Below are 115,343 nucleotides of genomic sequence, written 5' to 3'. Positions count from 1 at the left end.
GATTATAAAAGTGCCGGGCAAGTATAAGTTATACTTGCCCGGCACTTTTATGACTGGGTGCTGTGCTTATAGTTTTAAGACTTTTACTGAGCCGGTTTTGCCTTTTTCCTGCCACTGCAGGATGTAAAGACCCGAAGCCAAGCCTGTTAGATCCAGCTTCACGGGTAGGTTTACATCTGTGAAATTAATGTTCTCCTCCCGTACAAGAGTGCCCGTCATGCTGTATAACTGCACTGTTACGGTGGTACTGCCCTGCACAATGTACTCAAGCATTGCAAAATCGTCTTCAGGGTTAACCGGATTCGGGAAAACAGTAAGCCTGCGTAAATCTGCGGGGTTGATGACCCTATACCTTGGCGAGAAGCTTTCGCTGCCATCTTCGTATACCACCCGCAGGCGATAATAGCTGATGCGCGGTAGTGGCTCCGGATCAACAGCGCTGTACTCCAGGAACCCGCTTTCAGGGCCTTTGGCGCTTATCTGGCCCGGCACATCCTCCCAAGTAAGGCCGTCAGGACTGCGTTGTACCACAAAAGAGCTGATATCCTGTTCATTGTTGGTTGTCCAGTTGGTAACTACCTGGCCGTTCTCAAAAAGCGCTTCGAAAGTATAAATCTCTGGGGCAATGTTACAATCACCGTCGAGTTTGGCTTCCATTGGCTGCTCTCCGCAGACATTAGGTGCCAGGCTGCGGACCATTACCAGGTTGCCGCCCGCAATATCCGCAGCACTGAGGTCGCGCACCAGCGACTCAAACTCCACCGCATAGTTCATTACGCGGGGTGTGGTGCTGCCGCGCGGCAAAATAACATGGCCCAGCTGGTGGGCATGGCCCAACTCGTGCAGCATTACTGTCTGGAAATCATACTGGCGGTTTACGGGGCCGCCGGGGCCATACTGCCAGGTAATATTGCTGTTGATATCCATGTCAAACTCCTTTACCCAGAACAGGGTGTCGGTGTCGGTACCGCAGCCTTCGTAGCGGCTTACGGTGCTGGCCAGCACGCCCGCCCCTATTTCAGAGCCAGGTATAAACCGGATGATGTTCAGGTCGTCTTCCGCAGCCTTTTCTATAGTAGTGGTGCCTCCGATTTTCCAGTTGACGGTAGTCGTGCAAACCCAACTGTTCATGGCCCGCCGGAAACCTTCCTGTGCGGCGTTGTTGTTCTGCATACTGGGCGCAAACTGTATGGTGTAGCCGCCGTCATTGTCTTTGTCAATCAGGATAGGCTGAAAGGCGCGCCCCTCGAAGTTGATGTTGGAGTAAGCAAATTCAAGTACAAGTTCATCGTCGCTGATGGAGGAGGAACCGCTGTTGGTAGTAACCCGTATTTCGCCGGAGCCGGCGGTGCCTTCCTCAACACCGGCTGATGGGATAAGTAACCGTATCTGGGTATCTGACCAGGACAAATAAGCCTTGTCCAGTGGTTTTACAAAGGTCTGGCCGCCATCGTCGGCATTCCGGAACTCTACAAAGCCATCGCCGCGGCGGCTGCCGAAGTTGTCCCCTTTTATAGTCAGTATAGCATTGGTACCGGCGGTGCTCACCTTTGGCGTGAAGCTGGTAATAACAGGTGCGAGCGGTGATTGCTGTGCCTCCCGGCGCTCTGTCTGGTTTTGCTGCGCCTGTCGCAGCCGCTCGTTGGTGGCTACGGTGCGGTAGCCGGCGCCGGTGTGGGTGGTAACTGCCGAATAAACATCCTGCACCGAGGCGTAAGCATTAAACACATCCGTGGCCTGGTTGCGTGCCACATCATACTGTACAAACCCCTGCTGATTGCCATAAGCCTTTACTGTCAGGTTTTTGCCCGCGGCAGGTGTGTTGTGTAATTCCTGTTCTTTTTCAAGGAAGAAAATACCCTGTTCTCCTTTGCTCAGTTTCAGGGCAGCAGAAAATACGTGCATTTTCAGGCCTACTGTTCCTCCCTGGGTAATTACCTCCAGTTGCTGCGCCTGTACCTGGCCTTTAAATACTTTGTAAACGTTGATGATGTTGGAAGTATAAATGTTTTCATGGTGGGCATCCCAGAAAGACTGCTGAGATACGACCTCGCCTTCCACAATAACATCAGAATGCCGGACACGCTCCTCCACGGAAAGGGGAATTAGCTGAGACCGTTCCTGGGCCAGCACACAGGGGGCAGACAATAGCAGTAAAAACGCCAGTAGCAGCCGGGTTCTGGAAAGCATGGCGCCGGTAAATGCAGCGTAGAAGATGAACATAGAACTGGTATAGGTTTAAGGATGAATGCTATACAGCACTGGCGCGGGGGCTTATGCCAGATTCTTTTTACTTACGTGAAACTCCCCTGTCAGGGATGTACAGTTTTTTAGCCCGGCTGCTAAGATATTACAAAAAACCGAACCCCGCCAGCCCGGAAAGGGCAGAGAGGGTTCGGTTCAATGACATGATAATTTGAGGTCAGCCTGCAAGCGGTGTATACTTACCGGACTTGCGGATGCTAAAAAATCTTAATATCGGAAAACGATCAACGAAAAAGTGATGCTTGCTTAGTTCTCGTTGTATTGCAAGTTGAAATTGCCTGATTTGCCCTTTTCCGTTTGCATGAGCTTTTTATACTTTTCGTAAACCTCTTCAGGCTGTTTCTTGCCGTTTACATAAAAGCCGCTGTCGTTTAGCTGGATGCTCAGGCTTTTGGCGTCTTCCTGTATCAGGCCATCTTTCACCAGTTCCTCCTTCAGTTGGCGCCTGCGTTCTGCCTGCACTTCGCGCTGCCGGGCCATTTCTTCACGGCGTACTGCCATTTCCTCCTGGCGTTTAGCCATTCCTTCCCGACTCCGGGCCAGTTCTGCCTGTCGCGCAGCCATCTCCTCGCGGCGATGTACCTGAGCTTCCTGTCGAGCAGCCATCATTTCCTGCCGGTGCTGCACCTGTTCTACCCGGTTATTTAAGATGTGCTGCCGGCGCTCGATCTGCTGCTGAATATGTTGTTCGTCTATGCCGCTGTTTTTATAGATTTCACTTACCTCCTTTTCATATTTCTTCATCTCCTTTTCATATTCCTTCATGGCAGCTTCATAAGCTTTTTGTTCCTTCTTGGATGCTGGTGTGTCCCCCTCTAAAGATGGCATAGGCGGCACAGGTGGCAGGGGAGGCATGGGCGCCATAGGAGGCATTGGCGGCATAGGTGGTACCGGCGGTATAACCAGGCTGTCGGCATTAAACCTGTAGTTGTAGTTAAAAGTAAAAGTGCCCTGACCAGCTCTGGCAGCTGCAGCGTGGGCGGCGGCTATACTTCTTTTTACCTCTGCTGCAGAGGCTTTCGGAGCATGGTTAATGACACTGAGCCGTTGCTCCACCAATGCGTTATACTTCGGAATGTCTTTATCCGGAATGCGCTTGCCGTTTACGTACAAATCCGTCACCTTTCCCTTTTTGTTCTTGATGATTACCACGTCCTGCTGCCGTCCGGCAGAATCCTGCACGGTATACACGAAAGCATTGGTAGCCTTGTTCGCGGGAATCATGTTTTCAGCGGCATTTTTTTCTTCGGAAGCTACACGGTTAACATTCCGGATAGAGTCAGGAGCCGGCACAGCGGGCAGCTCCAGTATGTGCCCTTCGTCCGTTTTTACAACAGTAGTATGCATCCCGGCCATTGCCCCGAAAGACAGCCCCAGCAACCCGATAACCAGCACCAAAGCCGCCAGAAAACCCTCTGAAAAAGTAGGCCGCAGCGATTGTTGTCCCAGGAGCCGCTTAATGCGGACCAGCAGCGAGCCGCGCCTTCCCGAAAAAGCCATTGCCATAGCGGGCGCTGCCGGCAGGCGCATGGCTTCCAGTTCAGCCAGCGCGCGGGCATAGATCAGGGTATTACCGCAGATACCCACCGCAATATCGTCGCAGCAGTTTTCGCGTTCGGCACGTACCACACCCGACATCCACCACATTGCCGGATGGTAAAAGAATAGCAAATCCATTACAGACTGCAGCAGGTTCAGCAGGTAATCTTTGCGGAGGATGTGTGCCAGTTCATGGGCAAGTATGGCCTCTACCTGGTGCGGCGACAACCCGGCAACCGCGCCGATAGGCAATAGTATAACGGGCCGGGCAAAGCCAATGGCCATCGGTACGTGCACCAGCGCTGACTCTACCAATCGTACCGGCCGGCTAAGGCCGATGCGCTGGCTTAGCGCCTGCAGCCTGTTTTGCCATGCCAGCGGGAGTGGTGTAGTTTTATAATGACGCAAACGCTGTGTATAAGCCACGCCGCCCGTAAAGCGTAAAACCATCAGCAGCAGACCCAGCAGCCAGAGCGTTACCAGCAACGGCAGGTGCTGATCAAAATATACCTGTGCCGCGCCTGCAGGGTCTTGCCAGAAGTTAAGCCGGAGTGGCGCAGCAGCCGGATTAGCGGCACTTATACTTAGAAAGCTCGTTTTGCCTGCTGAAGCCGGAATTACCGGAGCCACCGCGCGGGCATAACAGTAAGCAAGGGTGCCTGCCGACAGCAGCAGTTGCGCCAGCATAGCGCCTCCGGCTACCATGTAGCGCAGCCTGGCCGTATGGCGGTGCAGCAAAACCAGCAGCAGCCCCAGCAAAAGAGCCACAAAAGCAGTCTGCCACAGCGAGTGCAGCAATGTCCAGCCCAGGGCGCGTACCAGCGCCTCAGGCAGCATGTTCGGGATTAAGTTCATGCGTTACCTCCTTCCAGTTTATCTAATAAGTTACGGATTTCGTTCAGTTCTTCCTGCGAGGTTTTATTGTTGCCGAGTGCCTGCATTACCAGCTTGGAGGCAGAGCCTCTGAAAGCAGCATCTACAAAGCGGTCTAACAGCTGGCGTTGTGTGTTTTCTTCCTCCAGCAGCGGACGGTACACATGCGATCGGCTCGATTTATCGGCGGCCAGCATGCCTTTTTCGGCCATAATCTGCATCAGCTTCAGGGTAGTGGTGTAGCCTGCGTCTTTTGTTTTTCGCAGGGCCTCGTGCACAAAGCGCACGGTGCTGGGGCCGTTTTGCCAGAGTACCTGCAGTATCTCCAGCTCCGATTCGGTGGGTTTGCTATAATTGTCAAAGGTCATGGTAACAGATGGTTAAGGTGAGCGGGTATCAAAGTACAAGTATATACGAATGATTTCGTAAAAGGAAATTTTATTTACGATTTTTTTCGTAGATAAAATGAGGCACAAGAAAATACCACTTAGAAAGGGCCCGTTCATAATAGTTTATAAGTATGGGGCGCGAGTCAGTTTAAAGTATAAATGAAGTCTGAAGGAGGTGTAAGCTGCTCCATTTCAATAATCTGAACCTGAAGCTATTTTGTTCTTTGTCAAGGCCTCTCTTGTTCTGCTGCTTCTCTTACAGGTGGGCAGAGCAGAAAGCCAGGTAGAAGTATGGTTATCAGTAACAGGATAGCGCAATGTTTTGCGTTACAGGCTTACTTTATGCCATAGGTTGCACGAAACTTCCGGCAGTAGCGCAGCAGCCTTCTGGCAATTTTGTAACTCTTGTAGTAGTTATCGGCCCATGGCGTCATATCTGTGTTTTGCATCGTTGTTCCGGGGTTAAGCAGCCCCAGTTCTTTCAGGCTCCGAATGGCGGCTGTGTGCCTCGAATTTTCTATTCCGAGCAAAAGAGCGCTTAAATCCGCGTCGATAAAAGGCGCCAGCCGCCACAGCTTCGAAATATAATCTAGGCAGAATAAATCGTGTTTTGCCATTGCCGCAAGCCATGTTAAATCAGCGCCCAGCATGCCATTGCTCATCGGAGCAATTCCGTTCGGCGCAATATTTTTAAACTCCCTGATAACGGTGGCCCGGTTTACAGCCTCTATGTCTAAAATTTTGTCAGCATCGGGGTGGTGCGGCATGTTGGTATCATATACCATTTGCAGAAAGCCGGTGATGCTATAGGCCGCATGCTCGGCCCAACTGATTAACACGCTGCCATTGTGGGCTCTTTCTATTGCCCTTGGTACTTCTGCGGATAAAATGTAAAAAAAGTACCCGGCAATATTTGCGACCAGTACGTCGGTTACCAGGCTGCCGAGTTCGGGTGCTTTGGGGAAAAACGCAGGAATATTGTCAAGCCAGAACAGTTTCAGTAGTAGAAGCCCGAAAGAACTCACTAAAAGCCAGTGTAAGAATTTTGGACAAGCGCCAATGGCTGCAACCAGGACTTTCATGTATGCTGATGATTAAAGTAACTATACGATTTGCAGCTGTTTGGGCGTGCTGTAAAAAGAAATAATTTCTGAAGCATCCTAAGCCCGGCATTTACCGGATCTCTGCTACTGGGGCTGATAGTCCTTTTCTTGTTGCCGTATGCAGAAATGTTGCCCATCACTTATACCTGGTGGCCGGTTACCTGCTTTATAGCTTTTGGCCTGGTTTTGCTTATAGGTATTTTGAAATGCAACTTTGTTGTAAGGAGTAGTTTATACTTCGCGGTTTATACTTGTACTTTTGATTTATACTTAGATGCAGCTATCTGAAAGAGATTTTACGAAAGAGCTTATTTTTCAGGCCTCGCGGAGTGGCGGTGCAGGCGGGCAAAACGTGAACAAAGTGGCAACAAAAGTGGAGTTGAAGTTCCACGTGGATAGCTCCGAACGGCTGACAGAGGAGGAAAAGGCGCTGGTACATAAAAAGCTGAGCAGCCGTATTAACAGCGAGGGATATCTGCAGGTGGTTTGCCAGGAAGAGCGGAGCCAACTGCGGAACAAGGAATTGTGCGTGCAACGTTTTTATGGCTTGCTGTGGCAGGCATTTACCAAACAAAAGAAGCGCAGTGCCACCAAACCCACCAAAGCCAGCGTGCGCCGGCGGCTGGAAGGTAAAAAGCGGCAATCAGAGAAAAAAGAGAACAGGGGCTTTAAAGGAGAAGTATAAGCTACCAGCACTCAGAGCACGTTTTTCTAAAGCGGTATGAATACAGAATATCCTCTTTCTGCAGAAAATAAGATATCGTAAACACCAGCTTGTGCGTTGAGTTGATAAGCTATTGCGGCAAAAGTATAAAGGTACTACTAATCAGAATTAAGAATAGAGTATGGCGGGAAGAGCCGGGTGCAGCATATGGTTTGCCGGGTTCTTGCAGCTTTCTCCTCCCTGTTTTTACCTGGCTGCATAACCAGGCTGGCATGGTATCGCTTGTACATTTCTTCTGAAGGATGCCGTTTTAAGTACCAATCAGTATAGTTTTGTGCCTGAGATCTGAATACCAGTGCTTTTTACTTAAATCACCCTTAAAAATGTTTAAAAGATTATTGCTGATAATTTTCCTGCTGGGCGGGGTATGTGTGGCAAGCCATGCACAGAAGTATAGAACAGCGGCGGGCGTACGCCTGGAGAGCGATCGTTTTGGCCTGACGCTGCAACAAAAATTACACGAGCAGGGAACCCTGGAAGGCATTGTGGCCATCGGTGCCAACGAATACAGCGGTACAGTACTATATGAGTGGCACCGGCCCATACTTGGTGAGCGCTTTAACTACTACCTGGGTGCGGGCGCCCACATTGGTAACCTGAAAGACAATGGCGTTTTTACGGGTGCAGACGGCATACTAGGCATAGAATATAAAATTAACGGCTTGCCTTTTCTGCTGTCAGCCGATGTGAAGCCTGCCCTGCACTTTCATCATGAAGATTGGTTGGGCCTATCATCCGGCGTTTCGGTACGCTATGTGCTTTGGAAAGACAAAAAGCCGGAATCAAAATGGTGGCAGTTTAGCAAACGGCGGCAGGAGAAACAGCGTGAAAAAGAGCGGGAGCAGCAGAAAGGTAAAATTTTCAACATCTTTAAAAAGCAGCAGGATTAAGAAGCTGCCGCTGGCGGACGGCTAAATTAAAGAAAGCCCGGTTGGGGCCGGGCTTTCCTGTAGAAAAGGGAGTGCTGTGTCGTTACTATCCTGCTTTCTGGTAACGAAAGGATATTTATACCTGTGGCAGCGGGGTAGCCGCTATCGGGCATAAAGCGCAACACAAAGCAGCAGAGCCGGCACAATGTTAGTCGGTTAATTTAAGGTGTTTAACTCGCTCTTCTACTACATTAGGCTATGTCAAAACCCGCTGCAGCATAGGTGCATGCCCTGTTACCGAAGTTCTGCAAGTATATGAAAGCAGCACAGGAAAACGAAACCGGTATAGCCAGGAGCAGCGGTCAGAAGCTAAAATTAAACAACCTGCGTGTCTGGCAAAAGGAAATAAATGATGCAGTTGTAACACCTGTATTTTTTCCACTGAAACAAGTTATACTGCAAAACGCGCTGCTACAGCCGCTGCAGGAGCTCTCCTCAGGTATAAAACGATTGCTTTGTAACATGTAGCCTTTCATTAATTTGGCGAATGGCTAAAATGCAGAAGTGGCGGGTGGCTCTTGGGATGTCTCTGCCGGAAATTTATGTGCCGGCAGAGGTGGCGGAACGCGGGAGCGCAGTGATGTTTTAGCAATGCCCCGGCGGCCGGTAAAGGCAGCTAAGGGCGCTCAACAGAGGAGCTTTAATTTTCATGGTTTTATTTTGAACTAATGGCGGCGATAATCAAATCCTGCTCCAATGGCAGGCAAAGGGGTTATTGCTGCGCGGTTACAATCTCTACCTCGGGCAGCAGGTTAGGGTAGTTTTTGTAGTGGTTCATTTCGATTCGGGAGCTGAGAACTTTTATGTCGTCAGCAGATTTCTTTACAGAGGCTCCGAAGCCGAATAACATTGCGAAAAGAAGAATGATGAGTTTCATGGTTTTAGGCTTTTAAAGATAAAATATAGTTTTATTTCAGGGCAAAAGATTAGAAACGAGGGGCTATAATACTTACCTCGGGCAGCAGGTTGGGATAGTACTTGAACTCGCTGAGTTCTTTCTTAAGATTGATAGCTTTCAGGTCACTGGCAGATTTTTTTACGGTGGCTCCGAAGCCCAGTACAATGGCGAAAAGAAGGATTATGAGTTTCATGGTTTTATTTTTAGGGGTTTTTAGAAGTTTATTTTTAATTCCTGTTGTAGTTAATAGATGACTGCATCGGGCTAAAGGTTGCTTGCGCTGCTATAATTTTTTTTATTTCTGATTAGCTTATTACAGTTAGCGTGCCAATATGTATAACGTGCTTATTTCCTGATAGTTGCATTGGTTACAGGGCTAAAAGCAAGTATGGATGCTGTCCGCTGGCGAACACTTTACTGTTCGCTTGCGAACATATTTTCAGAACAAATCTCCCCTTTGCAAAATCCTGTTTAAACATCAATTAATCTTGAAGTATAATTTTAGTCTTTAGAACCTTTGTCCGCTTTGTTTGTAGCTGATCCTAATGAAGATATTATTCCCGAAATTTGATAAGTTAGGTATGCCTCTGCTGGGAGTAGCTGCTGCCGTTTTGTTCGTACTGGAGGCAAAGCACAGGCTCCGGCAACCTACCCGCCCCAGGGCTGTGCGCCTGCTCGTGAACGCTGCGGTAGCTGCACCTGCTCTGCCTGCTTTGCGCCTGTTGTTGTTGCCGGGTATGTATGCGGCCGCCAGCTGGGCTGGGCGACATCGTTTCGGGTTACTGCCCAGGTTACAGGCGCCCGTTTGGGTTAAAAATATAGCAGGCTTTCTGGCCCTCGATTATAGCAATTACCTGTGGCATGTGCTGCTGCACCGGTCGGACCTGCTGTGGCGCTTTCATAATGTGCATCACCTGGATTTAGATCTGGATCTTTCTTCGGCCTGGCGCTTTCATGTAGGAGAAAACTTTGCTTCTCTGCCTTACCGGGGAGGTGTGGTGGCCTTGCTGGGTATACCCGCGCCGCTGGTGCTTTTTTATGAAGTGTTTTTTGAAGGATGTACAGCATTTCATCATTCCAATTTACGGCTGCCTTACGCTGCGGAACGCAGGCTTTGCCAGCTAATGGTAACGCCCCGCATGCACGGCATTCATCATTCTATTGTGGCGCGCGAAGCTAACAGCAATTTCTCCGTTATTTTTTCATGGTGGGATCGGCTGCACCGCACGTTGCGGCTCAATGTGCCCCAGGCGGCGGTTACCATTGGCGTGCCGGCCTACCGCAACCCGGCAGCGCAAACACCGGCACACCTGTTCCTGCTGCCTTTCCGGAAGCAGCGCCCCTGGCAACTGCCTGATGGCACGGTGCCGGACCGGGAAGAACTGCCGCACCCCACACAACTGCTGCCTTAGCTGCTTTCCGGTATAAAAATCTGGCCGATGTACAGGCTGAAGCCGGCGCACGCTAACATAAAGCCCGTTGGACGGGTATAAAATACAATTTTAAGCGTAAACGTAAGTATGAAACAAGTGAAAGGTAAGCTGATTGCCCTGGGCGGAGGAGATGATGATGGTCTGATCAAGCTGATTGGCTCGGAAATGTGTCACCCGCATACCCATATCGAAGTGATAACCACGGCCACCAGAGAGCCGGAGGAATCCGGCAACGCTTACAAGGAGGCATTTGAGGAGCTGGGCTGCAGCAACGTACACTTTATGCATGTAGATGAGGAGCATGCCGCCGATACGTCCGAAAACATGGCACGCATCAGCAAAGCTGACGTTATCTTTTTTACGGGAGGCGATCAGTTGCGCCTGGCAGAGTTTTTAGGCAACACAAAGCTGCTGGAAATCATGCAGCAGCGCTTTCAGGATGAGGAAATTATTATTTCGGGCACCAGTGCGGGAGCTGCCGTCATGTCTGATCGCATGATTTATAATGGATATGGTCATTATTCGCTTATTAAAGGAGAAATGAAGACGACCAGCGGGTTTGGCTTTATTGCGCATGTATACATTGATACGCATTTTGCCGAACGCGGCCGTTTCGGGCGCCTGGCGCATGCTGTTGCCCACGATACCGGCTATGTTGGCATCGGCCTGAGTGAGGCAACCGGTATTGTGATTAGCAACGGCGATCAGGTAGAGGTATTTGGGCCTGGCGTGGTAACTATTATAGATGCCGGTAACATTAAGTTTTCCAACACGCGGGAGGTAGCAGAAAATGAACCTATCGCTGTAGAAGGCCTGCTGATGCACCTGCTGGTAAAGGGCTACCGTTATTGCCTGAAAGAGCACTTATTTCAGCCTGTGCCACAAAGCCGGTATAATGGCTCTGCAGCATTGTTGGAGAATAAATAAAGCGCCAGCCTGTATGGTTTTATACCTGCTTCATAAATAATATGAACAGGTTTGTTGCAAACAGCCCTTGTTATGTCTGTAGACCAACAAGGGCTGTTTGCTTTTTTTACTAAGCATCGCTGGTGCCTGGCTGTTTGTTCGGGGTTAAGTTTACTTTCTGTCTTCCAGTTGCAACTCCATGTTAATGGCCACACCGGCTTTAGCACCCTCAGACGCTGCTACAATTACCATCTGCATGTCGCGGGCAGCGTCGCCAGCCACAAACAGGCCGGGTATGTTGGATTGCTGGAGGCGCCTGGTTTTGATAACGCCTTTGCTGGTAAACTCGCAGCCCAGCTGCTCCCCTAAAACAGACTGCTGTTTGGTGCCCATCGAAAAAAATAAAGCCTGCTGCGCACGCTTTTCGCCATTGCTGAGCACAATGTACTGTAGCTTTCCATCCGCTCCCTCCAGCCGCAGAATCCGGTCGGTGCATACCTGCACTTCATTCCGCTTTAACAGTTCCAGGTCGTTGCGCTGCAGTTTTTTAGTGCCGTCGGTAAAAAGTGTTACATCGTCGCTCCATGTTTTCATGGCCAGTGCCTGTCCGATGCCGTCGCGGTTGATGCCATACACGGCAATAGCTTTGTCGCGGCTTTCCCAGCCGTCGCAGTAGGGGCAGTGGTGTATGCTCTTGCCATAGAGCGGCTCCAGCCCTTCCAGAGGGGGCAGGTTGTCTTTCAGGCCTGTAGCCAGCAGGAGCTTGCGCCCATAGTATACATTGCCGTCGGCATCATTTACCACAAACTGCCCTTTGCTGTACGTGGCCGACGCTACTTCCACATCCTTTATTTCAACAGGATACCTGTTAAGTTCGGTGCGCGCTTTCCGGATAAATTCGTTTGGGTTAACCCCATCGTTGCCCAGGAAGCCATTCATACTATCAGACCAGCGGTTGCGCGGTTTGCCGCCGTCAAACACGATGACTTTCCGGCGCGAGCGGCCCAGCAGCATGGCCGCACTTAATCCGGCGGGTCCGCCGCCCGTTATAATTACATCATACATATATTGCTTGTTTTCGTTAGTGCTTTTGCGACTTATCATAACGTAAGGCTGCTATTTTGGATAGCTTACAGGCAAATTAAATCCTCATTCTTTTATCGTATAAGCCATTGCTGCCACAATTTGCCTGCTGAAGGAAGGATAAGTATAAAAGTAATCTAAACGCGACGTCCCTTTATACTTGTTCCGCGTTCAGCATTACAGAAAGGACCACCCGGAACAGTAATTCTGTTGGTCTGCGGCATAAAGGCGCATTAGGGCTATACTTCTTAATCTGCAGGAGCAAAACAGTGCTTTGGGGCAGTTCCTGTACAATAAAGGTTGCTTTGTTTCACCAGGAAGATATACTTTCCTTCACCTTGCGGATTGCTATAAAAAACATTATAAAAAAGCGCCATCGCCGCTGTACCACCTGTTAATTATTGATATATTTGTTTAGACCTAACATCTCCCTCCACTTAACAGAGTAGCGTTTATGAAAAGTAAAATTTTAGCTTTATTAGGTAGTACCCTTATCTCCGGTATGGCTATGGCCGGCGGTTACCAGGTAAACCTGGCAAGTCAGCGCCAGATTGGTATGGGGCACACCGGCACCGGCCTGGAAACAGGCACCTCCAGTATTTTCTTTAACCCCGGCGCCATGAGCTACCTGCGCCAGAACGGCGTAACAATCGGGGCGAGCGGCATTATCTCTAAAATTGCTTACCGTGCGCCGGAGCCGGGTGGCGCTACAGCGCAGACCGATAATCCGCTGGGCACGCCGTTTCAGGTATATGGGGTGTTCAGCATCAGCGATAAGCTGAAAGCAGGCCTGGGGGTGTATACGCCTTATGGCAGCACCGTGAAATGGGGCGATCAATGGAACGGGCGTTTCGGGCTGAATGAATTATCGCTGGAGGCTATTTATATCCAGCCAACGGTAAGTTACCGGCTTACAGATAAACTGGGCATCGGGGTTGGCTTTGTGTATGCGGTGGGCGGCGTAAACCTGCAGCGCAGCATTCCGGTGCAGGACCAGAGCGGCGCTTACGGCAAGGCCGAACTGGACGGCAGCGCCAGTGGTGTCGGGTTTAATGCCGGTATCTTCTTTAAGCCCTCCGAAAAGCTTTCGCTGGGTATAAACTACCGCTCTAAAGTAGAGATGGAAGTAAGCGAAGGCGATGTAAGTTTCACCAACATTCCCGGAACATTAAGCACCCGTTTTCCGGCAGGCACTCAGTTTGACGCGAAGTTGCCGCTGCCCGCCACCCTGAGCCTCGGGGTAGGTTTTATGCCAACCGAAGCGCTTACGCTTGCTGTGGACATCAGCCGCGTGGGTTGGGGCGCTTACAAAAGCCTCCGCTTCGACTATTCGCAGGACGTAAACGGAGTCTCATACTCTGAGAATGCCAGGAACTACGAAGATGCTTATATTTACCGTGTGGGTGCTGAGTATAAAGTAGACGATGCGCTGGCGCTGCGTGCCGGTGCGTATTTAGACCAGACGCCGGTTCAGGAAGGTTATCTTACCCCTGAAACGCCGGATGCCGATTCCCGCGGCCTTTCTGTAGGTGTAGGCTACCAGGTATCTGACAACTTCAGCATCGATGCCTCTTTCCTGTATGTAAATAAAAAGGAAAGATCAGATGCCTCCAATCTGTCCGGCGGCATTGCCGGTACTTATAAATCTGTGGCCTACATTCCAGGCATCGGTCTGAATTTTACATTTTAATCTCGCAAAGTATATGAAAAACGTATTCTATAAACCGGGTATGCTGGCTCTTGTTGCCACTGTGCTGCTCGCCAGCTGCGATCCGGAAGTGGATGGCCCGATTGTCAGCTCTGGCTCGGCTGATTTTACAAAGTATGTGGCGGTTGGCAACTCGCTTACGGCAGGCTATGCTGATGGCGGGCTGTACCGCGAATCGCAGCTAAACTCCTATCCCGCTATACTTGCGCAGCAGTTTGCGCTGGCCGGTGGCGGCGAGTTTAAGCAGCCGTTGTTTACCGAAGAACAGAGCAATGGCTCCGGCTACCTGAAACTAACCGGATTCGACGCTTCAGGCTTGCCGGTATTAGAGCCTGTAAAAGATAAACTGGCCGTGGTGGGTATGGGCGTAGACAATAAGACGCCGCTGTATGCCGAGTACCTGGAAGAAGTGAACAACTTAGGTGTGCCGGGCATAAAAATGGTGAACGTGACTACAGTAGGCTATGGCTTTAACAACCCGCTCGGCTTTAACCCATACTACGAGCGCCTGCTGCCCAACGACCCGACATCCGGAGGCCTTATGCCTTATGTGAATAAAGTAGCGGCGACCGACCCGACTTTCTTTACTATGTGGCTGGGCAACAACGACGTACTTAGCTTTGCTACTTCCGGCGGTATTGAGCCTATTTCGGATGCAGACAAGTTCCAGGAAGGCCTGAATGCCATGGTAAGTACGCTGACAGCAAACGATGCCGAAGGAGCCATTATCAACATCCCGGATGTAACAGGTATCCCCTTTTTCACCACCAAGGCTACAACCGACCTGATAGCCAAAGCCAATGCTGCTAATACTAAACTGTACATCGTTGCGGGCACCGGCGAGGTGCGGGAAGCTACACCGGCTGATTATGTGTTATTGACTTCTACAGTAGGTACGCCTGAAGCAGTAGGTCCGGCCACTGTGCCGCATGGCTTCAGTCAGTTTAATCCGCTGGGTAACGGCGAAGTATTGGACGAGGCTGAAGTAGCCGATGTAAAAGCAGCTACAACCAACTTTAATGGGATGCTGCAGGCGGCAGCACAGGCAGAAGATCTGGCCTATGTGGATATGAATGCTTTCTTTACTTCGGTGCAGCCGCACGACGGCCTGCCGGGTCTGGTGCTCAACGGAGTCGTTTATTCGCCTGCATTTATTTCCGGCAACCTGTTTTCGCTGGATGGCGTGCACCTGACACCACGTGGCTATGCTATCGTAGCGAACGAAATTATCCGCAACATCAATATAAAGTATAATGCACAGGTACCTACGGTAGACGAGACCAGGTACCGCGCAGTGCTTTTCCCGTAAGTATAGGTAAGTTTTAAAGAATAGAAAAGGCACCCCAGATCGGGGTGCCTTTTTTGTGCAAGACCTTGCGGAATGCTTAGTGTGCTTCGAGCCAGTTTTCGCCTACACCTAGGCCAACTTCCATGGGTACACTCAGCGGCAAAGCATTCGTCATCAGTTCTACAATAGTGGGCGTCACAATTTCAACTTCCTCTTTGGGCGCATCAAACAGGAGTTCGTCATGCACCTGCAGGATCATGCGCGTCTGCAGCTTTTCCTGCTTCAGGTAATCCTGTATGTTGATCATGGCAATCTTGATGATGTCGGCAGCGGTGCCCTGTATAGGCGCGTTGATGGCATTACGCTCGGCAAAGCCACGCACGGTCTGGTTGCGGGAGTTAATGTCGCGGAGAAAGCGGCGGCGGCCCAGCAGCGTTTCCACATATTCCTGCTCCCGCGCCTTGTCAATAGCTGCATCCATGTACTGCTTTACTGCCGGAAACTCTGCAAAGTAGGCTTCAATAATGTCGGCAGCCTCGCGGCGCGGGATGCGCAGGCGCTCTGCCAGGCCAAAAGCCGAAATGCCGTAGATGATGCCGAAGTTAATCGTTTTGGCTTTGCGGCGCATCTCCGCATCTACTTCATCGAGTGGCACGTGGAACACCTTGCTGGCGGTAGAACTATGGATATCCAAACCATTCCGGAAGGCTTCCTTCATCGTAGGATCGCCACTGAAATCAGCCATAATGCGTAACTCTATCTGCGAGTAATCGGCAGAAATGATAAGATGCCCGCTGTTTCGTGGCACAAAGGCTTTGCGAATCTCACGGCCCCGCTCAGTGCGTACAGGTATGTTTTGCAGATTGGGGTTAGTAGAGCTCAGGCGGCCGGTGGCAGTTACGGCCTGGTTAAAGGAAGTATGCACACGGTTATCCAGTTCACAGACCAGCTGCGGCAGGGCATCCACGTAGGTTGATTTGAGTTTGGTGAGCTCGCGATGCTCCAGTATCAGGCGCACCACTTCATGTTCACCGGCCAGCTTCGACAGGATTTCCTCGCCGGTGGCATACTGCCCGGTTTTAGTCTTTTTGATTTTGGCGCTGCCGTGCAGTTCCAGTTTGTCAAACAAAATTTCGCCGAGCTGCTTCGGAGAACCAATGTTGAACTGCTCGCCTGCAATTTCAAAAATACGCCTTTCTATACCGGCTATCTCGCCTTCCAGTTGTATTGAAATATCGGCCATGGCGTTAGAATCTATGCTGATGCCTTCCTTCTCGATATCTGCCAATACCTGTACCAGGGGCGTTTCCACATCCCGGAACAGCTTCATCTGGCCCTGCTCCTGCAGCAGCGGTTCAAAGTATAGTTTCAGTTGCAGTGTGACATCAGCATCCTCGCAGGCGTAGTCTTTTATTTCTTCCGGACTCAGATCGGCCATCGTTTTCTGGTTCTTTCCCTTCGGCCCGATAAGGTCGGTAATAGGAACCGGGCGATAGTTAAGGTATGTTTCGGCCAGCAGATCCATGTTGTGGCGCATTTCGGGCTCGAGCAGGTAATGGGCCAGCATGGTATCAAACACGGGCCCCTGCAGCTCCACATCATAGTTCTTCATCACCAGCATATCATACTTGATGTTCTGGCCAATCAGGGCAATGCGCGGGTTCTCCAGCACCGGCTTAAACTCCGCTACAATACGGTGGGCTTCTTCCTGATTATCGGGCGGCATGGGCACGTAGTAGGCTTCGCCGGGCCGATAACAGAACGACATGCCTACCAGCCGTGCCGTGATGGCGTCTATACTTGTCGTTTCAGTATCGAAGGAAATTTCATCCTGCTTTAGCAGGTATTTTATCAGGCTCTGGCGTGCCTCCGGCGTTTGGATAAGGTGGTAGCTGTGGATGGTAGTATCTAAAGTTTGCATCGCAGCCGGCGCCTCTTCCACATTGGTAACTTCTGCTGCAGCAGCGGCAGCCGTAGCGAAGAGCGACGTTTGATTCTGGCTGGAGGTTTTGCCTTTGCCGGCTAGCCTGGCTGCCGGGGCAGCCGCAGAAGTATGACCCAGTACGCGCTGCGCCAATTGCCGGAACTCCAGCTCGGCAAACAGCCCGGCCAGTTGTTCTTCGTTTGGTCCGTCGTAATGCAGGCCTTCTTCGCTGAAAGCAACGGGCACGGTGCAGTGTATGGTAGCCAGTTCTTTCGAAAGCATGCCCTGTTCGGCAAAGTTGATGACGTTTTCCCGCTGCTTGCCTTTCAGTTGATCGGCGTTGGCAATCAGGTTTTCCACGGAGCCATACTTCTGTATCAGCGATTTCGCCGTTTTCTCGCCAATACCGGGTATACCCGGGATGTTATCCACCGCGTCGCCCTGCAGCCCGAGTATGTCAATCACCTGCTCTACGCGTTCAATCTCCCATTTGTCCAGCACTTTCTGCACGTCCAGAATATCCACGGCATTGCCCATAAAGGCTGGTTTGTATACGAATACGTGCTGCGTTACCAGCTGGCAATAGTCCTTGTCGGGCGTCATCATGTATACATCAAAGCCTGCTTTCTCGGCCTGGCAGGCCAGCGTTCCGATAATGTCATCGGCCTCGTATCCGTCCAGTATCAGTACCGGAATGTTAAAGGCTTCTGCAATCTTTTTGCAGTAAGGTATGGCAATGGAGATATCTTCGGGCTGCGCCTGGCGGTTGGCCTTGTATTCGGCAAAGTTGTCGTGGCGGAAAGTTTTGGCAGCAGAGTCGAAGGCAATGCCAATGTGAGTGGGCTGCTCTTTCTGGAGCACCTCTACCAGTGTGTTGGTAAAGCCGAGGACAGCACCTGTGTTCATGCCTTTGGAGTTGATGCGCGGATTTTTGCTGAAAGCAAAATGGGCGCGGTATATCAGTGCCAGTGCATCTAACAGAAACAGTTTTTTACGTGGTTCGCTCATGTGCTAAAGGTAATCAATTTTGAGCATCTATTGGCAGGCGGGCGGCTGCCAAATGTAGTGCTGTCCTGTAAAAAACATGAAAAGTGCTTTTGGTTTTGCAGCCGCCCACCTGCGCTGCCGCACCCCATACTGTAGACTCTTTCCGCAGCATGATGTCGCCTGCACACACAACTGCAACAAACAGGCAAATTGTAAATAGAAGCGTATTAGGTAGTTATGCTTTTCTGCCGGTTTTGGCATCATTATCTCATTGGGGCTTGCTCAGAATCAATAACACATACTTTACATTCTTAAAAATTGATCATGAAAAAGACATTTGTATTTGCGCTTGCTTTAGCGAGCTTTTCACTTTTGAATTTAGACGCCAAAGCGCAATCAGATTCCACCCAGCAGGCTACACAGCAGCCGCAAACAACGCAAGCACCCGCACAGGAAGAGCAGAAGCAGCAGATTAAGCCTGAAGAACTGCCCGATGCTGTAAAAGAGTCTCTGAAAAGCGACGCCCTGAAAGACTGGACTGTAAGTGAAGTATACAAGATAGCACCGGACGCAGCTGATGCTACAGCAAAGCCGACCTACGAGGTCTTCTTCACCAATGCAGAGCAAAAGCAGGCGAAGGCCCGTTTCGGTGAAGACGGCAAAGTGGTTAAGGAATAATGGCTTAAAAATTGGTTTTAGTCTGATACCTATAGCCTGGCATTGCCAGGCTATAGGTATGTTGTAAAAATGAGCCGGCAATTCCTGAAACAGAAGCCAGGCACTACCGCTTTCTTTTAGCCACTAACAACCGTGTAGTATTTTTTTGACGGCTGCATCGGTTGTTAGGCTTTAAGTAAGGCAAAATAATAACAGCATCTGTAGCAGACTCAAATCAGTTCTTTGCTATCTTTGCAAAAGCTCCCGCGCCGCGGGAGCTTTTGTTGTTATGTCATACTTGAAATGGTAATCCTGCGTTAGGTGCATAACAGAAGCGGTTATCTGTGCCCTGTTAAACATTAAAGAGGCATTAACCGTTACAAGGTTGCTTCGTGGGAATACCACAAAAGCGACAATAATGTGAACTATGCCAAGAATCCTACTGATCGATGATGATCCATCTTTCTGCCTGATGCTAAAATCCTTCCTGAGGAGGCAGCAATACGAGGTAGAAACCGCCTACTCCGCCAACGACGGATTGCGCCAGCTGAAAGCGGGTGCCTTTGATCTTATACTTACGGACTTTCGCCTGCCCGATAAAGATGGTTTGGAACTCCTTTCACAGGTACGTGTCTTATCCGACATCCCCGTTATCCTGATGACGCACTATGGGGATATCCGCACAGCCGTGAAAGCCATTAAAATGGGTGCCTTCGAGTACATCACCAAACCCATCAATCCGGACGAAACATTGCTGGTAATACAGAATGCGCTGCGCCGCAAACCGCCTGTTGCGACAGAAGCGGGTGCGGTTGAACCTGTTGCAGCCGGTTTCCAGTTTGTACAGGGGCAAAGCCTGCAGGCGCACGAGATAGAGGAGGTAATTACGCTGATTGCCCCAACCAGTATGTCCGTAATCATCGAGGGCGAAAGCGGAACGGGCAAGGAGTATGTGGCCCGCATGATACACGAGCGCAGCAAACGCCAGAACAAGCCGTTTTTAGCGATAGATTGTGGCGCTCTTTCGAAGGAGCTGGCCGGAAGCGAGTTGTTTGGCTACGTAAAAGGTGCCTTTACCGGCGCCATGCAGGATAAAAGAGGCCAGTTTGAGGCAGCTGACGGCGGTACTTTGTTCCTGGACGAAATAGGTAACCTGCCTTACGAAGTGCAGGTGAAGCTGCTGCGCGCACTGCAGGAGCGCACCGTAAAAAAGCTGGGCAGCACCACAGATATTGAGGTGGATGTGCGGGTGCTGGCTGCTACCAACGAAGACCTGGTGCAGGCTGTAGCGCGTGGCGATTTCCGTGAAGATCTGTACCACCGCCTGAATGAGTTTAAAATTCTGGTGCCACCACTGCGCGAGCGGGGCGATGACGTACTGCTGTTTGCCACCCATTTTATGCAGCAGGCCAATCACGAACTGGAGCGGAATGTAAAGGGTTTTGATGCCGCTGCCGATCTGGCATTGCGGGAGTATAGCTGGCCCGGTAACCTGCGCGAATTAAAGAACGTGGTGCGCCGGGCAGTGCTGCTGTCTAAATCAGAGGAGGTAACACTGCAGGAACTGCCGGCTGAAATCGCATCGTACCATGCGGTGCCCGCTGTTGCAGCCCCTGCCGTACCGTCAGCAGCAGTGCCTGCCCCGCTGATGGACCTGCGAAGCGTAACAGAGCAGAACGAGAAGGAAATGATCCTGCAGATGCTGGAAAAGGTAAGATATAACAAGTCGAAGGCTGCCCGCCTGCTCAACATCGACAGAAAAACGCTTTACAATAAGCTGAAACAGTATAAGATTGAAGTATAAGCGCTAAAGGCCTTTAAGCTGTTGTAACCACCTGGGGCTGGGTAATGCGGAGGCTTTCTAACGCTTCTTCTATATCCTGCAGTATCTGCGTTGCTTCTTTGTCTACCAGTGCTGTCAGCGCTTCCAATTGCTGCACATTTGTATGTTCCTGCCGTAGCCCCTGCTCCAGCGCTTCCAGCGCAGGCGTAACAGTATGCGCATGCAGGTGTTTAAAAGCAGTCAGCATTTTGTGCGCCATACCGGCTACGGTTTCCCAGTCATTCTCCTGCTGTGCGTCCTGCAACTGCTGTAGGTTCTGGTACTGATCTTCCAGCATTACATCGAGCACCGACACCAGCGTGGAGGTATCCGGCCCCGTAAACTGTTGTATCTCGGCCAGGCTGTAGCGTGCCGGCGCGGTGCTTACGGCCTGCGCCGGTGCAGGTAACTGAAGAGCAGCCGGCGTTACAGATGCTATGGTATTGGTGGGCAGCAGTTTTGTCAGTTTTCCATACAAATCCTCTTCGGTAAAGGGCTTCAGCAGGAAAGTCTCGATTGGCGTATTGCTGAAGAAGTTTTTATCGTTGCCCATAATGTTGGCGGTAAGTGCCATAATGGGTACCTGTTTGTCTGTCTTGCGGATTGCCCTGGCCACTCCTTTACCGCTCATGCCGGGTAACTGCATGTCTGTCAGCACCACGTTAAATTTCATACGTTTGGCCAGTTGTACGGCCTCATGTCCATCATTCGCCAGGTATACTTCCATTCCCCAGCGGTTCAGGATTAATTCACACAAGGTACGGCTATAAGCATCATCGTCTATCACCAGTGCCCGCAGTCCACTGAAAGCCTGTTCGCGTGGCAATGGCACAGAAACAATCTCCACCGGTGCCAACTCGCTTTTCTGCAGGGGCACCACCATGCTGAACGTAGTTCCTTCGCCCTTCGTGCTGCGCACCGATAAAGTGCCGCCCTGCATCTCAACCAGCTTTTTGCTAATCGACAGGCCCAGTCCGGTACCGCCATACTTGCGCAGGATCGAATTGTCGGCCTGGTTAAACTCACCGAATATATGCTCTAACCGCTCCGACGGAATACCAATGCCTGTATCGGTTACGCTGATGCTGGCTACAATGCGGGTGCGGCGCTGTGCTTTTAAATGGAAGTATACTTCGATGCGGCCTGTGGGTGTGAACTTGATGGCATTGTCGATCAGGTTAAAAAGTACCTGCTTCAGGCGCATCTGATCGCCAATCAAATCATCCGGAAACTCATCATCTTTGATACAGACTAACCGGATGCCTTTCTCGGAAGCCTTTAAGGCAAATGCCTGTTCTATCTCTGTTATGAGTTGCGGCAGCCGGAACGGACCGTGGTTGATGTTAAGCTTGCCCGCCTCAATTTTCGACAGATCGAGCACGTCGTTTACAATGTGGAGCAGGTGCTGCCCTGCGCCATGTATGGCCTGCAGGTGGGCCGATTGCTGTGGCTGCAGCGAAGTATGGCGCAATTGCTGCGTAAAGCCCAGAATAACATTAAGTGGCGTACGCATTTCGTGGCTCATGTTTGCCAGGAAAGCTTCTTTGGCACGAGCGAGCTGCACCGCATCTTTCCTGGCCAGTATCAGGCGCGACTTGTAATGGTTGCTGCGGGTAATATCGCGCAGAATAAGCAGGATAAAGGCCACGCCGCTGATAAGGCCTGCAACGCCTATCAGCAAAAGTATGAGAGAAGTATGTTTTGCCTCGCTGCGTGCCAGCTTTGAGCGTTGGCGCGCGCGCTGCATTTCATAATTCTCCAGGTTATACATCATGCTGCGGATCTGGTCCATCATCATCTTATCCTCTTTCAGCAACGCGATGGCTTTGGCTGTAAGCTCCTTTTCATCCCTGTTGGCTTCCATCTGCACCCTGTTCAGAATGCGCCGTATCCTGGAAAGATCTGCTACTTTGCCGCCACCAACGGCATTGGTATCAATCTCTATCTCACGGGTTACATTCATCTGGGGTATCAATACTTTGGGCGGCGACTGCGGAGCCGGTTCCACGGCCTGTTTCTCAGCCTTCTTAGAAAACAAACCGCCAAATATTCCTTTTTTAGCGTCTTCTTTCGGTGCTTCGGTTTGTTTTTCTGCTTCCGGAACAGGCGGTATATCTGTGATAACCGTAGTGGTGGTGGTATGCTGCCGTATGGTGGTAGAGGCCGGTTTTGGCATAGCCGCAGAAATAATCTGCTGCAGGGCTTTGTCGGAGTAGTCGTTGCGCTTCTGCTCTTTCTTGAGTGCCACGTACTGCTTCAGGCTTAGCTTTTTGGTCTGGAGCAGACTGGCCATCGAGTCTACCTGCGCCAGTTCCAGGGGGCTGGTGGCCATCATCAGCCGGAGCGAGTCTATCTGGCTGTGGATGGTGTCGAGGTTGCTGAGGTAGGTTTTGAAGTACTTCTCTTCGGTGGTAAGCGTATAGGCACGGATTGAACTCTCGGCAGAGGCCATGCTAGCCAGCGTATGCTGCAGTTTTACAAGTTTAATGTTTGGCTGCGCCAGCACTTCTACCGAATACAACAGCCTTGTAAAGCTGATATATGTCAGGTAGATAGCAATCACCACAATGCCGAAGCCTGTGCCGAAGCCGATGATAACTTTTGCCTTGGTGTTGTCCTTTAAGAAGCTCATGCAAAGTTGCCCTGTAACAGGCAAAATCTGATTTTAGGTGTTATAACGCCGGAAACTGGTAAATAATTCTATTTTATCCGGGCAGGTACCAAATTAAGGAAAATCCTGATACACGCTTGTTTATATAGGGCTTTTTTCAGAGACTGGTTGTAGCAAAAGCGTATATGTAACAACATCATACCTGCTCAACAGCAAAAGCGGCAGAAAAGCAGCGTTTATACTTCCTCTGCTCTTCTGCCGCTTTATACTTTGGTTCCGGGGAGGTTACCAGCTGCTGCTGGCCCCGCCGCCGCCAAAGGAGCCGCCGCCAAAACCGCCGAATCCACCACCACCACCGCCTCCGAAAATACCACCGCCTGAACGGAAGGTGCCAAAGCCGCCGGGCACGATAAGCGGGCCCCCGAAGGTACGGGCATAGCGCCCTCTGCCGCCACGGCCGCCACCCCCACCTCTTCTGGAGATGAAAAACACAATCATCATTACAATGATTATAATGAAGAATACAGAAGAGCCGCCTCCGCCCTCACCTTCGGCCGCTGCCGGGTCTGCCTGGTACTGGCCGCTGGCCAGGCTGATAATGAGGTTGGTGGCTTCATTGAGGCCTTTGTAATAGTTGCCCTGCTGAAAATTTGGTTTCAGGGTACGCTCCGTGATACGTTTGGCAATAGCATCTGGTACGATGTGCTCCATGCCGTAGCCCGTCTGTATAGATACCTGCCGCTCGTTTTTAGCGACAAGTATGATAATGCCGTTGTCGTTTTCTTTACCGCCTACACCCCACTGCTCACCCAGTTGAGTTGTATACTGGTTAATGTCGTAGCCGCCTATAGAAGTGATGGTAACGATGGCGATCTGGGTGGAAGTGGTATCGTTGTAATTCACCAGTTTCTGCTCCAGCGCTTGCTCCTCGTCCGGCGTAAGCATGCCGGCCAGGTCGTTTACGAGGCGCGGCGGAGTCGGGCGTGGCGGAAAATCGCTGTCCTGCCCGAAAGCAAGTATACTTAGCAGGCAGCAGTATAAAAAAAGAATTGAATGCTTCATATTTGTCTTAGTCTCCGAACGAAATATCATCGCTCAGTTCGTTGATGTCGCCGTGGGCATTGTAAGGGAAGTGCTTCCGGAGCTGCTCGCCGGCCATGCGTATACCTGCAGCCAGCCCTTCAGCATACTTTTTTTCTTTAAAATAATGGGTAGCCGCAGCGGTGATATCCTCCCAGAAGTTGTCTGGCACAATAGCGTTGATACCTGCATCACCGATTACGGCAAACTGGTGATCATCAAGCGCCATATAAAACAAAACACCATTGCGCTGCTTTGTCTGGTGCATGTTGAGCTGGGCAAACATTTCGGTAGCCCGGTCCAGCACGTCCATCTCGCAGGTGCTCTCTATATGCACGCGTATCTCGCCCGACGTGTTGGTTTCGGCCTCCTGTATGGCGGCAATAATCTGCTGCTCGTCAGCTGGGGTCAGCATATCTTTGGGCATAGAAATGAGTGATTATAGGGTTACATGGCTAAATGGCTGTTCAGTATATGTAATATAACAATGCAACCATTTAGCCATTAAGCAATTGAATCCAGCAATTAAAACTGTACAGTAGGGGCTTTCTGGGCATTGACATCCGCCTCAAAATAACCTTTCTTGTCGAAATCGAACCAGCCGGCGATAATGTTCCGCGGAAAGGAGCGGATGTAGGAGTTGTAATCCTGTACGGACTCGTTAAACTTTCGCCGCTCCACGGCAATGCGGTTCTCGGTACCTTCCAGCTGTGCCTGCAGCTCCAGGAAGTTCTGGTTGGCCTTCAGTTCGGGGTAGCGCTCCACCGACACCAGCAAACGGCTCAGTGCGCCGCTCAGCTCGCCCTGCGCCGCCTGAAACTTCTGTATGTTTTCCGGTGTCAGGTCGCCGGGGTTGATGTTGACGCTGGTGGCTTTGGCGCGCGCTTCTATTACTTGTGTCAGGGTTTCTTTCTCGAAGTTGGCTGCCCCTTTTACAGTATTTACCAGGTTAGGCACCAGGTCGGCGCGGCGCTGGTAAGCGTTTTGTACGTTGGCCCACTGGCTTTCTACGTTCTCATCTTTCTGCACCATGGTGTTGTAGCCACACGACGACTGCGAGGCAAGTATGACAAATCCTATCAGGTAAAAAAACAATCTTTTCATAAGTTTCTGTGTATGTTGTTGTGTGTGTTGCAAGCCCCTGCGGGCCCTTTCATTACGAATTTAAGAAAGCATCGTTATATATGGGCAATAAATACAAAGAATTAGCAGATGTCTATGCTCGGTGGCATTGGCGACGGTAAAAAGTTGTCTTGCCTGCTAGCAGGAGGTCAATACCTATAGTATAAAGAGAGGCCGTAACATTTAAAACATAATGCTGTTGTTATACCTGCGCCAGAAGAATTTACCATGATGTACCTGGTTTAAGTGTTTCTGCAATTAATTTGCGGTCCTGCAGGTGTATTAAGCTGATTTCCGGACTTGTTTCCGGGGGGTGATACCGGAGGAGATAGTTTATACTCACTCATAAGAGACAAGTATGCGCATGCCTGACACAAATTTTTTAAGGTATAACAGCTTGCCCGCCGGGTTATTGTGCCGACATAACGGCGACTAAAGTATAAAGCCTCAACAGACGCTTATGAATAAAATTTAATATATTGCCTGAAAAGTGTAGTTTATGAAAGCAGTTATACCTGTAGCCGGTGTTGGTTCCAAACTTCGTCCGCACACGCACACGCAGCCAAAGTCGCTGGTGCCTGTGGCCGACAATACCATCCTGGGCCACATCATCGATAAGCTGCTGGAGGCAGGCATCCGGGATTTTGTTTTCATTATCGGGTACCTGGGTGAAAAGATTGAGCAGTATGTGCGGCAGAAATATCCGCAGTTAAATACCGAGTTTGTGGTGCAGGAGCCGCGCGAGGGCTTAGGCCACGCCCTCTGGGTTGCCCGCCATACCTACGAAAACGAGGAAAGCGTGCTGATTATGCTTGGCGACGCCATTGTGGACGTAGATTTGAAAGCTATCATCGAAGCGCCCCACTCGGTGCTGGGGGTAAAGAAAGTGGCCAAACCCTCGCTGTTTGGCGTAACGGAAGTCGGCAACGATGAGTTTATTGTGAAGGTGGTGGAGAAGCCTAAAATCCCGAAGTCGAACTTTGCGCTGGTGGGCCTGTACAAGATCGCCCATCCAAAAAAGCTGGTGGAGTCGCTGGAATATATTATCTCGGAAGACATACGTACCCAGAACGAGTATCATTTAACGGATGCGCTGATGCACATGATCCGCAACGGCGAGAAAATGGCCACCTGGAGCGTAGATCACTGGTTTGACTGCGGCCGCAAAGAAACGCTGCTGGAAGCCAATGCCACGCTGCTGGCCCGTCCCAAGTTCCGTGATCGCGATTACAGCAAGCTATGCCCCGGCTGCATTGTTATTCCGCCCGTAAGTATAGGCGAGGGCTGCACCATTAGCCATTCCATCATCGGGCCCAACGTAGCCATCGGCGACAATACCACCATCACCAAATCCATTCTGAGCAACTCCATCATAGGCTCTTACTCGGAGCTGCGCTTTGCCGTTATGCAGGACTCCATCATCGGTAGCGACGCTTCTTTTAAAGGCTTCAGCCACAGCCTCAACATCGGCGACAGCACGGAAATTAACTTCGGGCAATAAATTATAGCTCGTAATCAGATTGTTTATTAAACCATTCAGCCGCCCAAGTATAGCAAAGGCGTACAGCTAAAAGAAATTACGTAGATTAGTCGGCTCAAAATTATACATCAAACCAAACAGGCGCAGCCATGACCATGATAAATAAAACCACCTTACTGTTGCTGGCCGGCGGCTTAACGGCTGTGTCGGCTTGCCAGCCAACTAAAACAGACACAACTGCTAACAGCATGACAAACGAAACAACGACAGCCGCTGCCGCAAGTGCGCCGGTTGCCCGGGCTTTAGATTACCCTAAAATAAAAAAAGTAGATCAGGTTGATGATTACTTCGGTACCAAAGTAGCGGACCCCTACCGCTGGCAGGAAACCCACGACGAAGCACTGGACGAGTGGATTGAAGCCGAGAATGCCGTAACACAAAGCTACCTGAGCCATATTCCGTTCCGCGACAACATCAAAGAGCGCCTGACTGAAATCTGGAATTACCCCAAGTATGGCGCACCGTTTAAAGAAGGCGGCAAGTATTATTTCTTCAAGAATGATGGCCTGCAAAACCAGAGCGTACTCTATGTGCAGGAAAACCTGAAAGCAGAGCCGGAAGTGTTTCTGGACCCGAACAAGTTTTCTGATGATGGCACTGTGGCGCTGTCGTCGCTGGAATTTTCGAAAGATGGCAAATACCTGGCTTACGGCACAGCGAGCGGCGGCTCCGATTGGAACACCTATCATGTGCTGGACGCTACGACCGGCGAAAAGCTGGACGATGCGGTGGAGTGGGTGAAGTTTTCGGGCCCGAGCTGGTATAAAAACGGCTTTTTCTACAGCCGCTACGACGCACCGACCGAAGGTAACAAACTGGCCAATAAAAACGAGTACCACAAAGTATACTATCACCAGGTAGGCACGCCCCAGAGCCAGGACAAACTGGTGTACGAGGACAAGCAGCACGCCTTGCGCAACTTTTACGGCCAGACCACCGACGATGAGCATTTCCTGATTCTGAACGTGTCGGAAGGAGCCAGCGGCGCCAATGCTTTATACTACAAGGACCTGACTGATACGAAAGCAACCATAAAGCCGATTGTGGAGAATTTTGAATCGGAGTATAACGTGGTGGATAACATGGGCGACAAACTGCTGGTGCGCACCAACAAAAATGCGCCCCGCTACCGTCTCGTGCTCATCGACCCGGAAAAACCGCAGGAGCAGAACTGGCAGGTGGTAATTCCGGAGTCCGAGAACGTGATGACGGACGTGTCGCTGGTGGGTGGCCGCATTATTGCCACTTACATGAAAGATGCATCCAGCGAAGTTGCCGTGTTTGATACCAAAGGCAAGCAACTGAACAAGGTAGAACTGCCTGCCATCGGTACGGTAAGTGGCTTTAACGGCAAAAAGGAGGATAAGGAAGTATTCTTCACTTTCACCTCTTTCACCTACCCCACTTCCATTTACCGCTACGATATTCCGAACAACAAAGTCACGCTGTTCCGCAAATCGGAAGTAGACATTGATACCGATAATTACGAAACCAAGCAGGTATTTTATACTTCGAAGGACGGCACCAAAGTACCGATGTTTATTGTGCACAAAAAAGGCCTGGCGCTGAATGGTAACAACCCGACGATGTTGTATGCCTATGGCGGTTTTAATATTTCGATGACACCAAGCTTCAGCATTTCTAACATGCTGTGGCTGGAAAATGGCGGCGTGTATGCGTTGCCCAACCTGCGCGGCGGCGGCGAGTATGGCGAGGAGTGGCACAAGGCCGGTGTAACCCCTAACAAGCAAAACGTTTTCGATGATTTTATTGCTGCTGCCGAATACCTCATCAAGGAAAATTATACTTCGTCGGAGAAGCTGGCAGTGAGCGGGGGATCTAACGGCGGACTGCTGGTAGGCGCTTTTATGACGCAACGCCCCGAACTGGCCAAAGTGGCGCTGCCTGCCGTTGGTGTGATGGACATGCTGCGTTTCCATAAGTTTACCATTGGCTGGGCGTGGGTGCCGGAGTATGGCTCCTCGGATAACGAGGCGCAGTTTAAGAACCTGTACGCGTTCTCGCCGCTGCACAACATCAAAGAAGGTGTGAAATACCCGGCCACGCTGGTGAAAACCGCCGATCACGACGACCGCGTGGTGCCGGCGCATTCGTTTAAATTTATTTCGACGCTGCAGGAAAAAGGCGCACCAGGCAACCCATACCTGATAAGAATAGATGTGCGGGCGGGCCACGGCGCGGGCAAACCAACGTCGCTGCAGATACAGGAGGCCGCTGATACCTGGGCCTTTGTGTACCAGAACATGGGCCTCAATCCGTATGCAAATCAGTAGTTACGTGGCCAGGCAAAAGAAAAATGAGACAAATGTCTTGTTAAACACAAGCAAAGAATGAGAAGAACTATATTGATTTTATTTGCAATTTCTCTGGTAACTTGTAAACCAATTACAAATAATCAAAAACAATCAGCAAATACCGAAATGACTCAAAACACTATCAAAAATGAACAGGTAAAAAGTCATGAGCTCCTGAAAGAGATGTATCAGGATGATTATTTTCCTGATTTTCTCGTTGACAAAGGGAAAGGTATTTTGATTGAGTTGTGCATACAGATTGAGAGCCAGAAGCCTGCAAATCTGGAAGATCTCTATAAGTTAACTCATGCTTCAACAGACAAATTTAATGACCTTGGTGAAGAGTTTTATGAGAACGACAGTGAGTTAGAAACTGCAGCAAGGGAAAACATTGCTGCAGATTTTGAATTTATCGCAAAAGCATATGGATTTGACGCCGATACAGAAGAATTGATTGCCACAAGAGACTGGTAAAAATAAAATGCCTGTGTCTGACAAGGCCTTCAGCCGTTCACATAAGCATAAATGCGCAAAAGACGAGAACTTCAGTTTTTATACTTGATTTTAGCCGCTTACCTATAGCTCTACTTCACATAAAAAGCCGCACTGCCTGTTTAAGGTGGCGCGGCTTTTTGTATGAGTGCAGTAGAAATAAGTATATTTCTTTCTTAAGTATAAATATTTAACTATATTTAGATGAATGTTTAACCTTTAAGTAAAGTATTTTATGGAAGCAGAACTCTACAACGACACACCGCAGGGCCTGGCCATTGATTGGAGATCAGAAGACTTTTTGCGCAATACTGCCAAATGGGGCAAATTTCTGGCCATTATGGGCTTTATCATGATTGCTCTGATGGTGGTGCTTGCGCTTTTTATGGGCTCTATTATGGGCTCGGCTATGTCTGGTATGGGCGGTAATGGTGCAGCCGGCTTTATGGGCAGCGGATTTTTTACAGTATTTTACCTGATTTTTGCCCTTTTATACTTCTTCCCGGTGCTGTACCTCTACAAGTTTTCTACGAAGATGCAGGACGGATTGCGCACCAGGGATCAGGAATCAATAGCAGAATCGTTCAAGAACCTGAAGTCGCTGTTTAAGTTTATGGGTATCCTGACGCTGGTAATACTGGGTTTCTACGCCTTGGGGATGCTTGCTATGCTGATAGGCTTTGGCGCAGGCGCGATGTTCAGCTAAGGTTTTAAAGCCTACTCAAGAAGTATAAGCAGGCTTTCCGACCAGACTTCTTGACAGTTACAGCCCAGTGTCGTTATCTGATGGATTGCGCACTTTGGTGTAGATGCTCACAGGTCTTTGAAGCAAGTGCCGGAGGAGCTTTTTAGTGGCGGACACAACCAAAGTTTGCTACCTTAGCAACTCACTAAGCACTAAGCTATGGCGGAGGCAACAGGAGGCGAAAGCCGGTTTACGGTTCGCTCCAGCGAAATTGACTACCAAGGGCTGGCGACCATGCCGGCACTGGTAAGTTATATGCAGGAAGCTGCCTGGGAGAACACAGTAACCTTGGGTATTTCGATGTATGAGTTGCTGGCGCAGGGCCTGACCTGGGTGCTGCAACGCATGCGCATCGAAATGTTCCGCTACCCGAAGCATACCGAAAGTATAACCGTAAAAACCTGGGCATCGGGCCGCGAGAAAGTGTTTCTGCACCGCGATTTCCGGATTTACAGTGCGGAGCGCGAGCTGCTGGGGCAGGCAACAAGCGTATGGCTGGTGATGGACATCGTAAAGCGGCAGCTGGTGCCGGTGCCCGATTTTATTATGGCCCACGAGATTGTGCCGGACAGTGAGCCCCTGCCCTTTGCCAAAGGCAAGCTGCCGCAGCTGCAGGAGGCTGTGTATGAGCAGCAGATGCCGGTACGCTGGCACGACATCGACCTGAACCGCCATGTAACCAACACCCGCTACCTGCAATGGGCCCTGGATACGCTGCCCGTAAAGGTGCTGGAACAACAGCTAAGCGAAACAGACATTATCTTCAGGGCCGAAAGTATACTGGGCGATACGATTATGTCTGCAGCCGGAGCCGGTGAAGCGCCGGGTACATACCTGCACAAACTCAGCAGCAAAGAAACAGGCAAAGAACTGGTGCAGGCCAGAACGGTGTGGAGAATGGTAGAGAGTTAGAATCGTGTGAGGGAAAAGTATAGACGAAACAAACTTATCTGGTTATACTTTTGTGCCAGTCATTCAGTAGTTTAATTATTTACTAATCAAGCCATTAACAGTTAAATTATTTAGCAATTAACATGGTAGAAATAAGGAAAGGGCGGCTGGACGATTTGCCGCAGGTGCATGCGCTGATCGTGGAACTGGCCGAGTATGAGCGGGCGCCGCAGGAAGTAACCAATACGCTGGCAGATATGGAGCTCGATGGCTTTGGCGAAAATCCTATCTACAAGTTTTTTGTAGCCGAATCGGAAGAGGAAATTGTGGGCATTGCCTTATACTTTACCGCCTATTCTACCTGGAAAGGCAGAACCCTGTACCTGGAAGATTTGGTTGTAACCGAGCGGCTGCGCCGCGCCGGAATCGGAAAAATGCTGTTTAATGCCGTAGCCCGCGAAGCGAAAGAAACCGGGGCCAAGCGCTTTGCCTGGCAGGTGCTGGAATGGAACGAGCCGGCTATTGCCTTCTATAAAAAGATTGGCGCCACGCTGGAGACAGACTGGTACAACTGCCGCATGACGGAAGAGCAGATACAGCAATACAGCGCATAGGTAATTTTTTGTATATAAGAGCTCGTTCTTATGACTATTATAGTGGTCTTTTATATGTAAACACCTATATTGTTGGTTGCCAATACTCCTCTAGCTCCCAGAAAGGCCTGTTATTTGCGACCATTCTGAGTTCTTCAATTAATTCAAAATAAATGTCCTCGGTCAAGGTTGTCCATGCTCTTCTGCTCACATTGCCTAAGTTCTTAAGAAGAATACTGTCTATTGGTGGATGAGCAATCTTGCTAAGGTAGCTCTCAGAGTCTCTTATTACGTATGTAGTTTTAATGTATATAGAGATAATCTTTGCTACTCTTCCATAATATACCTCTACCTCTTTCCCATCTTTCTTAAGGGCTTGTTCTAAGCTTGTTATAAGTTCTCTAGAAACTTCTTTATGAAAAATGTCGAAATCATTAGGTGAGCTAACGACTAGAATTAATGTTTTAAGTCTGTCCTTCAAATTAATGTCTTCAATAGCTTTCTTGATGATTTTGGTAGTTGTAAAATTACGTTGAACTGCGCGAGCCGCAGCCCAAATTGCATATCTATGGACGTGCTCTTCTATGTTATACATGTTGCTACTATATTAGTATTCATTCTTGCGCTCCACGTCTATGCCCACTACCTCCAGTAAAGAGCTGAAGATAACATACTTGCCTTCGTAGCGTTTCATGTGCCTTTCCTGTATTTGCGGCGCATGGTCGCGCTGGTATTCTTCCAGGTCCTCTAAGCTGCGGCACGTATACTGCACAGCATACGTGGTGCCGCCATTGTCCACCTCATCCATCAGGCGGCAAATCTGGTTGCGCAGAAAATAGCCGGTTCTCATCACGTCGGGTATGTGTACGGCTTTTACCCATTGCAGCCATTCTTCCGCTACGGTGTTGTCGATGTTTATAGTTTCGTTGTATAAAATCATAGCCGAAAATACGAAATTAGCCGGTTTGTAGCCGCAGGTTACAAAATAAAATTGCCGGCAGCCTTAAACGTCGTTCCGCTGAAGTATACGTGCCGCCTGAAATCATACCTGTTGGCATGTATGTAAATCAAGTATAAACAAAAGAAAAGTGCTGTGCCGAACGCTTGATACTTATGTCCTTTATCTACCCTCCTTGCAGGCCGACAACATGTGCGTAATGCTGCTTTATTTCGTCCGGCCTCCTGCATAATAATTTGCTGCTGGTTCGGCGCCTGAGAGGTAAAGTATAAGTACAGCAGGTATAAAACAACAAGAACCAGCATTTCTGCCGGCTCTTGTTGCCTGAAGAGAGAAAATTAGGTTACTGGCAGCTCCAGTCGGAGCCGGCGCCAACCGAGGCCGTTTGCTGAAAAGCTACCACAATCGGCGCGTCTCCGGGCATGGTGGATAACTGCAGGGCGCCGTCGCGCAACTGCAGCTTTACATGACCATCGTTGTCGCCAATGGCCAGCAGGGCATTATCCTGATCCCGGAAAGTATAGCTGTGGTTGGTGTTAAGGCCAGTGGCAGTCAGTTCTGTTACCCGGTATACTTTTGCTTTGCGGAGTGCTCCTGTTTTGCTCAGCGCCAGTTTGTCAGCGCTTTCTACTTTGCCGCCAATCCAGACATTTTCGCCCAGGCAGTCGGCAGTTTTAGCAATCAGGTCGAAATAAGCCTCATCGGCCGGCGCCTCTATGGCGGCCAGCGTTACAGGTGTTTTCTGTACGGCAGCTACGGGCATTTCCTGCTCTGGTGCCGTTTCCTGTGCATTGCGATCTACGCGTGCAGTGCAGGAGGCATACAGCAGCACCATCAGGAACAGAGATGCCAGTAAGGTTAAATCGGATAAATCGGAAGTAGAGGTTTTTGTCATAAGCAAAGTATAGTTTATGTCTGTTATTTTATACTTGCCGGATTTTATTAAGTTGTGGTTTAACAGGAATATTTTATTTGCTTGTATTTGATAATCAATTATATAAATGGTTTTCCTGAGGCTGCTGGTAAATAGGCCATGGAGCAGGACAGAAAGGTTTTATTCTGAGATATTGCTGTTCGCGGATAAGCAGCGCCGCAACCGTTTAAGTGAAAATAGCACAGTTCTCTGCCACCTGTCCGGATAAGGGAGTTGAAATTTTATATTAGCTTAGAAGCCTCTTTTACTTATCAACAAACCATGCAGAATTTAGGAAAGAAACTACAGTTAAAGCCCGGCAGCAACCTGCTGCTGTTAAACGCACCGGCAGAAGTTGCCGATATACTGGCTGCCGAAGGCTATACTTCAAGCAATGCAGCATTAGCCGGCAGTTACCAGGCAGTGCTGCTGTTGGTGCACAGCAAGCAGGAACTGGAGCAATTTGCGCCTCAGTCTGTTGCTGCACTAAAACCGGAGGGAATGCTGTGGATCGCTTATCCTAAGAAAACATCCGGCATAAAATCTGACCTGACGCGCGATAAAGGCTGGAAAGTGCTGGCAGATCTGGGGTATGCACCTATCAGGCAAGTAGCTGTAGATGATACCTGGTCGGCGCTGCGCTTTAAACATGCCTCAGAACGAAAGGAGCCATCAAAATTTGGTACAGATATGCCCGGCATCGATCGCACCGCTAAAACCGTGGTGCCACCTGCAGATATGCAGCAGGCCCTGGATGCGGCCGGCGTAACTGCTCTCTTCCAGCAACTGGCCTTTACACACCGCAAGGAGTACGTGGTGGCGGTGTTGGAAGCCAAACGACCCGAAACACGAGCTAAACGCATAGCAGAAACAGTGAAAGCCCTAAAAGCCCGCCTGACTTAAAAAGCACGATGCGGGCACTCCACTCTGGGTACATTAATTCGGAGCCATTGCAGGCCTGTCAAGCGCTAAGGTATAATCCCCGATAGGCCAGATGATTGCACCAGCTTGAAGGACTTTAAGAACAAATAAGGTGTCTTGTGTCAGGTATTTATTCCTTAGCCATCCTGATAAAAATCCTCTGTTAGTGGCAGTTCTGCGTCATGCCCAGCTTTGAGATTGCTAATTGTTTGAAATTCGTAAGTATTGGTTTGAAACCAGGTATAAGAAGTTTAACAAATCAGGTTCTTTTGCGCTTGTAAATCTTTACCAAGCAAGCTTATGCAAAATAATGTCTGGTTTATAACTGAAGCAGGCAAGGAATGGGATAGAAAGCTATCTTTCTTAACCAAGTATGTTCGCGCCCTGTTTCCAATGGTATCCTCTTCTCTGGCATCTTATATTCCTGCCCAAAGCACATTGCTATTGTTTGTCCTTTTATTTCCTGCGCAACTGGCTTTCTCGCAAGAGGCGGATAGTACCAGGTTTATCAATCATTTTGCAGGTGCAGTCAGTGTTACCAACAAAGGAATCTCTACCATACCCAGTTTTACACTGGGCAAACCTGCCGTTATATTTGATATGTCGGTTGGTACAAGGAAACTCAGTTTTGAACCGCAATTCCGCTTTGCGCTGGAAGGCAAGCCCTGGTCTTTCCTTTTCTGGTGGCGGTATAAATTGCTCTCCACCGACAAGTTCCAGGTTAACCTTGGAGCACACCCTGCCCTTAATTTCAGAACCGAGCAGGTTCTTTTAAACGGAACATCAAAAGAAGTAATAGTGGCCCGGCGCTATTTAGCCGGAGAGCTGGCACCCACGTATTTACTTACAAAGGATATAAGTCTTGGCCTGTATTACCTGTATTCCCGTGGCATCGAGAAAGATGTAGTCAGGAACACTCACTTTTTGTCACTAAGAAGCAGTTTTGCAAACATCAGGCTATCAGAGCAATATTTCATGCGGTTTACACCCCAGGTCTACTACCTGAAAGCAGATATGCAGCATGGATTTTATGTTAACCCTACGCTGGTGTTGGCGAAGAGAAATTTCCCGTTTTCGGTTTCATCAACCTTCAACAAAACCATCAAAACCAGTATTCCGGCAAGCCGGAACGCTCTTTGGAATGTAAGCTTAATTTACTCTTTTAATAAGGAATACATTCAGAGGCAACCCGTTGGTTTATAAAACTGCGTAGTTAATAGCAAGGCAGAAGTAAGCTGCCTTGCTATTAAAAAATTAATTCTTTAGAATTTGTAAGGAGCCGCTTTTGATGCCTGAAAAGTCGTTCTGTTTGAAGGTTATAAGTTTAACAGGATGGATAAGATCGAGAAGATAGATGATTTTTATAAACACAAGCTCAACTGGATGCCTGACTCAATTCGTAAGGAAATCGGGCATTTCAATGTATTAAAGCTGGACCCTTTTGTGGGACGGAGCGCGAGGCCAGTACCTTATCGGCGCAGAGACTACTATAAGATTACGCTCGTTATCGGTAACAGCAAAGTGCACTACGCCGATAAAGTGCTGGAAGTGCAGAACCAGGCGCTGGTCTTTTCAAACCCGCAGATACCCTATAAGTGGGAGCAAATTGATAGCATCCGAAGCGGCTTCTTCTGCGTCTTTGATCAGCTATTCTTTCATCAGTATGGTAATTTAAGCCAGTATGCGGTGTTCCAACCCGGCGGCATACCGGTTTTTGAGCTATCGGATGAGCAGACACAAAAGGTAAGCGGTTTGTATGAACGGATGTTTGAAGAAATCACTTCTGATTACATCCACAAGTATGACGTCTTGCGCACGCTTGTTTTTGAACTGCTGCATTTTGCCATGAAAATGCAGCCCTCTGCCAAACTGGATAAGCAGCCCATCAATGCTTCTCAGCGGATATCTGCCTTGTTTCTGGAGCTCTTAGAACGTCAGTTCCCTATTGATGACAACCACCAGACAATCAGCCTGCGTACTGCGGCTGATTTTGCAGGGCAGCTAAACGTGCATGTAAATCATTTGAACAGGTCGGTAAAAGAAACAACGCAGAAAACCACCTCGCAGCTAATTGCCGAGCGCCTTTTGCAGGAAGCAAAAATCCTGCTGAAGCACAGCGCCTGGAATGTATCTGATATTGCCTATGCCCTGGGCTTTACGGAAGTAACCCATTTCAACAATTTCTTCAAAAAACATGTGCAGCTAAGTCCTTCTGGATTCAGGAATGTTTGAATTACGTAACAGGTCGTTTGATTTTTGTTACCCTCCGGCCAGCTGCCATACTACTTTTGTAAACAACATTCTTTCAGACATAGATACATTGGCACAAGCAACAACCGCAGCGGAGATTCTGGAATTGTCACAGGACAAGTTCCGTTGGAAAACAGAGGGGCAGGTAGATAAGGTAGCAGATTTATTCGACGATGAATTAGTATTTGTCCATATCACAGGACAGATTACCACCAAAGCTGATTGGATAAATCAACTGAGAACAGGAAGGTTTGTTTACAATAAAATAGTACAAAAAGAGGCTTCTGTTAAAGTGTATGGAAACACCGCCGTGCTGGTTGGGAAAGCCTCCTTTACGGTAAATGGGGGCAGTGTATACAAACTTGTCTATACGGAGGTTTACACTAATAAAAACGGCAAGTGGAAGTTAGTTAACCTGCATACCACTTCGGGTAGCTTTTAATTCAAATCCAAAAAAGATGAAAACAAGGAAATTAGGAAATAGCGGGCTGGACGTATCTGCCCTCGGACTTGGTTGTATGGGAATGAGCTATGGCTACGGGCCGGCGCATGACAAGCAGGAAATGATTAAACTGATTCATGCAGCAGTTGAAAAAGGCGTTACCTTCTTTGATACAGCAGAAGCGTACGGGCCCTACACAAACGAAGAATTGTTAGGCGAAGCGCTCGCTCCTTTTCGTGAACAGGTCGTAATTGCTACCAAATTCGGTTTCAAATTTAACTCCGAGGGAGGGCAGGCAGGTATGGATAGCAGGCCCGAACATATCAGAGCTGTGGCTGAAGCCGCGCTAAGCAGATTGAAAACGGATGTGATTGACCTGTTCTACCAGCACCGCGTAGACCCGAACGTGCCGATTGAAGATGTGGCTGGAGCCGTGAAAGACCTGATTCGGGAGGGCAAGGTAAAGCACTTTGGCCTTTCCGAAGCTGGCGCACAAACTATTCGGCAGGCACATGCTGTCCAGCCAGTCGCGGCCCTTCAAAGCGAATATTCTTTGTGGTGGAGAGAGCCTGAACAGGAGATCATCCCTACGCTGGAGGAACTTGGCATCGGCTTCGTTCCTTTCAGTCCGCTTGGGAAAGGCTTTCTGACAGGTGCCATCAACGAGAATACAAAATTCGACCGTACCGATTTTCGCAATATTGTTCCGCGCTTTACGGAAGAAAACAGAAAGGCTAACCAGAAGCTGGTTGATTTGCTGGGAGAGATTGCAAAACAGAAAGAGGCGACACCGGCACAAGTTGCCCTAGCCTGGTTGCTGGCCCAAAAACCGTGGATTGTGCCCATACCCGGTACAACAAAACTGCACCGTCTGGAGGAAAACCTCGGAGCAGTAGAAGTCAGCTTGTCCGCAGAGGATGTTAATGAGATAGATAGCGCTTTTGCAGCAATTCCGGTGCAGGGAGCCCGTTACCCCGAACACCTGCAAAAAAGAGTTGGCCGCTAAGAAAGTCTACACATGACTGAAGTATAAAAGCGGCGTGTGAAGCGCAAGTATAAAACAAAAGAGGCTGCGTAATCAGATTACGCAGCCTCTTTTAAATTTCATGATGTTTTACTGAATCACTACCGGGAAGTCTACCTGCACGTCGGTTTCGCCTTTGGTAATGTCGCTGGTGGCGCCTTTTAAGTTTGGCTGGTGCTTCAGCGTTACGCGGAGCGTGCCGGAACTGGTGGCGGCTGTCTCAAATGTAGCTTCCAGGCCTATCGGACGGTTGTTGCTGTCGAGGTCGGTTTTGGTTACTGTGAGATTAGCGCCTGTAACATTGAAAAAAAGCTCGTGCTCATCTCCCTCGGTTTTTACCTCTGCTGTCATATCCTCCACAGGCGTTTTGCTTTCATCTTTCAAGGTGATGGTCCCTTTGTAAACCGTGTTGGGTGCCAGGTTCAGGGCATCTACGACAGGATCTGCGCCACCCACGCCATCCGGATCACTGAAAGTAGCGGTAACGTTCTGTCCTTTTCCTTCCGGCACCAGGCTGATTTGCACCGTCGTAATTTCTTCCTGCTCTTCTACAATCGGTTTGGGATCATCGCCGCCGCCACATGCCGATACAGCAAGAGTTAAACTGCCTGCTAAAAGTATGGCAAGGTATGGTCTGAATAGCTTTTTCATAATAATAGTGTATAAAAGGTGTTCGTGAATCTGACAAAGATAAGTTTATGAATGATAAGTAAGAGGTTGAAATTAGTTTCAATCATCCTCTCTCTTTGTCATTCCGGAAGAAACCTGGTAGAAGGGAGGTCAAGTATTTGCGGCTTTCCCACAAGGTCCTTTCAGGATGACAAAATAGTTTAAAGCTTGTACCTATACTTAATTTCTTGTGAAAGTAAGCGGCACTTTTACCCGGAACAGCAGCATTCGCCCTAAGTCGTCGGTATAGTACCGGAAACGGTTCAGGTAATCACGGTACGCGGTATTAAGCAGGTTGTTGCCCGTGATGCCCACCTCCAGCGGCTGCTTGCCTAAGTGCAGGGTTGTGCCCGCCTCGGCGTGCAGCAGAAAATAAGCATCCGGTGGCAGAGCATAATCCTGGTCGGTTTGGGTTGGATACCGCGTTTGCGCCGCCACATATTGCCCGCCTACCGAAAAGTATGATTTGCCCCAAAGCCCGCTGCTATCGTCATTGCCGAATTCATAACGAAGGCTGTTGTCGTAGCTGTCGGCCGGAATGCCTACCAGCCATTCGCCGGTGCCGGTGTTGCGGGCCCGCACAATCGTTGTTTTAGATTCCAGCGTCAGTTCATCAAGCAGCTTGTATTGCAGGCTCAAATCAAATCCCCGGAAAATAGCATCTACCTGCTTATACTTAAAAGTAGGGAAAGCGCCTTTAGGCGACAGCGTGAATGTTTGCGTGGGCGCGAGGTAAATGTAATTGTTGATATAGTTGTTGTACACACTAAACTGGCCGCTGAAGCGCGGACTGCCGAAATATTGGGCGGAGGCCTCGAAATTATAAGCTTTTTCGATAAGCAGGTGTTCGTCGCCGATCTCGTAAATGCCGGAGGCGTGGTGCACGCCATCGCTGAACAGTTCGTTTACACCGGGCGCGCGCCAGGCTGAAGCCGCATTCAGGCCCAGCGTGAGGTGGTACCCCACATCATACATCGCCCCAACCGTGCCCGACACATGCTGATAATCATACTTGTGCTTTTCAACATAGGTGTTTTCTACCAGATCCTTCACCTGCACGTGCTTGTAGTCGTAGCGGATACCGCCTTCGAGCTGCAGCCTGTCTTTGCGCCACTTTTCCAGCGCAAATATGCCGGGGTTAAAACTGGTGTAGAATGGCAGAAAGTCGCTGTAGAGCCAGGTGTTGTTCTGGTAAATGGTGTTGATGCCTGCAGAACCCGTAAAATTGCCAACAGGTTTGTGCTCCCAGATGGTTTCGGTGGTTTGGGTGCTGATGGCCAGGTGCATGGCCGGATGGCCGGATTCCACGTTGTGTACATCATACTCGTCCCGCACATCATTCTGGAAGCCGTATGTGAATGAGAGTTTTCCAATATCGCCTGTATTCAGGTATACTTTGGCTTTCAGCAAATCGTGGCGGATGTCCTGGTAAGGCCGGTTGATATCATAAGTAAACTGTACCGTGTCGGCACCAAAAGGTTTGCCGCGTGCAATTGCGTTTTCTATATCGGTGATATTGCCGATATGCGAGGCCGACAGAATACCCAGCTTGGTGTTAAACTGGCTGTAAAACAATTCGGCACCATAATTTTGCTTATGGTAGCCAAATGCCGCCGAAAAGTTGCGCTCGTTAAAGCCGGTGTTCTGCATGTAATAGTCCGGCGTTCTGGCGTTGCCCGCTTTTTTAAGCGTGCCCTGCAGGCGCCAGCTCAACAGCGGCAAATTTGGCACTGTGCCTTCCGCCGTGGCCGATATAGCACCCTGACGGTTGTTGGTTGTGCCCAGCAAATTCAGTTCTCCCGAAATCCCTGCGGCAGAATCCGGTAACGCTTTGGGCTCTATTATTACTACCCCGCCAATGGCATCAGCACCATAACGTACGCCGGCAGCACCTTTAATCACTTTCATCTCGGTAGCCACAAACGGGTCAATCTCAGGTGCGTGCTCTGTCCCCCACTGCTGCCCTTCCTGGCGCACACCGTTGTTGAGTAGCAGCACGCGGTTACTGTGCAAACCATGTATAACAGGTTTGGCAATGGTTGGCCCGGTCTGCAAGCTCGATACACCCGCGAGTCCTGCCAGCGATTCTGCCAGCGACAATCCACGTGTTTCTTCCAGTTGCCTTCCCGATAAGGTTTGTGAAGCCTGCGCCTCATCTTTCAGGTGCGCTCCCGTTACCTCTACCGCCTGCAGCAGGTGCGTGTCAGAGTGTAGTTGCAGGTTGCGGGTAACAGAGCTGGTGAGCTTATAGGTAAAGTCCTCCTGCTGGTAGCCCACATAAGTTACTTTCAGTGTATAAGTGCCCTGGCAGAGATCGTGGAAGTGGTAATTGCCGGCCTCATCTGCCACTGTGGCTTTGCCGAGCTGCGTTATGTAAACAGTGGCGCCGACCAAAGGCGCTCGGGAGTCGTGGTCCAGCACTTTGCCCGAAATAGTCAGGCCGCAGTTTTGTTCAGCGCCGGTTGGTGCATTGGTGTCTGGCGGCGCTTGTGCCAGCAGTGGCTGTGCAGCCAAAAGCAGCAGCGCCGGTAACAGCAATAACCGCTTTTTATATAGTATAAACATTTTCTGTCGGATGGAGGAGACAGGCGCCTGTAAGCAGTTGCACAGCTCCGGTAAGTATAGCATCAGCCGCAGGTGTTGGCCTGGCGTATGGCTACAAAAACTTTTAGAAGGTGCTGCCATTTAAGTATAAACCTGCCTGGCAGCCAAGGGATATGATTAGGCCAGCGGCGGGCCACGCAAGCAAGTATAGGCAACAGTGTGTTTGTGCCGGCTGATTTGATAGTTGCTCGTGTAGGCAGCTGTGTGTGCGGCAGGTGGCGTAGCCTCAAAAGAAATCAGGCTGCCCTGATAGGGTGCACCAAACAAATCTTCGACAGGGCAATGGACGTGTTTGCCGGCTACCTGCGCCTGGTGGTGGTCTGCTTGCTCAGTATCTGTTGTGTGGCTGTGATGGTGCAGTTCCAGCAAAAGCGCATCCGGCACCATTACTCTTATAAAGAGCAATAGCAGGAAGAGGGCAATATAATGGAGGCGGCGCTGCACGTGCTTGTCAGTTAATTACAAAGATAGCAAGTATAAGTTACACCATGTTGCATGGACCGTGTAAATCATGTCGGAACATTGAAATGATGGAGCATTTGTGCCGGCTACAAGTACAAAGTTGCCTGCGGCTGCCACTGTTTGCCGCCCTGCTTCTGACAACCTGTCACAAAGTTCGTGCTAAATCTGCTCTGGAACAGGATTTGACAACTACCTGTTGATTATACAATCGTGTAAAACATATTACTAAAAATATAAAGTATAGCTATGGAAGAAAGAGGCAGTATCTCCATCCACACCGAGAACATTTTCCCGATCATCAAGAAGTTCTTATACTCTGATCATGAGATCTTCCTGCGGGAGCTGGTGAGCAATGCCGTAGACGCCACCCAGAAAATTAAGCGCCTGGCAGCTATCGGCGAGTTTACGGGCGAACTGGGCGACCTGACCGTGAAAGTGGCAGTGGACAAAGAGGCCCGCACCATCACAATCGCCGATCACGGCATTGGTATGACAGCCGAGGAAATTAAGAAGTATATCAACCAGATTGCCTTTTCGGGCGCCTCTGAATTTGTGGAGCGCTACAAAGACTCCGGCGACAAAAGCCAGATCATCGGCCAGTTCGGTTTGGGCTTTTACTCTGCCTTTATGGTGTCTGACCGCGTGGAGATCATTACCAAGTCTTACAAGGAAGGCTCTGAGGCAGCGCACTGGACCTGCGACGGCAGCACTGAATTTGCCATCATCGATGCGGAAAAAGAAACCCGTGGCACCAACGTTATTTTGAACGTAACTGAAGATTCGGAGGAGTTTTTGGAGCCGGCCCGCATCCGTGCCATTCTCGACAAGTACTGCAAGTTTTTGCCGGTGCCGGTAGAGTTTGAGGGAGAAGTGATCAACAACCCCAATCCTATCTGGACAAAGCAGCCTTCGGAGCTGACCGATGAAGACTACAAAGCTTTTTATAAAGAGTTGTACCCGTTCTCGGAGGCGCCGCTGTTCTGGATTCACCTCAACGTAGACTATCCGTTTAACCTGACGGGTATTTTATACTTCCCTAAAATCAAAAACGAGTTTGAGCTGCAGCGTAATAAAATTCAGCTGTACTCACGGCAGGTGTTTATTACGGATGAAGTAAAAGACGTAGTACCCGAGTTCCTGATGCTGCTGCATGGCGTGATTGACTCGCCGGATATTCCGCTGAACGTGAGCCGCTCGTTCCTGCAGGCTGACTCCAGCGTGAAGAAGATCAACACTTACATCACCAAAAAAGTAGCCGACAAGCTCAACGAACTGTTCAAGAAAGACCGCACCGCTTTTGAAAGCAGTTGGAGCGACATCAACGTGTTTGTGAAGTATGGCATGCTGAGCGATGACAAGTTCTATGAAAGAGCCAAGGATTTTGTGCTGCTGCAGAGCACCGACGGCAAGTATTATACTATAGAAGAGTACAAAGCGCTGGTAGCACCAAATCAGACGAACAAGAGCGACCAGCTGGTGCTGCTGTATACAACCGATGAGAACAAGCAGCATGCTTTTGTGGAGGCCGCACAAAGCCGCGGATACAATGTGCTGAAACTGGATACGCTGATAGATAGCCACTTTATTGGTTTGCTGGAGCAGAAACTGGAGAAAACAACCCTTAAGCGTGTAGACTCTGAAACAACCGACAAACTGATTGAGAAAGACGAGACAAAAGAGAGCGTACTCAACGACAAAGAGAAAGAAGACCTGAAAACGGCATATGAGCAGGCCATCAGCAACCAGCACATGCTGGTTGAGGTGGCGCCACTTTCTCCGGACGATGCACCGGTGGTGATTACGCTGCCCGAGTTTATGCGCCGCATGAAGGACATGAGCAAGAGCGGCGGTGGCGGTATGATGTTTATGGGCGACATGCCGGACACTTACAATGTAACTATTAATGCCAACCATCCGCTGAACCAGCGCGTGCTCAGCGCCGCAGACGAGGACAAGACACGCATCGCACGCCAGGCATTCGATTTGGCCCTGCTGTCGCAGAACATGCTGTCTGGTGCCGCCCTGACGGCTTTTGTAAAGCGCAGCTTCGATCTGATGACCAAAGAATAATACCTTACATTTATACTTACAGCGAAAGGCAGCGCCCGCAGGTGCTGCCTTTTTTGCTTTTGAAGCAAAGTATGAAACTTAGCAAAGACAAGTATAGTTATAGGGGCAAAATAAGTGAAGCAGCGTGCGCATGTATGATTTTTGCGCATCTTTACGTTCTGTTTAAAGGCTGCGTTGTTAAATTGCTGATGCATTATACTTTAATCTGAACCAGCAATTTAGCTATCCAACAATTTACTTATTCAGGCATTAAAAATTCAGTTATTCAAAATTAAAGTATGCGGCAGTATCTCCGGTTCAGCGTTTTTGTAGCAGGTATAAGTTTGATGTTTTTGGGCGGCTGTAGCCAACCCCAGTGGAACAGCGACTATAACCTGAACCAGGCCCGCCTGAAGGCAGGGGCAGCAGATCCTCAGGCGCTGGCTTCAGCCGACTCCGCCAAACCCGTTATTGATCTGCCGAAAGAGGAAGAGGAAAAAACCGGCAAGCATAAAAAGAAGCGGAACAAGCGCTATTTTATGGGCTACAAAGTAAAGCACGGTTTCGTAAAGTCGGGCCCGCGTGGTGACCATGAAGTGCTGGAAACATTCAGCTACCTGCCCGAGTTTGAGGCCCCCAACCCCTACGCTCCCGACAAATACATGTATGACAGCAAAAAGCGTAAGCTCTACCGCACCCGCAATACCATAGAAGATAATGGCCGCTACTTTGTGCTGCACGGGCCTTATACTAAAAAGATAGGCGGCGAAGTGGTGGAGGAAGGCTATTTTTATGTAGGCACCAAACACCTGCGCTGGGAGAAATACCGCAAGGGCGACGAGCAGATCCTGGTTGGTAAAGAGCATTATGACAAAGGCTTTCTGCGCGATGCTGTGATAACATACTATGAAGGAGCTGATAAGAAAATAAAAGAAGTGATACCGTATGAGTATGGCGAAGTGCAGGGCACCTACTATCGCTTTTATGAAAACGGGCAGGTAGAATGGTCGGGGCAATACGACAAAGGCCGTAAAGTTGGCCTCTGGATTAAGCACTACGACTTCCGCAACCGCCGTCACTACGAGTACCAGTATCCTAAAACAGCCTACGAAGCGCCGGCGGAACCATACCTGCTGAAAGAGTACGACCGCCACGGCACGCTTATTTACGAGAAAGACAAGCTGGACAAACGCTCGCAGGCACAGCGCTAGTGAAAGGCGTCCTCGATGTGGTGAATAACAGGTGGGGCGCTTAGCGTAACAGAGATAATATCGAAGCGGACATCGTGCTGCCAGTTCTGCTGCTCGATGTAAGCCGCGGCGGCGGTCAGGAGCAGTTCCTCTTTCCTGGGGCTGACCGCTTCTTCCGGGTAGCCGTACACATCGGTAGCCCTGGTTTTGACTTCTACGAACACCAGCAGGCTATCTTTTTGGGCAATGATGTCTACTTCAGCACGTTTATACCTATAGTTCCGGTGCAGGATGGTGTAGCCTGACTGCTGTAGATACCTGGCAGCCATACCTTCGCCGTGCCGGCCTGTACGGATGTGGGTGTTTGTTTGAGAAGCCATGTAAAACTTGTAAATTGCATCAGACCAAGGCAAAGCCTGACGCCTGAATACATCTCTGCTATGAAACAATTTGTTGAAGAATTTATACAGCACCTGCAACAGGCCATCCGGCTTGGAGAGCGCGCTGCAGTTACACTTTCAGGTACTCCCTACAACAACGTTGTTATTGCCGGTATGGGCAGCGCCGGTATTGCCGGCGACCTTGTAAAGGCTTACGTGGCCGACAAGCTTGCGGTGCCCGTTATCATACATAAAGGTTACCATATTCCTGCTTTTGTTGGTTCAGACACACTTTTTATTGCCGCTTCATTTTCCGGCATTACCGAAGAAACCTTGGCAGCCGTGCGTGCTGCTTTAAAGCAGGAAGCCACCGTGGCCTGCATCACTTCCGGTGGCGAGCTGCAGCGCATCGCCCTGGAAAACAACCTGCCGCACCTCCTCATTCCCGGTGGGCCGGGGCAGCGGCGGGCAACGCTGGTGTATGCTGCAATAGAAATGTTGTATCTGTTACACTACGCCGGGCTGCTGGACGATACCTTTAAAACAGAACTGGCGCAGAGTATAACGTTGCTGCAGGAGCAAACCGGAGGTATAAAAGTGCAGGCAAGTGCCCTGGCCAGCGCCTTTCAGGGTAAGTTGCCGGTGCTGTATGCCAGCCGCACGTTTAAGCCGGTAGCTGTGCGCCTGCAACAGCAACTGAACCAAAATGCCAGGCAACTGGCGCACGTTAATGTTTTTCCGGAGATGAACCACAACGAACTGGAGGGCTGGCGCAATCCGGAACAACTGTTCGGCCAGCTGGCGGTGCTCCTGATTTATACTTCCTACGATCATCCGCGGGTGCACCTGCGGATGGAGCTTAGTACGCCTGTTTTTAAGCAGCGCGTAGGTGATGTGATGACCATTGAGGCTGCCGGCGCCACTTTTCTGGAGCAGGCATTCTACCTTGTCCACCTGTTCGACTGGGTATCCGTATACCTGGCCGAACTGAATGGTGTGGATTCTGAAACCAACAATACAATTAACAACCTGAAAGACAAGCTCTCGAAGGCTTAAAACGCTGCACGTGTTACAGAATAAAGAAATACAGTTCGAACATCTGGGGCTCATCGATTACCAGGCCGCATGGGACTATCAGGAGCAATTATTTGCCAGCCTGGTAGACCTGAAAGTGCAGAACCGCCAGGCAGCGCCTGACGCGCAGCAACCCACGCCCAATTACCTGCTGTTTTGCTCGCACCCGCACGTATATACCCTGGGCAAGAGTGGCCACGAAGAACACCTACTGCTAAATGCCGAAGGCCTAAAAGCCAAAGGCGCTACTTTTTATAAGATAAACCGCGGCGGCGACATTACGTATCATGGCCCGGGGCAGATTGTCGGCTATCCGATCCTGGATCTGGATAACTTCTTTACCGATATTCATAAGTACCTGCGTTACCTGGAGGAGGCCGTTATACTTACCCTGGCAGAATACGGCGTGGCAGCAGGCCGCATTCCGGGGCTTACAGGCGTATGGCTGGATTACGAGGAGCAGCGCAACCCGCGCAAAATATGTGCGATGGGGGTAAAGTGCAGCCGCTGGATTACAATGCATGGCTTTGCCTTCAACATCAATGCCGATTTAGATTATTTCAATAACATTATACCCTGCGGTATCTCTGACAAACAGGTAACATCGCTGGCCAGAGAACTTGGCCACGAGGTGCCGCAGGCAGCGGTAGAGGAAAAACTGATACGTCACCTGGCAGCTTTATTTGGCGCCACTATCACCATTGCTTCGCATGAAAAAAGATATTGATTTTGGTACAGTAGAAGGCGTTTCCATAGCAGTAGCAGCCGCCCCCGACACAGGCGGGGAACCAGCCTGGGATGTATACCTGATAAATAACAACCCTTTTCCGCTGGATAACGTGCTGGTTGCCTCCAAAGGCTACGGTATGGTAGAGGGTAACGAGGTAAAAACGTCTGTGCTGCGGCACCTTTTTGAGCAGGTGGCGGCCAAAAGCTTTGTGCAGATAGAGCCCATTGATCCGGCCCTTTTTCACATCAACAACGAATATTGGGTAAGCTATTACGTAGACAGGCAAATTTTTGACAAAAAGTATGTTTTTGTGCCGGATTCTATCACCACCGACAACCTTATAGAAATAAGTATACTGCAGATGCAGGGGGTATTGCATTCGTAATATTGCTGCGCCAGCGCCGGCAGCGGAAGGTAGCGGCTGCACCGGTTTATACTTTTACCGGAATTATACTTTAGAAATATCGGGAATTTTGCATTCCTTTGCTTCCGCATTTCAAATTTATGGAACAGAGCCTCTTATCCCTTATACTTTCTTTTAGCTGGGCATTCCTGATTGCGATTTTCGCTGTTCCATCCATTGTGCGCGTAGCACACCTGAAAAACATTCTGGACCAGCCAAACAACCGCACCATACATGAATCGCTGACACCCAGGTTGGGCGGACTGGCTGTGTTTGCAGGCTTTATGTCGGCGCTCACTATCTTCACAGATCTTAGTAATGGTGTGCAGCAATTACTGGCAGGCTGCATTATCCTTTTCTTTATCGGGCTTAAAGACGATCTTATCAGTATTTCGGCTCTGAAAAAATTTGCCGTGCAGTTGCTGGCTACAGGCATCGTTATGTTTATGGCCGATATCCGCATTACCAGCTTTCAGGGCATCTTTGGCGTGGGAGAACTGCCGATCGGTATCAGCTATGGCTTTACATTCCTGGTGATCATTGGTATTACCAATGCTGTTAACCTGATAGACGGGCTGGATGGACTGGCCGGTACCATTGTGCTGGTCATAGCAGCCACCTTCGGCATCTACTTTTACTTGTATGGCGGAATGACATACGGCAATTATGCTGCTGTAGCTTTCTGCCTGATTGGGGGAATGCTGGGATTTTTACGTTATAACTTTCATAGGGCCACTATCTTTATGGGCGATACCGGATCGCTTCTCTGCGGGTTTATCCTGTCGGTGCTGAGCATAGAGTTTATTGAGATGCATGCAATGCCCGCCGCACCCGCCGTGGCACTCGGTATCCTGTTTGTGCCGCTTTTTGATACAATGCGCGTATCCCTCATCCGGATGATGAAGGGAAGCTCCCCTTTTATACCCGACCGCAATCACATACACCACCGCCTGCTGGCGATGGGTTTTAATCAAATCAGCACAGTGCTTATCCTCGGAATTCTGAATATTATCGTAATTCTGTTTGTGATAAAATTTGCAGCCTGGGGCAACCTGAACCTGTTACTGGCCTTACTGGTGTTTTCTGTGTTGCTGAGTACTGTATTGGGAGTATATAAATCGAGGAGGAGAGGTGCAGAACGTATTGCAAAGGTATAGAGCGGACTGGTGCAGCTTTTTATTGCTGTGGGTTATACTTATACTTGGTCCTGCGTTGCCGCTGAAGGCGCAGGTGCTGCCGCTGGAGCAGAAAAACACCATCACCGCTGACTGGCTGGTGTATGAGCCCGGAACGGCGCGGCTGGTGCCTTATGTGGCCGGGATGCATACGGGTTACAAGGCCATCCACCAGTGGCTGTCGGTGAGCCAGGCCCAGCCCTTTGTAATTGGCTTTACAGCGCAGAAAGGCCTTTGCCTCTTCCTTAATAACCAGCTTATCTTTAAGGCGGATGCCACCGCACGCTATACCCTGGATATAACACAGCACACCAGCGATTTAAAGCCTGTGGCAGGAAAGTACCTGCTGACTGTGTGGCATCCCGAGCACCAGCCTAATGTTAATACGTTCCGTAACCAGGTGCGGGAAGAGAATAGGACTGTACGGCCTGATCAGCGGCCATTTACTATCCGGGCGCGGGATTATATAAATCAGAATGCCTTTATCCTGTTTATGCTTTTGATAGGGCTGATTTATGGCTGGCTGAAGACCAGCTATCCGGCCGAATTCGGCAATATATTCCGTCTGGGCGCCTTTGACCGGAGCAGCTCGGCGAAGGAAGCATTCCTGATGAAACCTGTCCGTTCATGGTCCAGTGTGCTGTTTGTGCTGGCTTTTTCGCTCACCATGGCCCTGCTTATTGCGGCTATACATACCAATGTGCAGCACATCCGGCTTTTCAACAGGCTGTTCCCGGTGTCGCAGGCAGATATTACCACCAAGATTGTATTTTATACATTTCTGGTATTTGTAGTTATCCTGCTAAAGTACCTTTTCCTGAAAGTGATGGGTTTTATATTCGGGCTGGAACAGGTAGTGCAGGTACAATACCGCGAGTTTATCAGGACACTACTATTTCTGGGTATGTTTCTACCAGGGGTGCTGCTGCTCTACCTGGCCCTGAATGCCTCCAGCCCGGAGGCCATTCTGCTGGTTTCCAACCTGGCAGTATCTTTGCTTCTGATATTCACGGTACTTCGTGTTTTTGCTTCCGTAAATAAGAAGGTGCCCGTACTAAATTTGCATTTATTTTCATACCTTTGCGCCACAGAAGTGATTCCGCTGGCGATTATGCTTAAGCTGATAGTTTTCAACTTTTAAAAACACAATTAGGCGGTTTAGCGGGGCATGGCAGGTGATAATTTAACAACCGCATTATTCCAATATGGCTGAAAACAAAGCAAAGGGTAGCGCAAACCCTGACAGAGGCAAACTACCCATTAAAAGTATCCTGGTTACGCAACCACAGCCTACCACTGATAATTCGCCATACTTGTCTATTGCTGAGAAGTATGATATCAAGGTAGATTTCAGGGCTTTTATAGATGTGGAGCCAGTCCCATACAAAGAGTTCCGAAAGGATAAAGTGGATATTCTGGCGCACACGGCTATTATTTTTACGAGCCGCAATGCCGTGGATCATTTCTTTCGCATTTGCCAGGAAAGCAAAATAGAGATGCCCGCTGATATGAAATACTTTTGTATTTCGGACCAGACGGCTTATTACCTGCAGAAGTATATTGTGCTGCGCAAGCGCAAATTGTTTGTAGGCGAGAAAACGGCCAGGGATCTGTTGGAAGTTATCAAAAAACATAAAAATGAGAATTTCTTGTTCCCCTGCTCCAACATTCGCAAAGAGGATATTCCGGCGTTTCTGACGGCAAACAAAATCAAGCACACAGAGGCCATCATCTACAAAACCGTAGCGGCTGACCTGTCGGACCTGGATGATGTAACGTATGATTGTCTGGCTTTTTTCAGCCCGTCGGGTATTACGTCGCTGTTTGCCAACTTCCCGGATTTTAAGCAGAACAACACGCGCATTGCGGCATTCGGGCCTACCACAGCCAAGGCTGTGCTGGACGCAGGCCTGGAGCTTGACATAGAGGCGCCTATGCCGAACGCGCCGTCAATGACCGGGGCCATCGAAGTATACATTCAGAACCAGAAGCATAAGCAGGAAGCAAAAAAATAAAGCGCCGGTTGTAACTTTTATTCCGGATTTGCATACTAACTAAAACGCAAAAGTAAGCAGGCTCAACGGCATACTTACTTTTGCGTTTTAGCGTTTAATGGCTATATTTGGAATGACGGCAACCTTTATCTGTCATTCGGTATTTTGCCTTCCTGCAGCCTATGAAAAAGTTTCTACCTGTTATCATGTTGTTCCTGTTATGCCATCCGCTGGTTTGGGCACAACAGCAGCCACAGTTTACGCATTACAGTTTCAACGGCATGCACATCAGCCCTGCTTATGCCGGTATCACCAACCACCCCGAAATATTTTCTATTTACCGTTACCAGTGGCTTGGCTACGATGCCACATTGGATGACGGCGGCTCGCCGCGCACGATGCTGCTTTCGGCTAGCACCCCCGTAAGGCTGCTGCACGGCGGTGTAGGCGTAAGCCTGATGCGCGACAGGATAGCAAATTTTACGTACCTGCAGGCAGCCCTCTCCTACTCCTATCATATTAACATCGGCGAAACCGGCAAGTTGGGTATTGGTGTGCAGGGCACTGTTAACAACATCAAACAAGGCGCTTACCGTGCCAACGACCCGAACGACACGCACGTGCCTTACAACAGCTCTGATAGCAAGTATGACCTGGGCGCCGGCCTGTGGTACCAGTCCGACCAGTTTTATGCCGGTGGCGGTATTACAAACCTGCTGCATTCCGAATATCTTTTTCAGGACTCCTCTGCTACGGGTAACGGGCGCTATTTAAGTGAGAATCATATTTACATTACCGGCGGTGTTAATTTGCCGGTGAGCGCCGATGTGGTGGTTACACCCACGGCGCTTTTTAAGTATGATACCGAAACTTTTTCGTACGATGCCGGCGTGCGGGCAACTTATGCTGAAAAATATTGGGCCGGATTGAATTATAGGCATAAGGAAGCTGTTAGTGCTCTTGTTGGATTATCTCTGTTCCAGGATAATGCGCTACGGGTAGGATATGCATTTGATTTCACAACGTTCAATACAGCGGCCAAAGCGCCCACCTCGCACGAGGTGATGCTGAGTTACAGATTGCCTGAGCCCGTTGTAAGAATCCGGCCGGCCATCAGAACCCCGCGTTATTTCTTCTCCAGATAGAGCCTGTCCAACAAAAAAAGATTGCACTGAAAAAGTTTATACTTCATAGCACGCGCATAAAATATTTGTGATTAAGTGATATAATAATCAGCTCGTTACCGCGTTAAAAAATAATAAATACGTGTTGTAGCGAATTGTTTTTTATTTATTTCAAAATCATATACATTTGCTACACCCGTAAAAATGTGCTAAAATACATTACTACAAAATTTATACTTTTAGAAGCCATCATGAACAAATTACTTAAGCTGTCTTCCTTCGCACTGGCGGTGGTAGTGCTTGCAGGCTGCGGATTGAGAAAAGGTCCCCAGGGTGACCTGGTAGGTGCTGAAGATCGCCCGGAATACAATCCGCAGGAAGTGCCTTATGGTATGGTGGCCTGCCCGGGCGGTACATTCCACATGGGCCAGGCTGATGAGGACATTGCCGCTACCATGGCCAACCTGAACAAGCAGGTAACCATCAGTGGCTTTTATATGGACGAAACCGAGATTACCAACAACGAATACCGTCAGTTTATCAACGTAATGATGCAAGATTCGCTGGATGTGCTGGGCGAAGATTATATTATTACAAGTCTGTACCCGGATACCACGGTGTGGGTAAAAGATTATACTTACCACATGGGCGACCCCCTGATGGAGTATTATTTTTCGCATCCCGCTTTTGACGATTATCCGGTAGTGGGTGTAGACTGGTTTGCCGCACGCCAGTTCAGTGCTTGGCGCACCAAGCATAAAAATCAGGCCAATGCCGAAGAGGGTATAGCGCCGGTACCGCCATTTCGTTTGCCAACAGAGGCCGAGTGGGAGTATGCTGCCCGCGGCGGCCGCGATATGGCTATGTTCCCTTGGGGCGGCCCTTACCTGCGCAACGCCAAAGGCTGTCTGCTGGCTAACTTTAAGCCGGGCCGTGGCGATTACTACAGCGACGGCTTTACTTACACTGGCCCGGTAGCACAATTCTTTCCCAACGATTTCGGTCTGTACGACATGTCGGGCAACGTGGCCGAGTGGTGCGAGGATGCCTTTGCTGAAGCCAGTGTTCCGATTGTGTGGGACCTGAACCCGGTATACCGCGACGACAATGAGCCCAGAAAAGTAGTAAGGGGCGGCTCATGGAAAGATATTGCTTACTTCCTGGAAACAGGTACACGTAATTTCGAATACCAGGACTCGGCACGTTCATATATCGGTTTCCGCAATACTATGTACTTCTTAGGCCATTTACCCGGCAGATAGTTTTAAGCTGATAACCCATCCAGGCAGAAAAATTAAACTTATATAAATCCCCTAAATCACAACCTTTTACAATTAATTAAAAATTAAAATGAGCAAAGCTAAAGGTCGCAATTTTTTATATGACGTGTTGATGCCCAAAGTTTACGGTATCGGTGCTGCTGTCGTAATTGTAGGTGCATTGTTTAAAATCCAGCACTGGGCTGGCGCCGATTTGATGCTGATTCTTGGTTTGAGTACAGAGGCCGTTATATTTTTCCTGAGCTCTTTCCAGCCGCAGCATGCAGAACCTGATTGGGCAAGAGTATACCCGCAACTGGCAGATGAATATGCCGGCGAAGGCCTTATGCCAGTACAGCATACGTCGCAGGGTCCGTCTGTAACAGGTAAACTGGACGAAATGATGCGCAATGCCGCCATTACACCGGAAACCATCAACTCGCTGGGCACGGGCCTGAACAGGTTGAGCGAAACTGCCGCGCAAATGGCTGATATGAGCCAGGCTGCCACTGCTACCCAGGATTATACAGTTAGGGTAAAAGCTGCCGCAAACCAGCTCGATAACATGAACAAAGCCTATGCAACCACTGCAGAAGCCCTGTCGCACATGGCTGGCTCTACCGTGGATGCAAAAGAATATCACAACCAGATTCAGGGCATGACCAGGAACCTGGGCGCGCTGAATGCAGTTTACGAAATGGAACTGCAGGATGCCAACAGCCACCTGAAGGCAATGAACAAGTTCTATGGCAACCTGAGTATAGCCATGGACAACCTCTCGGATGCCAGCAAAAACACGGAGCAGTTTAAGGATGAAGTATCACGCTTAACGCAAAACCTGCATTCGCTTAACACGGTGTACGGCAACATGCTGTCAGCGATGAAGAGCTAATCCGGCCACGTGTATCAAGTCCTAAATCATCAAAGAAAAAAGTAAAGAAAGTATAAATAATGGCTGGAGGAAAAGAGACACCACGGCAGAAGATGATCGGTATGATGTACCTGGTACTAACCGCACTTCTGGCCTTACAAGTGAGCTCGGCGATCCTGTTAAAGTTTAAGTTCCTCGACGAAAGTATGATGGAAGTAAACAACAAGACAGTAAGTGATAATGCCGGAGTAATATCTAATATAAAGACCGCCGTGAACAAAGGCGGCAACAGAGCGAGTGATCAGCGTGTGCTGACAAACGCGCAGCAAATACGCCAGCAGACCTCAGAGTTGGTAAGCTATATTCACGGATTGCGTGATATGCTGGTACAGAAAACCGGTGGCGTAAACCCCGAAACCGGCCAATATGTAAACCCGTCTTCAGAGGATGTGGTGGCCATTAACATGATTGGCGCTTCTAACAAGAACAACGGCAAAGCCTACGAATTGCGTGATAAGCTGAACAATTACGCCAAGTTTATACGGCAGTATGACCCGAGTGTGCCGGCAAGTATAGCCCTTTCAGGCAGTGAAGACCCGGTGGCAAAAAGAGACAAAGCGCAGAAGAATAAGGACTTCGCAGAGCTGAATTTTGAAAATACGCCCCTGGTAGCGGCTTTGGCCACGCTGTCGCAGAAAGAAAACGAAGTGCTGAAGTATGAGGCGAATGCATTGCAGAAACTGGCGGCTTCAGTAGGCGCTGACCTTATCAAATTCGAGAAGATATTTGCTATGGCGCGTGCCGAGTCTAAAACAGTAGCAGCCGGTACCAAGTATAGAGCTGAAATGTTTATTGCAGCTTCTTCTGATGCGATTACACCGATTATGAAGTTCCAGGGTAAACCCATCAAGGTAGTGGATGGCAAAGGTATAATAGAATTCCCAGCTTCAGCCTCAAATTACGATGCAGATGGTAATTCTAAGCAAACCTGGAAAGGTTCTATCATAATCAATCAGAACGGCGAAGAAAAAGTTTATCCTGTTGAGGAAGAGTATATAGTAGCTAAACCGGTCATCCAGATTCAGTCTGCAGCTGTGCAGGCTTTATACTTCCAGTGTGCCAACGAACTGAACATTCAGGTGCCGGCTCTGGGCGCTATTTATGACCCAAGCTTTAGCGCATCCGGTGGCTCTGCCATTAAAGGTGCTAAAAAAGGTGAGGTAACAATTATTCCGACCGCAACGCAGGTAACCATTAACGTGAGCAGCGGCGGCAATGCTATCGGCAAAGAAACCTTTCAAGTGCGCCCGGTGCCAAAACCTGAACTGGTGCCCCTGGTAAATGGCCGTCCGATAGACGTGAAACGCGGTGTGCCGGCACAATCTATCAGGGCAGTTGAAATACAGGCGGTAGCGGACGAAGGCTTCAAACAATTATTACCGAACGAAGCACGTTATAGAGTTACCAAATGGAAAGCTTACCTGGTGCGCAACAACCAGCCGATTGATCAGGGCGAGTTTAACGGCCCGACAGCTAACCTGACCAGCTTTGCCGCCAAAGCAAGCAAAGGCGACAGGGTAGTGCTGGAGGTGCTGGATGTGAAGCGCCTGAACTATAAAGGCCAGGCGGTTGATGCCAAAGTTGGAGGTGATAACAACTGGATTATCCCGTTAAATTAAAAGCTCAAAGGCGTATGAAACTAATTAAAGCTATAGGTGTAGCAGCAGGGTTGATGTTATCTGTAGGGGCTATGGCACAGCAAGTGGCCACCACTACCTCCAGCAATCCTTCCGCGCGGCCTATTCCGGAATCGGATATCCTGTTTAAGAAAACAGTATGGCGTAAAATTGATTTGCGTGAAAAGCAAAACAAGCCTATGTTCTCCGAAAACAGGGAGATTACAAAGATTATCATCAACGCCGTAAAAAGCGGTGAACTGACAGCCTACAAAAACGACTCGCTGAATACGCCGCTTACACGTGAAGAATTTATTGCCAACATGACTTCGCAGGAAACCGCCGGTGGCCTGAGTGAAGAAGAAATAGCGGCAGGATTCGGAAAAGAGGAAGCAAAGGAGCAGGAAGACGCCTGGGGTGCTGCCCTTGGCGAAACAGAAACGCAGACAAGTACCGCGCCTGTCAGCAACGAGTACTTTCCGAAGCAGCTATACCTGTTGGAACTGAAGGAGAATGTTGTATTTGACAAAAAGCGCTCCCGCATGTACCACGATATCCAGTCTATTAGTGTAAAAGTGCCTTCCACACTTAATGCACTTGGGTTTGAGCAGAACGTAGGCAGCTTTAAGATGAGCGATCTGGTACGCGTTTTCCGCGCAAACCCGGAAATGGCGATCTGGTATAATGCCCAGAACGATGCACAGCATAAGAACCTGGCCGATGCTTTCGACCTGTGGCTTTTTAGCTCTTACATTACCAAAATATCGAACCCAGGCGACAGGGCGCTGGCCGATATTTATGGCGGTGGCAAAAAAGGCTTGCTGGCTGCACAGGAAGCTGCCGAAGCGCTCATCGAGTATGAGTACAGCCTCTGGAGCTACTAAGTATAAAGTAGAATCAAACATAATTAATCAAAAAAGGAGATGCATCGCATCTCCTTTTTTGATCATAAGCCGAAATGAAGGCCATGTATGGTTGCCGCAAGTGCAGGTTATACTTATACTTGCCAGAAACCACTCTAATTACAAAGTGCCTCGCAGTGTGCGCACATATGTATTTTAAATACCGGTCTATACTTGTACTATGCGCCGCCGTTGTGAAAATAAGTATAAAGAATGGCTGCCTTCGAAGCGCCAACTTCGGCTGTGAGTTCCTGCTGCGTTAAGGCTTTCAGTTTTTTAACGGATTTATACTTAGCCAGTAGTGTTTCGGCGGTGGTAGGGCCGATGCCCTTTACGTCGGTAAGCTCTGTTTTCAGCGTTCCGGCATCGCGCTTGCTGCGGTGGAAAGTAATGGCAAAGCGGTGCGCCTCATTGCGCAAGCGCTGAATAAGCTTGAGCGACTCAGATTTCTTGTCAATATAAAGCGGCAGTTTGTCACCAGGGTAAAAAATTTCTTCCAGCCGCTTGGCAATGCCAACCACGGCTACTTTGCCATAGATGTCCAAATCCTTCAACGCCTTCACAGCCATACTTAGCTGGCCCTTGCCGCCATCAATGATAATGAGTTGTGGCAGCGGTTGGTTCTCTTCCAGCAGGCGTTTGTAGCGGCGCGTTACAATCTCATACATTGATTCGAAGTCGTTGGCGCCCACCACCGTTTTGATATTGAAATGGCGATAGTCTTTCTTGCTGGGCTTGCCGTTCTTAAAGCATACCATTGAGGCCACCGGGTTATCGCCCTGGAAGTTAGAGTTATCAAAACATTCGATCTGGCGCGGTAATTCGGTGAGGCGGAGGTCTTTCTTTAATGTTTCCAGCACGCGCATTTCCCGCTGATCACTCAGATCTCTGTTCTGCTCCTGGCGGCTTTCACGTTCTTTACGCAGGTATAAAGCGTTCTTCAGCGACAGGTTCAGCAGTTTGCGTTTGTCGCCAATCTGCGGCTGCGTTACCGTGAGGTTATCGAGCGGAAGCACAAGTACGATGTTGGTGATAATTTCCCGCGAGGTGCTTTCAAAGTCCTGGCGCAGCTGCACCACCACTGAAGCCAGAATATCGGCATCTTCCTCGTCCAGCTTTTTCTGTATCTCCAGTGATTGGGTAAGTATAACGGAGCCGTTCATTACCTTCAGGTAGTTGACAAAGGCGCATTGCTCGTTAGAAGTGATGGTAAAAACATCTATATCCGTAAGCGTATTGCTCACTACGGTGGATTTTGTCTGAAAATCCTCCAGCATGTCCAGCTTTTGCTTGTACTGGTGCGCCAGTTCATACTGGTAATCGGCGGCAGCGGCGGCCATGTGCTCCTTAAAATAGTTTTTGGCCACCGACAGATTGCCCGAAAGTATGTTTTTGATCTGGGCGATGTTGGCGTTATACTCCGTTTCATCTACCAGTCCCTCGCAGGGGCCTTTGCAGTTGCCGATGTGGTACTCCAGGCATACCCTGAACTTGCCTGCCGCCACATTCTCCGGCGACAAATTATAGGTGCAGGTGCGTAGCGGATACAAAGTGCGGATAAGGTCGAGCACCACGTTCATGGTGGTAACGCTGGCGTAAGGGCCAAAGTAACGTGAGCCGTCGTTCAGTTTGTTGCGCGTGCTGATAACGCGCGGAAATCGCTCATTAACGATGCAGATGTAAGGGTATGTCTTTCCGTCTTTCAGCAGGATGTTATACTTGGGCTGATACTGCTTGATAAGGTTGTTTTCCAGCAGAAAAGCATCGGCTTCGGTATCTACAATGGTAAACTCAATATCGTTTATTTGCGAAACAAGCTTGAGCGTTTTCTTATTGTGCTGGGCAGATCGGTTAAAGTAGGAGCTGACGCGCTTGCGGATATCAATCGCTTTGCCTACATAGATGATGCCGCTTTCATCAAAAAACTTATAGATGCCGGGCTTGTGCGGCAGGTGCGAGATCTTTTCCTTTAACTTTTCATTTGCAGGCATAAACGAAGCCGTTTAAGTTCTAAATAAAGCAACTCACACGCATTAAGTATAATTCCCTAAAGTTGCTCCTACAGGCAGAAACCGGGAGAACGGGGCCACCCTCCGCCAGCAAAAGCAAACAAAGTATTACGGTTCCTTTATTTAGATGTTGGGGTCCAGGTCAATCTCAGTGGGCAGGTTCAGGAACTCGTCCTGCTGCAACGAGTCTATCGGCATGGCCCCCTGGTTATACTGGGCGCAATCCAGTTCTACCGAAAACCCATCAGGTTTGGGGAAAGGAGCCTTCGATACATCCAGCGACTTATCGGCATACACCTTCTGCATAAAAGCGCCATAAATCGGCATAGCCAGTTTAGCGCCCTGCCCCAGGGCAATGCTGCGGAAGTGGATAGAGCGATCTTCGCCGCCCACCCAGGTGCCGCATACCAAATCAGGCGTGAGGCCCATAAACCAGGCATCGGATTGGTTTTGGGTAGTACCCGTTTTGGCACCGATGTCGTTAGTGAGGTGATTGCGGAAGCGCAGGCCGTATGCGGTGCCACCGCGCTCTGTGGTAGCCCGGAGCATGTGAATCATGGTATACGCTGTTTCTTCGCTTAAAATCTGATCCTTCTTCGGCGTAAACTCAGCCACCACATTGCCGTGCTTGTCCTCGATGCGGGTAATAAAGTTCGGTTCTACCCACATGCCGCCATTCACGAAAGTGCCATAAGCGCCCACCATATCAAACAGCGTTACGTCGCTGGTGCCGAGCGCCAGCGACGGGGTAGGATCCAAAGGCGTAGTGATGCCCATGCGTTTGGCGGTGTTTGCCAGCGTTTCAGCACCCAGTTTGTTCACCAGGAAAGCCGAGATGGAGTTCACAGACTCTGCCAATCCCTGGCGCAAAGTATACTTTTTGCCGGAGTATTTGTTATCGGCGTTGCTCGGGCACCACATGGTGCCGTCCGGCAGCGGCACACAGGTTTTGGTGTCAATAACCTCGTAGCAGGGAGAAAGTCCGCTTTCTATCGCGGCCGTGTACAGAAAAGGCTTAAACGTGGAGCCGGGCTGCCGCGCCGCCTGCTGTACGTGGTCATACTTAAAATGATCGTAGTCGATGCCGCCCACCCATACTTTGATGTGGCCCGTCTGCGGCTCCATCGCCATAAAACCTGTCTGCAGGAAATGCTTGTAATACTTCAGTGAGTCCATCGGGCTCATCACCACTTCCTTATCACCGTTCCAGGTAAACACCGTCATGGGCACTTTCTTGTTCAGATAATAATTGATGGAATCTGTGTTGTCGCCGAAGCGCTCCACCAACCGGCGGTAGCGCGGGGTACGCTTGATGGCCTGCTCCGGAAAATTCTTAATTTCCTGCATGTGGCTGTCTACCCAGGGGTTACGGCCTTTCCAGTGCTCAAAAAAGACTTTCTGGCGGTCCGCCATGTGGGTGGCCACAGCTTTCTCGGCATACTGCTGCATCCGCGAATCGATAGTCGTGTAAATCTTAAGGCCGTCGGCATACAGGTCATAGCCGTTTTCGCGGCACCACTGCTTCAAAAACTTTCCGGCCTCGGTGCGGAAGTATGGCGCCATGCCAATATTCTGGCTTTCTACCCGGTAGTCCAGCTTGATGTTTTTGTCTTTCAGCTGGTTATACTCTTCTTCAGGCAGGAACCCATACTTCACCATCTGCGATAGTACTACATTACGGCGGCGCTTGGAGTTCTCAGGATGAAATCTTGGGCTATAATATGTCGGATTTCTAAATAGGCCCACAAGAACAGCAGATTCTTCAACAGAAAGATCTGGCACATCACTATTAAAAAAGGTTTTAGCTGCAGATTTTATACCGAAAGCATTACTACCGAACTCGAAAATGTTAAGGTACATCATCATGATTTCCTTCTTGGTATAGGAGCGCTCCAACTTCACAGCCAATATCCACTCTTTCGTTTTGTGTATAAGTGTGCGCATACCAGGTACATCATTCAGCAAGCCATTATTAAGGTCCTCCCCACGGGTCCGGAAAAGCTTTTTAGCAACTTGTTGTGTTATAGTGCTTCCGCCACCCTTAGACTGACCTGTAAGTATAGCCGCAGCAACACGTGCCATTGCCTCTGGATCTATTCCAGAATGTTCCTCAAAGCGTATATCTTCAGTGGCTTTTAACGCATTTACCAGGTTATCCGGTAATTCCTCATAATCCACAGGGGTACGGTTCTCACGAAAGTATTTACCTAAAATTACATCATCAGCAGAATATAATTCAGAAGCTAATGCACTTCTAGGATTTTCCAAAGTGCGTAAATTCGGGAACTCCCCGAACAGGTTCAGGAAGTTGATACTGACCGCATAGATGTAGAGGGCAAACACGATTAAACCGCCCGCAAACAGCAGCCACAGAGTGGAAACTATCTTCGGGTAAATTGTTCTTTTCGCTTTGGAGGTTTCTTGACGCGTAGTCATGTTGAGTTAATGTGCTAATGTGTTAATAAGGTAACTATCAAATTTCATGCACCAATTGCATAAGTCTGATTTTGTGCAAAACACCTGCTGGTTAAGATTGCGCAGGCTCGTCTGTAGCGGCCCTTCAAACGGAAACGTTCCTGTATGCCACTTCCAGCGGACTATGCTTTTTGCGTAAGATCATTTAATAGTTATTTTTAAAGAATGTCAGGTAAGCTTCCACATCCTTCTTCTGTAAAAATTTCTGGTAGTTGGCAGCCGTAATAACAAAGGTAGTGAATTCTACACCTCTGATTCTGCCAACCGGCGCCTGCGGCCCTTTTTGTTTGATGTTGTAGGCTAAGGCTACCTTCGGGTCTGTAAAAGTGCCCAGCACCAGCATTGCTTTGCCGGCACCAGCGGCTATGGAATCTGCCTGCAGGTTGAGGTTGCGGTGATAGGTGCTGTTATACTTGCTGTATTTGGCGGCAATGTCTTTAAAAGCCGGTACTTCCGGTGGGTAAACGAGCACGAAATAATATGCCGTATCCGGGGTAGCCTCGTAGGCCAGCGGATCTTTTGCCGCTACCGGAGGACTGGCCAGCGTAGCTGCTGCTACGGTGTCAGCAGTTACATTGGATGCTACAGGAGGCGTGGGTTGCTGCTGTTGTGCTGTCGCCTCCTGCACTGGCTGTACTGGCAACGATGCGGGTGCTGCCTCTTTGGTAGCGGCCACGGGCTCTTCTTCAGCATGTGCTGCTGCCAACGGTTGCTGTACCGGCGGCGCAACAGGTTTTGGCGGTGCTGCAGGCTCATCCGGCACAGTAAAGGCGGCCATCGCAGTGGCTACTTTCTCTTCCGGCCTCAGGTTGCCTGCCGTAGTTGCTTTTGGTGTAGTATCCCTGGAGGGCGCCTCCTGCCGGAGCTGGTTATTTTGCTCCAGTGTAGTATAGGTGGCCAGCAGTGCATCGGCCTGCGGCTGCAGCGTGCTGCCCGGAAAATTGGTTTTAAATCGTTGCAACTGTTCGCGCAGCGCCTGTGGCGGTTTGGTGCGTGCCGTTATCATCGCTTCCAGAAAAGCCACCTTGTCCTGGATATCGCTCAACGGGTACCGGCTCACCACCTGGTCCAGCACCTGCGCCGCTTTTTTGTAATCCTGCTCCTCATAATAAGTGTAAGCTGCATCGTAGAGCATGTGCGCCTTCAGGTTATCTGCTGCGTTTTTGCTCATAAAATCCGGATCATCTACCAGGCGGGCGTAAGTTGTATTAGGGAATTCCTGCCTGATGCGGTTATAGTAGGCCTGCTTTTGCGGTTCGTCGCCTGCCCGGCTGTAGAGCAGGTACAGGCTATAATAAGTTTCGGCGGCATGCTCTGAGCGCGGGAAGCGCTGCAACAGCTCCTGGTATGTCTGGGTAGCCTTGCCTATATCGTTCAGTTTCAGAGCGTAGATATTGGCCAGGTTAAAGAGCGCCTCTTCAATTTGCTTCTCTGCACGCTGCATATCGGCAGTGGTGACCGGAATGTTCTGTAAGTATGCCTGCACCTGCGCATTAGCCCGCTCTTCAGGAGACAGCTGCGCTTCTTCGGAGGCTGGCGTGGCGTCAGCTACAACAGGCGCTTCGGCGGGTTGGGCCTGCTGGTTGCTTTCGCCGCGGGTGCGGATACGCCAGAAATCCTGCAATGGCCGGTCGCCCCAGCGGCGGATAAATTCGGAACGTGCCGAAGCCATGGCGGCGGGATTATCGAAGTACCAGATACCGGATGCGTCGGTAGTCTCGTCCGGGAAAGCAGTTCCGTTCTGATTATTGCGGCTGTTGCTGCGGCGCGGCTGCTCTGCACGGTTGCGTTGCTGCGCGGCCTCCTGTTGGGCCAGTTCCTGTTGCCGCAGCTCTTCTTCGCGCTGCACCAGTTGCTTCACAAAGCCTGTGCGCTCGGCTTCGCTCATGTGCGCCAGGCGTAACAGGCTGTCCTGCGTCTGAATGGTATTGTATTGCTTTGCAAAGTCAGCCAGCACATCGCGGCGTTCGCGCACCGCCTCGTAGTTCAGGGCCGTTTGCGGGTATACCTGCACGGCACTATCGTAGTAGGCCTCGGCCAGGTTATACTTGTTCAGCTTATCGAAATAAATCTCACCTGCGGCCACGTAGCTATAGGCTTTTTGGTTAGGCAGCGTGCCGGGTGTTTTCAGCGACTGCTGCAGATATTCCAGTGCTTTATCATAATGTTGCTGGCGAAGCTCGAACTGCGCCATCTCATAGTATATCTTGTCGCGGTACTCTTTGTTTTTGTCGTCTTTCAGCATCTTCTGGTAGTAGCTGGCCATGCGCTCCAGGTCCTCTGCGTCGCTCAGTTCCGCTACCTGCCCCAGGTTAAGCCTGCTGAAAAAGCCCAGGTCGTATGGCGGATTTTTGCGCAAAACCTGGCTATACTGCGCATAGGCTTCTTCATTTTGGCCTGTAAGCTGATAGAGTTGTGCCAGCGTAAAACGGGTACGCTTCAGATTGTCTTTGTCCTCAAAGTTAGGCAGCGCCAGCGCCAGGTTTTCTATCACGGCGGCGGTGTCGCCAAGTAGGGTGTTGTACTGCGCGCGGGCCAGGTACAGGGCGCGGGCATTGTCTTTGTTGAGGCGTTCTTTGCGTAAATATTCTGATACAGCCTGTGCATCGTCCATCAGGTTGAGCTTCATAAAAGAGCGCATCAGCCACACCAGCGCCTCATGCCTGGCATCTTTGTCTTTGCCGATAGTGTTGGCGTATTTGAAGGTCTTGGATGCCTCGGCAAAGTTAAGCTGGTAAAACTGCGCCTGCCCGATAAGCACGTAGCTGTCGTCTATCCATTTGCTGTTTTTGTGCCATTGTATCGGAAACGAAGCTTTTTTAATTATATCTTCCAGGTCGGCGGCCATGGCTTTGGCCGTAACAGAATCTATGGCAGGGTAAATCGGGAGTACCTGGTTGTAATCGTAGGTGGTTTGCTGCTGCAGGCTTTCCTGCACGGCACGCATCTTCTCTTTGGCCAGAAAATAGCCATTGTAGCGGGCAGTGGTGTTATGGTAAGTCTTGCTAAGCGGGTTGTTGCGCTCCACGGAGCAGGAACCCAGCAGCAGCAGCGCTGGCAGCAGCAAAAGCAGGTGCAGTGGTTGCTTGTTCAAGATAATAATATGAGCAGGGTAAGTAAATGTGCTAATTTATCCATGTGCTAATGTGCTAAATTTCAGATGATCACACATCAGCCACATCTATTTAATTTGTTCAGATGCTTATGAAGCAAAAGAATATAAAGTATAAACGCCGGTGCAAAAGTAAAAGTATAGCCAGCCGGATACCCGTTAATGCAATGTATTGCTACAAAGAATGTGCTGATTTTTAACCTGCTGCAAAAATACAACATTAAGCCGATTCTACAGCAGTCGTTTTTACCAGCAGCTAATGAACTATATAAATAGCGTTTTGGTTTCAGGCGGGATAATGCAAATTGTTCCGGTGGCAGGCTGCACAAGCTCGCAAAAAAGAAGTAATATTGTAAAAGTGGTACTCTCTTTTCAGGACGGCAGAAGATGAGGCGGGTTTAAACCGGCTTCGGCCGCGTGCCTGATTTCTAGGAGTTTAGCCATGCAACAATAAAAAACGGAGCTTTATACTTAGCTGTTAAACATGGACAACATGCCGGATCATAAACCGAAGCGCGATGACAACATCAAGCCATACCTGCGGTACTCGGGCCTGGCGTTTCAGATGATCGGCGTGATGGTGCTGGCAGCGCTGGCAGGTATGAAACTGGACGATTACTTCCATACCCGGAACCCGTGGTTTACGATTGTGCTGTTGCTGGTGGCCGTAGTGGCGTCGATGGTGCTCGTTATCTTATCACTCAACAAAAAATAAAAGCTGTGCATTTCTTTAGAAACCTGTTGATTTTCTCGGGCGTAGTAGGGCTTGTTATCGGAGCGCTCGCCTATTTTACCGGCCAGGCGCTGGTGCATACGTATGTATGGTACGTGCTGGCTTTCTTTGTTTTTATTACGGCGCTTACCTTCTACATCACGCGCCTGGGCATCAGTTACGACAACGAAAATTTTCAGCTATACTACTTCGGGTCTATGGGCTTCCGGATGCTGCTGAGCATTGGCGTGGTGTTTATCTATGTATACCTTTTCTCTGAAAACGAATTGCAGTTTGTGCTGAATTTCTTTGTCTTATATTTTCTGTTTACCGGGTTTGAAATCTACAGCTTATTGGCTAACTTGCGGCCCAATTTGAAAAAGCAGGATCAAGTATAAGGCGTAGCTTTATGAACTCTGTTTCTAAATCTCTCTTAATGAAGAAGTTATTCGTTTTACTGTTTTCCCTTTTGACGATTTCAGCCTATGCGGCCGAGGCGCCGGCAGAAGAAGGTGGTGGGTTTAAGCCGAGCGATATGATCCTGCATCACGTTGCCGATGAACATAAATGGGAATTTGCTCATGGTGCCAGCCTATACTTACCGGTGATCCTGCTGGATAACGGGCAGGTGCATGTTTTCTCATCAAAGAACTTCTTTAACGAGCATGACGAAGAGGTGGCATACAACGGCTATGTGGTGGAACACGGGCATATATACAAGGCCAATGAAGAAGGTGAGCCCATAGAAGACTACAAAGGGTTGTACGACTTTTCTATCACTAAAAACGTGGCATCCCTGTTTCTAAGCGTGACTTTGCTGCTGATTATATTCTGTGTGATTGCGCGCCGTTACAAAACCAATGCCGGCAAAGCGCCAAAAGGTATTCAGTCGTTCTTTGAACCGATTATCATCTTTGTGCGCGACGATATTGCCAAAGCGAACATTGGCCCTAAGTATGCGCGCTACATGCCATACCTGCTCACTATCTTTTTCTTCATCTGGTTTAACAACCTGCTGGGCCTGATGCCGGGTAGCGCCAATTTAACAGGAAACATTGCAGTAACCATGTCGCTGGCCGTGATGACGCTGGTAATTACGCTGTTTAGCGCCAATAAAAGTTACTGGAGCCATATTTTTGCTACTCCCGGCGTGCCGTGGTGGCTGGCCCCGATTATGATACCGGTAGAGGTGATTGGTATTTTTACCAAGCCATTCTCGCTGATGATTCGATTATTTGCCAACATTACGGCAGGGCACATTATTATTCTTTCCCTGTTTAGCTTGATCTTTATTTTCGAGAGCCTGGCGATTGGGCCGTTAAGCGTTGCGTTTGCCGTGTTTATGAACTTCCTCGAATTATTTGTCGGGCTGTTGCAGGCATACATTTTTACGCTGCTCTCGGCCATGTATTTCGGCGGAGCGGTAGAGGAGCATGACCATGTAGAGGACATGGGTTACGGCGACGGACACTAAAAGCGAATTTTTATTTTTTAACTATATATATACTATTATGTTGTTAGCAATTCTGCTTCAAGCTCTATCAGATGGTGCGGGTTTCGCGATTATGGGTGCCGGTATCGGTGCTGGTCTAGTGGCCCTTGGCGCTGGTTTGGGTATTGGTAGAATCGGTGGCTCTGCCATGGAATCTATCGCGCGTCAGCCTGAGGCTGGTGGCAAAATCCAGACAGCCATGATTATCGCTTCTGCCCTTATCGAAGGTGTTGCACTCTTCGGTGTGGTAGTTTGCTTGCTGATCTCTTTCAAAGGCTAATAAGCTTTTGCTGGTCTCTCGTCCGGACGTATGGTCCGGACGACGAGATCAAAGAGGTAGTATCAGGTATAAGTATAGGTAAAGAAGAACCATATTCAAATTCATAAACAATGGAATTAGTAACCCCTGGTTTAGGCTTAATATTCTGGCAGTTAGTCACTTTTCTGCTCGTGCTGTTCCTGCTGACAAAGTTTGCCTGGAAGCCGATCATGAGGGCGCTGAACGAGCGTGAGGCCTCTATTGAAAATGCGTTGAGCGCTGCCGAAAAAGCGAAGCTGGAGATGCAGGGCCTGAAGGCTGAAAATGAGAAACTGCTGGCACAGGCGCGTTTAGAGCGCGACAGAATCCTGAAGGAAGCGACAGAAGCCGGGAACCACATGATCGAAGCCGCCAGGAACAAAGCCAACGAAGAAGGCGACCGTATGATTGCAAACGCACGCGAAGCCATCAACACCGAGAAGCGTGCCGCCATTGCTGAAGTAAAAAATATGGCCGCTGCACTTTCAGTGGAAATTGCGGAGCGTATTCTGCGCAAAGAACTGAGCAACCCACAGGCACAGCAGGCCCTGGCACAGGACTACATCAAAGAAGTAACGCTTAACTAAGATTTCATGCGGCGCTGCTTTTATACTTTGTAAAAGCAGCGCGCCAACTATAAAAGCATTATGTCAGAAATTAGAGTTGCTTCCCGGTATGCGAAGTCGCTGCTTGAGCTGGCGCAGGAAAAGGATGTGCTGGAGAAGGTAAACGAGGACATGAAGCTGTTCTCGAAAACCGTTGCCCAGAACAGAGACTTACAGCTGCTGCTGCAAAACCCTATTGTAAAGGCCGACAAGAAGCTGGCAGTGATCAATGCCCTTTTCAAGGGCAAAGTAGATAGTATGACGCTGGCCTTCTTCGATATTGTGGCACGCAAAAACAGGGAGTCGCTGCTGGAATTTATCGCAACGGAGTTTGAGCGCCAGTACAACCTGTACAAAGGCATTCAGAAAGCCAAAGTGACGTCAGCTGTGCCGCTTACGCCCGCCCTGCGCGAGGAACTTGGCCGGCGCCTGGTGGCCCAGACCGGCAAAACAATTGAACTGGAAGAAAATGTGGACCCCTCGCTTATCGGTGGTTTTGTGCTGCGCGTGGGCGACAAACAGATTGACAGCTCTGTGAAGTATAACCTCCGCAAGCTGAAAAATAATTTTAAAGACAACTCCTATATTACTAAGATATAACCATGGCAGAAGTAAGACCTGACGAAGTATCAGCTATACTAAGAGAGCAGCTATCGAACTTCCGTTCGGAGGCAGAACTGGAAGAAGTGGGTACGGTACTGCAAGTGGGTGACGGTGTCGCCCGTATTTATGGCCTTTCCAAAGCGCAGTCCGGCGAGCTTCTTGAATTTGAGAACGGCCTGCAGGCGCTTGTGCTGAACCTGGAAGAAGACAACGTAGGAGCCGTAATGCTCGGCGATTACAGCGAAATAAAAGAAGGCGCTACCGTAAAAAGAACCAACCGCATTGCCTCTGTAAGAGTGGGCGATGGCATTATTGGCCGCGTGGTAAACACCCTGGGCCAGCCTATTGACGGGAAAGGACCTATCGCCGGAGAGTTATATGAGATGCCGCTGGAGCGTAAAGCGCCGGGCGTAATCTTCCGTCAGCCGGTAAACGAACCGATGCAGACAGGGATCAAGGCGATTGACTCTATGATTCCGATTGGCCGTGGCCAGCGGGAGCTCATCATCGGTGACCGCCAGACAGGTAAGTCAGCCGTTGCCATAGACACGATTCTGAATCAGCGCGAGTTCTTCGAAAAAGGCCAGCCGGTATTTTGTATATATGTAGCCGTAGGCCAAAAAGCATCAACCGTGGCGCAGGTGGTAAAAGCCCTGACAGAAGGTGGTGCCATGGATTATACTGTAGTAGTGGCGGCTTCTGCTTCTGATCCGGCTCCGCTGCAGTTTTATGCGCCATTCACGGGTGCTGCCATTGGCGAGTTCTTCCGCGATACAGGTCGCCCGGCGCTGGTAGTATATGATGACCTGTCGAAGCAGGCGGTGGCTTACCGCGAGGTGTCGCTGCTGCTGAGAAGACCGCCAGGACGCGAAGCTTATCCCGGAGACGTATTCTACCTGCACTCCCGCTTGCTGGAGCGTGCAGCCAAGATCAATGCCTCGGATGAGATTGCCCGCAACATGAATGATTTGCCGGAATCTATTAAGCACATGGTGAAAGGCGGCGGCTCTCTAACGGCCCTTCCGCTGATCGAAACACAGGCAGGCGACGTTTCGGCTTATATCCCGACAAACGTTATCTCTATTACAGACGGCCAGATATTCCTGGAAACCAACCTGTTTAACGCAGGTATACGCCCGGCGATTAACGTGGGTATTTCGGTATCACGCGTAGGTGGTAACGCCCAAATCAAGTCGATGAAGAAAGTAGCCGGTACGCTGAAGCTGGATCAGGCGCAGTTCCGCGAGCTGGAGGCTTTCTCTAAATTCGGTTCTGACCTGGATGCCGCTACCAAACTGACCATTGAGCGCGGCCGCCGCAACCTCGAAATACTGAAGCAGCCGCAGTTTTCGCCGGTGCCGGTAGAAGAGCAGGTGGCGATTATCTATTGCGCTACAAACGGTTTGCTGGACAACGTGCCGGTAAACGAGGTAAGAACTTTTGAGAAAGAGTATCAGCGTACATTGCGTGCCCAGCACCCCGAAACACTTAAGGCGCTGCTGGCCGGCAAGCTGGATGATGAAACAACAGGTGTTCTGAAGCAGGTAGCCAGAGAGCTTTCAGCTAAATACAGATAACAGTTTTAAAGTATGGGTTAAGATAAGGGGCAAACTGCCTTTAATCTTAACCCATACGCTTATAGCAGAGAATATATGGCAAGTTTAAAAGAGGTTAGAAGCCGCATTACGTCTGTTTCGTCGACGCAGCAGATCACGAAAGCCATGAAAATGGTGTCGGCGGCCAAGCTGCGGCGCGCACAGGACAGCATTCTGCGCATGCGCCCCTATGCACAACGCCTGGGAGGCATACTGGCCAATCTGTCTACGCTTACCGAAGGATCTGTAACCAACAAATATTCGCAGGAACGTGAGGCAAACAGGGTGCTCCTTATTGTTGTTACCTCCGATCGCGGTCTGGCCGGTGCCTTCAACTCCAACATTGTAAAAGCTGTTACTTCGCTGATTACAGACAAGTATAGCCGCCAGTTTGCTGCCGGTAACGTTACTTTCCTGACCATCGGCAAAAAAGGCTTCGATGCACTTCGCAAGCGCGGCGGCTACAACATCATTGGCGACTATACCAACACCTTTGCTAACCTCTCTTTCGATACCGTGCGGGCTGCGGCCGAACGTGCCATGGAAGGTTTTGTAAGCAATGAGTTTGACCGGGTGGATATTGTATACAATGAGTTTAAGAATGTAGCGACGCAGATTATCCGTACAGAGCAGTTCCTGCCTATAGAGGAGAAGCAAATAGAACGCAACGGTTCTGCTGCGCTGGCAGCCGATTATACCTTTGAGCCTTCTAAAGAAGAAATCATCCGGGAACTGATCCCAAAATCGCTGAAAATACAGGTATACAAGGCTGTACTGGAGTCGAAAGCATCAGAAGAAGGCGCCCGTATGACAGCTATGGACAAAGCAACGGACAATGCCGGCGAGTTGCTGAAACAACTGAAGCTGACTTACAACCGCACGCGCCAGGCAGCCATTACCAAGGAAATCCTGGAGATTGTGGGCGGCGCCGAGGCTCTGGCTTCAAAATAAACATAAAAATGCACAGCAGCGGCAGCGTTCACCCGGCAGGTGAGCGCTGCCGCGGTTTTATACCTACCTGTTGCGCATCTGTCTTATTAAAATTGGGAAAAGTGCATATTTAACAGAAAGAATAAGTATAAACGGGGGGTACTTGTTATATTTGCAGGTAAGTGAACCCTAAACGCATGGAAAAGCAATCTATACTAAAGCGCAGCCTGCTGGTTAAAGCCGTAGCTGCGTGTTTGATTGGGCTAAGTGCCTGCATGAGTGTGACCCATACGGCCACTACAACTATAAGCCAGCCACAACAGGCACTGACAACAGCGCCCCTTCCCCGCCCCAAACTGGTGGTAGGTATAGTGGTAGACCAGATGCGCTACGACTACCTGTTTCGCTACTGGAATAAGTATGGCAACGATGGCTTTAAACGGCTGGTAACGCAGGGCTACAATTTCAAAAATAACCATTACAACTACGTACCAACTTATACCGGCCCGGGCCATGCGTCTATCTACACGGGCAGTATCCCCGCCCTGAACGGTATTATAGGCAACGACTGGTACAATCGCCAGACAGGTACAACCATTTACTGCGTAGAAGATAAAACGGTGCAAACGGTTGGCAGTACTTCGGATGCAGGGCAAATGTCGCCGGCTAATTTGCTGACGACAACCATTACGGACGAGCTGCGGCTGGCTACCAACATGGGTGCCAAAGTAATCGGCGTAGCGCTGAAAGACAGAGGTTCCATACTTCCGGCCGGTCATTTGGCTAACGCAGCTTACTGGTTCGATTCTCCCACCGGAAACTGGATTACCAGCACCTATTACGAGAACGAACTGCCTGCCTGGGTGCAGACGTTTAACAACCGGAAACTGGCCGATAAATACCTGAGCCAGCCCTGGACCACCCTGCTGCCCATAGCAGAGTATACCGAAAGCACACCGGATAATGAACCCTGGGAAGGCTTGTTTTCGGGCGAGAAACAGCCTGTGTTTCCGCATAACCTGCCAGCCCTGCGTGGCAATGATTACGAGCTGATCCGTTCTGTGCCCGTCGGCAATACGCTTACCAAAGATTTTGCGCTGGCAGCGCTGGAGGCCGAAAACCTGGGCAAGGGTGCGCAGACCGATTTTCTCACTGTCAGCTTTTCCTCTACAGATTATGTCGGTCACAGGTTTGGGCCTAACTCTGTCGAGGCCGAGGATGTTTTCCTGCGCCTGGATAAAGAGATTGCAGAGCTGATTACGGCGGCAGAGCAGCAGGCAGGCAAAGGAAACGTATTGTTCTTCCTGACGGCAGACCATGGCGCAGCGCATGTGCCCGCTTTTCTGACAGCCAACAAAGTGCCCGCCGGTGTGGCAAACGGAAGCATCATACGCGATTCTGTAGACACCTACCTGGACAAAGTATACGGCAGCGGCGATTGGGTGGAGCGCTACATCAACCAGCAGTTATACCTGAACAGGAACCTGATACACAGTAAAAAAATAAACACAGCCGAAGTGCAGGAGCGTGTGGCCAGGTACGTCATGCGTTTCGAGGCGGTGGCCAGCGCCATAACAGCAACAGCCCTGCAAACCAACAACTGGAGCGAGGGAATGATGGGCCGCGTAGAAAATGGCTATAACCCGCAACGCTCCGGCGACGTAGTAGTGGTGCTGCAGCCGGGATGGTTTGAAGGCGGCGCGCATCCTACCGGAACAACACATGGTTCTTACTCTAACTACGATACCCATGTGCCGCTGATATGGTATGGCTGGAAAGTGCAGCCTGGCGAAAGCTCCGTAAAAACAGAAACCACAGATATTGCGCCCACCATTGCCTCGTGGCTGTATATACAGGAACCAAGTGGCAGCGTAGGGAAACCTTTGCAACCATACATGAAATAACCCGCGCCTGAAGAAGAAGCCATGACGGCGCTGTAAAAAGCAGTAATAAATTAACATGGAGAATACAGAAAATAACAACCCGTGGCACAGCGTGAACTACGGCGAAGAAGCCCCGGCCGTGGTTACAGCCATCATTGAGATTCCGAAAGGATCGAAAGCAAAGTATGAACTAGACAAAGAAAGCGGCATGCTGAAGCTGGATCGCGTGCTTTTTTCGTCTGTAAATTATCCGGCCAACTACGGCTTTATCCCCCAGACCTATTGCGACGACAAAGATCCGCTGGACATACTGGTTATCTGCTCGATAGATGTGCAGCCCATGTGCCTGATTGATGCCAAAGTAATTGGTGTGATGCAGATGATCGACAACAACGAGGAGGACGATAAGATTATCGCTGTGGCATACCACGACATGTCCGTGCGCCATATCAACGACATCTCAGAGTTGCCACCCCATACTTTGCTGGAAATGCGCCGCTTTTTTGAAGATTACAAAAAGCTGGAGAACAAGGAAGTGATTGTGGAGCAATTTCTGGGCCGCGAGCACGCCTACAAAATCATACAGGACAGCATCGAACTGTATAACACAACCTTCGGCGAACCGGTTAAAAAAGCCAGGACCATTTAAAAGATTGATTTTACCTGTAAAGCCCGGCATAGGTATAACCTGTGCCGGGCTTTTTGTTTTGCAGATAATATGGCAACAGTTGAATGACGGTGGATTTGTTACGTACTTGCAGGTATAAGATGAACCGGAACAGAAGCATCGGCATAGGAAAGCAAAAGCAACAGGTAATGCCATACCTGTCGGCGCAGGTAGAGCAGGCATTGGGCTGGCTGCTTTACAGCAGCGTGTTTATTTCATGCTGCGGCTTCAGCCTGACGGTGGAAACATACCTGCTGGCCAAAGTTCCGGTATCGCTGCCAATGGCGGTATTCGTGTTCCTGGCAACGCTTTTTACCTATAACCTGAGCAGCGTGCAAAGTATGGTGCGGCACCCCCTGCAGCAAGCCGATATGCAAAGTCCTTCTTGGGCGCAGCGGCATAAGAAGGGTATGGCCATTCTCGGGCTGGCCGCTATAGGGGCTGCGGCCTGCTTATACTTCAGCTATCATTTAAAGATAAATGTCTGGATAATGCTGCACCTGGCCATTATTTCTATCGGCTACACGGTGCCCATGGTGGTGTATAAATCCCGGAAAATAAGGCCCCTGCGTAGCGTGCCCCTGCTAAAAGTTTTCCTGATTGCCTATGTGTGGGCGGTGGTTACGGCGCTCTTTCCGCTGATGGATGCCGGCCTGCAGGTATGGGATACGCAGGCGCTGCTGCTGTTTGCCCGCCGTTTCCTGTTTATCCTGGCGCTGGCGCTCCTCTTCGATATCCGCGACTATACCTATGATCGCACAACCAGTACCCTCACCTTTCCGGGGCTGCTGGGCGTGCGCAAAACAAAGCTGCTTTCACTGTCGCTGCTATTGGTGTACGGGGTGATTTCGGTGAATGCCGAATCCGGACTGGTGCAGCCGGCACTTATTGCCAGCACGGCAGGAGCTGCGATGGTGGTCTTGTTTTCTTCGGAACATAAGCCGCGCCTGTACTATGCACTGCTGGCCGATGGCGCCATGCTGCTGCACGCCGGCCTCATCTACCTGACGCTGCGCTGAGTATTTCGTTTATCGTGTTTTGTTTTTCGGGTAAAGTAACATTCCTTTTCAGGAAGAAGTAATCAGGCAGCGCTCAATAGAACTTAATTATACATGAAGACCTCGTTATAAAGTATAATTCAGGATGGCCGGATATCAGTATATAAAATTACCCGGATACTATAAACGAATCTAAAGCTGCATAAATGCCTGTGGCAGATGATCTATCACGTCAGAAGCCGTCATCGAAATCTCTCCTACTGTTTTCATTGCCAGATCACCGGCAAGGCCGTGTACATACGCACCCAGGCGGCAGGCATCTTCCAAACTATACTGCTGCGCTACCAGGGCTGTAATTACGCCTGTGAGCACATCGCCGGTGCCGCCGGTAGCCATGCCCGGATTGCCGGTGGTATTGAAGTATATGTTTCCGTGAGGCGTGCCGATAGCGGTGTTGCTGCCTTTCAATACCATGTAGCAGGTATGTATGCGGCAGAACTCCAGCATGTCCTGCAGGCGGTCGTAATCGTTGTTGCTCTTGCCTACCAGCCGCTCAAATTCTTTGGGGTGCGGCGTAAAGATGACCTTGTTTTCCGGGAGCTGCGCCTGCAATTTATCGCTGCTGCCAATGATGTTGATGGCATCAGCATCGATGACGAGTGGTTGTGTGCTGGTAGCCAGCAACTGGCCGATAGCGGTTTTGGTAACACGTTCTGTACCGATGCCGGGCCCCACGCCAATTACGTTATACTTATCTGTTTCTGGCGGCAGGTGCGAGAGGTGCCTGCGGTTTTTATCTACCAGCGTCATAGCTTCCGGTACGGCTGTCTGTAGTATGTCGTAACCTGCCGCAGGGGCCTGGATGGTAAGCAGGCCAACACCTGCCCGCAGGCAGGCGCGGGAAGCCAGCACGGCAGCGCCCATTTTGCCAAAGCCACCAGCCAGTAGCAGTGCATGCCCGTACAAACCTTTATGCGAGAACTTTTTCCGGGGCTTAAGCAACTGCTGCACATCTTGCTGCATGGTATAGTATAAATGCGTATCGGCTTGCGAAATAAATTTCTCACTCAGGCCGATGGGTACTACATGCCACTCGCCCACATAGGCCTCGTGCTGTGGCAGCAGGAAGGCTAATTTCGGCAACTGGAAACTGATAGTATAGCTGGCTTTGACGATGGCACTTTCAGGCGGTGTCTGGCTGTCGGCATAAAGGCCGGAAGGTATGTCGATGGCCGTAATAGTGGCGCCGCTGTCGTTTAACCGTGCTATCACTTTGGCATAAATACCAGTAACCGGGCGGTTAAGGCCCGTGCCGAACAGGGCATCTATGATACAGCCGTTTGCGGAAACATCAGGGATATCCTGCTCCTGCTGTATGTGCTGCTGTTTTACCTGTGGAGGAAGACGATCCAGGTTGGCTTTAAAATCTGCGGAAGCTTTGGCGGTATCACCCACGATAAGTACCTGTACCTGGTAACTGCGCTCTAGCAGCAGCCGTGCCACCGCCAGTCCATCGCCGCCGTTGTTGCCCGGTCCGCAAAAGATGCTTACCTGTTCAGTGGGTTGAAACTTGTTCTCAAACCATCCGGCAAAAGCTTTGGCTGCGCGCTCCATCAACTCCAGAGAAGTTATATTTTTTTCCGCGATGGTATAAGCATCAGCTTCCCGGGTTTGCGCAGCAGTCAGAAGTTTCATAGTATGGCTTGTTTGAGGCTTACCTACCTATACTGCGTTTGCCATGTCAGGTTTTAAGGATGTTGGAGGAAAAGTACACGGGTATTGCGCCTGTCGCCCAGACACTCGGGACAGGTGCGTACGCCGCGAGTTCTGTTCAGCAGGCCTAAAACGCCAGTGTTACCGTAAACTTCAGCACCAGGTTATCTTTCGGGGAAGCGGCGGCATAAGGGCCATAGCGGTAAAAAGCAGCCGCACCTATGCCCGAAAAAGCAGACTGGATGATGTTGTTCAGCAGCAGCCCCGACTCATAAAAACCTTTGCGCATTGTCTGGAAAGATTGTTCCGACAGTGGTTGTTCTAAATCCCCGAAGCCAATGTTGGTGACAGCTACGATATCCGGGTGGAAAAACTTAGTGCGGAAAAGGCGCTTGCCGAAGTCCTGCTGTACAAACAGGGCCGCATAACGATCGGAGAAAAACTCAAACGGGCGCATGGTTTCAAAGCCTTCGCCGGCATACACACTGTAATCGGCACTGTAGCTGCCGTAACCGTTAAAGAGGCTTACAAGCGGCGCAACGCCATCCACATAGCCTCCTGCAAAGGTTAAGCGGCTCTGGCCAAAAGTGCGGTGGCGGTACGAGGCCTCCAGCCGCATTTCATACTTGTTGTAGCTATAGTTACCGTCCAGCAAGCCATCGAAGCCGCGCGTGTATTGCAGCCACAATACCGGGTACTCATTTGGCAGGGCCATTCGCTGATGAAACTGCTCCATAAATTGTTCTCCGTAGGCATAACGCAGGCTTACTACACCTTCTGTCAGGTTATACTTGCCCAGGGCCGCATCAAGGGTTGTCCGCCGCTTTTCGTGGCGCAGGGTGGTTTGCAGCTGCAGGTAGCGTTGCAGTCTGCCGGATAACGAGGCACTGTAATGGGTAGTATAATCCAGATACGGGAGCAGCGCCCAGCGCAAATCCTTCAGCAGCAGCCCCTCGCCTCTAAAAGGCAATCTTCTGCCGCCCGGCTCCACCAGATCCTGAAAGTATGCTGCCTGTAGTTGCAATTCCAGCGGCTTGTAAAGTATAACTGATGCATCGGCGCCATACTTGGTTGCTTCATCTTTAAAACCGTAGCCCCAGTAGCCACCCACCGAAAATCGTTCTGACAAGCGGCTGTTGGTATGCAGGCCGGCGCCCAGCCGTAGCCCCTCGAAATCACTGAGGCGCAGCAGGCGGTTCAGATCAAGACTGACAGGGCCGAGTGGCAGTTGTTTTGTTGTCAGGAATTCGACGAAGCGCAGGGTGCGATCCAGTTTTTCAGCTTTGCCGATGCTGTCGAGGCGCGTGTAGGTGCGCAGCTCCAGTTGGTTCAGGGAATCGGGCCGCTGCCGGTTCCAGAAATCATTGGTCTGGCTGGCAGCATCAGGCAATTGCCGGAGGGCTACCACGCCAAAGTCAGACTTGTGCAGGCCGGGGTTCAGGTTGATGTTGGTGATATAGGTGCGGATGTGCCCGTAAGGCTGATGGCCGCGCAACGCCACCTGCGGTACCGTAATCTCCACATCCAGCTCGGTAGGGAACCACTGCTGCTGCGGCCCTGTCTGTTCAAATTGTTGTTGCAGTTTCAGGCCGCGCTGCTCGCCGTTGGCAGCCGTCTGAGCCAGCACATTTTGTACCGCCCAGCCATTACTGTTGATGTAGAGCAAACCTTTCAAGCCTTCAAAATTCTTCCCTTCCTCCGGTTTAAAAGAAATGATAAAAACGGTATCCTGCCCTAATACCGAAGTTTCCTGCAATACAAAATTATACTTGCGGGTACTGCCGGGACTCAGGGGGCTGAGATAGTGCTTGCCAAAGAATACGGGCATATCATCGTATACCGAAAAATCGCGGGCCTCTGCAGCTACAATGCCAAAGCTGGGCTGCTGCAACCCGGATACGTGTGTGGCAAGTATGGTTTCTTTGCGCAGGTTAGGTTGCAGAAAAGCATAATCAGTAACGCTTTCGGCCAGGAAGAGGTGCTGCCGGGCCAGCAGGTGGCGCATTTGCAGGTAAGCAGAATCTTTTGGAGAGAGTTGCAGCGTATCGCTCAGATCGATATTCTGGGCATCGGTGGCGGTAAGTATAAACTTGTTGTAGGTGCGGTAAGTATAGGCAGGCAGGTTTTTGATGTCGTTGCGTTCCCTGTTCTGTATAGCCAGCCGGATAATACGATGGGCCAGGTTCTCGCCGGAAGCGAGCACCGTTACCTCCTGCAACTGCGCCATGGCGGGCTGCAGCCACACATTTATTGTTTCAGAAGAATCAACCGGAATAACCTGAGGCGCATACCCTACATAACTGAAACGAAGACTTTGGATAGGCCTTAAGTGCCGCAGCTGATATTCGCCCTCCAGGTTGGTGGTGGTGCCGGTTTCGCCTGCGTTGGCGGCTATACTTACAAAAGCCAGTTTCTCATTGGTTTGCGCATCGCGCACCGTGCCGCGAACAGTTCGCAGCTGTGCTGAAGCTGTTACAGCAGCTAGAAAAAGGTATAAAGTAAGCAGCAAACGAAAGTACGGCATCCGGCAAAGATAAAACAAAAGCCTGAACTCCGCCTGTGGCGCGGGTACCTGGTTTATACTTTGCCGTTGAAAACGCTGCCTGCTTAAAACTGCAGCACGAAACCCATGCCCGGCTGGCCGTTTGGCAGCACCACCGGTATCAGGGCAGTATTCAGGCCCTTGTTTTGGGCTATCTTCGATTCCAGCCAGTAGATTGTATTTACAGAAAGTATGCCCACACCTGCGCCCGCCAGCACGTCAGCCATCCAGTGCTCGTTGTTGAGCACCCGCATGACGCCGGTCGCACCGGCCACGGCATAGCTGCCCACACTTATCCAGGGACTCTTGTGCCTGAACTCCTTGTCCATTAAAGTTGCGATGGTGAAAGCATATGCCGTATGCCCCGACGGAAAAGCTGTCGGATTGCCGTTGGGCCTGTCGATATCGGTAAGATTTTTGAACGGAAATACAATGGCGGTTGTCAGTACGCCGGAAGCTAACAGCAAGCCTGTCTGGCGGCGGATGTCGTGGCGGTTCTGGGAGGAGAGAAGGTCAAACGCGTACAGGCCGACAATAGGCGTAAAGAAAAGATAGTCGTCTATTTTGGTGCTGAAATTTGGTGTATTCCGGTTGCGGGCATCACGGGCATCAAAACTGCTGAAAACCCCATGGCCCTGTATGGTATAAAGCCCCGCAGCTACCAGAGCCGCCGCCGGTATAACGGCTCGTTTCAGAAAATGCCCATCGTCGCCTTCCAGGCGCTGTGCATCGGTAAAAGGATGTTTTTGCCCGGGCAGCACCGAGTCGGCGGGAATGACATTGGCTGTATCAGCATCAAGCGTTTTTTGAGGCTGTATTTGCGCTAGCGTTGGGGCCGGGGCAAGCAGTACGCTCAGCCACAGCAACTGTGCGGTTATAAAATTAGCTGGTTTCAAGGTATAAGTGCTCTAAGTGCGTTACATCAGTTATTACAGATATAAAATAACGGAGCACAAAGCGGGAGGTTTTAGAACCTTCCAATAAAATGCGAAACGACAGATTTGTTACAGAATCCAGGCAGGAATACTTCAGAAAGCAATGGGCCTACCCCTGTTACCTATCTACCTCGCCCAGCACAATATCTATAGAACCTACGATGGCAATTAAATCGGCTACCATACAGCCGCGGGTTATCTCAGGCAGCACCGACAGGTTTACGAAGCTGGGCGCACGGCCTTTGACGCGAAATGGAACGTCGCTGCGGTCGGTGGTGCGGAAGTAGTAGCCCAGTTCGCCGCGTGGCGTTTCACCTCTAAAGTATAGTTCCCGGCTACCCATTGTGCGCAGCTTTTTGGGGCACGCCGCCTGCGGATCAAAGTCGGGTGTGCGCTTGTAGTCGCCGGTGAGGCGATTGAGGCATTGCTGTATAATTTTTACGGATTCCCGGCATTCCAGCGCCCGCACATAGTTGCGGTCCCAGCAATCGCCGGTGGTGCCGGCCAGGCCTTTTCCGGTAGGCACGTCAAAGTCCAGCTCCGGGTACACACTGTAGCCGTCTATGCGGCGCAAATCATACTTCAGGCCGGAGCCACGCAGCATCGGGCCGGAGCAGGCATAGTTAATGGCGACATCCAGGGGCAGCACACCCACGTTGGCCGTGCGGTCGATAAAAATTTTGTTCTCTAAAAGAATGGTATCCAGTTCGTCCAGCTTGGGCAGCAGGTAATTCACAAATTCGCGGCAGCGCTCCTCAAAGCCAATGGGCAAATCATAGTATAAACCGCCTACCCAGATATAATTATACAGCATCCGGGCGCCGGACACCCATTCCAGCAGGCGTTGTATGTGTTCGCGGTCGCGCAGCAGCCACAGGAAAGGCGTAAAAGCGCCGATATCGATGGCATAGGTGCCAATGGCAACAAAATGTGAAGCAATGCGGTTGAGTTCCGTGACTAACACACGGATATACTCCACCCGTTTCGGAATATGGTCCGTGATGCCCAGCAGCTTCTCCACACCCATGCACCATACATGCTCCGAATTCATGGCGGCCAGGTAATCCATGCGGTCTACGTAAGGGATGGTCTGGTTGTAGGCCATGTTTTCGGCGTGCTTCTCGAAGCAGCGGTGCAGGTAACCGATGTGCGGTACTACTTCCTGTACAACTTCGCCGTCCGTTACCACCTCCAGGCGCAATACGCCGTGCGTGCTCGGGTGCTGGGGCCCCATGTTCACAATCATCTCGCCCGCCTTCAGGCCATCCAGTCCGAATTTGTTCGGCTCCGACTGCAGCAGGTAGTCTGTATAAATGGTGGACACGGCTTTGAGTTAGAAAGTTAAAAAGTTGTGCAAAGGTCGTAAAAAAGGGGGATTTAAAACAGCAGTTTGTTGGGGCATCCTGATGCGCCCAACTTATAGAGGATTGACGATGCTGATTTTTAATATAAATTATTATATTTCGTATATATAATATATTCGGTAGTTCAGTTACATTTAGCTATCTGTATTTAGTAGTATAAACGGAGTAACTCCGTTTAGCAATTAGTTAGGCAAAAGTTAAAATGAATGAAATTATCATTAATAGTAGTCTTCCTCTCAGTAGTGTCACTTGACTTATTTGCTCAAGATAAATATGCAGGAGAATACTATAACTACTTTGGAAGTAAACTTAAGTTGAACTCTGACTTAACTTTTGAGCAAGTTTGGCATTTTGATTTAGCTTCAAACTGGACTAAAGGCACATGGAAAGTAAGTAAAGACACTATCTACATCAATATTAAGCCTGTTTATGATACGCTTAAGCTTGTGAAGAATGGCGATAGTGTGGCTGATTCGCTGGTCCTGTCCTTGGATGATAAAGCCGAATCAATATCTGCTGAAGAGTATGCCATGAGTTTGATTACTAGTGGTGGGCAAAGTATAAATTCAGTTCCAGAAAGGCTATACTATAGTAGAAAAAGATTGATGGCCATTGATGAAAATGGGAAGCTAAAGAAGAAAAAAGTTAGAGGTGTTTTGGCAAAAAGAAAACATGTGCCTTGGTACATCAAGCGAGAAAATAAATAAACCTCAGCTCAACAAAGCACATGAGCAAAACTTCGGCTGCGCCTTGTTCACCTCATGTACGAGCCGTTGTAATCAATACCATAGGAAGAGATAGATAAATCAATAAGGGATTTCTTGTATAAACCCATAGTTGGCTTGGATGTGGTGCTTACCATCATTGCCTGATAGCGGAAAAGACATTAGAAAATGAGAGGTGAAAAAGGCCTTGGTTGCTGAATTAAGGCACTAGAAGCTAATTAATTAAACAAAAATATAAACTTTCTAAGCAGCAAATCGTTAAGCAAACATATAATATATATTATAAAGATTGCTGCCTGAGTTATAATGTCAGGTGTTAAACAATTCTGAGACCTAAATACTTAAAACATGAAAAAGCTATTTTTTGCAAGTGCCCTTGTTCTTGGTTCGCTTAGCCTTTACTCCTGCGGTAACAACGACGGAGCCGCCACTGAAGGTACAGACGGTACTGTAATAGACAGTGATACCACTGTATCAGAACTTGAAGTAGAAACTACTACACGAGACATTGATACTACCTACGATACGGATACCAAAGATATTGATGTCGACAATCAGTAACAAATACTGAGTAAGGAATACCGGGTTATTAATCCGTTAAAAACAACAGCAGGGCAAGCGAATTTATTTAATTTTGCTTGCCCTGCTGTTGTTTTACTGCTGCTCCCAAAGCTGTAAGCAGATAGGTTAGTACGTTTGCATAATACTCGGTTACCTGCCGCGTTATAACTACAAACCTGTAGTTTCTCTTCGTTCTGTAAAAACCAACATTCCGGTTCGTACGCATTCTGCTTCCTAAACAACATCCGGGCACACCGGCAAACTGCCGGCTGTTCAGGGCTCTCTCTAATTGCTGCGCTGCTGTTGCACCATCCCACACGCAGCAGTTGCGCAGTCTGTTTATACTATGTATATTTGGAAAATAAAATATGTTTTCAGATTTACCGGCTTTAAGATAGCCGCAGCCGCTCCCAATCATGAAATTCCAATACATACTTTTGCTGGGCCTGCTGCTGGCAGCTGATATTTTTGCTTATACCGAGGTAACCACGCTTATCCGTCAGCCTTCGGATGCTGCAGTTATACTTGGCCTGGTGTTGCTGGCTATACTTATACTTGTTAATTTCTTTGTTATTCGTTTTTCCCTCTCTAAACTAAAAGCCTGATGACCCGACAGATTCTCACCTGGAGCATTGCGTTCATTCTGATACTTGCCTTCTCGATTACGGCCATGCAGTCCTGCACCCGCATCGATGCCGGCCACGAAGGCATTCTTGTAAAACTCTACGGCACCGACAAGGGCGTGCAGGACGTGAGCCTGGTAACGGGGCGCGTGTGGTATAATCCGCTTACCGAAGAAGTATTCCAGTTCCCGACTTTTGTGCAGACCGTAGACTATGCGCCCTTCACGGTGAACGCCAAAGACGGTTCCGTTTTTACCGTAGACCCAACTATCTCCTTCCGGGTTATAGCAGGCCAAAGCCCGCAGATATTCAGCAAATACCGCAAAGAGATCGACCAGATAACCGAAACCACGCTCTACAACTATACCCGCGATGCTTTCCGCATCCAGTTTAACCAATACAGCACCGACAGCATCATCTCTAACCGCCAGTCCTTTGAAGACAAAGTGCAGCAGGCCCTCGGCAACGCACTGAAGCGGGAAGGCTTTGACCTGGAGCAGATGACCAGCGGCTTACAATATCCGGAGGTGATTGTGCAGGCCGTAAACCTGAAAAACAAAGCGGTACAGCAGGCTATGCAGGTAGAAAATGAATTGAAAGTAGCCGAAGCGCAGGCCCGCAAGAAAATAGTGGAAGCAGAGGCCGAAGCACGAGCCAATGAGCTGCGCCAGCGCACACTTACGCCCCTGCTCATTCAGCAGCAGTTTATTGAGAAATGGGACGGCCGCACACCGCTTTACGGCAACTCACCGGTATTTTTTAAGAGCTTGGAATAGTGAGTAGGATGTTTAGCAATTGCAGGTATGAAGTATAATTGTACAAAGTGTGAAAAAGAACATGATAGCTGGCCTGCTCTGGCTTATAGCTCGCCTATACATTACCAGGACTTATCAGAAGACAGAAAAGAAGCGATAGCCACTATAAGTTCTGACTTCTGCACCATAGAATATGACGATGGAACTGACAGGTTCATTAGATGTAGTTTAACCTTAAAGGTGAATAATCATTGCGAGGGTTTAGACTATGGAGCCTGGGTTTCATTGAGCGAAAAGAGCTTCAAAGACTATCAGGAAAATTATAATGACCCTGAACATGAAACTTCATATTTTGGCTATTTATGTAACAACCTAGCTGGCTATGATGAAACAATCAATGTGCCGACAACGGTAGTTACAAGAGCTGGAAACTTAAGACCAGAGATTATACCCCATGAAGACTTCGAGCATGACTTAGTAAAAGATTATTATAGTGGTATAAGCAAAACAGAAGCAGAAAGACGAATAAAGGAAGTACTAAAAAATATTTGCTAATAAATTATTCTCACGCATACCGCCAGTTCGAATGAAGCGGGTGAACATGACTATGATTTAGCTCATTCCCACACCTTCACATTTCCAAATCTATACTTCCGGTTTCTCGCGCTTATCGGAAAAAGGCGTTGGGATACCTGTCAGTTGCTGGGGCTCTCCTCTGAAGCCGCTGTTCTCGTTGTGGTTGTCGTAAGGTACTTTAATGCCGTGATAGTAATCCTGTAGCTCGTAATCCTTGCGGAGCGGGTGGCCTTCCCAGTCTTCGGCACACAGGATGCGGCGCAGGTCGTGGTGATTGGTAAAACGGATGCCAAACATGTCAAACACTTCGCGCTCGTGCCAGTCGGCAGTACGCCAGATGTGGCTCACGGATGGTATTTCCGGCATCGGCTGCCCGGCGGTCGTGTTGCGTGGCACCTGTACTTTCAGCGTCAGGTGGTGGTTGTAGGGAATGGAGTATAAAGTATAGGCTACCTCCATGGTGCCGGCTTCGGGGCCGTTGTCTATGCCGGTGAGGCATGAAAGGAAATCGAAATAAGTGCGTTCGTTGTCGTGCAGCGCCAGGCATACCTCCGGCAGTCGCTCTGTTTGCAACAGCAGGTAAGACTGTAAATTATCCGGCTTTTCAGCAAGTATAACTTCGGTACCAAACTCCGCAAGTATAAAATCTCTTAGCTCCTCGAAGGTCATAATTTTGAATGACTGACTTTTGAATAACTGAATGCCGGATTATGCATGCTGGGCTTTTTCGATAGTTTCATCGGCATCTGCCACCGGCTGGCCCTGTTGGGTGCGTCTGGCCATGATTTGCTGCACGGCGCGGGGTGCACGTATGGTTTCCTTGCGGATGATTTCCTGTAGTTGCAGAAAACCACCAATCAGTGCTTCCGGCCTGGGCGGGCAACCAGGCACGTATACATCCACCGGAATAATCCGGTCTACGCCCTTTACCACATGGTAGCCGTGCTCCCAGTACGGGCCACCGCAGTTAGAGCAGCTTCCCATCGAGATAACATAACGCGGCTCCGGCATCTGCTCATACAGGCGGCGTACGCGGTCGGCCATTTTAAAAGTAACGGTGCCGGCCACAATCATCACATCCGACTGCCGCGGCGAAGCCCTCGGGATAATGCCGAAGCGGTCTAAATCATACCCGGACGCGTAAGCGCCCATCATTTCAATGGCGCAGCAAGCCAGCCCGAAGCCCATCGGGAACAGCGAAGTCAGCCGCGCCCAATTGAGCAGGTCGTCGAGTTTGGTTACCACCACGCCGCCTTCTCCTGTCTTATCCAACTTTAATTACGAATTAAGAATTACTAATTATGAATGAGGGTGCATGAATCAACATACATCCTTTTTCTCTTTCTTCTTTTGTCCTTTGTCTTTCTTCCAAACGGCTATGCTTCACGCTTTGCTTCCTGCCGGGCGTTAAACTGCCGGTATACATCCGGCGGAATGCCGGAGCGGCTTTGCGGCAGTATGGGCTTCGGTTTAATCCAGTCGAGGTGCCCCTTGGCCCAGGCGTAAGCGAGGCCTAGTATAAGTATACCGATGAAGATAAACATCTCGATGAGCGAAAACCAGCCCCAGGCACCATTTGTCGCCTCAATTAATTCCCGGCGGCCAAACACCGTAGCCCAAGGAAACAGGAAAGCCAGCTCCACATCAAAAATAATAAAGATGAGGGCTACTACATAAAAGCGCGGGTTAAACTGCACCCAGGCATTGCCAATCGGTTCCTCGCCGCTCTCGTAAGTCGTCAACTTTTCGGGGTTGGGCCGGTGCGGACGAATCAGTTTTGCCGTGAACAGGCCCAGCATCACAAAAATAACGCTCCCAATCAGGAAGAGCAGAATGGTGCCGAAATCAGAAGTATACGTTTCTGCCATAGCTTGCCGCTGTTTACACAAATTTACAACAAAATTGTGGGAATGCGAACGCTGCAAATGTATACCTGTTGTCTGTAAGGTTACTTCAGTACATACTTGCTCAGTACCCGGTACGCTTCGTTGATATTGTCGCCTTTCTTGAAGTCCTGTTTTATGGTGGGTTCAGTCTCGCCGGTGAGCCATATTTTCAGTTCCGCATCCAGATCTGCTATGCCGGCGCTCTCCTTGGAAAACATTTTGATGCTGCCGTACGGAATGCTCTGGTAGTCGGTTTTGGAGCCGGTTACACCCTGCTTGTTTACCAGGATGAGGCGCTTGTTGGTAAATACCAGCATATCCCGGATTAGCCTGAACGCCCTTTCAATACTTTCGTTTTCCAGCAGCATTGGCTGAAATTCCTTTGTTATTTTTTCGATAGACACCTCTGACGCGTGTCCCATCATACCACTTAGTAATCCCATAGTTGTGCTTGTTTAAAGTATAACGTTGTTTACGTTTGGGAGCGGATAAGTTAAGCTACTGTAAGAAATCTGTACCGCATACACGCATTGAGTCTTAAACAGATTTCTCCTTTTAACCTGAACCCTTATCGCTGCAAATCCTATCTATCCCGGAATCATTAAATCCTGGTCCAAAAAAGAAAATAAAGCCGTTACTTTGTGGCAAAATAGCCCGATGCTGCAACACATTTGCCGCTAAACTGTTAAAAGGGCTATACCAAAGCCAAACACGCTGATGGAAGTTTCTACGATGAAAGTAACGAAGATGGATTATGCCGCAACCGGCGCCTTCTCTCAAACAATACATGATTACCTTTCCCGCAGCAAGGAGCTGCAACCATTCTACAACCATTTCCCGGATTTAGAGGCCTTTGAGGCGCAGCTGAAAGAGAAAAGCTTCAGCCAGGAGCAGCGCCGGACATTGCACCAGGCGCTGCAGCAGCAGTATGCTTCCGTAGTAGAAGTAAACCCAAAGGTGCAGCAAAACATTGATTTATTGCTGCAGCCCAATACCTATACTGTTACTACCGGCCACCAGCTCAATATTTTTACCGGCCCCTTATACTTCGTCTATAAAATTATTACGGCTATCAATACCTGCAAGCAGCTGCAGGAGAAGTACCCGGATTATAACTTTGTGCCGGTATACTGGATGGCCACCGAAGATCACGACTTCGCCGAAATCAACCACTTTAGCCTGTTTGGTAAAACCTATACCTGGGAAACGGCCCAAACCGGCGCTGTTGGCCGTTTCACGACAGCGGATATGGCGCAACTGCTGGAAGAACTGCCGGAAGCTTATCCGATTTTTGAGGAAGCCTACCGCAACAGTAAAAATTTAGCTGATGCCACGCGCACGATTACGCATGCTTTGTTTGGCGACTATGGCCTGGTAAGTATAGATGGTGATGATGCGGAATTAAAAAAGGCGCTGACGCCGGTTGTAGAAAAGGAACTGACGGAGCAATTATCAAACAGATTAGTAGAAGAAGCAAGCGCAGAACTGGAACAGCTGGGATATAAGCCGCAGGTATATTCCCGGGAAATCAACCTGTTTTACCTTAAAGATGGGCTGCGCGAGCGCATTGTGCAGGAAGATGGCAAGTATAAAATCCTCAACACCGATATTAGCTTTAGCCGGGCAGAGATATTGCAGGAGGCAAAGGAGCACCCGGAACGCTTCAGCCCGAACGTGATACTACGGCCGCTGTACGAGGAACTGGTGTTGCCGAACCTGGCTTACATTGGCGGCGGAGCAGAAGTAGCCTACTGGTTCCAGCTGAAAAAGCTGTTTGCTGCCTGTAACGTAGCGTTTCCGGTGCTGATGCTGCGCAACTCGGGACTATACATCAGCCGCAGCAATGCCGGCCGCATGCACAAACTCGGCCTGCAGCCGGAAGATCTGTTTAAAGATTACCAGGAGCTGAAAAAGCAGCTATCCGGGCAGCTGCATGAGGAGGAAATAAGCCTGGATACGCAGCAGCAAGCAGTTGCTGCTGCTTTTGAAGAAGTAAAAAGCCTGGCTGAAAGTATAGATCCAACCCTGGTAAAAGCCGTGGCAGCCGAGGAGCAGAAGGCGCACAACGCGCTGCAACTGCTGGAAAAGAAAATATCCAAAGCCCGCGATAACAAGCACGAGCAAACCTTTAAGCAACTGGAGAATCTGAAAGAAAAGCTGTTTCCCGGGGGCGGTTTGCAGGAGCGCTACGATAATTTACTCTCCTACAAAACCAACAACCCGGATTTTATACCTGCCCTGGCAGAAGCTTTTGACCCGTTTGATTTAAAATTCACGATACTGGAAGAAGCATAATGCGGAAGGCGGAGCTACGCAAACAAATGCTGCAATGGCGGCGCGCGCTTCCTGCTGCGGAAGTGCAGCGGCGCAGCCAGCGTATAGCAGATCTGTTTTTTGCGCATTTTCCGCTGCAGGCCGGGCAAACGGTACATGTTTTTCTGCCGATCATCAAAAACAACGAGGTAAATACCTGGCTGATCATAGAACGGCTGTGGCAGGAGTACCCCGAAGTACGCGTGGCAGTGCCCGTAATGGATGTAACGCGAAATATACTTACACACCATCACCTGACCGGCGAAGCTATGTTGGTGGAAAACGCCTGGGGCATACCCGAACCGCAAAACGCGCAGCTTATACTTGCCGGGGAGGTGGATGTGGTGCTCATCCCTTTGCTGGCTTTCGATAAAAGCGGCCACCGCGTCGGCTATGGCAAAGGCTTCTACGATCGCTTTCTGGCCGATTGCCGCCCTGATGTGCTGAAAATAGGGTTATCACTGGAGCCGCCTGTTGAAAGTATAGCTGACCCAAACCCGTTTGATGTGCCGCTAGATGCGATAGTGATGCCGGATGGCGTGTGGCAGAGGTAAGTTAAAACAGCTTTAGCTGCCTGTCGGTAGGTTCGTTAGATGAGATTTCGGTAAACCTGATGCGGGGGCGTTTTTCTATCAGTTCTCCGGTCTTTTTGTCAAGCCTGTCTACAAAGCCTTTCACGATGACATTGGTGAACAGGGCGCCCTTAAAGGTTTTGATATTCCCCTCATTCGGATAACACGTCAGTACGTGGTTCTGGTACAGGAACCCCAGCGTGTTGGAGCTCTCGTTTCCCCTCGAAATATGCCCCTCCAATTCGATGTAGCTGTTGTGCTGCAAATCCGGGAAAAGCACTTCATTTTCATCTTCATCCGGGATAAAAATAAACTTCTTGTCAGCGCCAATCCTTACATAATTGGCGTCTTTGCTGTCGTTGTAGCCTACCACCAGTTCCCGTTCTTCTTCTATAACAATGGCCAGTTTCCGGAACAGGTCGTGCGGACAGGCGGCAAAAAGTTTTAAATACTGCGCCGGCACATGCAGCGTTTTCCCCTCACTGTTAACAATGCTTACTTTGTTATCACCAATAAACTCCAGGTGTTCTATCTTTCTGTTTGCCAGATAACCAAGGTGTTTTGCCATTTTAAGTATCCAGGTCATCGCTTTAAAAGCATCCTTAAAAATAGCTTTAAAGCCGAATTCCTGAAAGCTGCCTTCCGCCATCTCCTCCAGCGCGGTTTCAAAAAACCTGCCGCCCTGGTGCATAACGGCTTTTTCAAGCAGCAAAGCATCAAAGTTTTCTAAAAAGCGCGTTTCCCAGCTCCCCTGGCTTACGCGTACAGGTATGTCGTATGCAACTTTCTGTAAATCAGGATTCTCGAGGTTTATGAAAAATCGCAGTGCTTCGTCGATGCCTAGCAGCGCTTCGCCGGCTTTTCTGGCATCCAGGAACCCGTTTTCTACCAGCGCTCCTTCATACTTAATATAAGCAAAGGCGCTGTGCGTTTCTTTATCAGTTGGCATGCTGCTCTGGTAAATTTAAGTTATGCATACAAGATAACACATTTCTCTCACCACCAAAATGACAACGTCGTAATATAAGCCATTATAACTGTTTCCCGCGGCCATTCAGGGCAATTATACTTTACCGGAAATAAAAATGCCCTTCCTTATCGGGAGGGCATTTTTATACTTGGCTGCGGCTATACTTAACCTTTGTAATATATCTTATACTTTTTGAGGTCATCTACCGGGCCAATCTGTGCTTTGTCGATTATTTTGCCGCGGCGCTTTAAATGCACTTCCACCGGCGCCATCGTTTTGGTCATATCGGAGTTGACGACCTTCACATAAAACGTACGGGCTTCTTTGGCGGCGCCTTTTTCAAACTGGTGCTTAGAGGTGTTGCCATTTACCGGCATGCCTGGTATAAGCTGGTAATTGGTACAAACCACTTCGTAAGTTGGTAGAAAAGGTTTGATGGCGCTCTTTAAAATTTGTTTTGGAAGTATGAATTTTTTTAGAATGTTTTTCATGTGCCCGGGCTAAAGGTTAATGGGTTTATTTGTGCGGAAAGTTACAATTTTATTTTATAAAACAAGCGATAGATTAAATAAAAAGTGCAATTTATACTTGCTCTAAAGGTTTTATAGCAATATTCACCATGAAACCAGACAAAAACAAGATTTCAACAGGATTATACTTGCTAGGCCGGAAGGTGCAATTATAATTGCGTAATATGTTTAGCAGTTATTATGCTGGAGTATAATAATCCGGTGTTGGCCTACAGTCAAGTATAGATGGTGGCACAACTTGTTGGAAAGGCTTCCCCTAAAAATATACATTAAATTTCCCTCCTTTAAAAAGGCTGCAATTAGGACACAAAATGGAAAAATAAATTTTATACCGCATTTTCTATCTTGTGGTGTAAATGCGGCCAGTTTGCAAAGGCGTAAGTTATTTTAAACCGGATTCATACTTACACCTTTGCAAACTGGCTACAAAGCAAGCCCCAGATCACAGACTTGAAGCAGACATGGATTTGTGCCCTAATCGTAGCCTTTTTAAAGGAGAGCCTGTTTGGGAGGTCAGGGGGTGGTTTGATTAATTCCCCGATAAGTTCTGTCGCTGTCTATAACGCGGCTGACGTATACCTGTGCCGGCCTTGTTTATATTATGCTGCCACAAATGGCTTAGTGCCGCGCGTCATTTCGCGCTTTCCGGGAGGTCCCGGCAATGCCTCTGTTTCAAAACCGGCCGCTTTGAGGCTTCGCTTAAAAGAGCCTTTGGCGCAATATGTTACCAGCACGCCGCCCGGCCGCACAGCCCTGAACAGTTTGGCAAACACTTCGTCGGCCCAGAGTTCAGGCTGCTTATCGGGGGCAAAAGCATCAAAGTATACCAGGTCGTAGTAAGCGTTGGGCGGGCAGAATTCTTCAAGCGTTTCATGGATTTTCTGCAACGTGAAATAGGGGATAAGGCTTACCGGCTGGTTCCAGGGCGCCTGGTGCATTTGCAGGAAAACATCGTACAGCTCGGGGTTAAGTATAAGCTGGTCGTAGTTCAGTTGGGCCACCACTTCCTGCGCCAAAGGGTATTTCTCCAGCGTATCGTACTGGATAAAGGCTTTCCGGGCCAGCGCAAACGGAAAAGTAAGTATGGCATTGAGCCCGGTGCCGAATCCGACCTCCAGAATTTTTATGTCTTTCCTGGACTCCAGCACATGCGCCAGCCCGTGTTGGATAAACACATGCTGCGACTCCTGCAGGGCTCCATGCACCGAATGATAATGCTCGTTTAGCTCCGGTACATAAAGGGTGTTGGAGCCGTCTTTGGTCTGTCGTATTTCGAGGTGCATCTTTTTGTATTACTCTACAAATGTAAGCACACTTATGGCCTGTCTGCAACAGGTTAATTGTTGATTGTTAAATTGTTTAATGGTTAAATTGCTGAATAATTCTTAAATACTCTTATTTGACAACCATTCAGCAATTAAATCACTGTTTAGCAACAATTAACAAACAAAAATAAAATGCCCCGCATACACGTAGCCATACCTGCTTATACCCAATTTGAGGCAACCATTCCCGTCCGCATTACCGACCTGAACTATGGCGCGCACCTGGGCAACGATGCCCTGCTTTCCATCCTGCATGAGGCGCGCATACAGTTGCTTCGCCACTTCGGTTACAGCGAACTGGCGTTTGGCGGCGTGGGCCTGATTATGGCTGATGTGGCCATCGCGTACAAAGGCGAAAGCTTTTATGGCGACATCCTTACTGTAAAAATGGCATTTGATGATTTCAGCAGGTATGGCTTCGATATTACGTATCAGGTGCTAAACCAGGATGGCAAAGAAGTGGCGCGGGCGAAAACAGGGATGCTGTGCTTTGATTATAAGGCCCGCAAGCTTGTATCGCTGCCCGGCGAAGTAAAGGCAAAGATTGAAACTAAAACGGGCGGAATTTTGTAATTTTGCAATATGAATTTGATTGCAGATATAGATATCATCGATAAAAAGGACATCCGGAAGCTGACGCCGGATGACCTGAAAGCCTGGCTGGTGGCGCAGGGCGAAAAACCATTCCGGGCCAAACAGATTTACGAATGGCTCTGGAAGCACGCGGCACAGTCGTTTGCAGAAATGAACAACGTAAGCCTGGCCCTGCGCGAAAAACTGGAGCAGCACTTTGCCATTAACGCGGTGCAGGTCGCTACCCAGCAGCTGAGTTCTGACGGAACGATAAAATCTGCTTTCAGGCTGCACGACAACAACATTGTGGAAGGCGTGCTGATACCGCACAACGAACGCAAAACGGCCTGCGTAAGCAGTCAGGTGGGTTGTTCGCTTACCTGTAAGTTTTGTGCCACGGGCTACATGGACCGTATCCGCAACCTGGATGCCTCCGAAATCTACGATCAGGTGGTGCGCATCAATGAGCAAAGTATAAAGCAGTATGGCGAGCCGCTTTCCAACATTGTGTACATGGGTATGGGGGAGCCGATGCTGAACTATGCCAACGTAATGAAGAGCATCGAGCGCATTACGGCCCACGACGGGTTAGGTATGGCGGCGCGGCGCATAACGGTGAGCACGGCGGGCATTGCCAAGATGATTAAGAAGATGGCGGATGATGGCGTAAAAGCCAACCTGGCGTTGTCGCTGCACGCAGCCAACGACGAAAAGCGCAACCAGATTATGCCCATCAACGAAACCAACTCGCTGGAGGCAATCATCGATGCCCTGAAACACTACCACCAGGTAACGGGCCGCAGGGTAACATATGAGTACATTGTGTTCGAGAACTTCAACGATACGCTGCAGGACGCCGAAGAATTGCTCCGCTTCTCCAAAGTTATACCCTGCAAAATCAACCTGATTGAGTATAACCCGATTGAGAATGCCGACTTCCAGAACACGAACGACGAACGCTGGCAGGACTTTATTTACTACCTCGCCGATCGGGGCGTGCAGGTAAATGTACGCCGCAGCCGTGGCAAAGACATCGACGCCGCCTGTGGGCAGTTAGCTGTAAAACAGCAGCAACCAGCGTAAATTTACGTATCACGATTTTCGGTTTTAATACACTGCATAAAGTATAGGTCCGGTTCCCACAGTTACAAGCGGGAGCCGGACCTATACTTTTATACTTGCTGTCGTGCTACGTATTCCAGCACTAAAATCACTCTTTATTAAACCTTCCTTTGGGTTTGGGACGGCCTTTGGCAATATCGTCGTTATCCTCTGTTACTTCGCACTCTTCTACAAATACGGCATGCAGTTTAGGCCGTACATGCTGCCCGAACCTGTCAGCGTATTGCTGCGTGAACTCCGCGCCAAAAAGCACGATCATCGAAGAATAATAAATCCAGATAAGGATAATAATAACGGAGCCTGCTGCGCCATAGGCTGAGCCCGGGTCGCTGGTGCCGATGTACCAACTGATCAGAAATTTACCTACTGTGAACAGCAAGGCTGTTACGCCGGCGCCAATCAGGGTGTCTTTCCAGCGGATAATGGCATCGGGCAGGTACTTGAAAATAAGTCCGAAAAGTATTGTAATGAGCCCAAAAGACACCACAAAATCGACCAGTTTGATAACCCACACCGCCGCATCCGGGATAAACCTGGTCAGGTAGCCGCTCAGGATAGAAATGGCAGCGCTGATAACGAACGAAACCAGCAGGAGCAGCGCAATACTCAGGATAATACCAAAAGAGAAAACGCGCTCCCGGAGCATGTATAGGATGCTGTTGGAAGGCTTCACCTTCAGGTTCCACATAGAATTGAGGGACTGCTGCAGCGTGGCAAAAAAAGTGGTGGCGGCAAATATCAATGTGCCCAGGCCAATCCAGAAAGCAATGCCGCCCGCGCCGCTGAACTTGGCATTTTTGAGGATGTCCTGTATGCCCTCGGCCGCCCCTGCGCCAATAGCCGTAGATAGCTGATCGGCCAGCTTGCCGGACACCACCTCATTGCCAAAGAAAACCCCGGCCGCGCGTATAATAATGATGAGTAGTGGTGGAATGGAGAAAATAGCATTAAAAGCCAGCGCAGCTGCCAGACTCAGGGCGTTGCCGTCTGTGAATCCGCTGACGGATGTTTTAAGCAAAGGAAAGACTTCTTTTATAGTAAATTTGGCCATAGCTGGTTTGTGTGGTGTTTATATTTATCTGCAGTTTTGATACGGCTGTTTTGGCGCTTGGTTAAAATTACCTGTCGTTTGCCTGCGCTCCGGTTGGTGAATTAGTCGTAGATATTTGTATATTGCTGTCCTCCTGAAACTTAGAAGTGATATATGAAAAGGCGTCCTGTTTTGATGATTTTGCTCTGTCTGGCGGTGTTGCCGCTGGTAAAGTGCCAGAGCCCGGCAACCGACAACAAGGCCGAGGCAATTGCTGACAAGGTAATAGATAACATGGGCGGCCGGCAAGGCTGGGATGATACCCGCTACCTTGCCTGGACTTTTCACGACCAGTATCAAATCTGGGATAAGCAGGAGGATAAATTCCGGTGGGAGATGGACAGCCTGGTGGCCATTATCGACACAGACACAAAAGAGGGCAAAGTATACGTAGCCGGGCAGGAACTCCAGGATCCGGCGAAGAAGCAGGAACTGCTGGACCAGACTTATGCCCGCTGGATAAACAACGCTTACTGGCTGGTGATGCCCTTTAAGCTACAAGACGACGGTGTGCACCTGGCATACCTGGGCGAAGACCAAACCATGGACGGCGCACCGGCCGATGTGCTGGAGATGACCTTCGACAGCGTAGGCCTGACGCCGCAGAACAAGTATAAGCTATGGGTAGATAAAGACAAAGGGCTGATAACCCAATGGGCCTACTTTAAGGATACTGCCGATGCCGAGCCTGGTTTTACCCGCCGCTGGAGCGATTACAAAGATTATGGAAGTATAAAACTGGCCGGCGACCGCAGCAACCCTGAAGGCGAATTCAAGATCACCCACATTGCAGCGCCGGCCTCTGTGCCCGATGCCGTTTTCAACAGTCCCACGCCGGTAGAAAAACTGTAAATTGGACAAAGGGTTTTTTGACAAAGGAATAAAGACTTAGGCGACGGCAGGTTTGCGGAAATCCGATAAGTATACAATTATACTGCCCCCGCTCAGAGGTGAGCGAGGGCAAAGCTCTTCTGCCTTTTATCTTTTTCCTGCTTCTTTTGTCCTTTGTCAAAAAATAATCCCTTATCCGATGCCAAGCTATAGCTTATCTACCGTAGCGCTTAGCCTTCCGGTAGCGTTTACTACGGCTTTTATACCTTCGGGCGTCAGGTAAATGTTGTCTGGTGTGATTTCCTGAATTTTACCTTTCAGCAACAGCGACTCGTTTACGCGGCCCTGCTGATCGAGGGTGGCCTGCAGCATCTTTTTGGCATCGTTTAGCTGGCTTTGCACCGGAAAACTTACCTGCTCCTGTATCATGTCCGTAAACTTATTTTTGGCCAGCCAACTGGCCGTGTTCAGCAGCTTGTCTTTTGTGTCGAGGTCATAGTCTATATCGCGCACTTTGATGGAAGCTGTTTCGGGGTCGTAGTAAGGCGTGCCGCGCAGGTATACTTTGCCAACAATCTTCTTGGTAAACAGCCCGGCTTTGGTTTTGCCGTTCACATCCAGCATCAGCACCAGTTGCTCGCCGCCGGGGGCTATAGCCGCATCGTTTATGGTCAGCTGGCTTTTGCCATCGTCGAAGGTATAAGTTTGCCCGGTCACCTGGGCTTGCAGCAGTTTGCTGGCATGCTCGTAGGGTATATTGGCAGTAAGCCCAATCCGGATGTCGTCGCTCAGGCGGTTGTCCACGATTAGCTTCGGCAGGTTTCTATTTATTTGGATGTCGGGTTTGCCGTTGGTTGTGACAGCGATGTAAGATGAGATGCCGATGCGGGTGCTCAGGTTACCGTTACGGGCCTGCAGCGGCGTCATACGCACCTGCTTCGGCACAATGGTCAGCCAAGCGTTCATGTCATTGTCCAATTTTACGGGCTCCTGCATCATCAGCCATGCCTGCGCTACATACTGGCGGATATTCAGACGATTTTGCAGTTCCTGGTCCAGTTGTTTGGTAAGTTTGTCCATCTGGCTGCGCATGGCAGGCTCCACAAAGCGGGCCAGGCCAATCGTGAGCGGGCCTAACTGCAGCGTAGGTTTGGTATCGCCCCATTCAAAGTCGCCGCTGGTTACGGTGTTGATTTTATAATCTTCCGTCAGGCTGGCTTTGCTTTCCGTTTTGATTACCATGTCAAAACTGGTGTTCTCGGTTTTGTCGATGGCCGGGCAGAGCTTGCAAGGGTCCCACTTCCAGCGGCCCTTGGCGTAGATGTGCAGCGGCACGCTGAAGTATATTTTGTCTTTGTCGGCCTGTACGCGCATCAGGCCGTTTTTAGTAACCGTTATGGCTACATTGTCGCCTTCCAGTTTATCGTCTTTGTAAAGCACACCCTGCCGTTCCTGGTTCAGGCGCTGCTCAATGGCGGCAACCGGCACCGACACAGGCACCGTTATAGAAGAAAGGCTGGGCTGATAAGCCGGCGCGGTGGTGGCCGCAACAGGCGCTGCCGCATTCAGTTTTTCTGTGCTGGAACAACCTGGCAGTGCAAATACTCCGGCAGAAAAAAATAGTATAAAAAGGAGGTAGTATATATTTAACTTTCTCACGCTTAGAGGGATGTATAAAGTATAAAAAATGGCGACGCAAGTTACGACGGCTTTTCCATTCCAGCTATCACAGGCAAGGGTTATACCAAAATATTTGCATTTCGGAAAAAGACTGCTTTATCATATGGTAACAAGCAGCGCTGGCTATACTGCTATGCGAAGGCAGGCTGCCCCGGCGGTTGTAAGCAGATTCTATTTCTTTCTGAAAAGCCACTTTTTATACTTTACCGCTGTCTGGTGCAGCGCCTCCGCCAGTTCGGCATCGTCTTTAAACTGCAACTGCTCCAGAATCCGGTATTCTGTTTGCACCTCCAGTTGCGGTTGGGCAAAAGGCCAGGGTTCCACGTGCAAAGATTCATCCGGCCGCTGCTTTACAAAGTATACTTCCCCGTCAGGGCCGGCGCTTATTTCCAGGTGGCGTTCGCCGGCAGGCAGTTCGTTGCGGCAAAGTATAAGCGACAGCCGGTCGCACCACTGCATCACGGCGTAGGCTTTGGCTGCTGCTTCTTTGCTGATGCCGAGGTGCTGGCGCAGATTATGTTGCAGCTCCTGCTGTTCCCGCACAAAAGCATCGATGTCTTTGCTTTGGCCCTGCTGCCCCTCATAAAGGTAGCTCATGTGCATGGAGGTAAGCAGTGCCACCCACCGGCTCTGAAAACGGACCGCATGCATGAGGGCTTTGGCCTGTGCCAGCGTAACGGGGAGCAATGTAAAGTCGGCCGGGGCACCGGCAGGCGTCAGGCCGTCCCGGCCCTGCCAGGTTTTCTGCCGGTTGTCGTGGTTGGCTATGGCAACAATGGTTTCCGGCCAGTGCGGACATTGCAATGCGGGCTGCAGATAGAAAGCCAGCTGCGCCGCCAATATCCCGTGCGCCTGTTGGTAAATAATTTCCCAGCCTTCGGGGGTGGCATTTACAATCATGGCAGTTTATACTTAGCTAAAGTATAAACTTGCTTTGGAGGAGAAGGTTATACCGTTTCTGCCATATAGTAAAGCAGTCTTGTAATGCTGCATTTATCTTAGTGCAAAGCCATGTTAATCTTAAGATTATACATACCTGCCTCTGGGTTCGTCCTTTATTGACTCCATTTATACTTTAAACAGCGTGCGCTTCCTTCAGCTTTTTAAGGTTTACGAGCATATCCTGTGTCATGGTATCCAGCGTGTAGGCGGGTTGCCATCCCCAATCCTGGCGGGCGGCGCTGTCATCTATACTTTGGGGCCAAGAATCGGCAATCTGCTGGCGGGCGTCCGGCCGGTACGCAATTTCAAAACCAGGCAGATGCTTTTGAATGGAAGCGGCTATTTCTTTCGGAGAGAAGCTCATGGCGCTTAGGTTGTAAGAGCTGCGTACCTTCACCTGTTCCGCAGGCGCATGCATCAAGTCCAGGGTTGCTTTCAGGGCATCGGGCATGTACATCATCGGCAGGTAGGTGTTTTCACTCAGAAAGCATTCATACTTTTCTCCCTCCAGTGCTTTGTGGTAAATATCAACGGCATAATCAGTGGTGCCGCCGCCGGGCAGGGCTTTGTAGCCAACCAGGCCGGGGTAACGGAGGCTGCGCACATCCAGGCCATACTTCTCAAAATAATATTCGCACCAGCGCTCACCAGCCTGTTTGCTGATGCCGTACACGGTATTTGGGTCCATAACGGTATGCTGCGGTGTGTTTTGGCGCGGCGTGTTCGGGCCAAAAACGGCAATAGAACTGGGCCAGTATACTTTAGAAACATTATGTTCCAGCGCCAGATCCAGCACGTTGAAAAGGCCTTCCATGTTCAGGCGCCAGGCAAACTTGGGGTTCTTTTCGCCGGTAGCCGAGAGCACTGCAGCCAGATGATAAATCTGCTTGAATTTATACTTCGCAGCCAGGCCTGCCAGCACGTTAGCATCCAGCACATCTACTTTTTCAAAAGGGCCGGAATCGCGTAAATCGGCTTGTTTAGGGACTGCAACATCTGCCGCCACTACATTCGCGCCGCCATACATGTTCCGTAGTGCCAGGGTGAGTTCTGAGCCCAATTGCCCGCACGCGCCAATTACCAATACCGTGTCACTTGTGTTTGCCATTATTACCTGTAAATCGTTGCGCAAAGTACGCTATTTTGAGGCAAACGAAAATGCTTGTTTTTACGCAAACGTTTTCATCAAATTAAATAATGCTTATTTGCGGGAATACAAAGGCAAGCGGTACTTTAGAGGATTGGAAGCATGATAACACCAAGGCTGATTTTCTTATATTTGTAAAACGGGAAGCGGAATTCTGGTATAATAGCCGCTTTATAAACCCGGCTTTATTATATATACAGCATGACGTTTGAAGAATACCTGACGAAGAAACGGATAAACAGGGCAGCTTTTGAGGCGGCAGAGCCTGCGCAATATGCAGTATGGGAGCAGATGTACGCACAAATGCACCCCAACAGCTTTTATATTTCCGTGAAGATGGTGCTCAACAACGTGCGTCTGCGGTATCATCTGGCAGAGGACGAAGTGCCGAAACCTGCGCCAGCCAATGCTGCATCGGCTCCAAAACCGGCCGCCACCCGGCGGGCCGCGCCAAAGCCGGCTGCAAGCGCACCGGCAACTCCCCCGGAAGTTCCGGCACAACCCGTTGTTCCACAGGAAACATCCGAAGCAGCACCGCCAGATGCCAGGCCATGGCCGGCAGTGCGCCGCCCTGTTGTGCCGCCAAAGCCAGGCGCTGCGGATGAGGAGGCTGCGGAGAAAGCAACAGAAAATCAGGAACAGCCGGCGGCTGCACGGCCACGCCCCGTTATCAGGCGGCCGGTTATACCTAAACCCGAAGCGGCGCCGGAAGAAACGACAAATCAACCGGCGCAAGCTGCCGAAGTACCATCTGAGGCAGGAGAAGCCAAACCTGTGCGCCCCCGGCCTGTTATCAAACGGCCCGCAGCATTGCAAAAACCAGTGGAAAAGCAGCCTGACGAAGTAGCAACACCTGCCCCGTCAGGCCAGGCAGAAGCGGCGGAAGCCCCAAAACCTCCCCGGCCACGGCCCGTGATAAAAAGACCTGCAGCCTTGCAAAAGCCTGCAACCGATGCGCCGCAGGCTGAAGCAGAAAAGACGGAGCAAACGGATACTCCGGCCCCAAACCCGGTAGAGGAACAAAAGCCAAAACCACCGCGTCCCCGCCCTGTTATGAAGCGCCCGACGCCTGCAGTGCCTCCTCCTGATGAGGAAAATTCAACAGCGCCGGAGCCGCCAACACAGGAGGCTCCCGAAAGTATAAAACCACCGCGGCCAAGGCCTGTAATGCGCCGCCCGCCGCCGAAACCCGATGAAACCGGCGATGCAACAAGCGTCTGACCTTAATTTATTAAGCAAGTAAGAGGACACAAGTATCAAGACAAAAGACCTCTCAGGTATAAGATTGTGTGATGAGCTAATTATATTGAATTAGTGATACCCAAAGTATAAGAGTAATCTTTTCTCTGTACTTAAAATTAAAGCGAAACACGAACAACGATAAACGAGATACGACAAACGAACCATGTACGGAACCTTAAAACCAGACTTAGAACAACAGCTTGCCGAAATTCAGGAGGCGGGCCTGTATAAAAAAGAGCGCATCATCACCACACCCCAGGGAGCAGATATCGGCACCACGCTGCAGCCCCACGTCCTCAATTTCTGCGCGAATAACTACCTGGGCCTCTCGGCGCACCCGCGCGTAATTGAGGCGGCCAAACAAGCCATCGACACGCACGGCTATGGCATGAGCTCGGTGCGTTTTATCTGCGGCACGCAGGATATCCACAAAGAGCTGGAGCGCAAACTTTCTGAATTTTTGGGCACTGAAGATACTATACTTTATGCAGCTGCCTTCGATGCCAATGGTGGCGTGTTTGAGCCTTTGTTTGATGCCCAATCGGCCATTATTTCAGATGAACTGAATCATGCGTCCATTATCGACGGCATCCGCTTGTGCAAAGCGCAGCGCTTCCGCTACAAGCACAATAACATGGCTGATCTGGAAGCAAAACTGCAGGAATCGCAAAATGCCAAACACCGCGTTATTGTTACCGACGGCGCTTTCTCGATGGACGGTACCATCGCGCAGCTGGATAAAATTGTGGAACTGGCTGAGAAGTATAATGCCGTGCTGCTGGTAGACGACTCGCACGCTTCCGGTTTTATGGGTAAAACCGGCCGTGGCACCCACGAGTATCACCACGTAATGGGCAAAGTCGATATTATTACCGGCACGTTGGGCAAGGCGCTGGGCGGCGCAATGGGCGGTTTCACGTCCGGCCGCAAAGAGATTATCGACATGCTGCGCCAGCGTTCGCGGCCATACCTGTTCTCTAACTCCCTGGCACCATCTATTGTGGGCGCGTCTATTATGGTGCTGGATTTGCTGAGTGCCACCACCGAACTGCGCGACAAACTGGAGTGGAACACCAGGTACTTCCGCGAAAAAATTACTGAGGCCGGTTTCGACATCAAGCCCGGCGACCACCCCATTGTGCCGGTGATGCTCTACGATGCGCCGCTGGCGCAGGAGTTTGCTGCCCGCATGCTCGACAGAGGCATCTACGTGATTGGGTTTTACTATCCGGTGGTGGCAAAAGGGCAGGCGCGCATCCGGGTACAACTCTCGGCCGTGCACGACAAAGAACATATTGACCAGGCCATCGCCGCCTTTACCGAAGTAGGTAGAGAACTGGGTGTGCTGAAGTGAGCTTGAGTCTGAATAAAAAACATAGAAAACCATTCCGCTGCTGCAGGAATGGTTTTCTTTTTATACCTTGTTGGAACATCGGTAACGGCGGAACGTTAGCAAGAACAGGATAATGCACTGGCAGTTGTATCCGGAAGAGATGTTGTGGCTGGTAACCTTGTAAGGGGATATTTTAAGAAAGTATACATAACGCATGAATCTATTCAATCACAACCCTGTTGTTTTCTGGCTCATCATTATAAACTACCTGGTGGTGGTATACAGCCTCTATCATCTCATTTTTAAGTCGCATTATAACTTAAACAAGCGCCTGACGTGGATGATGGTGCTCTGGATTGTACCCGTGGTGGGCCCTGCTATTTACTGGTTTGCCTGGAAAAGACGGGAAGATTAAGTAGGTTTGAGGATGTATAAATCCGAAGATGCGGTATACTAATCTGCCTGCTGTATAGTTTACAGTCAAACCTGCATACATAAAGAGCGTGAAACAGCAGGCTCTGTCCCGATACCTATCCCCGGATTTCTACTTCTGCGCAATAACAACACGGCCTGTCCTAAACGGCACTGATTGTCTTGTCTGCAGGTGAGATGGCCGGTTTCTGATCGGTGTCGAACAGGAACTGGTTGAGCTTGAGGCGGAGGTCGGCGGAAGAAAGATTACGGAATACTTCGCCGTTGCGCACCAAAGCTATTTGCCCTGTTTCTTCCGAAACCACCAGCACCACGCCGTCCGTTACCTCCGTTAAACCGATAGCAGCGCGGTGGCGCAGGCCCATCGAAGCAGGCACATCGTTGTTTTCGGTGACAGGCAAAATGCAGCGGGCCGCTTTGATGCGGTTGTTCGAGATAATAACGGCCCCGTCGTGCAGTGGGCTGTTTTTGTTGAAGATGGACATGAGCAGGCGCTTCGAAATGATGGCGTCAATCAAATCGCCCGACTCGGCATAATATTTCAGCTCGGAGCTTTTGGCAAATACAATCAAGGCACCCGTGTTCTTGCCGGCCAGCGACTTGGCAGCCTCGATAAAAGGCGTGAGGCTTATCTTCTCGCCCTGCTCGCGGCGCCACGGAAAGCTACGGAAAAAGCGTTCGTTGTTAAAGGCGGTGGTTTTGCCTATCAGCAGCAGAAAACGGCGTATTTCGGGCTGAAACAGGATAATGGCCGCCAGCACGCCCACGCCCATAAACTGCCCAAGTATAATGGTGAGCAGTTCCATGCCTGCCGCGCGCACCACCAGGTACAGCAGGTAAATAGAGAGCAGGCCCAGGAAAATCTTTAATGCCACGCTGCCGTTCAGGAGCTTGTACAACTGGTAGAGCAGCACAGTTACGAGCAGGACGTCGATGATGTCCTGAAATCCTATTTCTAAAAACCCTACGTTAAATAAGAATATCAAAGTGTTGTTTTCTTGTAAAGTTCTATGGTCTGTTTTGTTTCTTTTACGTCATGCACCCGTAAAATGGCGGCGCCTTGCAGCAACGCCATGGTGTTAAGTGCGATGGTGCCGGGCAGTGCCTCTGCCTGATCGATGCCCAAGAATTTATAGGCCATGGATTTGCGCGACAGCCCGGCCAGTATGGGCAAGCCAAATATACGCAGCTCGCTCAGCCGGTTAAGTAACTCAAAATTATGGTTTATGGTTTTGGCAAATCCAAAGCCCGGATCAAGTATAATATCTTTTACGCCCAGTTGCCGCAGCTTAGCCACCTGCATCTGCAGTTCGTCCAGCACTTCTGTCCCCACATCCGCATACTTAGCCATGTCTGCCATGGTTTGCGGTGTGTCGCGCATGTGCATCAGGATATAGGGCACCTGCAGCCGCGCCACTGTTTCGAACATCGCCTCGTCCAGCAGCCCGCCCGAAATATCGTTGACAATGGCAGCGCCAGCTTCAATCGCAGCTTCTGCGACCTCCGCCCGGAAAGTATCCACCGAAAGTATAGCATCCGGAAAAGCTTTTACAATAGCCGCTATGGCGGGTATCACCCGTGCTAGCTCCTCCTGTACCGGCACATCGACGGCACCGGGCCGGCTGGAATAACCGCCAATATCCAGCACATCAGCGCCATCCAGCAGCATTGTCTCCGCTCTTTTTACTGCCTCGTCCGCAGAACGCAGGCGGCTTCCGGCGTAAAAGGAATCAGGTGTCAGGTTCAGGATGCCCATCGCCTTTGGCGTATCCAGCTGCAGGATTTTTCCGCGGCAGTTGAGCGTGGTTTTTTTGCTAAAAAGCGTATCTTTCGCTTCCAATGTTGGTATCCGGATCAATTGTCTTTAAAATTAAACCTAAAAAATTGATTAGTCAAACACTGCAGGAATATAATCGGGTAATAGAGCGCTGTAAGGATACGTTTGTGAAAAAAACGAGGGATTACGGCACCGCCTGGCGCGTGCTGCGGCTGCCTTCCATTACTGATCAGATTTTTATCAAAGCGCAGCGTATCCGTTCTATCCAGGAGAAGGGTAAACAGTTGGTAGCAGACGATATCAACGGCGAGTTTGTGGGTATTATCAACTACTGCGTTATTGCGCTGATGCAGCTCAGCCTGCCTGCTGACGCGCCGATGAGCCTATCGGCGGAGGAAGTGGAGCGCCAGTACACGCACCATATCGAAGAGAACAGCAAGCTGCTGCAAGCTAAAAACCACGATTACGGCGAAGCCTGGCGCGACATGCGCGTGAGCTCCATTACCGATATCATCCTGATGAAGCTGTACCGGACCAAACAGATAGAAGACAACGAAGGCCAGACGCTGATATCTGAAGGCGTGGAAGCCAACTACCGCGACATGCTGAATTATGCTGTTTTCGCCCTGATTTTATCGGGCTTTGCGCAGGAATAAGTATAAAGACCTTGCAGCGTGCGCAGCTCCTGCGAGTGTCTGTTTTTGCCAGAGGCAAGTATAGTTATAGACTAAAAACCACCTGCAGGTATTCAGGGAGATGTAAGTTTTATACTTCAACTCTCAACTAATTAATATTATAATTCTTTAACTCACCTTAACTCAAAAGAATGAGATTTATAAGTAAATTCTGCTGGCTTTTTGTGGGCGTGCTGTTCATCTTTTCGGGACTGATTAAAATCAATGACCCCGTGGGCACCGCCATCAAGCTGGACGAATATTTTGAAGTATTTGCCGTAGATTTCGCGCCTTTCTTCCTGTCCTTACGGCCACTGGCGCTTTTCCTGTCTATTTTTCTGAGCTCGCTGGAGATCGCGCTGGGGGTGGCGCTGCTGCTGCGCTGGCGGCTTAAAAGCATACTGACAGCGTTGCTGGTGCTGATTGTATTTTTCACCTTTCTTACCTTTTACTCGGCCTACTTCAACAAAGTAACAGACTGCGGCTGCTTCGGCGATGCCATTAAACTTACGCCGTGGCAATCGTTTACCAAAGATTTGATATTGCTGGTGATGATTGTGGTGCTGCTGTTTACACAGCGTTATCTGCCGCCGCTTACCCGCCCCCGAACAGGCGCGGCAGTTACAGCGTTCGCAGCTATACTATCGGTGGGCATCGGCTGGTATGCCTACGAGCACCTGCCCTTTATCGACTTCCGTCCTTATAAAATAGGTAATAACATCCAGGCGCTCATGAAACCTGCGGCGCCGCTGCGCTACAAGTACGTAATGCTGAAAAACGGCGAAGAGCAGGAGTTTGAAGTATACCCGACCGACGAGAGCTATAAATTCAAGGAGATGATTGCCATCAACCCCGAAGATGGGCCCAAAATCACGGACTTTAATGTATGGAACGATGAAGGCGATTTTACGCAGGAGATTTTTACAGGAAACAAGCTGCTGATTATTGTGCAGAGCGTAGCTACAGCCGACCGCGAGGATATTGAAAGTATAAACAAACTGGTGCAGGCGGCGGAACAGAACGGCATTCAGCCGATAGTGGTGACCAGCAGCAGCGGACAGGATTTTGAGATGTTCCGCCACGAGGTAAACCTGGCTGCCCCTTACTACTACGGCGACGGCACGGTGCTCAAAACCATTATCCGTTCCAACCCCGGCCTGGTGCTGCTGCAAAACGGCACCGTAAAAGGCAAGTGGCACCACAACGACACGCCGGACATGGAGGAGGTGAAGGGTTTGCTTTAATGGTCGTTTATCGTTTGGATGAAAATTTCGGGACCCGGTAAAACTTTGAAAGGACAAAGTAGTCTCCTCCCGCTTTTCGAAGCACGATAAACGAATCACAATTCTTAATTCAAAAAAGATGCTACTCTTTTTAATCGGTATGATGGGCAGTGGCAAAACCACGCTGGGGCGGCAACTGGCCGGCCGGCTGGGCTACACCTTTATAGATTTGGATACCTATATCGAAGGGAGAGCGGGTAAAAGTATTGCGCAACTGTTTGAGGAGCAGGGGCAGGAGCGGTTCCGTATACTGGAGCGAGAGGCGCTGGAGGCGCTGGTGCAGGAACACCAGCAGGCCGTGGTAGCTACTGGCGGCGGCGCTCCCTGCTTTTTCGACAACATGGCCTTTATCAACCGGCATGGGAAAAGTTTTTTTCTGGATGTACCAGTAGCGGAACTGGCCCAACGGCTCCTGCAATCTGACCTGCAGGCGCGGCCGCTGCTGGCCGGTAAAACGGCTGCCGAACTTAAATCTTTCTTAAGCAAAACATTAGCGGTACGCCGGCAGTTTTATAAGCAGGCCACCTATCAGCTGGCACAGCCGCCTTATACTGCCAGAGCTTTAGAAGTATTGCTCAACCATGTATAAAGGGGTGCGTTATACATCTGTACCGGTAGTTCAAATAATTTTTTTAAGTACTTTTGCAGCTGAAAGAAGCAGAAAGGAACACCTATGAAACCAAACCATAAAGGGAAAGCACAGATTTTTGAAAATCCGCTGCTCGAAAAATTAACCAGAACCAACAGTGGCCTGCCTATCTCGATTTTTGTTGTTATCTCGGCAGGGCTGATTTACTATGGCATCACGCACAGCTTTATCAGCGTGCTGGAGGCTGTGGGCCTTTTTCTGGCCGGGTGGTTTGCTTTCACCCTGCTCGAATACCTGGCGCACCGCTATCTATTCCATATGAGCACTGACACGCCTACAAAGGCACGTATTCAGTACACCTTTCATGGCAATCACCACGAATACCCCAAAGACAAGGAGCGCCTGGCCATGCCGCCTATTGTGAGCGTGTTTATTGCCTCGTTCCTCTTCTTTGTTTTCAAACTGGTTTTTGGCAACTTCGTGTTTGGCATTGTAGCCGGCATGTTGTTTGGCTATGCGCTCTATTTGTTTGTGCACTATGCCGTGCATGCGTATGCACCGCCTAAGAACTTCCTGAAAACGCTCTGGATTCATCACAGCATTCACCACTACAAAGACCCGAATGCCGCGTATGGGGTATCGTCGCCACTGTGGGACTATATCATGGGCACTATGCCGAAACGATCGAGATAGCCTTATTGTGATATAGTATAAACAGAAACAGGGGAGCCGCGGCTCCCCTGTTTCTGTTTATACCTGGTTGTATTATTTGCAGACTACCGCGTAAATTTACGGAAGATCCAGACGATTAGCAGTATAACCAGCACGATAACGATGAGGGCTGTCCACATACCGGCTTCAAAAATATCGCCGACAACTTCGCAACTGCTCATGGTAAAGGTCAGCAGCACCAGCAGGGTCATTAAATATGGTCTAATGTTTTTCATAGTTTTATAGGTTAAAGTATAAGCTGGAATGGTGCAGGCACCCTTTGGCAAGTATAGCCAGCCTTTTATATGATATTATTGCCATGTTTGATTAATTACTGTATGCACGCAAAAAAGGTTATTCTGCCGGAGAAATAACTGGTAAACAAGTATGAGGCAGAGCAGGTATGGTATAAAGCAAGGGAGCGACAAGGGGGCATGAAAACATCTTGCAAACCTACTGATGTACATTAATTAGGATTGAAGTTTATAGGCAAGAATTTATGAAAAGGCTGCTAAAGAGGTGTAAGTATCCCTAAAATTGAGACGGTTTAAAAGCAGACAAAAAGTTATACATTTAAACTGATAAGAGGAAGAAGACACTATTCACCGAAAGCCAGATCATTAGGGCCCTCAAAGAGCACGAGGGAGGCAGGAAGGCAGAGGATATTTACCGGGAGCTAGAGGTCAGCCGGGCCACTTTCTACCGGTGGAAGATCCGGTATGGCAGCATGTACATCTCTGAAGCAAAGCGGCTAAAGGAACTGGAGGAGAACGCCCGGCTTAAGAAGATGTTCGCTGACTGCAGTACTGCACGCCCCGGTCAGAGTGAAACAGCAAACCTTGCGTCACCGGCCTGTTTCTAACTGCCATCCGGAAGGAGACCATCATTGTCACCAGTATAAAGTAAAAGAAAGAAAGGTTGCCGGAACAATCCGGCAGCCTTTCTTTCTTTTACTTTATACTGAGTTACTGTGCCTTGAGCAGCTCTGATTTGCGGCTGTCGGGGCCGGTACCGGCCTCCACCACGTGGTCGGTGCGCACAGTGAAGCCTTTGGCGCTGTAATATTTGTCGATGTACCACTTGATGTAGGCGGCGCGGCGGCGACTCACCTGCTGCTTTGCTTGCGCGGTGCCGCGGGCATCGGAGTAGCCGGTAACGGTGAAGGTTGCGCCGGAAGGTTGCTTAGCCAGGTAGCGCTGCAGCACCTTCAGTTCTCCGGGCTTCAGGAATACCTCGTTGAAGCCGTAACCCAGCTGCAGGTCGGCGGTGCGGCGCACGGCCGGGGCAGGCGCGGGCGCTACTATCACAGGCGCTTCCGCCAACGGCTTCGGTTGCTCGGCCACGGCCACCGGCGGTGCGGGCGCTTCTGTTACATAAGCCGTCAGCACCGGCTCGTCGGCTTTGCCTGCCGCCGAAATCCAGGTTTCGCGGTCACCTGCTTTGCGGTAGTAGGCGTTGAAGGCACTTGCCGTATTCACCGGCTCGCCCAGCTTCGTGGCCTCTCCGGCAGCCTCGCCGTCCTTTAGTGGAAGAACGTATACATAGGCCGCCTCATCCTGCCTGCGTGAGAAGTACAGGGAGTCGCCAGTAACGTAAGGCGCAAACTCCGGCTGCTTCGTGTTCACCTGCTTGCCCAGGTTCTTCAGCTTGCTCCAGCGGCCGCCCTGCCAGGTGCTACGGTAGATGTCGTCGTAGCCGTGGCTCTTGCCCAGCTCTCCCGACAAGTATAAATCACTTTTGCTCTCGTTCAGAAAGAGGCCCAGGTTATAAGAGTTGTTGTGCATGCGGGGCAGCGGGCGCTCCTCTGTCTTTTCAAAAGCGCCGTTGCGGTACGCATATACCACTATCTTCTCGTCATTGCGGCTGTTCTTCTGGTACACATACAGCTCCTGCGCCGCCGGGTTGCTGCCAATCATGGTGTTGGTATGGCCGGCATTCAGAGCGGGCTCTTTCTGCGGCTCGCCCAGGCTGCCGCGCCGCTCCACGTAAATGTACTGGCCGTCGGCCTCCTTCTTCGTCGAGAGCAGCAAATCGTCGCCGAAGAGCAGCACGTCAGCCACTTGCTCGTGCGTTTGCTTTATCGGTGTCTGGGCCTGCGCCGCACTTGCCAGCGTCAGGAAAAAGGCAATGGTATAAATATGTCTTTTCATGGGATATTGTCTTTTCAGGTTACCAGATGGTCACGTGTCTGCTCAGTTTCGGGAACTTCATCGCCACCAGGTTGTAAGTTAGCATAATCTCGTTGGTGCTCTGGTTGATGGAGTTGGCATCGTCGGTCGGCGTCTCGTACACGTAGCCCAGCTTCAACTGGCTCAGGCGCACACCCGCGTTCACGGTATAGGCCAGATCTTTGCGGTAGCCGCCGCCAATCCAGAACATGTTCTGGTACACGGCCTTCACCTGCCCCTCCATCGTTTCCTTCAGCTTATCGTCGTACTGGTAGATGCCGTTCACTACCAGGCCCACCTGTTCGGTGAGTGCGGTGCGGTAACCGGCCTGCACCACGTGCAGACGCGTGTAGGTGTCGTTCAGGTAATCGTCGCCGGTGGTCACCAGGCTGCCCTGCGTGATGCCCTGCATCGCGTAGCCCGCGTAGAACTTCTCCCCGGTCAGCATCAAGCCCAGGTTCAGGTCCAGCTTGCTGAAGCGGCTGTTGCCTGCCAGTACGTCTTGGTACTGCGAATCGTTCTCCTGGTCTACAGTCAGGCGGCTGCCGTCGAGACGGGTGGCACTGTAGGTAAGTGCAGAGCCCCAGCGCAGGCTGGTGCCCTCGCTCAGGCGCACACGGGAGCCGTAGCTCAAAAACACCTGGCTTTCGCCAAAGGGGCCGAACTGATCATGCAGTATGGCCAAACCAAAGGCGTGTTTGCCCACCGACTCACGACTGTAGCCGTTCTCCTGCCGCGACTTCAGCACGTCGTCGTGTTTCCAGGCGGCCAGGTCAGCCAGGTCCAGTTCGCCTGAGGCGAAGATGGTTTTTGGCGCGTCCTCAAAGCCTGTCCACTGGTTGCGGTAAAACGTCTTCACCATCGACCCCTCGTACCCCGTCAGGGCCGGGTTATAGTACTGCTGAAACAGCGAGAAGTTAGCGATGTGTTTTCTGCTCTGGGCTTGTGCCCCCAGTGCAGCAATAATGGCAGCGATTGCTATAATATACTTTTTCATTTTGATTACTTCTTAAGAACTGTTACTACACCTTTCTTCACCATATTAATATCCTTCACCTGCACGATGTAGAGGAAGCCTCCCTGGCGCACCAGGCCGTTGGTGTCTTTGCCGTTCCACCCTTCCTCAGGCTTGGTGGTATGGAACAGGCGCACGCCGGAGCGGTCGTATACTTCAATCTCCACGTGGTTGTAGAAGCGCAGCTCCGGTATGGTCCAGGTGTCGTTAATGCCGTCGCCGTCCGGAGAGAAAGCGTTAACAATTTTCAGCTGGGCCTCCGCCTTCGCATACAGCTCCTTGGTCAGCGTAAAGCTCTTCTCGATGGTGTTGAGGTAGGGATCGGTGCTGCGCACGCGGATTGTGAATGAAATCATACCGGACAAGCCGCTGTTGGACTTCAGGTATACTTCGTCTCCTCTCACCTCGAACAGGTTGTTGTTGGTGTCGCCCTGGCCGCTGGCCAGCTCATACACAAATTCGTTATCGTCCTCATCGGTGGTAGTCAGCATACCGAGCACATCATCGGCAGCGGCCTCCGGCTTAAAGGTGGTGGCGCTGAAGGCAAGAGCGGTCGGCACCTTGTTCGGCTGCACTTCTACGGTTACAGCTGCTTTATGGCCCTCGTAGTTCGTGGTCATTGGGGCAAGCACCAGTTCACCGGTCAGTGCGTAAGGTCCGGCTATCAGGCCATTGTAGTTGCCCGGGCTCCAGGTCACGCCTATCTGCGCCTTCTCGCCTGTGGCGTACGTTACCTCCACTGTAGCAGGAAGCGGCACGTTGGCATAGGTTGTTCTGATCGGTACATTAATCACAGCTGGTGTTGCCACAGCTACAATGTTGCGGGTTACTTTCAGCACCTGTGTTGTTGCCTCGCCACCTTTGTTTCCGGCAGCGTCTGTCAGGTATAAAGTAGCTGTCAGGGTACCGTCGTTCAGGCCGCTGAGGTCCAGCGCTGTCAGGTCAAAACCCGCGTGCTGCACGACGGCTGTTCCTGTTACTGGCATACCGCCGTTCTCGCTGGTGATGCTATAAGTATAGGTAGTTCCTGTTTCGGCTCCGGTTATACTGGCAGACGTGGCGTTTTGATTGGCCACATCCACGCGCTCCGGGCCAAAAGCGATGGCATAACCAGCAGGGGCTGTGGCATCGTACACCAGTTGCAGTTCGTTAGATGCCGTGTTTCCGTTTGTGGCAGCGTCGGCAGCTGCACTGGCCGCAAGGGCTATGCTTACCTGGCCATCCGCAGCAGGCGTTACAACGGCTGTATACTTCGTGTCGCTCACCACTTCAAAACCTGCAGCTGTACCGTTGGTTACCGCAAAACCTTCCACAGCTAGCCCGGACACTGGTTCCGAAAACTCAACTGTAACCGGAATAGCGGCGTTGGTCGGGTTAGGAGCTGAGGTGGTGAGTGTTACAGCCGGTCTCGTGGCATCGTACAGGCGTACAAGTTTATTCGATGCCTCGTTCCCGTTGGCGGCTAAATCCTGCGCCACATCGGCTGGCACCGCCACGCTCACTTCGCCGTCTGCGGTTGGGGTGAGGCGGAAAGTATACACTTTGCTATCTGTTTGCGGATAGGTGGAAAGACGCGCATTGGTTACTGTCAAATCTTCCGCCAAGAAGCCTGTTACGCCTTCCGAGAAGGTAACGCTCACGTCAAAACTGTTATTTAGCTTTTCCGTCGCTTCCGTTGCCACCACCACAGTTGGCAGGGTGACATCATAGATGCGCGTGAGGATGTTAGAAGCGGTGTTGCCGTTGGTGGCGGCATCGGCTGCCAGGTCTTCAGCTACATTTATAGTGACCATACCGTCAGCAGTTGGCTCTACCACAGCGGTGTAAAGCTTATGGTCTTCTGTCGCCAGATCTTTCAGGCTGCCGTTTTCAACCGTTACATCAGCCGCCTCAAAACCATCTACCGGCTCGCTAAAGGAGATTTGGATATTGAAAGGTGCTTTTACAATGTCGGAGGCAGCCGACGAGATCGCCACAGAAGGACGGGTCGCGTCAAAGGTGGTTTCGATAGTATTTGAAACTGTGTTAGTGTTTCCAGCCAAATCTGATACCACGACGGCAGGCAGTTTTATACTTACCGGGCCATCGGCGGTTGGGGAAACAGTGGCTGTATAAGTTAGCCCATCTGCTGATGCGACATCCGATACAGCCGCGTTTTGCACCTCAAAGGAGGCGGCTGTTAACGTGTATACTGGCTCGCTAAAAACGGCACTCAGTTGGAAAGGAGCATTTGCCTGCATAGCTACATCAGATTGCAAAGCCACAGTTGGAGCTGTCTGATCCACCGTGATGACAAATTCAGCGCTTGCGTTTCCGGTGTTTCCGGCAGCGTCGGTAGCAGTGGCGGTTAGGGTATAGGTGCTTTCCGGCAGTTCAACGGTTTGGTAATCAAAGGCCCAATTACCTGCGGCATCTGCTTTAGTAGCGCCAACCTCTCCCTGTGTGGTCTCACTTACTGTAACCGTTGTGTTTGGCTCGGCGGTACCGGCAAGCATAAGCGTGTTGTCGGAGGTGGCTTTGTCTGAGTTGCTGATGCCTGTATCGTCCGAAATAGAGGCGATAACCGGGCCAACTGGGGCCGTATGATCATATATAATGGAGAACTGTTGTGCTTGTGCATTCTCAATCTCCAGTTCATCTACCGCAACACCCTCTGCCACATTCACTGTTACTTCTCCGTCGGCCGTTGGCGTCACTTCCAGGGTATAGTGGCTTCCGCTTCCGGAGAAATTCGCTACAGTTCCTCCTGCTGCCACCACATCAGATAGTGTAAAACCAGTGACGTCTCTCGCAAAGTCTATCGCGATAGGAAGCGGAGATGCATTGGTAAGATTGGGAGCACTGCTGCTGATGACTGTAGCAATACTAGAACTGTACTTAATCGTAGCAATCTCATATTTTGTGCCGTTGTAAGATTGACCAGTAACAATCGCATTACCAGCCGCGTCCACGGCAATGGCCATGGCATAGTCGTAGCTGTTGTCACTAGCGTTGTTGCCGCTGTAGCGGGCCACCCACTGCTGTTCGCCTATGGTATTGTACTTCACCGTAGCGTAATCGTAGTTGTTGTACATCATCATCTCGTCGGTGGTGTTGGACTCGCTCGTTGACTGCCCCGTCACGTACACATTGCCGGCCGCGTCCACGGCTACCGCTCTAGCGTTGTCATTGTTGTAGTTGGTGGTGTTGTTGCCGCCGTAGCGGGCCACCCACTGCTGCTCGCCACTGGTGTTATACTTCACTGTGGCGTAGTCGTAGTCGTTGTTCGTCGCGCTCATCGACTGGCCTGTCACGTACACGTTGCCGGCCGCGTCCACGGCCATGGCCGTGGCATAGTCGTAGCTATTGGTGGCATTAGTCCCACTATAGCGAGCCACCCACTGCTGTTCGCCATTGGTGTTATACTTCACTGTAGCATAGTCGTAGTTGTTGCTTGTCTCACTCATCGACCGCCCTGTTACGTACACGTTGCCCTGCGCATCCACAGCCATAGCGGTTGCATAATCATAGCTATTGGTGGCATTAGTCCCACTATAGCGGGCTATCCACTGCTGTTCGCCACTGGTGTTATACTTCACTGTAGCATAGTCGTAGTTGTTGCTTGTCTCACTCATCGACTGGCCTGTTACGTACACGTTGCCAGCTGCATCCACAGCCATAGCAGTTGCATAATCATAGCTGTTTGTGGCATTAGTCCCACTATAGCGGGCTACCCACTGCTGCTCGCCATTGGTGTTATACTTCACTGTAGCATAGTCGTAGTTGTTGCTTGTCTCGCTCATCGACTGGCCCGTTACGTACACGTTGCCAGCTGCATCCACAGCCATAGCCGTGACGTTGTCATAGCTGTTGGTGGTATTGGTCCCATTATAGCGGGCCACCCACTGCTGCTCGCCGTTGGTGTTATACTTCACAGTGACATAGTCATTGCCGTTTGTCCCATTATTTGAGTTTCCACTAGCGTATAAATTTCCGGCGGCATCAATTTTGAGATCTGTCAAATCATCGTTTGCTCCTCCATCATACACTGCTTTCCACTGCTGCTCGCCAGCCGCATTGTACTTGATCAGTAAAAAATCATTGCCCGTGCTGCTGTTCCTGTTGCCGCCAACATAAATGTTTCCGGCAACATCCGTGACCACCTTTCTGCCATAAGCCTGCTGTGCAGACTGTTCATTGTAAACAGCTACCCATTTTTGCGTGGCTTGAGCAAAAGTGAGCCGTGGAAGAATAGCCAGTATCAGACTACACCCGATCAGGTACAGCCAGCGTGGAGGCTTCTGGCTTCGGTTACGTGAACAGCTCACGCAATCCTTGGTTTTCCTCAGGAGTCGTTTACTGTAAGACCCTTGTAAAATTGAATTCATAAATAAACAAGTAAAAATAAAATTGAAGATATTAGGTATAGAGAAATACAGATGGAGTGATTCGTGCTACAGCTTCATCTTTTTGAGGTAAAACAAAGCTCAAGAGCAACTTCTTCAGATGCGGTTCAAAGAAGGCATACCCCATGCATCCCCTCTTCTGGCAAGAGGCATAGTAATGGTGTTCATAAAGATCTGGATTGGTATAAGTTTTACTATACTTTACAATTTTGCAAGCAAATGTATGAAGATAAATTAATCAATTGCAATGCCCTGTATAATATTATTTTATGCGCAATATGTAGGGAAAGATTAAATGTACTTTTGTAAGCTGAATAAGCATTTATAGAATTAAAAATATGAAATAACCATGTTAAAAAAGGTTTTTATTAATTAGCATTTTCTTTCAAACATCATAGTGTAAAAAAGTGATATATATCATGCTTTATACTTCTAACACAATTCTGCATCCCGCTAAAGTTTTACTTTGCTGCCGTTCTTATACCTTCCGGTACAATTGAATTTAAGTTGCATTACTTAGAGTATGTTTTGAAATTTTTCAATTTCTTGCTTTAGAGGGCTTTAATCTATTTAGCAGGAAGGAGATAAAGGCA

Annotated in this window: 104 protein-coding genes and 1 pseudogene; 62 read left to right on the top strand and 43 right to left on the bottom strand. The window is 49.9% G+C overall.

Annotated features, from left to right (window positions below):
• Positions 1 to 66: 66 nt before the first annotated feature.
• From I2I11_RS06665 to I2I11_RS06650, 4 genes are all read right to left on the bottom strand, one after another.
• Positions 67 to 2,223 (bottom strand): IPT/TIG domain-containing protein, encoded by a 2,157-nt coding sequence (locus tag I2I11_RS06665; protein ID WP_196266907.1) that lies wholly within the window; start codon positions 2,221 to 2,223, stop codon positions 67 to 69.
• A 288-nt stretch (positions 2,224 to 2,511) separates the two neighbouring features.
• Positions 2,512 to 4,659, bottom strand: a complete 2,148-nt coding sequence (locus tag I2I11_RS06660; protein ID WP_196266906.1) for a M56 family metallopeptidase — start codon at positions 4,657 to 4,659, stop codon at positions 2,512 to 2,514.
• Complete coding sequence (locus I2I11_RS06655; RefSeq protein ID WP_196266905.1) at positions 4,656 to 5,045, bottom strand: BlaI/MecI/CopY family transcriptional regulator; 390 nt, start codon at positions 5,043 to 5,045, stop codon at positions 4,656 to 4,658. The genes I2I11_RS06660 and I2I11_RS06655 overlap by 4 nt, the downstream gene beginning before the upstream one ends.
• A gap of 356 nt (positions 5,046 to 5,401) precedes the next feature.
• The gene (locus I2I11_RS06650; protein ID WP_196266904.1) at positions 5,402 to 6,148 is read right to left on the bottom strand and encodes a hypothetical protein; all 747 of its coding nucleotides are present in this window, start codon (positions 6,146 to 6,148) and stop codon (positions 5,402 to 5,404) included.
• Between the two features lie 295 nt (positions 6,149 to 6,443).
• On the opposite strand from I2I11_RS06650, the gene arfB reads away from it, so the two are divergent.
• The 3 genes from arfB to I2I11_RS06635 all read left to right on the top strand — a co-directional run bounded on the left by arfB (position 6,444) and on the right by I2I11_RS06635 (position 8,290).
• Entirely contained in the window at positions 6,444 to 6,854 is a 411-nt protein-coding gene (gene arfB, locus I2I11_RS06645) for an alternative ribosome rescue aminoacyl-tRNA hydrolase ArfB (RefSeq protein WP_196266903.1), read from the top strand.
• A 362-nt stretch (positions 6,855 to 7,216) separates the two neighbouring features.
• Positions 7,217 to 7,783 (top strand): hypothetical protein, encoded by a 567-nt coding sequence (locus I2I11_RS06640; protein WP_196266902.1) that lies wholly within the window; start codon positions 7,217 to 7,219, stop codon positions 7,781 to 7,783.
• A gap of 294 nt (positions 7,784 to 8,077) precedes the next feature.
• Positions 8,078 to 8,290, top strand: coding sequence for a hypothetical protein (locus I2I11_RS06635; RefSeq protein ID WP_196266901.1), 213 nt, complete (start codon positions 8,078 to 8,080; stop codon positions 8,288 to 8,290).
• A gap of 244 nt (positions 8,291 to 8,534) precedes the next feature.
• Here I2I11_RS06635 and I2I11_RS06630 read toward each other — a convergent pair whose 3' ends face one another.
• Together I2I11_RS06630 and I2I11_RS06625 are read right to left on the bottom strand one after the other, a co-directional pair.
• Complete coding sequence (locus I2I11_RS06630) at positions 8,535 to 8,699, bottom strand: hypothetical protein (protein ID WP_196266900.1); 165 nt, start codon at positions 8,697 to 8,699, stop codon at positions 8,535 to 8,537.
• Positions 8,700 to 8,748: 49 nt separating this feature from the next.
• The gene (locus I2I11_RS06625; RefSeq protein WP_196266899.1) at positions 8,749 to 8,913 is read right to left on the bottom strand and encodes a hypothetical protein; all 165 of its coding nucleotides are present in this window, start codon (positions 8,911 to 8,913) and stop codon (positions 8,749 to 8,751) included.
• Positions 8,914 to 9,265: 352 nt separating this feature from the next.
• Here I2I11_RS06625 and I2I11_RS06620 point away from each other — a divergent pair, with 352 nt between their 5' ends.
• Together I2I11_RS06620 and I2I11_RS06615 are read left to right on the top strand one after the other, a co-directional pair.
• Entirely contained in the window at positions 9,266 to 10,132 is an 867-nt protein-coding gene (locus tag I2I11_RS06620) for a sterol desaturase family protein (protein ID WP_196266898.1), read from the top strand.
• A 108-nt stretch (positions 10,133 to 10,240) separates the two neighbouring features.
• Positions 10,241 to 11,080 carry a cyanophycinase gene (locus I2I11_RS06615; RefSeq protein WP_196266897.1) on the top strand — a complete coding sequence of 280 codons (840 nt, stop codon included), beginning with the start codon at positions 10,241 to 10,243 and terminating at the stop codon, positions 11,078 to 11,080.
• A 150-nt stretch (positions 11,081 to 11,230) separates the two neighbouring features.
• Here the strand turns inward: I2I11_RS06615 and I2I11_RS06610 are convergent, their stop codons facing one another.
• The gene (locus I2I11_RS06610) at positions 11,231 to 12,163 is read right to left on the bottom strand and encodes an NAD(P)/FAD-dependent oxidoreductase (protein WP_196266896.1); all 933 of its coding nucleotides are present in this window, start codon (positions 12,161 to 12,163) and stop codon (positions 11,231 to 11,233) included.
• A 433-nt stretch (positions 12,164 to 12,596) separates the two neighbouring features.
• Here I2I11_RS06610 and I2I11_RS06605 point away from each other — a divergent pair, with 433 nt between their 5' ends.
• Together I2I11_RS06605 and I2I11_RS06600 are read left to right on the top strand one after the other, a co-directional pair.
• Positions 12,597 to 13,832, top strand: coding sequence for an OmpP1/FadL family transporter (locus I2I11_RS06605; RefSeq protein ID WP_196266895.1), 1,236 nt, complete (start codon positions 12,597 to 12,599; stop codon positions 13,830 to 13,832).
• A 13-nt stretch (positions 13,833 to 13,845) separates the two neighbouring features.
• On the top strand, positions 13,846 to 15,159 hold the full coding sequence (locus tag I2I11_RS06600; protein WP_196266894.1) for an SGNH/GDSL hydrolase family protein: 1,314 nt from the start codon (positions 13,846 to 13,848) through the stop codon (positions 15,157 to 15,159).
• Between the two features lie 76 nt (positions 15,160 to 15,235).
• Here the strand turns inward: I2I11_RS06600 and polA are convergent, their stop codons facing one another.
• Entirely contained in the window at positions 15,236 to 18,070 is a 2,835-nt protein-coding gene (gene polA / locus I2I11_RS06595) for a DNA polymerase I (protein WP_196266893.1), read from the bottom strand.
• A gap of 303 nt (positions 18,071 to 18,373) precedes the next feature.
• Here polA and I2I11_RS06590 point away from each other — a divergent pair, with 303 nt between their 5' ends.
• Together I2I11_RS06590 and I2I11_RS06585 are read left to right on the top strand one after the other, a co-directional pair.
• A complete protein-coding gene (locus I2I11_RS06590) occupies positions 18,374 to 18,727 on the top strand; it encodes a hypothetical protein (protein ID WP_196266892.1) in 354 nt (117 codons plus the stop codon).
• Positions 18,728 to 19,133: 406 nt separating this feature from the next.
• Positions 19,134 to 20,510 (top strand): sigma-54-dependent transcriptional regulator, encoded by a 1,377-nt coding sequence (locus I2I11_RS06585; protein ID WP_196266891.1) that lies wholly within the window; start codon positions 19,134 to 19,136, stop codon positions 20,508 to 20,510.
• 13 nt (positions 20,511 to 20,523) lie between these two features.
• Here the strand turns inward: I2I11_RS06585 and I2I11_RS06580 are convergent, their stop codons facing one another.
• From I2I11_RS06580 to I2I11_RS06565, 4 genes are all read right to left on the bottom strand, one after another.
• Positions 20,524 to 23,160 (bottom strand): ATP-binding protein, encoded by a 2,637-nt coding sequence (locus I2I11_RS06580; protein WP_196266890.1) that lies wholly within the window; start codon positions 23,158 to 23,160, stop codon positions 20,524 to 20,526.
• Positions 23,161 to 23,424: 264 nt separating this feature from the next.
• On the bottom strand, positions 23,425 to 24,201 hold the full coding sequence (locus I2I11_RS06575; RefSeq protein WP_196266889.1) for a TPM domain-containing protein: 777 nt from the start codon (positions 24,199 to 24,201) through the stop codon (positions 23,425 to 23,427).
• Positions 24,202 to 24,208: 7 nt separating this feature from the next.
• A complete protein-coding gene (locus I2I11_RS06570) occupies positions 24,209 to 24,646 on the bottom strand; it encodes a TPM domain-containing protein (RefSeq protein ID WP_196266888.1) in 438 nt (145 codons plus the stop codon).
• 98 nt (positions 24,647 to 24,744) lie between these two features.
• Positions 24,745 to 25,323, bottom strand: coding sequence for a LemA family protein (locus tag I2I11_RS06565; RefSeq protein WP_196266887.1), 579 nt, complete (start codon positions 25,321 to 25,323; stop codon positions 24,745 to 24,747).
• 517 nt (positions 25,324 to 25,840) lie between these two features.
• Here I2I11_RS06565 and I2I11_RS06560 point away from each other — a divergent pair.
• The 6 genes from I2I11_RS06560 to I2I11_RS06535 all read left to right on the top strand — a co-directional run bounded on the left by I2I11_RS06560 (position 25,841) and on the right by I2I11_RS06535 (position 31,938).
• Positions 25,841 to 26,842: a sugar phosphate nucleotidyltransferase gene (locus I2I11_RS06560; protein WP_196266886.1), complete on the top strand. Its 1,002-nt coding sequence runs from the start codon at positions 25,841 to 25,843 to the stop codon at positions 26,840 to 26,842.
• Between the two features lie 134 nt (positions 26,843 to 26,976).
• Positions 26,977 to 29,175, top strand: a complete 2,199-nt coding sequence (locus I2I11_RS06555) for a prolyl oligopeptidase family serine peptidase (protein WP_196267164.1) — start codon at positions 26,977 to 26,979, stop codon at positions 29,173 to 29,175.
• Between the two features lie 57 nt (positions 29,176 to 29,232).
• Positions 29,233 to 29,670, top strand: a complete 438-nt coding sequence (locus tag I2I11_RS06550) for a DUF5713 family protein (RefSeq protein ID WP_230679943.1) — start codon at positions 29,233 to 29,235, stop codon at positions 29,668 to 29,670.
• 253 nt (positions 29,671 to 29,923) lie between these two features.
• Entirely contained in the window at positions 29,924 to 30,394 is a 471-nt protein-coding gene (locus I2I11_RS06545; protein ID WP_196266885.1) for a DUF5362 family protein, read from the top strand.
• Between the two features lie 198 nt (positions 30,395 to 30,592).
• Positions 30,593 to 31,345: an acyl-[acyl-carrier-protein] thioesterase gene (locus I2I11_RS06540; protein ID WP_196266884.1), complete on the top strand. Its 753-nt coding sequence runs from the start codon at positions 30,593 to 30,595 to the stop codon at positions 31,343 to 31,345.
• 122 nt (positions 31,346 to 31,467) lie between these two features.
• Complete coding sequence (locus I2I11_RS06535; RefSeq protein WP_196266883.1) at positions 31,468 to 31,938, top strand: GNAT family N-acetyltransferase; 471 nt, start codon at positions 31,468 to 31,470, stop codon at positions 31,936 to 31,938.
• Between the two features lie 64 nt (positions 31,939 to 32,002).
• On the opposite strand, the gene I2I11_RS06530 is transcribed toward I2I11_RS06535, so the two are convergent.
• From I2I11_RS06530 to I2I11_RS06520, 3 genes are all read right to left on the bottom strand, one after another.
• Positions 32,003 to 32,512, bottom strand: coding sequence for a hypothetical protein (locus I2I11_RS06530; protein WP_196266882.1), 510 nt, complete (start codon positions 32,510 to 32,512; stop codon positions 32,003 to 32,005).
• A gap of 12 nt (positions 32,513 to 32,524) precedes the next feature.
• On the bottom strand, positions 32,525 to 32,857 hold the full coding sequence (locus I2I11_RS06525) for a DUF4286 family protein (RefSeq protein WP_196266881.1): 333 nt from the start codon (positions 32,855 to 32,857) through the stop codon (positions 32,525 to 32,527).
• 361 nt (positions 32,858 to 33,218) lie between these two features.
• Complete coding sequence (locus I2I11_RS06520) at positions 33,219 to 33,770, bottom strand: hypothetical protein (protein WP_196266880.1); 552 nt, start codon at positions 33,768 to 33,770, stop codon at positions 33,219 to 33,221.
• 300 nt (positions 33,771 to 34,070) lie between these two features.
• Here I2I11_RS06520 and I2I11_RS06515 point away from each other — a divergent pair, with 300 nt between their 5' ends.
• The 5 genes from I2I11_RS06515 to I2I11_RS06495 all read left to right on the top strand — a co-directional run bounded on the left by I2I11_RS06515 (position 34,071) and on the right by I2I11_RS06495 (position 38,407).
• The gene (locus tag I2I11_RS06515) at positions 34,071 to 34,691 is read left to right on the top strand and encodes a YdeI/OmpD-associated family protein (RefSeq protein ID WP_196266879.1); all 621 of its coding nucleotides are present in this window, start codon (positions 34,071 to 34,073) and stop codon (positions 34,689 to 34,691) included.
• A 318-nt stretch (positions 34,692 to 35,009) separates the two neighbouring features.
• Complete coding sequence (locus I2I11_RS06510; RefSeq protein WP_196266878.1) at positions 35,010 to 35,912, top strand: hypothetical protein; 903 nt, start codon at positions 35,010 to 35,012, stop codon at positions 35,910 to 35,912.
• A gap of 129 nt (positions 35,913 to 36,041) precedes the next feature.
• On the top strand, positions 36,042 to 36,941 hold the full coding sequence (locus I2I11_RS06505) for a helix-turn-helix domain-containing protein (RefSeq protein WP_196266877.1): 900 nt from the start codon (positions 36,042 to 36,044) through the stop codon (positions 36,939 to 36,941).
• A complete protein-coding gene (locus I2I11_RS06500) occupies positions 36,934 to 37,401 on the top strand; it encodes a nuclear transport factor 2 family protein (protein ID WP_196266876.1) in 468 nt (155 codons plus the stop codon). The genes I2I11_RS06505 and I2I11_RS06500 overlap by 8 nt, the downstream gene beginning before the upstream one ends.
• A gap of 16 nt (positions 37,402 to 37,417) precedes the next feature.
• Complete coding sequence (locus I2I11_RS06495) at positions 37,418 to 38,407, top strand: aldo/keto reductase (RefSeq protein WP_196266875.1); 990 nt, start codon at positions 37,418 to 37,420, stop codon at positions 38,405 to 38,407.
• 108 nt (positions 38,408 to 38,515) lie between these two features.
• Here I2I11_RS06495 and I2I11_RS06490 read toward each other — a convergent pair whose 3' ends face one another.
• The 3 genes from I2I11_RS06490 to I2I11_RS06480 all read right to left on the bottom strand — a co-directional run bounded on the left by I2I11_RS06490 (position 38,516) and on the right by I2I11_RS06480 (position 42,142).
• Complete coding sequence (locus I2I11_RS06490) at positions 38,516 to 39,076, bottom strand: hypothetical protein (protein WP_196266874.1); 561 nt, start codon at positions 39,074 to 39,076, stop codon at positions 38,516 to 38,518.
• Positions 39,077 to 39,274: 198 nt separating this feature from the next.
• A complete protein-coding gene (locus I2I11_RS06485; RefSeq protein WP_196266873.1) occupies positions 39,275 to 41,659 on the bottom strand; it encodes a TonB-dependent receptor in 2,385 nt (794 codons plus the stop codon).
• Positions 41,660 to 41,815: 156 nt separating this feature from the next.
• Positions 41,816 to 42,142 carry a hypothetical protein gene (locus I2I11_RS06480; RefSeq protein WP_196266872.1) on the bottom strand — a complete coding sequence of 109 codons (327 nt, stop codon included), beginning with the start codon at positions 42,140 to 42,142 and terminating at the stop codon, positions 41,816 to 41,818.
• A 264-nt stretch (positions 42,143 to 42,406) separates the two neighbouring features.
• Between I2I11_RS06480 and htpG the strand changes: the two genes are divergently transcribed.
• Both htpG and I2I11_RS06470 read left to right on the top strand, forming a co-directional pair.
• Positions 42,407 to 44,230, top strand: coding sequence for a molecular chaperone HtpG (htpG, locus tag I2I11_RS06475; RefSeq protein ID WP_196266871.1), 1,824 nt, complete (start codon positions 42,407 to 42,409; stop codon positions 44,228 to 44,230).
• A gap of 278 nt (positions 44,231 to 44,508) precedes the next feature.
• Positions 44,509 to 45,420 carry a toxin-antitoxin system YwqK family antitoxin gene (locus I2I11_RS06470; RefSeq protein ID WP_196266870.1) on the top strand — a complete coding sequence of 304 codons (912 nt, stop codon included), beginning with the start codon at positions 44,509 to 44,511 and terminating at the stop codon, positions 45,418 to 45,420.
• Here the strand turns inward: I2I11_RS06470 and I2I11_RS06465 are convergent.
• On the bottom strand, positions 45,417 to 45,779 hold the full coding sequence (locus I2I11_RS06465; protein ID WP_196266869.1) for a YraN family protein: 363 nt from the start codon (positions 45,777 to 45,779) through the stop codon (positions 45,417 to 45,419). The genes I2I11_RS06470 and I2I11_RS06465 overlap by 4 nt on opposite strands.
• A 60-nt stretch (positions 45,780 to 45,839) precedes the next feature.
• Here I2I11_RS06465 and I2I11_RS06460 point away from each other — a divergent pair, with 60 nt between their 5' ends.
• The 11 genes from I2I11_RS06460 (at position 45,840) to porN (ending at position 56,969) form a co-directional block, all read left to right on the top strand.
• A complete protein-coding gene (locus I2I11_RS06460) occupies positions 45,840 to 46,835 on the top strand; it encodes a bifunctional phosphoglucose/phosphomannose isomerase (protein ID WP_196266868.1) in 996 nt (331 codons plus the stop codon).
• Positions 46,836 to 46,839: 4 nt separating this feature from the next.
• Positions 46,840 to 47,580, top strand: coding sequence for a lipoyl(octanoyl) transferase LipB (lipB, locus tag I2I11_RS06455; RefSeq protein WP_196267162.1), 741 nt, complete (start codon positions 46,840 to 46,842; stop codon positions 47,578 to 47,580).
• The gene (locus I2I11_RS06450; protein ID WP_196266867.1) at positions 47,564 to 47,968 is read left to right on the top strand and encodes a hypothetical protein; all 405 of its coding nucleotides are present in this window, start codon (positions 47,564 to 47,566) and stop codon (positions 47,966 to 47,968) included. The genes lipB and I2I11_RS06450 overlap by 17 nt, the downstream gene beginning before the upstream one ends.
• Before the next feature lie 119 nt (positions 47,969 to 48,087).
• Positions 48,088 to 49,143 (top strand): MraY family glycosyltransferase, encoded by a 1,056-nt coding sequence (locus I2I11_RS06445; RefSeq protein WP_230679942.1) that lies wholly within the window; start codon positions 48,088 to 48,090, stop codon positions 49,141 to 49,143.
• Positions 49,118 to 50,302, top strand: a complete 1,185-nt coding sequence (locus I2I11_RS06440; protein WP_370582933.1) for a DUF4271 domain-containing protein — start codon at positions 49,118 to 49,120, stop codon at positions 50,300 to 50,302. Before I2I11_RS06445 ends, I2I11_RS06440 begins: the two co-directional genes overlap by 26 nt.
• A gap of 64 nt (positions 50,303 to 50,366) precedes the next feature.
• On the top strand, positions 50,367 to 51,176 hold the full coding sequence (locus tag I2I11_RS06435) for a uroporphyrinogen-III synthase (protein WP_196266866.1): 810 nt from the start codon (positions 50,367 to 50,369) through the stop codon (positions 51,174 to 51,176).
• 161 nt (positions 51,177 to 51,337) lie between these two features.
• A complete protein-coding gene (locus I2I11_RS06430; protein WP_196266865.1) occupies positions 51,338 to 52,300 on the top strand; it encodes a PorP/SprF family type IX secretion system membrane protein in 963 nt (320 codons plus the stop codon).
• A gap of 230 nt (positions 52,301 to 52,530) precedes the next feature.
• Positions 52,531 to 53,541, top strand: coding sequence for a T9SS ring complex lipoprotein PorK/GldK (porK, locus tag I2I11_RS06425; RefSeq protein ID WP_196266864.1), 1,011 nt, complete (start codon positions 52,531 to 52,533; stop codon positions 53,539 to 53,541).
• Between the two features lie 88 nt (positions 53,542 to 53,629).
• Positions 53,630 to 54,430 (top strand): type IX secretion system motor protein PorL/GldL, encoded by an 801-nt coding sequence (gene porL / locus I2I11_RS06420; protein ID WP_196266863.1) that lies wholly within the window; start codon positions 53,630 to 53,632, stop codon positions 54,428 to 54,430.
• A gap of 59 nt (positions 54,431 to 54,489) precedes the next feature.
• Entirely contained in the window at positions 54,490 to 56,088 is a 1,599-nt protein-coding gene (porM, locus tag I2I11_RS06415) for a type IX secretion system motor protein PorM/GldM (protein WP_196266862.1), read from the top strand.
• Positions 56,089 to 56,102: 14 nt separating this feature from the next.
• Entirely contained in the window at positions 56,103 to 56,969 is an 867-nt protein-coding gene (gene porN / locus I2I11_RS06410; protein WP_196266861.1) for a type IX secretion system ring subunit PorN/GldN, read from the top strand.
• Between the two features lie 197 nt (positions 56,970 to 57,166).
• Here porN and uvrC read toward each other — a convergent pair whose 3' ends face one another.
• The 3 genes from uvrC to porW all read right to left on the bottom strand — a co-directional run bounded on the left by uvrC (position 57,167) and on the right by porW (position 64,565).
• A complete protein-coding gene (uvrC, locus tag I2I11_RS06405) occupies positions 57,167 to 58,978 on the bottom strand; it encodes an excinuclease ABC subunit UvrC (RefSeq protein WP_196266860.1) in 1,812 nt (603 codons plus the stop codon).
• A gap of 141 nt (positions 58,979 to 59,119) precedes the next feature.
• Positions 59,120 to 61,432, bottom strand: a complete 2,313-nt coding sequence (locus I2I11_RS06400) for a penicillin-binding protein 1A (protein WP_196266859.1) — start codon at positions 61,430 to 61,432, stop codon at positions 59,120 to 59,122.
• Between the two features lie 184 nt (positions 61,433 to 61,616).
• On the bottom strand, positions 61,617 to 64,565 hold the full coding sequence (gene porW, locus I2I11_RS06395) for a type IX secretion system periplasmic lipoprotein PorW/SprE (protein ID WP_196266858.1): 2,949 nt from the start codon (positions 64,563 to 64,565) through the stop codon (positions 61,617 to 61,619).
• A 511-nt stretch (positions 64,566 to 65,076) separates the two neighbouring features.
• Between porW and I2I11_RS06390 the strand changes: the two genes are divergently transcribed.
• The 11 genes from I2I11_RS06390 to I2I11_RS06340 all read left to right on the top strand — a co-directional run bounded on the left by I2I11_RS06390 (position 65,077) and on the right by I2I11_RS06340 (position 74,387).
• Complete coding sequence (locus I2I11_RS06390; RefSeq protein WP_230679941.1) at positions 65,077 to 65,298, top strand: AtpZ/AtpI family protein; 222 nt, start codon at positions 65,077 to 65,079, stop codon at positions 65,296 to 65,298.
• A gap of 5 nt (positions 65,299 to 65,303) precedes the next feature.
• Complete coding sequence (locus I2I11_RS06385; RefSeq protein ID WP_196266856.1) at positions 65,304 to 65,693, top strand: hypothetical protein; 390 nt, start codon at positions 65,304 to 65,306, stop codon at positions 65,691 to 65,693.
• A 38-nt stretch (positions 65,694 to 65,731) separates the two neighbouring features.
• On the top strand, positions 65,732 to 66,769 hold the full coding sequence (gene atpB, locus I2I11_RS06380) for a F0F1 ATP synthase subunit A (RefSeq protein ID WP_196266855.1): 1,038 nt from the start codon (positions 65,732 to 65,734) through the stop codon (positions 66,767 to 66,769).
• A 37-nt stretch (positions 66,770 to 66,806) separates the two neighbouring features.
• Positions 66,807 to 67,067, top strand: a complete 261-nt coding sequence (gene atpE / locus I2I11_RS06375; protein WP_196266854.1) for an ATP synthase F0 subunit C — start codon at positions 66,807 to 66,809, stop codon at positions 67,065 to 67,067.
• Between the two features lie 110 nt (positions 67,068 to 67,177).
• Positions 67,178 to 67,672: a F0F1 ATP synthase subunit B gene (locus I2I11_RS06370; protein ID WP_196266853.1), complete on the top strand. Its 495-nt coding sequence runs from the start codon at positions 67,178 to 67,180 to the stop codon at positions 67,670 to 67,672.
• 60 nt (positions 67,673 to 67,732) lie between these two features.
• Positions 67,733 to 68,290, top strand: a complete 558-nt coding sequence (gene atpH / locus I2I11_RS06365) for an ATP synthase F1 subunit delta (RefSeq protein ID WP_196266852.1) — start codon at positions 67,733 to 67,735, stop codon at positions 68,288 to 68,290.
• Positions 68,291 to 68,292: 2 nt separating this feature from the next.
• Positions 68,293 to 69,870, top strand: a complete 1,578-nt coding sequence (gene atpA, locus I2I11_RS06360) for a F0F1 ATP synthase subunit alpha (protein WP_196266851.1) — start codon at positions 68,293 to 68,295, stop codon at positions 69,868 to 69,870.
• Between the two features lie 75 nt (positions 69,871 to 69,945).
• Positions 69,946 to 70,839 (top strand): ATP synthase F1 subunit gamma, encoded by an 894-nt coding sequence (gene atpG, locus I2I11_RS06355; protein WP_196266850.1) that lies wholly within the window; start codon positions 69,946 to 69,948, stop codon positions 70,837 to 70,839.
• A 176-nt stretch (positions 70,840 to 71,015) separates the two neighbouring features.
• On the top strand, positions 71,016 to 72,722 hold the full coding sequence (pafA, locus tag I2I11_RS06350; RefSeq protein WP_230679940.1) for an alkaline phosphatase PafA: 1,707 nt from the start codon (positions 71,016 to 71,018) through the stop codon (positions 72,720 to 72,722).
• 55 nt (positions 72,723 to 72,777) lie between these two features.
• A complete protein-coding gene (locus I2I11_RS06345; protein WP_196266849.1) occupies positions 72,778 to 73,350 on the top strand; it encodes an inorganic diphosphatase in 573 nt (190 codons plus the stop codon).
• Positions 73,351 to 73,469: 119 nt separating this feature from the next.
• Positions 73,470 to 74,387, top strand: coding sequence for a UbiA prenyltransferase family protein (locus I2I11_RS06340; RefSeq protein ID WP_196266848.1), 918 nt, complete (start codon positions 73,470 to 73,472; stop codon positions 74,385 to 74,387).
• A 171-nt stretch (positions 74,388 to 74,558) separates the two neighbouring features.
• Here the strand turns inward: I2I11_RS06340 and I2I11_RS06335 are convergent, their stop codons facing one another.
• The 4 genes from I2I11_RS06335 to I2I11_RS06320 all read right to left on the bottom strand — a co-directional run bounded on the left by I2I11_RS06335 (position 74,559) and on the right by I2I11_RS06320 (position 80,880).
• Positions 74,559 to 76,061, bottom strand: a complete 1,503-nt coding sequence (locus I2I11_RS06335; RefSeq protein ID WP_196266847.1) for an NAD(P)H-hydrate dehydratase — start codon at positions 76,059 to 76,061, stop codon at positions 74,559 to 74,561.
• A 145-nt stretch (positions 76,062 to 76,206) separates the two neighbouring features.
• Positions 76,207 to 78,603: a DUF5686 and carboxypeptidase-like regulatory domain-containing protein gene (locus tag I2I11_RS06330; protein WP_196266846.1), complete on the bottom strand. Its 2,397-nt coding sequence runs from the start codon at positions 78,601 to 78,603 to the stop codon at positions 76,207 to 76,209.
• A gap of 83 nt (positions 78,604 to 78,686) precedes the next feature.
• Entirely contained in the window at positions 78,687 to 79,517 is an 831-nt protein-coding gene (locus tag I2I11_RS06325; RefSeq protein WP_230679939.1) for a phosphatase PAP2 family protein, read from the bottom strand.
• Between the two features lie 157 nt (positions 79,518 to 79,674).
• On the bottom strand, positions 79,675 to 80,880 hold the full coding sequence (locus tag I2I11_RS06320) for an NADH-quinone oxidoreductase subunit D (protein ID WP_196266845.1): 1,206 nt from the start codon (positions 80,878 to 80,880) through the stop codon (positions 79,675 to 79,677).
• A gap of 246 nt (positions 80,881 to 81,126) precedes the next feature.
• Here I2I11_RS06320 and I2I11_RS06315 point away from each other — a divergent pair, with 246 nt between their 5' ends.
• From I2I11_RS06315 to I2I11_RS06295, 5 genes are all read left to right on the top strand, one after another.
• Complete coding sequence (locus I2I11_RS06315) at positions 81,127 to 81,627, top strand: hypothetical protein (protein WP_196266844.1); 501 nt, start codon at positions 81,127 to 81,129, stop codon at positions 81,625 to 81,627.
• Positions 81,628 to 81,993: 366 nt separating this feature from the next.
• Positions 81,994 to 82,206, top strand: a complete 213-nt coding sequence (locus tag I2I11_RS06310; RefSeq protein ID WP_196266843.1) for a hypothetical protein — start codon at positions 81,994 to 81,996, stop codon at positions 82,204 to 82,206.
• A 416-nt stretch (positions 82,207 to 82,622) separates the two neighbouring features.
• Positions 82,623 to 82,811 carry a hypothetical protein gene (locus I2I11_RS06305; protein ID WP_196266842.1) on the top strand — a complete coding sequence of 63 codons (189 nt, stop codon included), beginning with the start codon at positions 82,623 to 82,625 and terminating at the stop codon, positions 82,809 to 82,811.
• Entirely contained in the window at positions 82,811 to 83,605 is a 795-nt protein-coding gene (locus tag I2I11_RS06300; protein ID WP_196266841.1) for an SPFH domain-containing protein, read from the top strand. Before I2I11_RS06305 ends, I2I11_RS06300 begins: the two co-directional genes overlap by 1 nt.
• Before the next feature lie 27 nt (positions 83,606 to 83,632).
• Positions 83,633 to 84,139: a DUF2199 domain-containing protein gene (locus I2I11_RS06295; protein WP_196266840.1), complete on the top strand. Its 507-nt coding sequence runs from the start codon at positions 83,633 to 83,635 to the stop codon at positions 84,137 to 84,139.
• 90 nt (positions 84,140 to 84,229) lie between these two features.
• Here I2I11_RS06295 and I2I11_RS06290 read toward each other — a convergent pair whose 3' ends face one another.
• The 4 genes from I2I11_RS06290 to I2I11_RS06275 form a co-directional block, all read right to left on the bottom strand.
• The gene (locus I2I11_RS06290; protein WP_196266839.1) at positions 84,230 to 84,829 is read right to left on the bottom strand and encodes an NADH-quinone oxidoreductase subunit C; all 600 of its coding nucleotides are present in this window, start codon (positions 84,827 to 84,829) and stop codon (positions 84,230 to 84,232) included.
• A 39-nt stretch (positions 84,830 to 84,868) separates the two neighbouring features.
• Positions 84,869 to 85,432 carry an NADH-quinone oxidoreductase subunit NuoB gene (nuoB, locus tag I2I11_RS06285; RefSeq protein WP_196266838.1) on the bottom strand — a complete coding sequence of 188 codons (564 nt, stop codon included), beginning with the start codon at positions 85,430 to 85,432 and terminating at the stop codon, positions 84,869 to 84,871.
• A 104-nt stretch (positions 85,433 to 85,536) separates the two neighbouring features.
• A complete protein-coding gene (locus I2I11_RS06280; RefSeq protein WP_196266837.1) occupies positions 85,537 to 86,028 on the bottom strand; it encodes an NADH-quinone oxidoreductase subunit A in 492 nt (163 codons plus the stop codon).
• A gap of 80 nt (positions 86,029 to 86,108) precedes the next feature.
• The gene (locus tag I2I11_RS06275; protein WP_230679938.1) at positions 86,109 to 86,489 is read right to left on the bottom strand and encodes a PH domain-containing protein; all 381 of its coding nucleotides are present in this window, start codon (positions 86,487 to 86,489) and stop codon (positions 86,109 to 86,111) included.
• A gap of 274 nt (positions 86,490 to 86,763) precedes the next feature.
• Here I2I11_RS06275 and bshC point away from each other — a divergent pair, with 274 nt between their 5' ends.
• Positions 86,764 to 88,341 carry a bacillithiol biosynthesis cysteine-adding enzyme BshC gene (gene bshC, locus I2I11_RS06270; protein ID WP_196266836.1) on the top strand — a complete coding sequence of 526 codons (1,578 nt, stop codon included), beginning with the start codon at positions 86,764 to 86,766 and terminating at the stop codon, positions 88,339 to 88,341.
• A complete protein-coding gene (locus I2I11_RS06265) occupies positions 88,341 to 88,913 on the top strand; it encodes a 5-formyltetrahydrofolate cyclo-ligase (protein WP_196266835.1) in 573 nt (190 codons plus the stop codon). The genes bshC and I2I11_RS06265 overlap by 1 nt, the downstream gene beginning before the upstream one ends.
• Before the next feature lies 1 nt (position 88,914).
• Here I2I11_RS06265 and I2I11_RS06260 read toward each other — a convergent pair whose 3' ends face one another.
• From I2I11_RS06260 to mnmC2, 3 genes are all read right to left on the bottom strand, one after another.
• Positions 88,915 to 89,880 (bottom strand): hypothetical protein, encoded by a 966-nt coding sequence (locus I2I11_RS06260; protein ID WP_196266834.1) that lies wholly within the window; start codon positions 89,878 to 89,880, stop codon positions 88,915 to 88,917.
• A 185-nt stretch (positions 89,881 to 90,065) separates the two neighbouring features.
• Positions 90,066 to 90,392: a hypothetical protein gene (locus I2I11_RS06255; RefSeq protein WP_196266833.1), complete on the bottom strand. Its 327-nt coding sequence runs from the start codon at positions 90,390 to 90,392 to the stop codon at positions 90,066 to 90,068.
• A 638-nt stretch (positions 90,393 to 91,030) separates the two neighbouring features.
• Positions 91,031 to 91,714, bottom strand: coding sequence for a tRNA (5-methylaminomethyl-2-thiouridine)(34)-methyltransferase MnmC2 (gene mnmC2 / locus I2I11_RS06250; RefSeq protein ID WP_196266832.1), 684 nt, complete (start codon positions 91,712 to 91,714; stop codon positions 91,031 to 91,033).
• A 174-nt stretch (positions 91,715 to 91,888) separates the two neighbouring features.
• Between mnmC2 and I2I11_RS06245 the strand changes: the two genes are divergently transcribed.
• Positions 91,889 to 92,329 (top strand): acyl-CoA thioesterase, encoded by a 441-nt coding sequence (locus I2I11_RS06245; RefSeq protein WP_196266831.1) that lies wholly within the window; start codon positions 91,889 to 91,891, stop codon positions 92,327 to 92,329.
• A 9-nt stretch (positions 92,330 to 92,338) separates the two neighbouring features.
• Positions 92,339 to 93,412, top strand: a complete 1,074-nt coding sequence (gene rlmN, locus I2I11_RS06240; RefSeq protein ID WP_196266830.1) for a dual-specificity RNA methyltransferase RlmN — start codon at positions 92,339 to 92,341, stop codon at positions 93,410 to 93,412.
• Between the two features lie 127 nt (positions 93,413 to 93,539).
• Here the strand turns inward: rlmN and I2I11_RS06235 are convergent, their stop codons facing one another.
• Positions 93,540 to 94,502, bottom strand: coding sequence for a YihY/virulence factor BrkB family protein (locus I2I11_RS06235; protein WP_196266829.1), 963 nt, complete (start codon positions 94,500 to 94,502; stop codon positions 93,540 to 93,542).
• A 153-nt stretch (positions 94,503 to 94,655) separates the two neighbouring features.
• Here I2I11_RS06235 and I2I11_RS06230 point away from each other — a divergent pair, with 153 nt between their 5' ends.
• A complete protein-coding gene (locus I2I11_RS06230) occupies positions 94,656 to 95,393 on the top strand; it encodes a hypothetical protein (protein WP_196266828.1) in 738 nt (245 codons plus the stop codon).
• A gap of 186 nt (positions 95,394 to 95,579) precedes the next feature.
• Here I2I11_RS06230 and I2I11_RS06225 read toward each other — a convergent pair whose 3' ends face one another.
• The 3 genes from I2I11_RS06225 to I2I11_RS06215 form a co-directional block, all read right to left on the bottom strand.
• Positions 95,580 to 97,031: a DUF4403 family protein gene (locus tag I2I11_RS06225; RefSeq protein ID WP_196266827.1), complete on the bottom strand. Its 1,452-nt coding sequence runs from the start codon at positions 97,029 to 97,031 to the stop codon at positions 95,580 to 95,582.
• Between the two features lie 192 nt (positions 97,032 to 97,223).
• Positions 97,224 to 97,952, bottom strand: a complete 729-nt coding sequence (locus I2I11_RS06220) for a DUF3891 family protein (protein WP_196266826.1) — start codon at positions 97,950 to 97,952, stop codon at positions 97,224 to 97,226.
• 175 nt (positions 97,953 to 98,127) lie between these two features.
• Positions 98,128 to 99,102 (bottom strand): NAD-dependent epimerase/dehydratase family protein, encoded by a 975-nt coding sequence (locus tag I2I11_RS06215; RefSeq protein ID WP_196266825.1) that lies wholly within the window; start codon positions 99,100 to 99,102, stop codon positions 98,128 to 98,130.
• Positions 99,103 to 99,342: 240 nt separating this feature from the next.
• Here I2I11_RS06215 and I2I11_RS06210 point away from each other — a divergent pair, with 240 nt between their 5' ends.
• The 3 genes from I2I11_RS06210 to I2I11_RS06200 all read left to right on the top strand — a co-directional run bounded on the left by I2I11_RS06210 (position 99,343) and on the right by I2I11_RS06200 (position 102,131).
• Complete coding sequence (locus I2I11_RS06210) at positions 99,343 to 100,362, top strand: hypothetical protein (protein WP_196266824.1); 1,020 nt, start codon at positions 99,343 to 99,345, stop codon at positions 100,360 to 100,362.
• Between the two features lie 184 nt (positions 100,363 to 100,546).
• Complete coding sequence (gene kbl, locus I2I11_RS06205) at positions 100,547 to 101,737, top strand: glycine C-acetyltransferase (protein ID WP_196266823.1); 1,191 nt, start codon at positions 100,547 to 100,549, stop codon at positions 101,735 to 101,737.
• A gap of 193 nt (positions 101,738 to 101,930) precedes the next feature.
• Positions 101,931 to 102,131, top strand: coding sequence for a PLDc N-terminal domain-containing protein (locus I2I11_RS06200; RefSeq protein ID WP_196266822.1), 201 nt, complete (start codon positions 101,931 to 101,933; stop codon positions 102,129 to 102,131).
• Between the two features lie 160 nt (positions 102,132 to 102,291).
• On the opposite strand, the gene cdaA is transcribed toward I2I11_RS06200, so the two are convergent.
• Positions 102,292 to 103,134 carry a diadenylate cyclase CdaA gene (gene cdaA / locus I2I11_RS06195; RefSeq protein WP_196266821.1) on the bottom strand — a complete coding sequence of 281 codons (843 nt, stop codon included), beginning with the start codon at positions 103,132 to 103,134 and terminating at the stop codon, positions 102,292 to 102,294.
• Positions 103,131 to 103,988: a dihydropteroate synthase gene (folP, locus tag I2I11_RS06190; protein WP_196266820.1), complete on the bottom strand. Its 858-nt coding sequence runs from the start codon at positions 103,986 to 103,988 to the stop codon at positions 103,131 to 103,133. The genes cdaA and folP overlap by 4 nt, the downstream gene beginning before the upstream one ends.
• Positions 103,989 to 104,032: 44 nt before the next feature.
• Between folP and I2I11_RS06185 the strand changes: the two genes are divergently transcribed.
• From I2I11_RS06185 to I2I11_RS06170, 4 genes are all read left to right on the top strand, one after another.
• Positions 104,033 to 104,581: a DUF1599 domain-containing protein gene (locus I2I11_RS06185; protein WP_196266819.1), complete on the top strand. Its 549-nt coding sequence runs from the start codon at positions 104,033 to 104,035 to the stop codon at positions 104,579 to 104,581.
• 170 nt (positions 104,582 to 104,751) lie between these two features.
• The gene (locus I2I11_RS06180) at positions 104,752 to 105,843 is read left to right on the top strand and encodes a BT_3928 family protein (RefSeq protein WP_196266818.1); all 1,092 of its coding nucleotides are present in this window, start codon (positions 104,752 to 104,754) and stop codon (positions 105,841 to 105,843) included.
• 118 nt (positions 105,844 to 105,961) lie between these two features.
• Positions 105,962 to 106,471 carry a shikimate kinase gene (locus tag I2I11_RS06175; RefSeq protein WP_196266817.1) on the top strand — a complete coding sequence of 170 codons (510 nt, stop codon included), beginning with the start codon at positions 105,962 to 105,964 and terminating at the stop codon, positions 106,469 to 106,471.
• An 84-nt stretch (positions 106,472 to 106,555) separates the two neighbouring features.
• Positions 106,556 to 107,164 carry a sterol desaturase family protein gene (locus I2I11_RS06170; RefSeq protein WP_196266816.1) on the top strand — a complete coding sequence of 203 codons (609 nt, stop codon included), beginning with the start codon at positions 106,556 to 106,558 and terminating at the stop codon, positions 107,162 to 107,164.
• 83 nt (positions 107,165 to 107,247) lie between these two features.
• Here I2I11_RS06170 and I2I11_RS06165 read toward each other — a convergent pair whose 3' ends face one another.
• Positions 107,248 to 107,418, bottom strand: coding sequence for a hypothetical protein (locus tag I2I11_RS06165; protein ID WP_196266815.1), 171 nt, complete (start codon positions 107,416 to 107,418; stop codon positions 107,248 to 107,250).
• Between the two features lie 362 nt (positions 107,419 to 107,780).
• Here I2I11_RS06165 and I2I11_RS06160 point away from each other — a divergent pair.
• A pseudogene (locus tag I2I11_RS06160) lies at positions 107,781 to 108,044 on the top strand (transposase); the annotation flags it as partial.
• A 103-nt stretch (positions 108,045 to 108,147) separates the two neighbouring features.
• Here I2I11_RS06160 and I2I11_RS06155 read toward each other — a convergent pair.
• Genes I2I11_RS06155 through I2I11_RS06145 form a run of 3 tightly spaced genes read right to left on the bottom strand, consistent with a single transcriptional unit; the run spans position 108,148 to position 114,672 of the window.
• Positions 108,148 to 109,332 (bottom strand): OmpA family protein, encoded by a 1,185-nt coding sequence (locus I2I11_RS06155; protein ID WP_196266814.1) that lies wholly within the window; start codon positions 109,330 to 109,332, stop codon positions 108,148 to 108,150.
• Positions 109,333 to 109,351: 19 nt separating this feature from the next.
• A complete protein-coding gene (locus I2I11_RS06150; protein WP_196266813.1) occupies positions 109,352 to 110,347 on the bottom strand; it encodes a PorP/SprF family type IX secretion system membrane protein in 996 nt (331 codons plus the stop codon).
• Positions 110,348 to 110,352: 5 nt separating this feature from the next.
• Positions 110,353 to 114,672: an Ig-like domain-containing protein gene (locus I2I11_RS06145; protein ID WP_196266812.1), complete on the bottom strand. Its 4,320-nt coding sequence runs from the start codon at positions 114,670 to 114,672 to the stop codon at positions 110,353 to 110,355.
• Positions 114,673 to 115,343: the final 671 nt, after the last annotated feature.

The sequence above is a fragment of the Pontibacter rufus genome (assembly GCF_015694705.1).
Classification (GTDB): Bacteria; Bacteroidota; Bacteroidia; order Cytophagales; family Hymenobacteraceae; genus Pontibacter; species Pontibacter rufus.
The sequence above is the reverse complement of the archived record's forward strand: the minus strand, read 5'-3'. Positions and strand labels throughout refer to the sequence as shown.

What these genes read in the sequence shown, in the direction of transcription:
- I2I11_RS06665 (WP_196266907.1), bottom strand. Translation starts at nt 2,223, where the DNA reads ATGTTCATCTTCTACGCTGCATTTACCGGCGCCATGCTTTCCAGAACC.
- I2I11_RS06660 (WP_196266906.1), bottom strand. Translation starts at nt 4,659, where the DNA reads ATGAACTTAATCCCGAACATGCTGCCTGAGGCGCTGGTACGCGCCCTG.
- I2I11_RS06655 (WP_196266905.1), bottom strand. Translation starts at nt 5,045, where the DNA reads ATGACCTTTGACAATTATAGCAAACCCACCGAATCGGAGCTGGAGATA.
- I2I11_RS06650 (WP_196266904.1), bottom strand. Translation starts at nt 6,148, where the DNA reads ATGAAAGTCCTGGTTGCAGCCATTGGCGCTTGTCCAAAATTCTTACAC.
- arfB (WP_196266903.1), top strand. Translation starts at nt 6,444, where the DNA reads ATGCAGCTATCTGAAAGAGATTTTACGAAAGAGCTTATTTTTCAGGCC.
- I2I11_RS06640 (WP_196266902.1), top strand. Translation starts at nt 7,217, where the DNA reads ATGTTTAAAAGATTATTGCTGATAATTTTCCTGCTGGGCGGGGTATGT.
- I2I11_RS06635 (WP_196266901.1), top strand. Translation starts at nt 8,078, where the DNA reads ATGAAAGCAGCACAGGAAAACGAAACCGGTATAGCCAGGAGCAGCGGT.
- I2I11_RS06630 (WP_196266900.1), bottom strand. Translation starts at nt 8,699, where the DNA reads ATGAAACTCATCATTCTTCTTTTCGCAATGTTATTCGGCTTCGGAGCC.
- I2I11_RS06625 (WP_196266899.1), bottom strand. Translation starts at nt 8,913, where the DNA reads ATGAAACTCATAATCCTTCTTTTCGCCATTGTACTGGGCTTCGGAGCC.
- I2I11_RS06620 (WP_196266898.1), top strand. Translation starts at nt 9,266, where the DNA reads ATGAAGATATTATTCCCGAAATTTGATAAGTTAGGTATGCCTCTGCTG.
- I2I11_RS06615 (WP_196266897.1), top strand. Translation starts at nt 10,241, where the DNA reads ATGAAACAAGTGAAAGGTAAGCTGATTGCCCTGGGCGGAGGAGATGAT.
- I2I11_RS06610 (WP_196266896.1), bottom strand. Translation starts at nt 12,163, where the DNA reads ATGATAAGTCGCAAAAGCACTAACGAAAACAAGCAATATATGTATGAT.
- I2I11_RS06605 (WP_196266895.1), top strand. Translation starts at nt 12,597, where the DNA reads ATGAAAAGTAAAATTTTAGCTTTATTAGGTAGTACCCTTATCTCCGGT.
- I2I11_RS06600 (WP_196266894.1), top strand. Translation starts at nt 13,846, where the DNA reads ATGAAAAACGTATTCTATAAACCGGGTATGCTGGCTCTTGTTGCCACT.
- polA (WP_196266893.1), bottom strand. Translation starts at nt 18,070, where the DNA reads ATGAGCGAACCACGTAAAAAACTGTTTCTGTTAGATGCACTGGCACTG.
- I2I11_RS06590 (WP_196266892.1), top strand. Translation starts at nt 18,374, where the DNA reads ATGAAAAAGACATTTGTATTTGCGCTTGCTTTAGCGAGCTTTTCACTT.
- I2I11_RS06585 (WP_196266891.1), top strand. Translation starts at nt 19,134, where the DNA reads ATGCCAAGAATCCTACTGATCGATGATGATCCATCTTTCTGCCTGATG.
- I2I11_RS06580 (WP_196266890.1), bottom strand. Translation starts at nt 23,160, where the DNA reads ATGAGCTTCTTAAAGGACAACACCAAGGCAAAAGTTATCATCGGCTTC.
- I2I11_RS06575 (WP_196266889.1), bottom strand. Translation starts at nt 24,201, where the DNA reads ATGAAGCATTCAATTCTTTTTTTATACTGCTGCCTGCTAAGTATACTT.
- I2I11_RS06570 (WP_196266888.1), bottom strand. Translation starts at nt 24,646, where the DNA reads ATGCCCAAAGATATGCTGACCCCAGCTGACGAGCAGCAGATTATTGCC.
- I2I11_RS06565 (WP_196266887.1), bottom strand. Translation starts at nt 25,323, where the DNA reads ATGAAAAGATTGTTTTTTTACCTGATAGGATTTGTCATACTTGCCTCG.
- I2I11_RS06560 (WP_196266886.1), top strand. Translation starts at nt 25,841, where the DNA reads ATGAAAGCAGTTATACCTGTAGCCGGTGTTGGTTCCAAACTTCGTCCG.
- I2I11_RS06555 (WP_196267164.1), top strand. Translation starts at nt 26,977, where the DNA reads ATGATAAATAAAACCACCTTACTGTTGCTGGCCGGCGGCTTAACGGCT.
- I2I11_RS06550 (WP_230679943.1), top strand. Translation starts at nt 29,233, where the DNA reads ATGAGAAGAACTATATTGATTTTATTTGCAATTTCTCTGGTAACTTGT.
- I2I11_RS06545 (WP_196266885.1), top strand. Translation starts at nt 29,924, where the DNA reads ATGGAAGCAGAACTCTACAACGACACACCGCAGGGCCTGGCCATTGAT.
- I2I11_RS06540 (WP_196266884.1), top strand. Translation starts at nt 30,593, where the DNA reads ATGGCGGAGGCAACAGGAGGCGAAAGCCGGTTTACGGTTCGCTCCAGC.
- I2I11_RS06535 (WP_196266883.1), top strand. Translation starts at nt 31,468, where the DNA reads ATGGTAGAAATAAGGAAAGGGCGGCTGGACGATTTGCCGCAGGTGCAT.
- I2I11_RS06530 (WP_196266882.1), bottom strand. Translation starts at nt 32,512, where the DNA reads ATGTATAACATAGAAGAGCACGTCCATAGATATGCAATTTGGGCTGCG.
- I2I11_RS06525 (WP_196266881.1), bottom strand. Translation starts at nt 32,857, where the DNA reads ATGATTTTATACAACGAAACTATAAACATCGACAACACCGTAGCGGAA.
- I2I11_RS06520 (WP_196266880.1), bottom strand. Translation starts at nt 33,770, where the DNA reads ATGACAAAAACCTCTACTTCCGATTTATCCGATTTAACCTTACTGGCA.
- I2I11_RS06515 (WP_196266879.1), top strand. Translation starts at nt 34,071, where the DNA reads ATGCAGAATTTAGGAAAGAAACTACAGTTAAAGCCCGGCAGCAACCTG.
- I2I11_RS06510 (WP_196266878.1), top strand. Translation starts at nt 35,010, where the DNA reads ATGCAAAATAATGTCTGGTTTATAACTGAAGCAGGCAAGGAATGGGAT.
- I2I11_RS06505 (WP_196266877.1), top strand. Translation starts at nt 36,042, where the DNA reads ATGGATAAGATCGAGAAGATAGATGATTTTTATAAACACAAGCTCAAC.
- I2I11_RS06500 (WP_196266876.1), top strand. Translation starts at nt 36,934, where the DNA reads ATGTTTGAATTACGTAACAGGTCGTTTGATTTTTGTTACCCTCCGGCC.
- I2I11_RS06495 (WP_196266875.1), top strand. Translation starts at nt 37,418, where the DNA reads ATGAAAACAAGGAAATTAGGAAATAGCGGGCTGGACGTATCTGCCCTC.
- I2I11_RS06490 (WP_196266874.1), bottom strand. Translation starts at nt 39,076, where the DNA reads ATGAAAAAGCTATTCAGACCATACCTTGCCATACTTTTAGCAGGCAGT.
- I2I11_RS06485 (WP_196266873.1), bottom strand. Translation starts at nt 41,659, where the DNA reads ATGTTTATACTATATAAAAAGCGGTTATTGCTGTTACCGGCGCTGCTG.
- htpG (WP_196266871.1), top strand. Translation starts at nt 42,407, where the DNA reads ATGGAAGAAAGAGGCAGTATCTCCATCCACACCGAGAACATTTTCCCG.
- I2I11_RS06470 (WP_196266870.1), top strand. Translation starts at nt 44,509, where the DNA reads ATGCGGCAGTATCTCCGGTTCAGCGTTTTTGTAGCAGGTATAAGTTTG.
- I2I11_RS06465 (WP_196266869.1), bottom strand. Translation starts at nt 45,779, where the DNA reads ATGGCTTCTCAAACAAACACCCACATCCGTACAGGCCGGCACGGCGAA.
- I2I11_RS06460 (WP_196266868.1), top strand. Translation starts at nt 45,840, where the DNA reads ATGAAACAATTTGTTGAAGAATTTATACAGCACCTGCAACAGGCCATC.
- I2I11_RS06450 (WP_196266867.1), top strand. Translation starts at nt 47,564, where the DNA reads ATGAAAAAAGATATTGATTTTGGTACAGTAGAAGGCGTTTCCATAGCA.
- I2I11_RS06445 (WP_230679942.1), top strand. Translation starts at nt 48,088, where the DNA reads ATGGAACAGAGCCTCTTATCCCTTATACTTTCTTTTAGCTGGGCATTC.
- I2I11_RS06435 (WP_196266866.1), top strand. Translation starts at nt 50,367, where the DNA reads ATGGCTGAAAACAAAGCAAAGGGTAGCGCAAACCCTGACAGAGGCAAA.
- I2I11_RS06430 (WP_196266865.1), top strand. Translation starts at nt 51,338, where the DNA reads ATGAAAAAGTTTCTACCTGTTATCATGTTGTTCCTGTTATGCCATCCG.
- porK (WP_196266864.1), top strand. Translation starts at nt 52,531, where the DNA reads ATGAACAAATTACTTAAGCTGTCTTCCTTCGCACTGGCGGTGGTAGTG.
- porL (WP_196266863.1), top strand. Translation starts at nt 53,630, where the DNA reads ATGAGCAAAGCTAAAGGTCGCAATTTTTTATATGACGTGTTGATGCCC.
- porM (WP_196266862.1), top strand. Translation starts at nt 54,490, where the DNA reads ATGGCTGGAGGAAAAGAGACACCACGGCAGAAGATGATCGGTATGATG.
- porN (WP_196266861.1), top strand. Translation starts at nt 56,103, where the DNA reads ATGAAACTAATTAAAGCTATAGGTGTAGCAGCAGGGTTGATGTTATCT.
- uvrC (WP_196266860.1), bottom strand. Translation starts at nt 58,978, where the DNA reads ATGCCTGCAAATGAAAAGTTAAAGGAAAAGATCTCGCACCTGCCGCAC.
- I2I11_RS06400 (WP_196266859.1), bottom strand. Translation starts at nt 61,432, where the DNA reads ATGACTACGCGTCAAGAAACCTCCAAAGCGAAAAGAACAATTTACCCG.
- I2I11_RS06390 (WP_230679941.1), top strand. Translation starts at nt 65,077, where the DNA reads ATGCCGGATCATAAACCGAAGCGCGATGACAACATCAAGCCATACCTG.
- atpB (WP_196266855.1), top strand. Translation starts at nt 65,732, where the DNA reads ATGAAGAAGTTATTCGTTTTACTGTTTTCCCTTTTGACGATTTCAGCC.
- atpE (WP_196266854.1), top strand. Translation starts at nt 66,807, where the DNA reads ATGTTGTTAGCAATTCTGCTTCAAGCTCTATCAGATGGTGCGGGTTTC.
- I2I11_RS06370 (WP_196266853.1), top strand. Translation starts at nt 67,178, where the DNA reads ATGGAATTAGTAACCCCTGGTTTAGGCTTAATATTCTGGCAGTTAGTC.
- atpH (WP_196266852.1), top strand. Translation starts at nt 67,733, where the DNA reads ATGTCAGAAATTAGAGTTGCTTCCCGGTATGCGAAGTCGCTGCTTGAG.
- atpA (WP_196266851.1), top strand. Translation starts at nt 68,293, where the DNA reads ATGGCAGAAGTAAGACCTGACGAAGTATCAGCTATACTAAGAGAGCAG.
- atpG (WP_196266850.1), top strand. Translation starts at nt 69,946, where the DNA reads ATGGCAAGTTTAAAAGAGGTTAGAAGCCGCATTACGTCTGTTTCGTCG.
- pafA (WP_230679940.1), top strand. Translation starts at nt 71,016, where the DNA reads ATGGAAAAGCAATCTATACTAAAGCGCAGCCTGCTGGTTAAAGCCGTA.
- I2I11_RS06345 (WP_196266849.1), top strand. Translation starts at nt 72,778, where the DNA reads ATGGAGAATACAGAAAATAACAACCCGTGGCACAGCGTGAACTACGGC.
- I2I11_RS06340 (WP_196266848.1), top strand. Translation starts at nt 73,470, where the DNA reads ATGAACCGGAACAGAAGCATCGGCATAGGAAAGCAAAAGCAACAGGTA.
- I2I11_RS06335 (WP_196266847.1), bottom strand. Translation starts at nt 76,061, where the DNA reads ATGAAACTTCTGACTGCTGCGCAAACCCGGGAAGCTGATGCTTATACC.
- I2I11_RS06330 (WP_196266846.1), bottom strand. Translation starts at nt 78,603, where the DNA reads ATGCCGTACTTTCGTTTGCTGCTTACTTTATACCTTTTTCTAGCTGCT.
- I2I11_RS06315 (WP_196266844.1), top strand. Translation starts at nt 81,127, where the DNA reads ATGAAATTATCATTAATAGTAGTCTTCCTCTCAGTAGTGTCACTTGAC.
- I2I11_RS06310 (WP_196266843.1), top strand. Translation starts at nt 81,994, where the DNA reads ATGAAAAAGCTATTTTTTGCAAGTGCCCTTGTTCTTGGTTCGCTTAGC.
- I2I11_RS06305 (WP_196266842.1), top strand. Translation starts at nt 82,623, where the DNA reads ATGAAATTCCAATACATACTTTTGCTGGGCCTGCTGCTGGCAGCTGAT.
- I2I11_RS06300 (WP_196266841.1), top strand. Translation starts at nt 82,811, where the DNA reads ATGACCCGACAGATTCTCACCTGGAGCATTGCGTTCATTCTGATACTT.
- I2I11_RS06295 (WP_196266840.1), top strand. Translation starts at nt 83,633, where the DNA reads ATGAAGTATAATTGTACAAAGTGTGAAAAAGAACATGATAGCTGGCCT.
- I2I11_RS06290 (WP_196266839.1), bottom strand. Translation starts at nt 84,829, where the DNA reads ATGACCTTCGAGGAGCTAAGAGATTTTATACTTGCGGAGTTTGGTACC.
- I2I11_RS06280 (WP_196266837.1), bottom strand. Translation starts at nt 86,028, where the DNA reads ATGGCAGAAACGTATACTTCTGATTTCGGCACCATTCTGCTCTTCCTG.
- I2I11_RS06275 (WP_230679938.1), bottom strand. Translation starts at nt 86,489, where the DNA reads ATGGGATTACTAAGTGGTATGATGGGACACGCGTCAGAGGTGTCTATC.
- bshC (WP_196266836.1), top strand. Translation starts at nt 86,764, where the DNA reads ATGGAAGTTTCTACGATGAAAGTAACGAAGATGGATTATGCCGCAACC.
- I2I11_RS06265 (WP_196266835.1), top strand. Translation starts at nt 88,341, where the DNA reads ATGCGGAAGGCGGAGCTACGCAAACAAATGCTGCAATGGCGGCGCGCG.
- I2I11_RS06260 (WP_196266834.1), bottom strand. Translation starts at nt 89,880, where the DNA reads ATGCCAACTGATAAAGAAACGCACAGCGCCTTTGCTTATATTAAGTAT.
- I2I11_RS06255 (WP_196266833.1), bottom strand. Translation starts at nt 90,392, where the DNA reads ATGAAAAACATTCTAAAAAAATTCATACTTCCAAAACAAATTTTAAAG.
- mnmC2 (WP_196266832.1), bottom strand. Translation starts at nt 91,714, where the DNA reads ATGCACCTCGAAATACGACAGACCAAAGACGGCTCCAACACCCTTTAT.
- I2I11_RS06245 (WP_196266831.1), top strand. Translation starts at nt 91,889, where the DNA reads ATGCCCCGCATACACGTAGCCATACCTGCTTATACCCAATTTGAGGCA.
- rlmN (WP_196266830.1), top strand. Translation starts at nt 92,339, where the DNA reads ATGAATTTGATTGCAGATATAGATATCATCGATAAAAAGGACATCCGG.
- I2I11_RS06235 (WP_196266829.1), bottom strand. Translation starts at nt 94,502, where the DNA reads ATGGCCAAATTTACTATAAAAGAAGTCTTTCCTTTGCTTAAAACATCC.
- I2I11_RS06230 (WP_196266828.1), top strand. Translation starts at nt 94,656, where the DNA reads ATGAAAAGGCGTCCTGTTTTGATGATTTTGCTCTGTCTGGCGGTGTTG.
- I2I11_RS06220 (WP_196266826.1), bottom strand. Translation starts at nt 97,952, where the DNA reads ATGATTGTAAATGCCACCCCCGAAGGCTGGGAAATTATTTACCAACAG.
- I2I11_RS06215 (WP_196266825.1), bottom strand. Translation starts at nt 99,102, where the DNA reads ATGGCAAACACAAGTGACACGGTATTGGTAATTGGCGCGTGCGGGCAA.
- I2I11_RS06210 (WP_196266824.1), top strand. Translation starts at nt 99,343, where the DNA reads ATGACGTTTGAAGAATACCTGACGAAGAAACGGATAAACAGGGCAGCT.
- kbl (WP_196266823.1), top strand. Translation starts at nt 100,547, where the DNA reads ATGTACGGAACCTTAAAACCAGACTTAGAACAACAGCTTGCCGAAATT.
- I2I11_RS06200 (WP_196266822.1), top strand. Translation starts at nt 101,931, where the DNA reads ATGAATCTATTCAATCACAACCCTGTTGTTTTCTGGCTCATCATTATA.
- I2I11_RS06180 (WP_196266818.1), top strand. Translation starts at nt 104,752, where the DNA reads ATGAGATTTATAAGTAAATTCTGCTGGCTTTTTGTGGGCGTGCTGTTC.
- I2I11_RS06175 (WP_196266817.1), top strand. Translation starts at nt 105,962, where the DNA reads ATGCTACTCTTTTTAATCGGTATGATGGGCAGTGGCAAAACCACGCTG.
- I2I11_RS06170 (WP_196266816.1), top strand. Translation starts at nt 106,556, where the DNA reads ATGAAACCAAACCATAAAGGGAAAGCACAGATTTTTGAAAATCCGCTG.
- I2I11_RS06165 (WP_196266815.1), bottom strand. Translation starts at nt 107,418, where the DNA reads ATGAAAAACATTAGACCATATTTAATGACCCTGCTGGTGCTGCTGACC.
- I2I11_RS06155 (WP_196266814.1), bottom strand. Translation starts at nt 109,332, where the DNA reads ATGAAAAGACATATTTATACCATTGCCTTTTTCCTGACGCTGGCAAGT.
- I2I11_RS06150 (WP_196266813.1), bottom strand. Translation starts at nt 110,347, where the DNA reads ATGAAAAAGTATATTATAGCAATCGCTGCCATTATTGCTGCACTGGGG.